The organism is Corynebacterium nasorum (genome assembly GCF_030229765.1).
Lineage (GTDB): Bacteria > Actinomycetota > Actinomycetes > Mycobacteriales > Mycobacteriaceae > Corynebacterium > Corynebacterium kefirresidentii.
Window position 1 is genome coordinate 1 of sequence record NZ_JASPGY010000006.1, and the last position, 115,343, is coordinate 115,343.

Here is a 115,343-nt window from a genome sequence, read left to right on the forward strand (position 1 = left end):
TCGCATCCTGGTCAAATTTTCTTGGCATATTCCAGATTTCCCATCTACTCAAACGGAACAAAACCTGGGACACTTCATCCCACAAGGTTTGTAGGGCTTGTGCGACAGCGTCCCATGCGGGTTTGAGTACGTTTTCCCACAGGGCTTGGATGCCGGTTACGAGTAGCTCCCAGCCCAGCTTAATGGCGTTAAATCCAGCCGTGAGAAGTGCTTTGAGAATATTGAATTGAATAACAATAGGCGTGATAAGTGCGGTGATGATGTAAGGAGCTACCTGTTGAATCACGCCCCATGCTTTCGCAAACCACTCGCCAATAGACGAAAATACAGGCTGAATCCACTCCCAGAAGCCGCGGAACGCGTCACCAATCTTCGACAAGATTTGATGCCCGACCTCGGTCTTTGTCAAAAAGAGTGTAATACCTGCAACGACAGCAGCAATAGCCGTGACAATAAGGCCAATTGGGTTCGTGTCAAAAATAGCCGCCAACAGTGCAGGCAAAGTACGCAGCCCAGTGAAGATGATGCGCCCGAACTTCATGATTCCGCCCAAAGCCTTACGGAATCCCATAAACCCTTTAATCGCAGGGCCCAACTTTGGCCCGAATGATGCGATAATGTCGCCGCCTGCCTTAAACGCCTTAAACCCGCGAGTAATCGGAGCAATGACCTTAGCCCACGTCATAAACCCACCAGCAGCCGCAGCAGCCAATCCTGGGTGCTTGGCCATCTGGTCGGTGAGTATCTCAACGGCCGGGACAACCACGGTAGAAATCAGCGGCGCGAGAGCATTTAACAGGTCGACAATAGCAGGAAGACTACCGATAGCAATAGAGCCCATGGCAGTGACGATGGAAGGCAGAATAGGTGCGATGGCGCTGAGAAGCTGGGCTACTGAACTGCCTAGTTGTTCAACTGCAGGCCATGCTTGGACTGCTAAATTCCCCATCGACGTGAACGAATTCATCACCGAATCAAAATCAATGTTCGAAATCGCGTCGAACATTTTCGGAATAACGTCATCAGCCAAATGGTCAAAAATCGGGGCAATCTTGTCTGAGAGCTGTCCAGCGAAAACACCAATCTGAGGAGTGATTCTCTCGAACCCATCCGACAGTGCATTGAAGACGGGAATCATGCCTTCGTAAAAGGGCTGAATGAATGCAGCAGTCACGTGAGACGCAAACGCTGCCATAGTGTCGAAGGAGCCTTTGAATGTTTCGCGTTGCTTCTGGGCAGCTCCGTCGAACATGTCGTTCATGGCGTCAGAAAAGTCCTCGAAAGAGACCTTACCTTCGCTAATCATGTCGGTGACTTCTTCTTTTGTCACTCCCATTTGGTCGGCAAGTTTTTGTTGCAGCCCGATTCCTCGGTCCATCAACTGGGCCATAACCTCACCGTCAACGTGGCCACGGGCAGCGACCTTCGACCAGATTGACCCCATCTCGCCCATGGACACGCCTGAGTGGGCGGCAGAGTCAGCGACTCGGCTGAGAGTATCTTGGAGGTCTTGGCCAGGTTTAATACCAGAGCTGAGCATGACGGAGGCAACCTGGGCGGTATCACCCATGAGGAAGGAGGTGCCCTCAATGGACTTATTGACATTGCCCATAATCTGGTCGATGTCTTTGCCCTTGTAGCCCAAACCCTCAAGGGCCTTTTCTGCCTTGTCAGTCGAAGCAAGGCGGTTAAACCCATCACTAAAAGCTTTACCCGCGCTGACACCAGCAGCGGCGGTGGTGGCTACAGCACCAGCTTTCATCGTCTTCTTCAGACCACTGGTGATTTTGCCACCCATCTTCTCACCCCACGAGCCAGAAGGGCTGACCACAGCCTTATCAATCTGCTTGCGTACCTGGGAAAAATCTCCCATTTTCGGCACGATACTGACCCAGCCGGTACCAACATCGAAGTTTGCACCCATGCTTAACCCCCGTCAATGCCAGGCCAGTCATCGCCCAGCCATTCATCCATTTCTTGCTTGGTAAGTCCCTCTGCCTGTATTCCAGCAGTTTCGGTTTTCTTGTCGTCGACTCCGGGGCGGGGAATAGGCTTAGGCTTTTGCCCCTTACCTCCCCAAGCACTCATCGCCTGCTGGTCAGCAATATGCGCCAGGAGTTGATTGGTAAGGTTCCATTCCCAATCCTTCTTTTGTGCATTGCGCACCAGCGCCGAGTCTGGGCCAGCGGTGGCAATCAGAGCGATGGCATCATTCCACGTGGCGCGGTCTGTGCCGTCGTTTATCCACCGCCAGCGTATACCGGCTTCGATGAGTTCCCTTTCGACTGCCATAGCGAATCGGGTGTCGGAGTCTACAGCGTCGATGAGGGAGACGATTTCGCTAAGGCTAGCTTTTGTCGCCGCCTTCGCTCCAGTCCTGCATGAAGGTGTTGAATTCGTCCATGCGCATGTTGTCGATGGCATCGAGGGTGCCGTCGTCGGATTTGTCGGCGGCGCGCTCGAGAATCATCCAGGAGAAGTCTTCATCGTCGAGGCCGTCTCGCTTGGCGCGGCGGCGGTCGCCGACGGTGATGATGGAGTCAATTGGCGGCAGAGTGATGTCGTCGCCGTTAGTGGTGGTGTAGTTAAACCAATCGTTGGTTGGCATAGTGTTTTTCTTGGCGTTCTTCCTTGCAGCCATATGAAACAATTCCCCCGTTTAGAACGTGTTTATGATTTTACGGTGTCCCCGTGGCCCTATATCCCCTGAATAGGCGCCATGAAAACCCATACACTCTATATTAGCAGCACTAGTGTGCTATTTTTTAAGGACCAAAGTTGGCTAGCAGCCAGCCCATCCCTGCGGCAACAGAAACAATCGTGAGAATAATCAAACCGATAATTGGGATAAAGGAATACAGGTACACAAGCACGATTGCTACCGCAAGGCCAGTTGACGCCATGAAACCAGTAACAGCCCCTGCAACATTGAGGACAACCACTAAAGCCACGAGGCCAATAGATACTGCAGCCACAACCGCTAACTGACCGATAATCCACAGTCGCAGTAGACGCCCCACCGGCGAATTCCGGGTCAGAAGGTTGAAAATATCCAACGGAATACCCACCAGTGGAAATGCAATCGTATTGACTACGCGTAGGTAAATCGGCACAAGGCTCAACGTGACAATGAGACCGGCTACAGCAATAAAAGTGACAGTCACGATGCCGGCAATCACCACTCCTGTCACACGGTTGAACAGTGTCAGCGCCAGCGAGCCCAAAACAACGCCCAAGAGGCCCACAACCACGGTGAATACCGCAATAGACGAGATAAGGTCTATGGTCCGAATCGTATGCGAGATACTAGCAATCGCGACAATGAGCAAAGAAGCCGATAAAATCAACACAGCCCACACAAGGATAGGCGCCGCTGCAACAAGACCAGCCACACGAAGACGCCTAAACAGTCGCCTACCAACACGCACCGGAGTACCAGCCGCAATAAATGCGAAAGCGCCAGCCAGAACAAGCCCAGACACCGCCGTGAGCAGTGCAGCCAACGGGGCTAGAAGTACTCGAGGGTGCGTTGCGACCATGCTCAGAAACGTCGCCACCGACAAGAACAAAATAATGGCACCGGCAACACCTGGCACAATCGTCAAAGCCGCCGCAGAAAACGTCACCGCAATCGTCAACAGTGACACCTTGGCTAATATCCTCCACGGCTTCGCCAACTTCCGCGAAACAAGAAGCAATGGAACGCCCACGAACACAGTAACTACAGCAGAAATCATCAACCCCAATGCGAGCCGCTCGAGCTTTTGAGCCTTCATCCACGGGAATGCCCCGGCGATGACCGCGGCGTCGAGCAGTAGGCGGCGCACACTACGGGCCGTGACTAAAGCAACGATAACAGCGGATATAACGGTGGCTATGCTGCTGAGCGCAAATTTAGGCCACCTCTTCAAACGCTGACCAATCCAAGTCAAAGTAACAAGCGCGACTATAAGAAAACGGTGATGAATACCCAACACAACGGCGGCAGGGGTAAGCAACCGCGCCGCAATGACAGGAACCTTCCACCCCATCCATCGCGCCGCAGCAATAACACTCGACCCGAGAATACCTACCACAAGCGGGAGAATAGGGCGGAGAATACGCCCAATAATTCCCCGCGTACGAGCGACGACATGCGCTAGCGCGACTCCCAACGTAGTGACAGTGTCAATGCCGAAAGCATCCAAGAAAGTCCACGGAAGGACAATAGGAGTCAGTAGGTGGCGAAGTACACGTTGAGGCTTAGCCACTATATAGCCCACGAGCATGATTACTAACTGGGCGATGCCCAAATTTCCTGCACCGCCAGCGACGAGCCAAATCTGATTCGTTGCCGGATTCGCTGGTCCGCCAGCCGCAGCCCACGCGGCCCATGCTGCTGCGGACACGCTAGCAAAGATTACCAAAAGCCCCCAGGCAACAACTTGTACGCTGATGCTGTAAAAATTCCACTTCAGCAAGAAAACATTTATGGACAGGGGAATCAACACGCGATACAGCAGGCCTCTGTACGGCAAAAACAGTGCAGGAAGCGTCAACAACGCCACTATCAGTACTACTGCAGAGATTAGGCTAACCACAGTGGTGCCTACAGCACGCACTGGATATAAAAGCCGCGTTGGCGATGCAAAAAGGGGAATAAAGCCTACAGAAGCCACAGAGCGCACTACCCGCACACCTTGAAACACTAGCCGGACAACCCATGGCCCGACGGCAGCAAAAACACCAGTAGCCATAAACACAACGCCAATAAGCATCACGCCGACAGTAATCGCGCGTAAAAGCAACTGGCCCGCACCAAACAGACCCGTGACCAGCAAGGACAGCTGATGGGCGACAAACGCCGCCACAGTAGCACCCACTGTGGCCAAGGCTGCAGCTACCGCAGCAACAGCAGAAACAACCGGCGGCGCCAAAACGGGAAGAAGCAAAAGCGTCGCTACAGCCATTGCCAAAAGCGACACAGCAACCACAGCCCCTAACGCCAGAATGACAGGCGCGACAGCTTTCTTCAGCAACGGAAACGCCGCTACATTCGACGCCACCCACGCCACAGAAGCCACATAAAAAATAATCGACGCCGGAATAGCAACAAGCGCCGTAACAAACGCCGTTACCCCAGACCCGGCCACCGGCAACAAGGCCCTCACCGTGGTAAACATCAAAAACAGTGCAGCCAGCACAAAACGCACTAATGGTCGAATAACAGTAACCGCCGCACGAAGCTGCTTACCCGCCAAGCGAGCCGTCACCAAAGACCGAAATACCAAAACCTGAACAATCGGCAACGACACCGCAACCGCAGTAACAACCGGAGGAACCGTATCCAACCTGAACCGCAACAACCGCAGCAACGACACGACGATACTAATCCCAACAAACGGGACGAAAACCCCACCAATAATGACCGTGCGCACCAAATTCAACAACAATGACCGGCCAGAAAGAGTAGAGCTACGAATCATCAAAAAGATAATGAGCCCCACAACAGTAGAAGCAAACAACGCCACAATGACGAACGTCGTCACGGCAATAGCGACCGCAACAACCGCTTTCTCCACACCGGTCAAACGCAGAGGCTGCGTGACCCGCAGTAAAATACGAGCCTTCGTCACCACCATCAGAACGATTGCAGCTAATGCTGCGAGATGAGCTAAAGCCCATCCTGCAGCCACAAACAGAACAATGGACTTCAATGTAACCGGCACTGCGCCAGCGATAACAACAAGTGGGAAATCCAAAATGATGAACTTCGCACCATTGACCACAGACCAAAAAATAAACAACGCCGCCAACGGATGCCCAGTCAACAAGGCAATCACAATCAAATCCGCCGCCCACGGCAAAAGCACACCACCTAAGCCGAAGCCGAAAAACTCCAAAACCACGACCAGCATGCCCAACAACAAACCTAGCGTTGCCAAACCAACCGGAACTGCAAGGAACGGTTGACCAAACACTGCCAACACCACAGTCAGCGCAAACCCCGCCAACAAAGCCATCACCGGCACAGCAAGCATCACGCCCACCAGAATCAAATCCTGCGTCGACAACTCAGCGATAGCCTTATTCACACCATCAAGAAACGCATCCCACGCCCCAGTAAGCTGCGGAATCATCTGCCCCAAATTCAAAGCATTCAGCGCAGCAATCCAACCCTGACCAATATCATTAGCTACCGCGCTAGCCAGCAGACCAACATCGTTAGCCAAAGCAGCAGGATTATTCCAGTCCGTTAAAAACCGGTTTGCAATATCACCATACTGGGCAGGGTCCAACGAACCCACAAACGCATTCCATGCCTTGACAAGCTTCGACGGGTTAAAAACATCCCAATTATCCCGAACAATATCGATGACCGATTCCCACAAACGCTGCGCCGCACGATAAAGGTCACTGCCCGCACGAGCAATATCAGACAGAATTTCTCCTGATGCCATTCGCTTAATGAAATCACCAGAAATCTCATCCCAGCGGCGCATCGCATCACGAATGAACTCATTAACGTCGGTGATGTTCTGCCTGTTCAAAAAGCCACGCAGTGCGTCACCAACCATCTTTCCAACATCGCCAGACATCTGTCCTAATCGCCCAGCCCACGCACGAATAGGCCCAGCCCACTGTGCGAAACCAGCAGACTCCACCAGATCGGCCAAAGCATCACCCAACGCGGGGAAATTCACCGACGCAATCGCATTATCAATCAGATGGTCAACATCCCCACGCATAATGGCGTCAAGCCAATCCTGCCAATTCGCCCCAGCCGTCGACAGGAAATCACCAATAGCCTGCTGCACATCACCGTTGGCCAGGCCGGTAATCAGACCGCCGATACCAACACTCGACCACAGTGTGGCAATCTTCTTCAACGCATGTGCCACCGACTTACTACGACGCCGCAGCCATGACATCGCATGGTCAAACGCAGCGCGAAAGTTATCTAAGTTGGCGCCACTAATAAGGTCCCGCGGAGCCCAATCCGCAATGATGCGCAGCAACTCCGAATCAGTCATATCGGCGACCGTGTGCTCCACACGATTAATCAGCTGGTCCACCGCATCCAACAACGACCGCTCAGAAATACGAGAAATAATATCCAAAGCAGTAGATACATTCACCCGAATCGCGCCAAGATTCGTCAACCTGCCATCGCCAGTAATATAGTCCACCCACTCGCGAACCTTGCCAGCAAACGCAAAATCCGGGCCTACGTTTCCACGTGAAGAAGGTTCCTCCGGGCCCCTATCTATCAGGCGGTACAAGCACACACCATTAGAATCCGGTGTGCACGACAACGTCACCACACTGCCTGCCAACTCGGCCCGGTTAAACGCCTGCGAATCAATCGACGTAACCACCGCACGCGGAACAAACAAACGCACACGCTGCCCATCAGCCGCCAACAAATCAAAATTCAACGACCGATAAGGAAGCGCCCCATCAAGGCGTTCCTCAACCCTCACACGCGAAGAATCAAACAACTCTTTGACGCCACCATCGGGATGAGTCAACCGCATCACCGCCGAATTCCCCAACTCCATAAACGACACCGACAGGCTCACCCCATCCGGCGAGGAGACAGTACTCATCGACAAACCAGACCACGACTTCGACTCCTCAGCATCCACCGACGTATCCACCGACACCCCATCAGCAGACACATAACCAGCAGGGGTCATCCCGGCTCCCGGAAGCCGACGCAATGGCTCACTCGCCGATAAAGGCACCGCAAAAGGACTCGACACCGGCTGGCCAATCCAAGCACCACCACCGGCCGAAATATTCGGCACACCATGGACAAGATTCCCCCGATTACGCATAAAACCCCCAAAATAGCGTCACAATACAACCCCTAGTATAAAACACAGCAGCTAAGCACCTATGCCAATCACCGTGCCCTACGAACCAAGCACCTATAATCCCGATATGGCCCCCACCACATTCGACCGCACCACCATTCGCCACAACCTCACCGAATTCAAACTTCGGTGGCTTGCCCACATTGAGCAGTGGAAGGCGGAAAACCGTCCCGCGACCGAGTCGAGTCACGACCAACAATTCTGGGGCGACCTACTCGACTGCTTCGGTGTCAACGCCCGCGATTTGTACCTGTACCAACGCAGTGCAAAACGCGCCTCAACCGGGCGCACCGGCAAGATTGACATGTTCATGCCGGGCAAAGTCATAGGCGAGGCCAAGTCCCTCGGCGTCTCGCTCGATGACGCTTATGCCCAAGCTTTGGATTATTTGCTGGGCGGTACTATCGCGAACTCGCACATGCCGGCCTATGTAATCTGTTCCAACTTCGAGACCCTGCGGGTGACCCGCCTAAACCGCACCTATGTCGGCGATAGCGCAGACTGGGATATTACGTTTCCCCTAGAGGAGATTGACGAGCACGTCGACCAGCTTGCTTTCCTCGCCGACTACGAAACCACCGCCTACCGGGAAGAAGAAAAGGCCTCCCTGGAAGCCTCCCGGTTAATGGTTGAGTTGTTCCGCGCCATGAACGGCGACGATGTAGACGAAGCCGTCGGTGATGACGCGCCCACCACGCCGGAGGAAGAAGACGAGCGCGTCATGCGCACCTCTATCTACCTCACCCGTATCCTCTTCCTGCTCTTCGGCGACGACGCAGGACTCTGGGATACCCCGCACCTATTTGCCGACTTTGTGCGCAATGAAACCACCCCGGAGTCTCTCGGCCCGCAGCTCAATGAGCTATTTAGCGTTCTCAATACCGCCCCGGAAAAGCGGCCTAAGCGTTTGCCGGCAACGTTGGCGAAATTCCCGTATGTCAACGGTGCTTTGTTTGCTGAGCCGTTGGCCTCGGAGTACTTCGACTACCAGATGCGTAAAGCTCTGCTTGCTGCCTGTGACTTCGATTGGTCGACTATCGACGTCTCTGTCTTTGGCTCCTTGTTCCAGTTGGTTAAGTCGAAGGAGGCTCGCCGCAGCGACGGCGAACACTACACGTCTAAGGCCAACATCATGAAGACCATCGGCCCGCTTTTCCTAGACGAGCTTCGAGCTGAGGCGGACAAGTTGGTGTCTTCTCCGTCGACGTCGGTGGCCGCATTAGAGCGCTTCCGTGACTCTTTGGCCGAGCTGGTCTTTTGCGACCCGGCCTGTGGTTCCGGCAACTTCCTACTTCTGGCGTATCGGGAATTGCGCCGGATTGAAACAGACATCATTGTCGCTATCCGCCAACGCCGCGGTGAAACCGGAATGTCTCTCAATATCGAGTGGGAACAAAAACTCTCCATTGGCCAGTTCTACGGCTTCGAACTCAACTGGTGGCCTGCCAAGATTGCCGAGACCGCCATGTTTTTGGTTGACCACCAAGCAAATAAAGAACTTGCGAACGCGGTAGGCAGACCTCCTGAACGGTTGCCGATTAAGATTACTGCTCACATTTACCACGGCAACGCCCTGCAGCTTGATTGGGCGGATATACTTCCGGTTTCTGCTACCAAGACCTATGTCTTCGGCAACCCACCGTTTTTGGGGCATGCGACGAGAACTGCTGAACAAGCTCAAGAACTCCGAGACTTGTGGGGCACTAAGGATATATCACGCTTGGACTACGTCACGGGCTGGCATGCGAAGTGCTTGGACTTCTTTGAGTCCCGAGAAGGTCGTTTTGCGTTTGTCACCACCAATTCAATTACTCAAGGCGATCAAGTGCCACGGCTGTTTGGACCTATCTTCAAAGCAGGGTGGCGTATTCGTTTCGCCCACCGCACGTTTGCTTGGGACTCTGAGGCACCCGGTAAAGCTGCTGTCCACTGCGTCATTGTTGGCTTCGATAAGGAGAGTCAACCACGTCCAGGTCTGTGGGATTATCCCGATGTAAAGGGCAAGCCAGTCTCAGTGGAAGTAGGCCAGGGGATTAATGGCTATCTAGTAGACGGCCCTAACGTGCTCGTGGAGAAATCCAAAGCGCCCATCTCGCTTGTAGTTACTCCCGCAGTCTTCGGAAATATGGCCCGAGATGGCGGCAACCTGCTAGTTGAGGTCGACGAATACAACGAGGTTATGAGTGACCCAATAGCGGCGAAGTATGTTCGACCTTTCCGGGGCAGTAGAGAGCTCATGAACGGCTTAGACCGGTGGTGTCTATGGCTGGTAGATGTAGCACCGTCAGACATTGCCCAGAGTCCAGTACTGAAAAAGCGCCTAGAAGCAGTTAAAGCCTTCCGCGCCGACAGTAAAGCAGCAAGTACACGGAAAATGGCTGAGACTCCACACTTATTCGGCCAGCGGTCGCAACCAAGTACTGATTACCTCTGCCTGCCGAAAGTAGTAAGCGAACGCCGTTCTTATTTCACCGTACAAAGGTATCCATCAAATGTAATTGCATCTGATCTAGTGTTCCATGCTCAAGATCCTGACGGACTGCAATTTTCTCTAGCATCGTCGTCAATGTTCATCACATGGCAGAAGACCATTGGAGGCAGACTGGAGTCTCGAATTCGCTTTGCAAATACTCTGACGTGGAATACTTTCCCTGTGCCAGAACTCGACAAGAAGACACGGCAGCGCATTATTAACGCGGGCAAGAAGGTGCTCGATGCCCGCGCGCTGCACCCAGAACGCTCACTGGCCGAGCACTACAACCCCCTTGCAATGTCCCCGGAGTTGGTTAAGGCTCACGATGCACTTGACCGAGAAGTAGACAAAGCCTTTGGCGCTCCACGCAAACTTACTACCGAGCGCCAGCGCCAAGAACTACTGTTTGTTAGCTACGCCGAGTTAACCAAGAAGAAAGGGGACGAAGGATAAACCCTCGCCCCCCTCGTCTCCATGGATTTCCTTACACGGTCAGCGCACCTACAGCTAGGTACGCGACCACAATTAATGCTACCGCGTCGCCGATAAGAACGCCCGGCTTCAGCGCCAGCGGAGTCAGTACGGTCTTCAGAACGCGCCAGTTTGCAAACAGCCCAGCGGCCAAAGTCTCCACACCACGCAGACCCAAACCACGAACCGGAAGATGTCCCAGCTGCGGGATACGCGACAGCAAGAACACGTTGAAGAGGATGCGGCCGATGTTCAGCCCGTTGAGAATCTTCAACAGGTTATTGCCACGTACCGCAACGCGAATCGGGCTAGACAGGACAAGGAAGTCCACCGCGGCGCGAACAGCCTTGACCACGGTCTTAGTGTTAAACGCTGTCAGCGAGTTAATAAGCACCTCGTTAAAGACGTGCAGCAGCGCCTGACGTACCTCATGGTGATTAAACATCTGCAGCGCAACAACAATAAACGGAAGCTTCTTTGCTGCCTTAAACTGCGCGATAACCGGAGCAGCCAGAAGGCCCTTACCCGCGGTAAACAAGCCCTTGCCAATCGCAGCCTTCACCGCCACGCCCAAATCAACAATGCTCTTAACCGCCTCAGCGCCCTGGGCAACAACAGAGCCCGCTGCCAAAGCCACAGCCAGCAAAGGAGACAATCCCTCAGCAGCCTTCACAGCCTTGCGCACAGCCTCATCAGCGCCCAAGGAAGCCAACTCGCCAATGAGCTTGCCACCACGCCCGGTGACAGCGTCAAAGTGCTTCGCCAGCTCATCAAGCTCATCCTGTCGCAGCTCAGCCAAAGCCTCCAACACATGGCCAGGCAGTGCACCACCAGGCAGCTTCTTAACCACCTGTGCAATCGGTGCCGAAGCATTCAGCGTATCCAACGCCTCAGCAAAGTCACGGGCAACAGAACGAATCTCAGAAAGGTCAGAGACCTTCTCCAGACCAAGATCCTTCAGCTGGCCCTCAAGCCCATCAACGAGCTCATCAGCCGCGGACTTAAAGTCGGCAACCTTCTTCAGCGGGTCCGGCTCATGAATAGCGGTATCGATATTCGCCTTGAGGGTATCCAGGACTTCCTGGCCGGTTTCAGCTTCATCCACCAGGGTAGAAATAGCCTTTTCAACTTCACTGCGAGTATCGTCACCCAGGTTCAGCAGTGCGCTAGAAGCCTGGGTGAGTGCGTCTGCCATTTCGTGTGGAATAACGCCGGCCGACTCGAGGCGGTCCACGAGGTGGGTGGGGTTGAATTCGCCGTAGTTATCGCGGTCAGTGTACTTGTATTCCATTACTTTTCCTCCTTGGTGTCCTCGTTGAATGCGCGCAGAATGTTGATGAGGGCAGCACCGATTGGCTGGGCGGAGGAACCAATGCCGGTGACCAAGTCCGTGAGCTTCTTGCGGTCAGTCTCGGGAAGAGCGTCAAACTTGCCTACTAGTTCTGGGAAGCCATCGCCCGGGGTGATTCCGTCGAACAGCTTCTTAGCGTAAGAAGAACCAACGAAATCATCCACAGCGGAACCGACCTTGCCGGCGTGGTCTGCGAGTTCCTTCACATGTTCTGCGGCCTTGTCGGGGAGAGCTTCAGCATCGCCGAACTGTTCGGCCACGAGGTCATGCAGGCGAGTCTGTGCGTCTTCGATGCCCTTGATAGCTGAAGGAACGCCAGTGCCAGGGAAGACCAATGGTCCGCCGAGAATCTGCTTAAGGTCATCGGCAAGGGTCTTGGCGTCCTTGACAGTGCGCCCCAGCATGGAGACCTGCTGCGGAATGGATTCGGAAATCTTGTCGATGATGGTATTGAAATTAGAGAACATGCCGGTGAGAGAATCAGCAGTGTCCTTTTCCACGCCGCCTTCCTGCTGCAGGTCGCGGATGGAGTTAGTGATCTGAGAAAGCAGGCTGTCGTTGTTGGCCATGAAATATTCCCCCAAAATGTAGTGTTTGAAATTACCCGAATAGGTGAGTGTTTAGATGATGCCGCCGGTTAGGTCATCAATGGTTTGACGTCCGCCGGAGCCGGTAAGCAGGTCTACAACTGCTTGGGCCCAACGGTTGTGACGATTCAGCGGAGTAAACGGTAGTGCTTCCACGTCCTTAATCAGCGTGGCGGCGTCTTTGCCTTCCAACAGGTCGGAAATCAGCTGCAGCAAATCGTCCACACCGTCAAGCGGCGCCAGGTGCGTAGTGAGCTTTTCGATGAAATCAAGGTTCAATCCGCCCTTACCGTCAATGAGCGAATAGAAAAGACCCGCAACCAAATCCGGCGAAATTGGCATACCATCGAGGGCATTACGGACAATGTCTTCAACTTCTGCCAGGGATACAACCGGCAGCCCATCATCTGGGAAGCGGTCATCGTCATCCTTCTTGACGTTGCGGCGGTCGATGTAGGTGTAGAGGTTGTTTCCCTTTTCATCCGGGAAGCACTCAATCGTGGCGTCGAAGCCTACGACCTCACCTCGCGAGAACACCTGGTCGTCGAGCTCGGTGACGCGACCATTCGGGATGAACAAGCGTCCCTTCAGGTCTTCGCCGCCGTGAATGTCAAAGATGAATGAGCGGTACGGAGTTTCCGTAGCGTTGTCAATCATCTGGACTGCTCGTCCATCATGACGGGAACGGAAGTTGCCTTCGCCCATTACGGCGGTAGCAACGTGAGAATTGACAATCTCGTGGAACTTGCACTTGATTTGCACCGAGTGGTTGGACTGCAACACTGCCATGGTGTCACCATTCCAGTCCACAACCTTTTCGGTATCACGGTCGACAGTCTTGGTTAGTCCGTCCTCGCTGATGTAGCCAGCTGGGCTGAACTTGTTGACAGTTGGTAGTGCAGCCACCCTGACAGACGCAGAGTGTGGTGTCTGTAGCGGGTTGATGCCCGCCATGCCAATCCATGCGGCGCCGCCGCTTTTGACCTCGGGCGCGCCGACAACAATGTTTTGTCGCATACGTGACATGCGAATTCCCCCAAATTTTTTACCCCGAGTAACCACCCCAAGCAGGGCAGTTACCACATACTATACATGAAAAATACTTAACTTAACGCTGTCCACAATGTGCCACCAGCCTGCCACCGCACCGCAGATGGCCTATCTGGGTCAGGGAAAATATACGGGTCGGTATCAGTATCCCAATCCAAAATATCCCCCTCAGCACGGTAAGAAACCTCCATACCCTCCAGACAGGCGGACAGTAAGTCCACGCAGTACTCATCGCCGGCGCCGTAGACTTGCAGCATGATGCGAGTGCGGTCCGTAACCGGTGTCTCTCGGTCAGGAGCAGCAGCATCAACCCGAACCATAGGACCAACAAACCCATCCGGAACCTTGGTAGCCACATGCACTCCGTCGAACTCGGAGCCTTTAAGCCACCGCTTTAAGCATGAGACAACAATCGCAGATGGATGCCGCATTATTTAATCTCCCTTCTTCGGTGACTTCGACGCGACCGGGTAGGCGCCTACAGCCTTTTGCAAAGCATTATGCTTCTTCTCGTGACCGTAGGCCTCCCAGTCATACGGAGTCGGCACGATAAGCGCACGCCACCTACGATGACCAGGTTCCGCTTCCTTGACGACGTAGTGCTCGCCGACCTTCGACCGGAACTCCTCGGCTTTGTTATCAACCAGTTGCTTAGTTTCCGATGATTCCTTGAGCACGCGATTAAAAAACTGGTGATTCATCTTGAACTTAAAGTTGTCAGCCACGCTCTACCCCCTCAAAAATACGCAGCTTATACTCCGCCAAGCCCGGGTCCCACCACGGCCCATGCGTGAAATCATGACCGCCATCGGCAACCACGAAATCCACACCACCGAGTTGAACTAAATCACCGGCATGCACATCACCTGGAAGCACAAACAACGCACCGGCCCAATCCACGCGCCGAATATCCTTATCATCCGGACCAGATTCCGGGGAATCGCTAATAGACCAACCAGCAGCCCGAATATTCTTTGGCTTACCCCACCTAGTTGCTGGATTACCGAAAGAATCTTCCCCCGAGTCCTCACGACGGCGAACCTGCACAGTGTAGGGGAGTGGGTACCCCGACTTAGTAGAGTGAGACCGTGAACGCGCCACGACGACCACCCCTAACCGAGCGCAGCATACGTTTATCCTCAGCCGTTAAGAAAACGCCGCCAGCATTCGAATTCGACCCGAAACTCTGACTCGTAGAAAACGGCCCAGCAGTAAACGACTGAGACTCAGCACCCACAGGAGCAGACGACAAGCCACGAGAGACAGCGCGGGCAGCCACACGAGCACACACCACACGAACCGCCGCCGGAACTGACTCATCAAAATGCTTACCCAAATAAGCATCAATAGCAACCATAGCTTCATCAACCAGCGCCGAAATAAGACGTTTATCGTCTTTATCCGCCTCAATGGTTAAACGGTCAGTAACGTCGTCAATCGTGCAGTACGTGTCCACGTGAACCCCCAAACTGGACTACTTAGCGCTACGGCCAGCCTTCTTCGTCGAACCAGGCTTAACCACGTGAGCAACCATGGCCATATTCGGATTCGTCAGAATCGGCTGAACAGCACAATTAGCACGAACCCAATAAGCCATCGGGTCGTTCTCACGCCAAGCGCCCACCGCAATCTGACCAGCGCCAGATAGGTTGTACTCCGGAGAGTGCATCTCCACCGTCTGGCCCCACACGGTATAGCCCAGCAGACCAGACTGAGTCTCCGGCGGCAGGAAGTACAGCGTATTCTCATCGAGAATTCGGCGCGCAGCCTTACCATCACGCACAGAACGAGAATACGACGTAATGCCCGGAAGTCCCTGGTCCTGCAGCACAGCGTTAATAGCGCCGGAGGAGACTCGAGCCAGCTCGCCGGTGGTATTCGCCGCATCGCGGAACTGCTTATTCGTCTGCAGCTTCTGGATAACCTTCGGCGAGGCAATAATGGTGCCCGGCTTGGTACCGTTGGCATCCTCATAGGCCATAGCCCACGAGATGATGTCTTCCAGGGCTCCGGAGTCCTGGTCATCCCAGTGCTTCTTCGGGGTGACCTCGAATTCCTCATCGCGGCCAATGCCGGCGTCGACGATGGCGCCATTTTCGATATAGCGGACACGGCCGGTGGTGAGAACGTCACCGCGGGCGACCTCGACGCGGTTAGCAACTGCGCGGACAACCGTCTCGGTGGCCTTGGTCATGTCATCTTCCTGGAAGCGAGAATCATCCTGGTGGAAGCTACGCAGCTGGTCCATCTCGTTGATGCGGACCTTCTGACCAATCAGAGGCATCTGCATCATGGCCTTCTGGCCGCCACCCATGGAGCCAATCGGCGTCTCAGCGTCTGCAGAGCGCACCTCAGCCAGGCGTCCGGTGTCCTGCTCGGTCATCCAGCTGAAGAACATATCGTTTATCAACTGGTCTGGGAAGTAAGCAGACAGGGAACCACCGGCGGCCTGCAGGTCGTTCAGGTAGTGGTTTGCGTAGATAGTCAGGTCCTCAGGCGAGAGGACCTCGTTCCAAATTTGCGTAGAACCCATGATTAATCCTCCCGTACGTCGCCGATGGCATCGAAGTTGGTGGAGCCATCCTCATTCCACAAGGAACCGTGCGGTTCGTGCACGAATGTGAACTCTGCATGGTCGCAATCTGCGATGTTCACGCGGTTGTTGGAATCCGGAAGGCGGTCAATGCGAACACGGCCGTGCCAGACAATCGGCACAACCTCGCCTGGATTGTTGTCCTGGTCCGTCAGCAGAAACCCATCCACGGACTGCGTCTTTGACGTCACTGGCACCCAGTAGTCGCCTTCGCGGTGCAAGGCGGTGCCAGAGGGCAGGACGGACGTGCGAATATGGGTAGTCTTCTCGCCCAGCGTGCCGGTTTCGGCGTTATCTACTGCGTGGCGAGAGCCCAGCCACGACAGGTCGCTGGGAGAGTAACGGTCAAATTCTGGCCGAAAGTGCATAATATCCCCCGATGATGTGATGAATGCGGACTACGCCCCCTGGCGCTTTTTACGCCTTTGCCACAGCTCCTCACCCCGAGAAATGCCCTGATTAGGTGATTCCCAGGTAAGCCGCGACGATGTAGGGGCGGCGGGGGAGTGCTTACCGATGAGGTCTTTAATCGTGGATTCAAAATCGTCATCGTCAGCGTCGAGCTTATCGACAGCTGCGCAGAAGCTTTTCGAATCGAATAGTTGCTCTACGTCGCCGCCGAGTTCCGCGATGTGGATAATCAAATCACGATTGTGCTGAGCATCTTCAACTTGCCTATGGGCCGTAGAGAGCTCGGATTGTAGGTCTTTAATCGTGGATTCGAGTTTCTCTTTATCCGCGGTAAGCTGCTCAACTTGCGCTAACGATTTTTCCGCCCGGGTTTCCCACGTGCGAGAGTGGGACCGCATGTCCTCGTACTTTTTACGGTAGTCGGGTGGTGCGGTTTCGGATTCAGCCTTTGCGGCGTTGGTGGCAGCATCCACGCTGGTGGTGTCCTTTTCGGACTTGTCAGTGCGTGCGTCCTCGTGCGGCACAGTCTCCCCCTAAATGTTCAGTTTGTGGACTACGGCCTCATTCATCCCTTCCGGATACAAACCGTAACCACCCAAAATAATAGCACACGTGTTCATTTGCTCAGGTCGCCCACCTGGCGCATAGCCTTCAGCACAGCATCCGGATTCGTGCTGTCAACTTCTTCCAGGGCTTTTTTATAAATCTTTTGCGCTCTAATCGTCGATTCTGGAAGCTCAACATGGCCGCGTTTACGGCATATCACAAGGCACCGGCAATGGTCATGAAAGTGAGCACCGGAATACCCACCACCAGCAGTAGACCGGGACGTGTAATCAAAACCGCGAGAGGCCAAAAGGGTGCAAAACGCACATGCCCCAGGATGCGCAACGCGAGCCCACGAACCCCCGCCTTTCCACGCCGTATGCTCAGTGTTTTTACGCTGCCTGGAATACAATTCATCAGCGACGATAAACCCCATCGAATTCAACGTGCGATTGTAACCTTGCTCCTCAAAAAACAGCGGTGCGAAATCATGTGCCATCCGGGCTTCAACCTGCTGGGAATCCACTCGCTGAGGTTTCCATTCCACCGGCCGCATTCCCATGTAGTCTTCCTGTTCTTCTAGCCACGCCATTGTGGCGTCGGAGACGGCGGTGCCGTAGGAGTCGATGGTTTCGCGCACCATTTGCCGGAGGAGTTCTTTTTGTCGGTAAGGGTCCGCCGTCAAGTCCGGTATCACGAGGGCGCGTGAGTTAAGGTCGGTAATGGCCTGGCGGGCGATGGAGTCGACGACGGGTGTGATTGAGGACCAAGGCCGTTGTGGGTCTACCGCGTTCATCTAGCGTTCCTGCCTGGCGTCGTCGCTGGCGTTTTCACGCGGTGACGGTGCCACCTGGTCGGAGTTTTGGCGTGGCGATTCGGTATTTTCTTGGTCTTGAGGTGTCGAGGCCTGTAGCACCTTTGCCAGTTGTGATAGGCGTTTACTGCGGTTTTCCTGCTCGATTTGGAGTCGGTCGGCGGCTGAAAAATGCAGGTTCTTCAGCAGTACTTCGGAATCAGGTGCGAGTACTCCAGAAGTCAGTAGCTTTAGAGCCCAATCAGCATCAGCGGCCTTGGACGCAGTAGCCGGGTCACGCCAATCCACCTCGAGCCCGTCGACGAGGTCCTCAATGTCAACGTCCTGGTCAAGGTCGGACACCTGCACCAGTACACGGGCCAGCTCCAGCAAATCCGGATTCATTAACTCCGTCTTAATTTCAGATGCGCGAATCAGTTGCTCTTTCCACACGCGAATCGAGTCACCCGAGGGCGGATTTTCCGTCATGAAACCAAAATACTGTGCAGGAATCTTCGACTCAGAAGCAATCAACTGAGAATAGGCACGTACCTGCTCGATAAATGGAGTAGGAGGAGACGACGCGAATTGTCCGACGCTGGGCTGCTTGGGGTCGTCCTCATCGCCGTTGATGACAAGCATTTTGCCGATAGAGGTACGCCAGCCCATTTCAACACGGTCAAACTCCGTCATGCCTTCCGGGTCGTATCCGAAGTCCTCGGGTGAGGCGCCGGTAGCCCAGCGTTGAGGAGAAGCATAAAACTCGGAATTGTACTCCATGTTTTCCAAAGTACGGGCGGCAGCGTCGGTAAGATACCGCACGGCTGGGGTAATTTCTGACTGTCCAGACCAATGCGAAGTGCGCAGGCGATTGCGCAGTCTGAACATCGGGAACCCGCCTCCAGGAACGTCGAATCGCTCCACTGAGCGCACCGTGCCCATGTCGGTTGAGTCTTTGGAAATAACGATGACTTCGCCCTGCAGGTAGAGTACTTCGCGATACACGCCGTCGGAATTAACCCCAGAGCGGCGGTACCCGGCCACTGGCCCGTTTGTGGCGTCATCCCACAGCAGTGAGCCAGATAAGGGCGATACTGACCGCAGGCGGAATACGCCGTGTGGGTCGGGCTCTACAGCTAGTAGACCTAGACCGAAAATCAACATGTCCAAGATAGCTTCAGAGACTCGAAGCGGAACATTGAACCGACGTGTGACTAGCCGCATCTCTTCGCCATAGTCAGGAGAGATGAACCCATCCATGCGTAGCAAATCACCGTAGGTATCCACCACGGTTGCCGGCCATCCGGAAACAACCCCAATATCCGACAATGTACGAGGCACAGCCACGCCAATGCGCTGCACACGATGCGTCCCATCATAGTATGACGCCAGCTGCTTATTACCCTGCCGGTGTCCTGTGACTTCGGTAGTTAAGACTCCCAGAATGTCTTCTTCATTTTGCGTTAGCCCCCGAATCATAAAACGAATGACCCCCTCTTCTTCTTCGGCTTTGACACCCCTCGAGACACAGCATCCAAGTAGCACTTATAGGCCATGACTGCTGCATACGCTGCGTCAATTTTATCAGCAGACTCCGGTGACGACTTATAAAGCAAATATCCAGTACGTGTTTCCCTGCGCTTCGCGTTCAACAAGTGTGCGCGCAAATACGGTCCACCGTCGTAGGTAATATCGCGGTTGACTACCGCCTGCCTAAACTCGCTCAGTGATTGGTACACCGCGGCGCTTTTACCCCGCGGCCACGCCATCAACGGATGCGACGAGGTGGCCTTAACCTTTAGCTTCGGGGCGAATTCTGCCTCCCACGCTGAAACGTGCTCTGTCCAGCCGGATGGGTCGCAGTACATGCCGACGACACGATATCGGGAGAAACAATCGCGCACGACTGCATCTACCTGCCGCGTATCTGGTTCCCAGTCCGGGTCTCGTGGGTTCTTCGACTGCCATACTGCAACTTCGAACAGGTGCCCGTCTGTTACGCGCATGCCAATTAGCGCGGTCGCATCCGCATTACCTCGCACACGGCCTCTTGAGCCGTCAAAGCCCAACACAATCTTGTCGCCTGGCTGGATAGCCTTATCCCTATCCTCAATGGCATCTACCTCGAGGTGGGAGAGGAAAGAATCGGACGAAGAGACAATCTGGTTCAAATAAAACTGGCGCGCATCTGCAGGGTCCGTTGAGGGGTCCCAAATCTCGGTAATGATGCGCTCAATATCCACCCAGCCACCATTGTCTCTAGCGGAATCGCCATAAGCATGAACCAGCCCGCGGTAAAGGGAATCATGGTCAGCTAAGTCCGTATCCTCAGGGGCTTCTCGGTGGTCTACCAGAATCGTTTCTCGCTTAAGCCGCCCCTGCTGCTGCAGCTCGAGAGCTTTAAAGGTTTCCTCAGCAACTGAGCCACTGCCGGGCCTATAGGCGTTAGGAGTCTCGATAGAATGACCACCTAGCTTGCCTGTGTTGCGGCGTAGCACTGCAGCTAGCTTCACACCACCGTTACTCTGAGTCCACGCCTCGGTCTGGTCGGCAGAAAACCACACAGGCCTGCCGCCTTCTTTTGACAATGCGCCCGCGGTAATGAATTCTATGCGGCCTTTAGGAAGAGCGACAAACGTCTCCATAGGGTCAATGTCATAGTTTCGCATAGCTGGTCCGTCTCGCAGCATCTCTAGCAGTGGTCCATAGGCATTCTTGGATTGGTCCTCGTTGACCGCGGCAAACTGTACTTTCGGTGTGGTGAATTCAGACCATGGAACTCCCACAGGCTGCCCTGATGCGTCCCACCCGCCGAAGCACACTGGTCCTAGTGCTTCGAGGGCGCCAATAGCGCCCATAATTGGCGACTTACCCCAGCCTTTGGGCCGGGAGAGAATGCCGCGTGTATAGACACGTTGTCCAGTTTCAGGGTCGAGCTTGTAGTAGCGAAGAATAAAGCGAGCTTGTTCAGGCGTGAGCACCAGGGGCTGGTATTCGGCGCAGTCCGGTTGAGCTAAGTTTTCTTCAATCCACGCTAAACATTCCCAACCAAGTGAGGGGAATTCTCCAGGTTCTCGGGGTTTAAAAGGCATGGGTTTAGTCCACCGCCTTCAGGCTACGGTAGCGGCCGCGTACGTCTGCTGCAGCGCGGGAAGCGCGACGCTTGTCTTCAGCTTCGTCTGCGGTGGCCATGGTGATGCGGTGGCGGGCAAGACTGTCAGGCGTAATGCCGTATTGGGCGAGTTGCAGGCGGCGTTCTGGCCCGAGTTTGGTGTCGCCGCGGTTGTAGGCATCGTCGAGAATCATGGTGCGTGCTAAATCGAGCCACTGAGTTTCTTGGAGGCCTTGAGCCTTCAATGGTGGAAATTCGGACAAGGTATCCCAGAAGCGGAGTGTTTGGTTTGTCCAGGGCTCGTCTGTGGCCGGGTTAGTAGGGCCGTAGATGTCGGTGAGTTTGGGCTGCGGTACGAAAGTGACAACGATTTCTCGCTGCTCGATGTTTTGTTGGTTTCTTCTCGCACGTGATTTTGGATTCTTCGGTGCGGGACCGCGTCCTGCCATTATTTCCCCCAAATCTTTCGGCTATTGTTAGCTATCTAGTTCTATTATAGTGTGCTATACTTCTTGGTGGCAGCTGCCGTTCGGGGGAGATGGCTCCGGGTCGATTTTCGGCTCGGAGCCATTTTTATGTGTATGGGAAGTTGCTGGTGGAAGCGGTTTTGACGGCGTGTTTTGCGGCGAAAACGTGACGACATTTTGACGACATTTTGACGACATAAGCCACTGGAAACGGCTGGAAACGACTGGAAACGACTGGAAACCAAAAACTAAGAAACCCCCTCCTACCAGCATTTATGCCGGTAAGAGGGGGTAGATACACTGCTCCTCCAACTGGGCTCGAACCAGTGACCCTTCGATTAACAGTCGAATGCTCTGCCAACTGAGCTATGGAGGAATAAATGATGTACTTCGAACTTGCTGTTCTCTGTGCAACGAGGAATAACTATATAGGGTTCATGCGATTTCAACAAATTGCCAGCACACGGCGGTAAAATGACTGAATTCGTTGTCCTCATGTAGCGGGAACGCGTCAGGAATGGGTCAGGACTCCACTCACGGGGGTTCCTGTGCAAAAATGGTGGGTAAGAAGACTAGTTCTATGGGAACCAGTAAGCTGGAAATAGTGGATCAGTACGCTATTGAGGCTTGAGAGCGACGGATTTAGTACTAACGAAAGAGAGAAAATTGCGGATCCTCATCATTTCGCAGTATTGGTCGCCAGAAAGTAACGTGCCGCAGCGTCGCTGGGAATGGATCGCTAGCATTCTAAAGTCTCAAGGCTACGAGATTAGAGTCATTGCTCCTCCGCCGGCTTCTGTTCGACGGGCCTCTATTAAGCACTGGTGGAGCGCATCTCTTTTCCGTCCTCGAACAGAAGAAGAAAAGAATGACGCCGTAGATTTAGTCATCCGGAGTGGGTTTATCCCGTGCGGTGGCTCATTGATACAGCGTGCAATCGGTCAAGCAGGCATCGCTCTGGGGTCTCTCTATGCAGTACTAGTAGAGTTTGGCTTTTGGAAATCTTGGAAGCCTGAATTGGTTATAGGTACAGTGCCGGCTTTGCCAACCGCCGTGGTCGCCTTTGTAGCAGCGAAAATCTCAAGGGCGAAATTGGCTATCGACTTAAGAGACGCCTGGCCCGACCTCTTAGCCTATTCGAGTGAGTGGAATAAGGGGATCAAGAGTGCTTCGCTAAAGCATAAAATCTTGAGCAGAGGGCCGATTCAGTTCGTTAGTTTTGTGGTTGCCAGGACTCTCTACTACGTCTTGGGGCAAGCCCAAGGTGTCATTTTTACGGCAGAAGATTTGAAATTAGATTTTCAGAATCGACCTCAGCTGCGGAAGAACTCAAAGTTTCTGAACAATATGGTTACTATCCGGAATGTTTTTCCCCGAGAGGGATTGGGGCAGAAGAAGGCTCCAGGCTCAGGGGAAGGACCTCTAAAGGTGCTGTATGCCGGCACTATAGGTCGCGCCCAACGACTTCAAAACGTGATTGATGCAGCGGTGATCGCGGCGGAGCGTGGAGTGCCGATTGAGCTAAAGTTCGTGGGCGCAGGAGATGCTCGCTTGTCAGTAAAAGATTATGCAAAGCAAAGAAAAGTTCCCGCAACTTTCATTAAGCGGAAGTCAGCTGACTCCATCTCAGACTATTACGACTGGGCAGATACCGCGCTTGTCCATTTAACTGATTGGAAGCCATTAGAAAGAACTGTTCCCTCTAAACTGTTCGAGCTTATGGAGTACGGGGTGCCAATAACAGGTGTTGTAGCCGGGGAATCGGTCAGGTTGATCGAGTCCTTGGAAGCCGGTTATGCGGTTCCTCCCGAGTCGCCGGAAGCTCTAGCGAACCTATGGTGTGCCTTAGCTCAGGGCGAATTGTCTCTCAAGGCTAGCGAAAGAGCTAAACATTGGGTTGAGAACGAACGGAACAACGTTGTGCCCAGCTTGATTGCTAAGTTCTTGAAGCAGATGGAGTCATAAGCATGCCTGCTGGAATTGGTCGCTCGGTCATCAAATTTTGGTCCATCAATGTTGTGGGACTTGTACAGGATCCTGTGCGATTTTCGAATCAAATGGTTGAATTCGTGCGCTTAAACTCAGAGTCCAAGGTAGCCCGAGCATGTGTGAAGGGGGCGCACTTTGTACTTTCGGCAATGAGGATCCCCGGGTACGAGACCGCCGAGGCCGGGGAATTGAGTAGGGCGATAAAACAGCTGAAAAAGGCGCGATTCCTTAGGCCATTGACGTTTTCGTTTGAGAGATATCTCCGGGGGAAACTTCTGCAACTCCAGTCAGTTGAGTGCTTTGAGGGAGCAGTTGAACGCAGCGGTAGCGCAGCCGCCCCGCGGGTACTGTTTCATTTCACGAATGCATTGCCCTATACCCAATCTGGATACACGCTTCGGTCTAAAGCACTATTCAAGAGTTTAAGGGCAAGGGGAGTAGAAGCGTTTGCTTGTACGCGCTACGGATATCCGGAGAATATCGGTAGATTCCATCATGGTCCATATTTTGTCAACGATGGTCTCGAATATTTCGTGCTGGGCTCCTTATTTGCTCCGTTTTCAATTACTCGCCAGGAGGATCTGGCCGTCCGCCAACTAGTAAGACTCGCGAGGGAAAAGCAAGTAAACATACTTCACACCACCACCCCGTACACAAACGCGCGCGTGGTGGCTCGCGCAGCCGCTCTACTTGACGTCCCATGGATCTATGAGGTCCGAGGCGAGCCCGAGAGCACGTGGGCTTCGCAGTCTCCAGACCCAGAAAAACGCCGCAGCTCGGAGTTTTTTGAATTAGCGCGTCAGGCCGAAACAGCGGCGATGATGGCTGCAAATCAAGTAATAGCGTTAAGTGAGGTGTCGAAAGAGGACCTAACGCGTCGAGGCGTTCCAGAATCGAAAATCAAGGTCGTTCCGAACGCTCTGGAAGCTGATCAGCTTGAAACTCATACTGACAAAGCGCACGCCCGAAAACGATTGGGCCTAGGCGACGAGTTCTTAATCGGTGCAATTACCTCAGTCGTGGATTACGAAGGGCTAGACATTGCTATAGCTGCGATGAAGGAGATTCCAGACGCAACTCTCATTATCGTAGGAGATGGAGTGGCTCGACCAGGTCTTGAAGACCTAGCCGATGAGCTTGATTTGAATGATCGGGTTGTCTTTACTGGTAAGCAGCCGGCTACTGATATTCACCTTTGGTACGCTGCCTTGGATGTGTTCGTGGTACCGCGGCGAGACGTTGAAGTTTGTAGGAAAGTCACTCCGCTTAAGCCGCTACAGGCGATGGCCTGCGGAGTACCGGTAATCGGAACTGACCTACCAGCGTTAAAGGAAATCACCGGTGGATTAATGGTTGAAGTTGAACCGGATAACCCCTCCGCGCTGGCCAAATCAGTTGATTTAGTCCGGCAGGGGGAACTCATCGTGAATCCTCGGGAGCTTGAAGAATGGGCCAAGAAGCGATCATGGGAGCGGAATGCGCACAGCTTGGAGGGTCTGTACTTAGAGCTACTGAGGGGAAGATGAATGGGTCAAGAACTTTGCGGCCTCAGAATCCAGTAGGATTTTGTGCGGTTTAAACGCCTTCCGTTGCCGCTTGATGATGCGGTCAGCTTCTTCAAGTTTTCCCGTACTAACTCTGTTTCCCCAGACACGGTAAGTTGTAGTTACGGTTTCCGCATCTCCGTCAGCAATCATGTCGCCTTCGTGCAGCCATATGGCACGAGTGCAGTGCGTTTGAATCGTCGCGGCACCATGAGACACGAGAAAGACTGTTCCGGATCCAGCGAGAAACTCGTCCATACGATCCTTAGCCTTAGCTTTGAACGTGGAATCTCCGGTGGAAAGGGCCTCGTCAATTAGTAGTAGCTCGCGTCGAACTGCTGTAGAGATCGCAAAAGTCAGGCGAGATTTCATGCCCGACGAATAAGTCTTTAAGGGACGATCGATTGCAGACCGGAGATCCGCCCAATCGATAATCGGATCCACTAGCTTCGAAGATTCCGCTGGGGTTAGCCCCATTGCCAAGAGGCCTAAATTAATATTTTGGCGACCGCTTAAATTTGATTGGAGAGCCGCCCCGACGCCGAGCAAGGTGGGCTGGGAGGAAACAAACACGTCGCCGGAATCGGGCTTTGATGACCCAGCAATCATTCGTAGAAGGGTTGACTTTCCTGAGCCGTTTTTACCCAGGATGCCGATCGATTCTCCAGAATAAGCTACAAAGCTAACGCCTTTTACTGCTTCCACAGTATGCTTCGAAAGTTTTTTGGATAAAACATGCTCAGAACCGGAGCGACTAAGGTAGTAGGACTTCTTGAGATTACGAGCGACAACCGTTGGGTTATTTGACAACTGCGTACCTTTCCTCGGCTTGCCAAAAGTAGAAGTATCCAATAATCAATAGCCCGAATGACCAAGCTGCAATATACAGCCAAGTGCCTAAGGGCGGTACCTCACCGTCCAAAACCAGCTGTCGCACCGCGGTAAGAAACTGGTAAATGGGATTAGCTTGCATGATCGCTTGAATATGGGGATTTTTATCAAATTTACTCAGATCGAAGAATACACCCGAGATGAAAAAGAGACCTCGATTGATGATTCCCACCACTGACTTTAGATCGGGAATAAATGCTGTAGCTCGTCCCACAATGAACATGCAACCGAGCGAGAAGCAGTGGATTAAGAAATACAAGGGAACCACTAGAATGATGGTCCAAGAAATTCCTTTATCGAGCTGAAAAAGAAGTGCGCCTACTATCGCAACCATGGCGGGGATTGCATGGTCGATCATTTGCTTAATAGTCGTTGAAATAGGGACGGCTGCTGTGGGGAAGTTAAAACTGCTAATCAACCCTTTAGATCCACGGATGATGGAAGTGCCAGCTGACAAACCGCCGGTTGCGAATTTGAGGTAAATTACACCGATTGTTAGGAAGCCAATGAAATTGTCCATTCCCCTAGATACGTGAAGAACGTAGCCGAAAATGAAAGCGTAGACTGCCACGTCTAGGATCGGTTGAAGGATAAGCCAAGCGCGTCCGAGGAACATATTTCTACCTCGGCTAAGCGATTTACTGCGTGCATAAGCCGAGATGAAATGTCGGCGGTCAAAAAGTCGACGAGTATAAGACGCTAGGTTATCTCGGCTCCGTAGGTTATATAACTGGGAATCGTCAACGAGCTCCAAGTTGCGGAAACTAGCGTCTTTAACGCGCTTGGGCTTTTCTTGTTTTGCGTTGGTTCTCTCGGGAGCACTGTCGCTGTCGTTGTTCAATTGTGATTCCACAATTTCTCCACTGTGATGATTGCTCTGTAGTTACGGTCTAAGCTGTCGCTGAGGATAGTCTAGAATCATCGTATGCAGTTAGGAAACTTTGAGCCGGCATCTTCCAAAGAAGAAGCCACGCCTGTCCGTACCTTTATTTTTGGTGGGTGTGTGAGTCGGGACACTGTTGAGTTTGCGAAACACACCGACTTCAAGGTGCTCCGCTATGTGGCGCGTCAGTCTCTACTTTCCGTGGGCTCAGACGCGAAATCCAACATTCCTGATTTCAAACTGAAAAGCTCTTTCCAGCAGCGCATGTTAGAGAGTGATTTGTCGGGAAACCTCATGCGCGAGATATCGAAGAAAAACGGTATTGATGTTTTTGTCTGGGACTTGGTCGTTGAACGGACCGGGGTTTGGGAGTTTCCAGATGGGAGCATTGCTACCAATAGCGCGGAACTCAGGCGGCTGGAGGGCATGCCCCAAATTCTGAAAAAGGCCAGAAAGATTCCTTTCGGGTCCGCCGAGCACTTCCAGCGTTGGCAGGGGGCTGCAGCTTTATTTACTGAGTTTTTGGATTTTCTTGGGTTGAAGCAAAAATGCCTAGTCTTGGCACCGGAATGGGCCGAGTATCGCTCAGACAATAAGAAGACTGGCCGGATACGTGGTTTATCTGCCTCGCAGTATAATGAGATGTTCCGTAGATATTACGTGGTTCTAGAAAGGCTGGGGATTACTGTGTCAAGGATCGACGGCACAGTAGCTGACGAGAACCATAAGTGGGGAAATGCACCATTCCACTTCACTCGTTCGGCGTATGCTTCGATGGAGTACGAGATTAAGAAATCAGTGCACCAGACCAGGAATTAGCGGCATAGATATGAAACTAGAAGGTTTGCTGGTTTCCTTGCTGAAGAGAGCTCGTCAAATCCCGCACGGTATTAGAGCGCGAGTATACTGGGGGCGTTCCAGAGTCGAAGCGACTGTGGGTACTCGCTTTCTCGGACCGGAATTGGACGAAAACGCGAAATCCACCCTGCAAGGAGCTTGGCGCGGGTTGTCAGACGCTGCGGTGGGAGAGAAACGGCGAACGTCTAGCAGTAGCGGGGAAGTGCGGGCTTTTTCGCGTGGATATGAGTTCAGCAACCAAGGGTTCCTTCAACCACCGCCTTCACCGCGTTGGAAGGAGCTGGCTCTAGGTGAGGGGCGCCTTCGGGTTGAAGAAAACCTTCCTGTTGCATTGGCCCAGAAACGTGGAGTCTCAGTTGCCGTGCTGGGGCTTGCTATCGACTCGGAGGAAGGAATATCTGATAGCGACCTCATCGCTGACCGTATTGCTGATTTAATATTGTCTGGAAATAGCCTCGAGGCGATTGATGAGTACGTCCTGTGGCTAGGGGGCCGGTTCGTCCTTATCGCCGGGTGTGAAGACCAGTGGCGTATTCACGTAGATGCAATGGCAAGCAGAAGTTGTTACTGGACCGTCCGAAATAAACAACTTTTCGCTGCATCGCATTCTGCGTTGGTCGCTAGAGAGATAGAAGAATTCTCGAGGAAGCGGGCATATTGGGTTCTTTCAAATCCTGACTATGTGAGTGCTGCGGGAAAATGGTTGCCAGGCCGCATAACGCCGCATGATTGCACCGAGCTAGTAAATGCTAATTGTGTGCTGTCTTTTGACGGGGAAAGGGCCCTGCACTCCCGCATTTTCCCATTGGAAAAGCACCGAGTATCCGCGGAATATTCGCCAAAAGAGGTCGCTCGCATTCTGATTGGTGAGCTTAGGGTGCAGACTTCGGCGTGGCTCAATACCTCTGATAAAACCTATCTCGCTTTGACCTCAGGCCAAGATTCTTTGGTAGTGCTGTTGTCGTGTATTGATCTTTTCCAAAAGCACTTCACCAAAGCTATGACCTACATTTTCGCGGAGAGAAAGGATCCTTTAGGGATCAATGACCTCCAAGGAGCCAATTTCCTAGCTATGCTGTCTGGTCTGCAACACAAGGTAGTGAAAGTGGAACCGTTCATTTTTGAAGGAAAGTTTGCTTCCGCGTACAAACGATCGTTTCCTACTTGGGCTCGTTTTCCGGCTTTAGCCAAAGCTTTGTGGCAGAACTTCCCCAAAGAATCCGTAGTCCTTTTTGGGATCGGTGGTGAAATCGGCACAGTCTTTTATAAAGATAGGACCGAGAGTCCGGTTAACGGCGAAATCCTAGCCGGAAAGTTTACGACGAGTAAATTCTCCTCCAATTCTCGCCTTGTCGCAGAGATGGAGGAGTACATAGCTTATACCCAGCTAGATTCAGTCTCCCCGTCGCTTGCAAGCTTCTATGACCTCTATTATTGGGAAAATCGAATGACCAGTTGGGCGGCTGCGGGATACTCCGAATATGAGTTAGGGCCCTCAATAGGTCTTCCGTTCAATACTAGGAGAATAATCTGGCCAATGCTCAACTTGTCGTACGAGAATCGGTTAAACAAAGCAGTGTACAAAACAATAATTCGTTGGAGTGGGTGGCCTCTGTGACTCAAAATGGAAGATTAAACAAGATGGTGAATAAAACTGAATATTATTTTAAACGGGCGCGTCAGGTGGCCCGAGATGAAGGCCCTTCTGAATTAATACGCCAGACTAAAAGGCGATTTAACGTAGGAACGGTAAGCAAAAGGACCGCTACGTTTGACCCACTGGCAGTAACCGCCCAAGGGAAAACTAACAGGACAAGCCCATTCAAGGACCTATGCGTTGGCGTAATCATGGATGAATTTTCTCTCCTGGCATGGGGAGAGGAATTTTCAATCGTGCCAATCTTGCCTGGGGAAGAATCGAAACTTAAATCCTATGAGCTTGATTTATTCTTGGTCGAGAGTGCTTGGGACGGAAATGGAGGAGCCTGGAAGTACCAATTGACTGGCGGTTCCGCTCCCAGCACCGCGCTTTCCGTGATCGTCGAGCAATGCAAACAACTTGGGATTCCTACGGCCTTCTGGAATAAAGAGGACCCTCCCCATTTTGAGGAATTCTTAGATACTGCGCGGTTGTTTGATTTCGTGTTTACGAGCGATGTCAATTTGGTAGATGCCTATAAGCACGCGTTGGAGCATGATCGAGTGTGGCCTTTGAGCTTTGCTGCTCAGCCTGCGATTCATAACCCTATCCGGAATGATATGCCTAACTATCAGAAAGGAGACGTGGCTTTTGCGGGCATGTATTTTGCTCACAAATATCCAGAACGCCGTGAGCAAATGGAGATGCTGCTGGGCGGAGCTATGGATGCATCAGGGCATCTTGAAGACGGTCTCCGTATCTTCTCTAGATTCGAGGGAAAAGACGAGCGCTATCTCTTCCCGCAGCCGTTTTCCCAAAGAGTCGTGGGGTCTCTGCCGTACGAAAAAATGATTGCGGCTTACAAGAATTTCAAAGTCTTCCTAAATGTGAACTCTGTAGTTGACAGTCCCAGTATGTGCTCCCGTAGAGTGTTTGAACTTCTTGCTTCTGGCACGCCTGTAGTCTCTACATGGAGCAAGGCACTTGAGGAGACTTTTCCTTCTACTGAATTAGTGCTTGTAGATAGTAGGGAAGAAGCCACGTTGTCTATTCGTGCCTTGGTTAATTCTCCTGAGTTGAGAGACAGGCTGGTACATCGGGCGCAAAGAAGGATCTGGGAGAGCCATACCTATACAACTCGGGCAATGGAGATTTTGGAACGAGTTAGTCCCTCTGAATCTGAAGGTCTGAAGACTAAACCAAAAGTTAGTGTTATTTGCTCTACGGTGCGGGAAGGGCAATTGAAGCATGTATTTGAGCAGGTAGGTCGGCAATCCGGAGTGGATGTCGAGCTGATTTTGGTTCTGCACGGGATTCAAGTTGGTGACAAGGAGATTGCAAACTTCGCTGAGGAGGCGAAAGTTCATCAATACCGTGTACTTAGGGAGGAGCGAAGTTCCTCGCTAGGAGAGTGCTTAAATGCAGGTATCGCTGCTTCGTCAGGCGATTTCATCGCCAAGTTTGATGATGATGATTTTTACTTTGCTTCATATCTTTTGGATATGTATAACTCGTGGTCCTTTTCTGGTGCTGACCTGGTAGGCAAACAGGCAAACTATGCGTTTTTGGGCAATGAAGAATTGCTGATAGTTAGGCGGCCGGAGAGGGAACATCGCTGGACGAACTTCGTAGCTGGCCCTACTTTCTTCGGTCCCCGCAATACGTTTGCGGAAAATAAATTTGAGGCGCGTTCCCGAGGGGAAGACACTGCGTTTATTCGTTCTCTTTTGAGGAAAGGGGGGAAAATATATTCCACAGACCGCTTCAACTTTGTTCAGATGAGAAATGCTGGACAACATACTTGGGAAGTCTCAAATGCATCGTTTTTGGCTAATGGGCAGGTCGTGGGGATTGGTCGGAATTTCGAGGCTGTTGAATGCTAGATGGACCGCGTGCTCCCCAAGGGTTTTCGATGTAGGAGCGTCCCCTTTGTGGAATAATGCACTGCGGTTCTAAAACGTCGAATTAAAATTTGAAAATACTTTTTCTCCCGAGGAGGGGTTTTAGTGAGCATTGAAGAGAAACAATTGGGACCCATAAACAAGGTTTGTGTTGTTGGGCTGGGATACATTGGTCTCCCGACTGCAGCTTTTATCGCTGATTCTGGTATCTCCGTAGTGGGGGTGGACATCAATGAGCGCCATGTGGAGAAGATCAACAATGGTGAAATGCCCTTTTTTGAACCTGGCTTCGAAGCTTTATTAAAAAGCGTAGTCGCCGATGGACATCTCAAGGCTGATACAGAAGTAGCGGAAGCAGACGCGTTCATTGTGGCTGTCCCGACGCCGTTCAATGATGACTATTCAGTCAATATGTCCTACATCGAAGCGGCAGCGAAGAATATTGCTCCTGTGCTTCGACCGGGGGCGCTCGTGGTCCTGGAATCAACCTCCCCTCCAGGGACCACTGAAAAGATGGCTGAGATTCTTTTAGCCGAAAGGCCGGACCTATCGACGGATCCTGAAAGTGCTAACCGTCTCTTAGTCGCACACTGCCCTGAGCGGGTATTACCGGGCAAGATTATGGAGGAGATGGCCGCTAATGACCGAGTTATCGGAGGCCTAAATCCCCTGTCGACGGATAGGGCGAAACAGCTATACTCCTTTTTCTGCAATGGCGAGATGCTATTGACGAATGCAACAACCGCTGAGATGGCAAAGCTGACCGAGAACTCGTTCAGGGACGTGAATATTGCCTTTGCAAACGAGCTGTCAATCATCTCAGACAAGCTTGGAATTGATGTTTGGGAATTGATTGAACTCGCTAACCATCACCCACGAGTCAATATTCTGAATCCGGGCCCTGGTGTGGGTGGCCACTGCATTGCAGTTGATCCTTGGTTCATTGTTTCTTCGGCTCAGGAGGAAGCCAAGCTGATCCGTACGGCGAGGGAGGTTAATGACGGCAAGCCTGCCTACGTTATTGCCAAAATTACTGAAGCAGTCGAGGCCGAAGGCGCAGATTCAATCGCCGCACTGGGAATAGCATTTAAGCCGGATATCGATGATTTGAGAGAATCCCCTGCTCTGTCTATCGTGCAACAAATGGCCGAGAAGTGGCCGGAGAAAAACATCCTAGTAGCTGAGCCTAATGTGAATGAGCTGCCCGAGAGTCTAACCGCATATCAAAACGTGCAGCTAGTTGACGCTTCTCACGCGATATCTTCAAGCCCCGTGGTTGCTGTCTTAGTGGACCATACACCTTTCAAGAGCCTCGAAAAGAGCGTCTTGGAAGGAAAGAATGTCGTTGACACACGTGGCATGTGGAGCTGATCCTAGGGATGAAGAGGTTAGAATCCGGCAAGTCGCTTGCAAGTCTTGCCGTGTTAGCCGCTGTGTTGTTAATTGCCGCGGTGCTGTCAAGCAACTTAGTTCGCGCTGGGCTGTTGATTTTGGCGGTGGTAGTAGCGGCTTTGATCTTGATTTTAAGCGTTTCTTGGACACGACGAGTAGAGGCACAACGCCGACAGGATTACCGCAATGTAATGTCCGTTGCTAAAGAGTTGTCGCTGCTCCGAAACATGTCGGGAAGTATAGCCAAATCGCGAGAGAGTCAACGCTTTCAAGAAGAACAACTAACCCAAATCAATTCCGCGGTCGAGGAATGGCGACATGGTGAGACGGGTTCAGGGGGCGCAATCTCAGAACCTTTATCCTATTTTTCCCCTAGGCGTATCTCTGCATCGAAGCCTGTGGAGAAACCCAACTCTCATGTGGCCGGGCGACAGGCGGCGCTGCAAGACACTGGTGAGGGGTCCAAGGAAAAGCTACGGGATCTCCTTTATCCTTCCAACGAAATGACTCGAGTAGTGGCCGTTTTGGGCTCTTCCGACCTCCGTGAAAGTCTCTCGGGCTTCTGCTCCGTCCGGAAAATAGATTCTGCCGTTGACCTAGCGAAGTTTGGGAACGACATTTCCTGGCTTGTTATCGAAGAGGCGTCTTTAACCTGTGGTCGCTGGTTTGGGAGTCTGTCAGCTCAAGGGACGCATCTTTTTCAGGAGCTCCATAGCCAGATTGTGAAAGCGCAACGAAAGAATAATGTCCTTACGGCGGTCGTGGCTAATGCACCGGCCTCACATATGACGAGCGTTTTGCGTGACACCGCTGATGTTGTGCTTCCTAAGAAGCCAGGACAAGATTCTCGGGGCGCCGAAATGGCGAACCCAGTGATAAAGGCTATCGACGCATACGCGTGTAAGTGAGGTTAAGAAGTGAGCACCGCTGTAGTTTATGGGGACATCAGTCCGAATGTTGTAGATGGCTCGTCGATCTGGCTCATGTCAATAACCGAAACGCTTTCAAAGACATGCGATGAGGTCCATCTCCAGCTCAAAATGAAGCCGGATAACTATCGTCTCTTACAGTCCGTAGACAAGATTGAAAACGTCGTCCTACATCTTCCTCCGGACACCAGTTCTCCACTCAACGAGGAAGCCGCGGTTCCTGTCCTTGAATCGTTGGTCAACAGGGTCGGTGCTGACATCCTCGTTTCTCGAGGACTGAATTTGGCACACACATTAAGTCGCTCTTCGACCTTGGCGCCGATACTTTGGGCTTATATAACGGATCTTCCTTTCCCAATCACCAAGCTTTCTAAGACCAATGTGGGCCGTTTGCAAAGAATCTCGGCGAACTCTCGGAGAGTATTCGTACAAACTGAAGCGGCCCGAAGCTATCTAGAATCGATCGCTCCATTCGCGGCAGGGAAGACCTGCTTGATGCTCCCAATGGTACCGAGTGAGGCGTTTTCCAAGGAAAAGCGCGGGGAGAACTACGAACAGTCGGACAAGCTCCGCATTGTCTATGCGGGAAAGATGGCTAAGGACTGGAAGACACTCGAAATGCTGGAAATCCCCAAGCATCTCAGAAAGTTGGGAATCGAGTCAGAGCTATTAGTTGTCGGCGACAAGATAAATAGGGATAAGAGCGATCCTTCTTGGCACATCCAGATGAAAGAGGCGCTAGAGAAGGCAGCGGCAGATGCTGATAGCGGAGTTGAATGGTTAGGTGGTGTATCTCGGGATGAATCCATGGCAGCCATTTCGTCCGCCCATATTGGATTAGGTTGGCGGACAGCGGTACTAGATTCAAGCCTAGAGGTTTCCACAAAGGCGTTAGAATATTCTGCTCTTGGAACTCCTGCCTTAGTTAATTTTAACGATGACACCCGTGCTCTCTTCGGTAGCGATTATCCATTCTTTATTGATGCGCAAGCTACCGCAGTGGATGCTGCAAAGGTCATTGCTAAAACTGCAAACTCTATTGACCTAATGAGCCCAAAGGTTCGGGGCAAGGTAGCAAACTTTTCAATGGATTCAGCGGTAGAGCGTCTAACTGGCTACTTCCAAGCGGCCGGCATAGTCCGTTCTAGTAACCGTTCGGTGCCTATGGATGCGATTAAGGTCGTAATCGCTTCCCACGATTTCAAGTTCATGGGCGAATTAGTGGATGCGCTTGAGAAGGATCCTCGGTTCATACTCGAGAAGGACGTTTGGTCGTCTCTGCATCAGCATGACGAAGAACGCAGCCGAAACCTGGTCAATTGGGCGGACATTGTATTTTGCGAATGGTGTGGTCCGTCAGTCCGGTGGTATGCAGAGCATAAGCGACCAGGGCAGAGGCTAATTAGTCGTCTACATGGATTCGAACTTCGTGGCCCCGGCCCATGGATGAAGGAAATCGACTGGCAAGGCGTGGACGAATTGATTTTCGTTTCGCAGCATTACGAGGAAATGGCGCTGGAACGACTTCCACTGCAATCCACGGCTACTCGGGTAATTCCAAATGCAATTGATTTAGTGGACTTTGACCGGGAAAAGCTTTTTGGTGCTCAGTTCCATATTGGTCTGGTCGGCTACGTTCCCTTCTTAAAGCGACCAGATAGAGCTGTTTCATTCTTTGAAGAGCTATTGGAACACGACGACCGGTACGTCCTTCACATAAGAGGCAGGGCCCCTTGGGAATACCCTCACGAATGGAGTAAGCCGCTGCAGAAGCAGTTGTATCTAGATTTTTTCTCTTCTATTGCCTCGAACGAGCGACTACGGGATCACGTAGTGTTTGAAGATTTTGGGCCAGATATGGCGTCTTGGTTTAGGAAGATCGGCATTGTGTTGTCGCCAAGTGATGTGGAAAGTTTCCATCTTGCGCCTGCAGAAGGAATGGCCTCGCGTGCAGTCCCCATCGTGTGGGAGAGAGATGGGGCGAAGAACATTTTTGGTCCGTATGTAGATGGGGGTAGTGACCTCGCAATCGATCGCGTACTCGCCCTACGTGAACCGGAGACATTTGCAGAAGAGGGCCAAAAGGCACGTGAATACGCCTCCCGTTGGGGATTTAAGAAAATTATTTCCGAATGGATCGATGCCTTGACTGGGCAAAATGTTGCTGTCAAGGAGTCTGAGCGTACGGAAACTATCTAGGAGCTAGGATGTCCATTTACCTTTTGGCGGTGCCTAAGAAGAAGCTTCGCTCTACCGTTTCTGACGACCTTGCAGAGCATAATTCCGAACTGCTACGTCGGTGCTTCCAGAAATACCGCAGTTTGGTCAGTGATCACTATCGGAGTGAAATAAAAGTTTCCACACCGGGACAGCATGGGACTGCATCTATAGGTGTGTGGAAAAGGACGAACGAGTCGAACCGCGTCGTCGCAAAGAAAGACTGGTGGGCGCATTCGAGCGGCCAGGATGTTTCCGAGCTCCTGTTCGAGAAGGTGTCCAGGCGTGGCGGCGAGGTTGTTTACACCGATCCTGTTTGGGGCAGCTATACGGCGATCTGGGGTGAGCGTTATCGCGATCGCGTCATACTATGGAACACAATTCCGGCTCTAGAAGCGGTACATTATGCGGAGACGGAAGATTATGTTTTCGCTAGCAACAGACCACTTCTTGCTGCAGTAGCAAGAGCAGAGGGAGAAGCTTCTCCAGTGGCATTGGAAACTGACTTTTTAGATCAGTATTTGATGTTTGGGTTTAACCTCGATGCCGTATCTCCGTTTGAAGGCGTATCTACGATTGCAGTGGACGAGGCACTCGAGGTTAATAGCGGAGAAGTAAAGATTATTCCTCGTCCCGCAGGTCTAATCGCTAATCTCCCTAACCTTCACTCTGAAGAGGAAGCAGCTGAAGCTCTCGCCGACGCGCTAAAGGCCTCTACGCAGAGAGCATTAGCGAACTTTTCGGGCAAGAACGTTCAAGTACGAATGAGTGGCGGTAAAGACAGCCGGCTATTGCTCGGACTAGTTAAGGACTCGGAGCAACCTGTCTATGGGGTAACCTTTGGCAAGCCGAATGATGAAGAGGTCCGAGTGGCACATAATTTGTGCCGAGCGGCTAAAAAGAACTTGGAAGTAACTGCACCATCCCCAGTTGATCGGTCAAGCTTGGCGGAAAAGGTTGATCGAACAATTCTCATGTCTGATGGCATCCCGGCATCTGAACCGCATACTTCTATTTATTATGGCTCCTCGCCGCGTGTTGCTGGTGACGCAATCATGCTGGGGCAGTGGCCACTAATGAAGGGCGGTCAGGCAAAGAAGCTGCACTATTCTGAGTCGGGCTTGCAAAACGCTTTGCGACGACAAGCCGGGTGGTTCGTAAACGAGGGGATCCGAGCGCAGTACGCTTACTTCCTTGAACAATGGCAGCGTGAAGTAGAGACATCTATCGATCTCGAGTACTTGTATCTCTTTGCCCGAAACTTTAGGTCGGGACGCTGGCTGCATGCACACATAAACCTTTACGAGCGTGATGCAGTTATTGCTTATCCAATCGCTGATGAAGAGGTAGCTGCGATTTCTGACGCTATGACGATGTCAGAGAAGGTTTCACAGCGTGTTCTCTTTAGGGCCTTAGAAATGATTTGGCCCGAAGCGAACCGCATTCCTTTGTCCAACGGCAATAAATGGCGGTTTGAGAGTGCTGGTCCGGCGGAGAATCTTGGAGAAGATTCCTTTGCCGAGCGATATGCCGAAGTTCCTGCTCACGAAAGCGATGAATTCTTACAGGTGGATCCTCGGCTTAAAGATTCAAAAGCGATAGAGTACACCAAGGTTGTGGCCGTTCAGATGGCCAGAGAATTGGTGGAATCTGCTAACTGGGATCTGCTCATTTCAAAGGTCACTCCCGAATTTGGGAAAATCTTGGAAGCGGCCGCGAACGGAGAACTTATCGTTCCCGAAAAGTCGTCTCAAAGAGAGATCGTGAAATTCATTTGGCGTTTGTACGTGGCTGATCGTTGGCTGCGGAAGGAATGGCTAGCGGCGAAAGATAGTTAGCCCAAGGCTGTAGGTCGGTGAACATGATGTGCTCATGCTCACCGACCTCACTTTTAGTCTTCGGTGGGAAATAGCTGCAGCTTTAGTTTGCAGAAGTCATGGCGAGAGGAAAGCATTTGCTTTTCTTTCAATGAGAAGGTCTCTTCTGTGCCTTTTGCAAACTTGTGCTGGGCGTAGTACGAGTCCAGATAGCGCGCGATGGGGTTTATAGATTCCCCGTAAGTGGGGTAGATAAAGGAGGTCGCGTGAGGGAAAGAGTTGACTTCCAAAACTCGTGGCATGTCGTCTTTCAAACTACGCACCATGATATCGACGCCGCCAGTGTATAGACCCGGAATCGCGGCAACTGCTCGAACAGCGGTGTCCCTAATTTCCTCTGAAATGATATCGGTGATATTTGCAGTTTCAGCACCGAAAGAAATATTAGAGATTGCGCTGAGGAGAACGCGTTCTCCTGCTTCGGGAATATCTGAGAAAGACAATGAATTGGAGCGCATGAACGCTTCCATGTTCGCGTTTCGGCGAAGAAGTCGCTTGCTTCGTGCGCGGTCCTTCTGACGCTCGTCATTTTTAAGCGCCATCAGTTCTTCGATGTTGTGGGTTCCGTCGCCGGTAACGTAGGCAGGGATTCGGATGATTGAACCGAAAAACTCTCCCTCCACAACGGTGACGCGCAATTCAAAGCCGTCAACCATTTCTTGGACAATTACCGAGGGCTCTCGCTTTCGTTCCTTTTGCATCTCCACGCATTCGTGGAAGCGCTCTTTGAAGTCCTGTTCAGTAACGTTAAGAAAAACTCCGAGACCTTGGGAGAAGCTTGGTGCTTTGACCACGACTTCTCTCCGGCCTTGAGCAAAAGCGGTGTCGAAGGCGTCGTCAGCCTCGTCCGGTCCAAAAACCTGGTACCAAGGAACATTAATGCCAGCGGTGTGCAGGATTTTTTGTGTTTTTACTTTGTTCTGGCAGATTCGTCCAGCTGTCTTAGTGCAGGTAGGTACGTTCCAAGGAGTAACTACTCCGATGGGATCATCTGCAGAATCCTTTAGAGTGATATACGGACGGTTCTTTTTCGAGCGGTCAATATGGAAGTTGCGCCCCGAGCGGCGGACAGTCCGAATCCACGCGTTGTGTATGCCCGTGGTGTAACCATCTTGCCAATAATTTTGTTCAAGGCTGGGCAGAGAATCCAGAATATGGTTTAGGTGCTCGGTACGCATGTAGTTCCAATCATCTGAGCTAGGAGTGGGTTGCTTATCGCACAGATTTTAGCAACGAGGTCAGGCTGACAAGTTAGTTCGCCTTGGTTCTCACTATTAAGCCCGAGGCGGTGCAGAGATTTAGCGGAGTTACGCCGACCCAGCAACGCCTAGAGCCTTAACTAGTGCCTAAGAGTAGAGCAGCTGTGTTCGCTCGATCTGGTCGACAATATAACTAGCCGCATTAACAGGCTCGCCGTAGCTTACATAGTGGTGGATGTCGAAGAAAGGCTGCGTATTGATCTCTAGAACTGTGATGTCGGCGTCAGGCTGCAAGGAAGAGGTGAAAATGTCTACTCCCACTGTTCCCGTCCCTGGGAAGGCCCGAGCAGCGCGCTCTGCAACCGCGATGTGTTGACGAGAAATTTTATCGATGACATTAAGCGTGAAGCCGCCGCCACCTACGGAGGATATTGGATTTAGAACGACTACTTCGCCGTGCTCGGGCACTTGCTCGAGTGTCCAAGGGCTTTCGGCTAGCCAATCTTCATCTATGTTTATCTCCGTAGATTTTAGGTAAGCATCGGCAAGTCGGCGTTGGAGCTCGAGATCCACCAGTTCTTGAACCGTATGCTTCCCGTCACCTACTACAAATGCGTTTAGCCTAGAGCAAGCAACGCGTACACGGCCACCGATGACTAAGACGCGTATATCGAAACCAGCGAAGTATTCTTCGATTACAATTTCATCGCCGTAGCCGCTGTCAGCTGCTTTAGACCAAGCCTTTTCAAAGGTCTCGGTATCTTTGATATTGAGAGACACGCCGCGCCCTCGGGTGCCGCCATTCGGCTTAACTACGACAGGGCGATCTTGCGCCTTAAAATATTCGAGGGCCTCAGCTTTAGTGGCTGAATTGAACTTCTGGCCGTTAGGCGTCGGCACGTTATTGGCTTGAAGAGTCAATTTTGTGGCCTGTTTGTCGTTGGAAACCCTTCTAGCGAACATACTCTGGGTAGATGGGCCGTGATAAACGGTTCCTCCCACCGTTTTACCGTTATTCAAAAATATCCATGTGCCGTCTTTGACTTTTTGGGTCTCCCAGCCGCGGGACCTCGCTTCGCCCAGCATAAGTTTTGTGCGGGACTTAATCCGGTCATAAGTATTGATTGGCAGCTTTGGTTTCAAAATTTCGTCATTTACCAAAGCAATTAGGTTTCTAGGATCGTAGCTCACGTAGGCATAGTACATTTAAGATTCTCGCTTTTGTACCGACTAACTCACTAAAACTTATTCACTAGTTCGCCCCATCGATGACCCCTTCAAAATCTCCGCAACACGTCCGACGTAAATAGTGGCAGTTCCTTGAACTTTCATAAGATGCTGTCTCTAATGTGGTGGGGTTTCTATGGGGCCTGACCCCCGGAAAGTAGACACGTCGGGGGTTAGCTATGCTGCTTGGGTCAGTGTAGCTGATGTGAGCGCTTCGAAGTCATCGGGAGCTAGAAGGTTGCACCAGTAGTGCCGTCTGCGGGTGTTGTAGCGCATGCACCATCGGAAGACTTCTTGGCGGCAGACGATGGGATTGTCAAAGACTTTCCGATCACGCAGGACTTCACGCTTTAAGGTGGTGTTAAATGATTCTGCCAGGGCATTATCGGCACTCGTTCCCACTGCTCCCATGGATTCGCGCACGCCAAGCTGGGCGCAGTGGTCCCTAACAGCCTGTGAGGTGTACACACTGCCATGATCAGAATGGAAAATTGCCCCTTTAAGGCTTCCGCGGACTTTCCTGGCATGAGATAAAGCTTCGATAACCAGCGATACCCGCATGTGATCTGCGAGCGCATAACCTGTAAGTTTCCGCGAGTAAGTGTCAATAACTGTGGCCAAATACATGTTCTTGCCGCCCTTACACGGCAGGTAGGTGATATCGCCTACGTAAACGTGATTCGGCCTGTCAGCTGTGAATCTGCGGCCTACTAGATCTGGCATGACTCGACGTCCAGGCTTGCGCCTGATGGTGATACACCGACGCCGCTTAGTAAAGCCTTTCAGCCTCATGGATTTCATGATGCGTGCGACCTTCTTGTGATTGATCGGAGGAAAGTCCGTATCGTCGTTGAGGTTTGCAGCAATGCGTTTTGCACCATAAAGCCCGAGCTCATCATCGAAGATGGTCTTGATTCGTGCACCAATAAGAGCATCAGAACACATCTTTAACCTGCGTTCTTCGCGAGTGTTGGCCCATTTGTAGAACGAGGAGCGATTGAGCTTTAACACCTGGCACATCCGCTTAACCGAGTATTCGGTTCGGTGGTCATAGACAAACTGGAAGCGGATTACCAGCGTGTCTCTTTAAGCAAAATATTTCGCGGCCTTGCGTAGGACGTCGCGTTCTTCGCGCAGCTTCGAGACTTCTTTTTCTAGCTGGCGGATCCGTTCAGAATCAGTCGTCTCCTGGGCCTTGTCGCGCATGGTCTTCGTGCGGGCACGTTTGCCAGTGCCGTACTGCTTAAGCCAGGAATAAAGTGAGGAGCGATTGATTCCTAGCTCTGCTGCAGCCGTGTGAAGTGAGAGGTCCTCATTGTTTTCGTAGAGGGCCACAGCATCACGTTTGAACTGTTCGGAATACCTAGGCATGGTGGTAGATTACCTTTCTTCCCAACCCAACCGGGCTGGATATCAGGTGTCTACCAAACAGGGGTCAGGTTCGGAGCACAACGTATAAAAATACCCACGCGGCGCGCATGATGGCGCCGTGTGGGTTGGGGAAGAGGACTAGAAATTAGTCCTGTGCAACACCGACGTTGACTTCGATGTTGCCGCGGGTGGCCTTGGAATAAGGGCACATCTGGTGGGCGGCGTCGGCAAGCTCCTGTGCCTTGGCGTCCTCAACGCCTGGGATGGTGACCTCGAGGTCAACGCCGAGGAAGAAGCCCTCGTCGTTCTTGCCCAGCTTAACGCGGGCGCCGACGGAGGAATTCTCCACGTCAACACCCTTGTCCTTGGCCACTGCCTTGAGTGCGGAGTGGTAGCAGGCGGCGTAACCGGCAGCGAAAAGCTGCTCCGGGTTAGCGCCCTCACCGCTGCCGCCCATTTCCTTTGGGGCGGTCATGGTGAAGTCCAGATCGGAATCCTTGACTACGGCGCGGCCGTCGCGGCCTGCTCCGGTGGACAGTGCTTCGGTGGTGTATACGGCGTCCATAATGACTCCTTTTCTATCGGGTCTTTGTACGTCCGCCGATTGTACGCAAGAATTCTAGTCCTCGACGACGTTGACGGTGACCTCAATATTGCCCCGGGTGGCATTGGAGTAGGGGCAGACCTGGTGGGCGGCGTCGGCAAGCTGCTGGGCTGTGGCCTTGTCTTGAGCTGGGATGGAAACCTCCAGGTCCACTGCGAGCTGGAAGCCTTCGCCCTGCTTTCCGATGCCCACTCGTGCACCCACCGCAGAGTCACCCAACTCGACCTTCTGGTTGCGGGCCACGGCCTGCAGGGCGGAGTGGAAGCAAGCGGCGTAGCCGGCGGCAAAAAGCTGCTCTGGGTTGGCACCTTCGCCGCTGCCGCCCATCTCCTTAGGGATAGCAAGGTGAAAGTCCAGGTCGGAGCCCGTGACGGCGGCGTGGCCGTTGCGGCCTGCTCCGGTGGCTAGCGCCTCGGTGGTGTACATGGCGTCCATGATTGCTCCTTTCGATTTTACAATCCGGTTTTAATATCCACTTTTGATTGTACACAATTAAATTGCGGACAATATTTTCTTGGCGTCTATACTTTTGGCTATGAATGACGCGCCCACTGATTACCTTTCTCTCGATAGTCAGCTGTGCTTCTCGATTTACCGTGCGAGTAGGGCGGTAGTGCGTTCCTATCGGCCACTCCTCGATGAGCTGGGGCTGACCTACCCCCAGTACTTGGTCATGTTGGTGCTGTGGGAGGCCGACGAACCGGTGCCACTTAAATTCATTGATTCCCGCCTCGGTCTGGATAGCGGCACGCTTACCCCGCTGCTTAAGCGCCTAGAAAAGCAGGGGTTTGTGGAGCGGCGCCGTGATCCCGCCGACGAGCGCCGCACCCTCGCTAGCCTCACCGCCGACGGCGACGCCCTGCGCTCCCGCGCCGAGTGCATCCCCGAAGCAATGGCCGAGGCTTATGAGAAGTTGGGCCTCGACCTAGTGGAATTTAAAGAGTCTCTCGATGTCCTTGCCGCTACTCCCGTCGACGTGGAGCTACCGTGGCCGTCCGAAGAAGACTTTGTGAGGTAGGGGGGGGGCTTAGTTCGTCGTGGCCACGCGCCTGGACCATATGCTTTTGTCGGCGGTTTCGAATGAGGCGCGAACTGTTTTGTCTCCGGGCCTTTCGCACGTGAGAACTCGCTGGTCGCTGCCCATGCGGCAGTCAAGGTCATAGGATTGCTTGGTCACCGGGCTGCTGGCGGAGACATCCGCGTGGTATACCGATGTCACCGTGGGATCTGGGGAGCGCAGAGTGTAGCTGGCCTGCATCGCGGCATCAAAGACCGCGGCGGCGAATTCGCAGGAGGTCGCATCGCCGGCGTCGATGGAATCGCCCGACGATGATGTGCCACAGTAGCCGCCAATCTGGCCTACATGGATGTTGTGTTTGCCGCCGGCCGGTGGTGTGGGCTGCTCTGGGGCTGCCTCTTTGGTGACCGTTTCGGTGCGACGTTGCTTCGTTTCCTTCTCCGGGCTGGTTTCTTCTGCATTTTCACCAGCCGGGGAGTTGCTATCTTGCGCGGTGGAGAAGGCTGGCTCTTCTGCTGGGGTGGAATCAGAGTTGGAGTCTGAACCGGAGCCGCAGGCGCTCAGCACAAGACCGGTAGCGAGGAGCACGGACGCGAGAGGGAGAATGGAAGGGCGTTGCATAGGGATACTGTAGCGCCCTTCGGGGTGTGGCGCGCGGCTAATGGTCTATACGAGCGGGTGGAACTGGCGCACCTTCGGGTGGCAGAACCTTCGGGTACTTTGTGGCTGTGCTGGCGGAAGTGGGTGCGCCGGTTGCACCGCTGGTTGCGGCGGCATCGGCGTTGCTGGTGGGGGAAGGGCGGTGGGGAGTGGGGTCCCAGTGGACGTCGACAAGCTTGCGCTGGCACACCCACCCCAAGGCCAGAATGGCCAGCGCAATGAAGGCAATGAAGACGAGGCCCAGGGCGCCATCGGCGTGAATGGACCAGCCCAGCAGCAGGCCGAGCCAGCCAAAGTCAGCGTCGCCGAAAGTGGTATTCGCGGAGCCGAAGGAACCAAGGACACCGAGGAGGAATGCCGGCAGGAAAGTAATGATGAGGCCGTTGACAAAAGCACCGAGCGCGGCACCACGGCGGCCGCCGGTGGCATTGCCATAAACGCCTGCTGCACCGCCGGTGAAGAAGTGCGGCACCAAACCGGGCAGAATCAGCGCAATGCCAAAGGCTGGATTGAGCCAGGTAGACAGGACGGCGAGGCCGACAAGTCCGCCGAGGAAGGAAGAAATGAATCCGATGAGCACTGCGTTCTGGGCATAAGGAAAGACGATGGGGGCATCCAGTGCAGGGATCGCGCCGGGCACCACCTTGGCTGCGATGCCCTGGAAAGCAGGCACGAGCTCGCCCAGGATGGTGCGGACGCCAAACAGGATGACGGCCACGGCTACGCCAAACTGGAGTCCTTGGGTCACGGACTGCATCAAGAAATTGCTCACATTAGTGGCGCCATCTGGAAAGGCCGTGAAGGCTTCCTCGGAACCGGCGCGAGCAATGAAGAGCACGGCGAGGACCACGTACATCAGCGCCATGGATAGCGCGGTTGCCACCATGGAATCGCGCAAGAAGCGCAGGCCTTCCGGCAATTTCAGGTCCTCAGTGGAGGGCGACATTTTCTTACCCTTGCCGCTCACCAGCTTGCCGACGCCGCCCGCAGCCAAATACCCCGCAGTGCCAAAATGTCCGATGGCCACGGAGTCATCGCCGGTAATGCGGCGGGTAAATGGGTGCGCGATGGCGGGGAGCGAAACCATAAGAATGCCAAGGAGCGCTGCTCCGAAGGCGATGACAATCCACGAGGAATACCCGGCTGGTGCAAGCACCATGGTGAGAAGAGTCGCCATGAAGAGAACATGGTGACCGGTAAGAAACACGTAGCTCATTGGCGTAAAGCGGGCGAGCAGCAGCGAAACCACAAAGCCTAAGATCATGATCCAAGCGACTTGGCTGCCGAACTGATCCTGCGCAATGCCTACGATGGCTTCATTGGTCGGAACCACGCCTTGGGCGCCCGTGGCGCCGGTAATCATGGCCCCCAGCGGCTCTAAAGAATCGGTGACTAGGCCTGCACCAGCACCGATAAGGAGAAAGCCGAGCGTGGCCTTGATGGCGCCGCCAATGGTTTTGCCGGTACCGCGGCCCATCGCTGCCAAACCCACCGCAGTGATGATGCCGATGAGAAACGCTGGCACGGAGAGAATTTCATTTACCAGGAAGTTCGCTATAGCAAGAAGAAAGTCCATGAGGATGCTCCTTAGATGTCATAGAGCTCGCGCAGAGCCCCATCGATTTCAGGCATAGAGGTGAAGTCTTGGATGACGTAGACGGGGACTCCGACATCGCCAAGCGTTGCGGCAATTTCGCCGGAGGTGAGCAAGAAATCCGCCTCGCCTGCGCGGCCCTTGGCAGAGATGGTGTCTGTAGCTTCCACGGTGAGGTAAGGACCCCAACCCCACTCATCGAGCACCTGCTCGAGGGTGTTTTTGAGGAACAATGACGTACCTAGCCCGTTGCCGCATACCGTGAGAATTTTTCCTTTGGAGGCAACAGAATCGGCGGCCGTTTGCTTCGCTGGTTGCGCCTTTGGCCCCGACGTTGCTGTGGAAGCTGCGCGTTTCTTACTCGACGTCGATGCCGTGAGGACTGCGCGGAGCCCCTCTTCAGATTCTGCGCTATCAAGCTCGTCGCGTTTGGTGGCTAGCAGCTTTGCGAGCTGTTTCATCGCCTGCAGATGCTCGGAGTCACTCCGTGCGGCAAACGCTACGACGAGGTCTACAGGGTCATTGGAATCATGCCCGAATTCCACCGGCTTATCCAGGCGCACCCACGACAGTGAGGTTTCTTTTACCGCCTCCGAAGGGCGCGCGTGCGCAAAAGCGAAACCGGGAGCCACGACAATATATGGGCCCGTTTCTTCCACGGAGTGCACCATTGCTTCCGTGTAGTCTGCGGTTATCGTGCCAGCTTCTTCAAGCAGCGATCCCGCAAGATGGATAGCTGCTCGCCAGTCCTTGGCGGTGCCGTGCAAGTCCACGGCACCGGGCACCAAGAGGGAATCTAGTGTCGCCATATGTATCTCCCATCACAAATGCTGTGACATCAAGGTCAATGTCACTCTTGATTTTATGCCGTGGAGAAACGGGAGGTAAATGCAGGGGTAACGTTTGCACTGGGGGAGTTGCAACCGCTCAAGGGGCGGTCGAATTGGCTCTATCGGTCTTTAGCGTGGTCGCAATGCAAAGGGGACCGTGTGTTCTCGGAAAGGCCGGACCTGGAAATGGACCTGTGCTAAGGGGAAGGGAAATGAGAAATCCCCGCTGGCGCGGGGAGAAACACAGCTAAAGTGCTGCTTTGCGCACTACAACAGGCCCCTCCCATTGGATACAGGAGGGGCCTGGCTACGCCTGTCAAGTACTGCCTGCCTCAGTGAGAAATGGGCTCGATTTCCTTTGGGCGTTGTATCTCGGCGGGCTTCGCTTCCTGTATCGGCTAGAACGGGAGATTTAAGCGCGTTGTATACGGGCAGTTAATTGAGCTCGAAAGTTTGGCGTCCGATTTCATCTTGGCTGAAGGACTTAGTTGCAACAAGGTCCACAGGGGTAGTTAGATCATCGAGCTCGTAGGCTATGGTTCCAGCGACAGTGCCTCCCTTTTTAATCTGCTCAAGCTGAGTATCGTCAGTTTCAGGATCAATATAGGAACCGAGGTCGAGCTCGTTTACTTTATTCGGATCATTGTCTTGGATGGCGGTGAAGTACACGACAAAGTCGGTGGTGGTTAGAGTTTCATCCGTTTTATTGGTTACGTCATAGTTAAAGACGAGAAGTGGCTTTTCACCTATTTCATTACCAGGCTCACCGGGCTTGATAACACGGTGATCGGTTATTTCGAACTTGGCGGCTGGAACATCCAGGACTCCATTTTTAAAGGTTTGGCCAAAATCCGTGCTCTTTAGCTCTCTAATGGTTGTCGGATCATCCTTCACTTTCTTCATGTGTGTGGTGAATTCCTTATCTTCAATCGCGACCTTGAAAGTTAAGGCGTCGTCATCGATAGAGAAATCTTTCTTGTCGGACGAAGCAGCCATCCACTCAGAGGCAGTGGCAACGGTATCGCGGTTTGAAGTAACGGTCTCGCCGGATGCAGCGGCTTGAGCGTCAAAGGTGCCAATCCAGTAGATCATACGATTTTCGCCGTTGTCCATGACCCATTCGATGGTGATGACGTCGTCGGTGATGCTGGCCTCCATCCAGCCATCTTCAGAAGCGCTGTCCTCTTGCTTCCACGTCCCAATTACGGACTTCGCATCGGTCTGTGCATCGGACGCGGAATTACTGGAGTCGCTCGTCTTTGAGCTGTCACTACCGCTATCCGAGCAGGAGGTAAGCGTGAGAGCAGAGACGAGAATGAGAGAAGAGAGTAGTTTGCGCATAATTAACTTCTACCCGCAGGGGGTAGGAAGCGTACAAATACTCAATAGCGAAGGGGGCAAATTGGTCTTTGGCCGCTCTTTGACTAATCTTTTCAGGGCAGAGAGTCGCCCAAGTGGGCGTGCGATCTGCGTGGGGCTATAGCTCAGTCGGTTAGAGCTACGGACTCATAATCCGTTGGTCGCGGGTTCGAGCCCCGCTGGCCCCACGGTGATAGGGAGGCGTCGGCAAGCAGTGCCGTCGCCTCCTTGTACTTATCTGCGCATATGGGTGTGCTGATTGCGCAAGGGCGGGCGGTGAAGTCTAATAACTATATGGTTGAAGTAGATCCGCTCATTGAATCTCTCTACCGCTGGTCCGATATCAGTGGTGTGCTGCTGATGGGAATTATCGGTGGCACTATGGCGCGCAAGCGCGGCTACGATATCATCGGCTTTTTCTTCATTGCGATGTTCTCGTCGCTAGGCGGCGGCATGGTGCGCGACGTGCTCATTAACCGCGGCACCGTCGCGGCAATGAGCCAGCCGGAATACCTCTACTTGGCTTTTACCGGCGCGCTGATTGCTCGCTTTGTGTACTTCAAAGGCAAGACCTGGGATTATCTGCAAGCGCATGGCGACGCCGTCGTTTCCGGCCTGTGGGCCGCCACCGGCGCGGTGAAGGCTATTACCTACGGCCTGCCGCTTATACCCTGCATCATGATGGGCGTGTTTACCGCCACGGGTGGTTCGATGATTCGTGACATCGTGATGGGGCGCGAGCCGAGCGTCTTTGGTGATAACCAGCCAACAGTTATTCCGGCCGTGGCTTGTGCGATTATTGTGCTGGTTGGCCACCATTTCGACATGATGGCCGTGGGCATGATCATTGGGCCTTTGGTCTCCATCTTCTTGGCGCTGCTGGGCATTTGGGCGGGGTGGCGCGTGCCGGCCTACCAAGACTGGGCACCTATTAATGACACCGCCGCACAGGTGAAGGTCCTAGCGAAAAAGGCCGAGAATAAAAGCCGTGCCGTCGGCCGCCGCCTCGAGCCGCACCGCTTACGTGCTTGGCGTCACCGCCAGATGGAGGCAGCGCTGCAGCGGCGCATTGAAAAGGAAGTGCGCTCTGGTAAGCGGCGCAAAGAAGCTGCGGCGGAGGCCAGCGAATTTCTGGAGTCCTTCGAATCCGATGTGGATCAGCTCAGTGCAGTGGTAGCAGAAGGCGATGATACGGACTTCGGCGTGGACCTCACCGGTGATTCCTACACCGAGGAGGAACAGGCCTCCCAGGAGGAATCCCAACGCCTCCTTGATGCCATTCTGGAAGATGACAAGCTTACGGATGAACTCATTGATCGCCTCATGAAGCGCTATGACTCCCGCGACTAGCCCGCGGTTCTTTAGCGCGGCGGCTTAGCGCCCAACCGCGCCGCAAACCTGCGGGTCCGTGATATAGCCTTGCTCGCAGCCATATTGGGTCTGGATTTCTCCGGAGCTCTTATTCCGGTTGCCGTTGGCATCGTTGCCATAGCCGCACAGGTAGGCCGGACACTCCGCACTCGGCCCATTGGGCGCTTGTACTGGCGGTTGAGCGTTTGATTCCTTGCACAACGCGGCAAACTCCACCCAGGTGCCGTCCGCGCATTGGTACTGCGCGGTGTTTTCCTGCTGCCGGTTTTCGGTAGGCGGTTGCACGGCTTCCTGATTTTCTGTTTGTGGTTCGGCGTGCTGCGCGGCATCTGTAGTTGCTACTTCCGTGGTCGTTTTTTCTGTGGACGTTTCCTCGGTGCTGGATTCTGTAGAGCTCGTTTCATTGGCCGTTTCCGTAACGGTTTCTTTCACCGTGGAAATGGTGGTGGCGGTCTCGTCGCTGCCGCCGCAACCGGTGGCAAAAAGGGCTAGGGAAAAGAAGGGAATAAGGAATGATTTCTTCATGCCCCATACCGTAGCTAAACAAGGCGGCGGGTGCCGGAGTCTGTGCAGGGCATAGGGGGAAACGGGCTGTGCGAGGGGGGAGTGTTTGCATGGTGGCTGGCAGTGAACTGGCATCTAGTTTTCAGGTGTGCGCACTAATCTAGAGACATGAATCTGAAGTATTACTTCTACGAGCTGTGGAGCATCTTCGTTGACCACGGCTTACCGCTTATCGCGCTGCTGCTCATAGGCATTTTGATCCCACGCATCGGCAGGCTGGCGATCCGCATCATAGAGCGCCGCCTCGATGAAGATGAAGAATCCACCAAGGCGCGCCTGGCGCTGACCGGTGCGTTGGTCTACATCGTGCAGGCCATCGCGTACTTCCTCATCATTTGGGCGGCGCTGACCAATATCGGTGTTCCTGCGGTAGGCGCGGCGGTGCCGGCGACGATAGTTTCGGCCGCCGTGGGTTTTGGCGCCCAGTCCATCATTGCGGATTTCCTCTCCGGCTTTTTCATCCTTTCGGAAAAGCAATTCGGTGTAGGCGATTACGTCAGCTTTGATGGCGTAACCGATGTGGAAGGCACCGTGGTGATGCTGACTCTGCGCACCACCAAGGTGCGCACTCCCACCGGCGAGCTCGTCACCGTGCCCAATAGTTCCGCCGGGGCGGTAACAAACTATTCCCAGGAATGGTCGCGTGCCGTGGTCAACTTCGACGTGCCCGTGCAAGAAGGCGAGACCTTGCCGGAGATCACGCGCCGGGTGCGCACCATTTCTGAGCAGGCTATCCAAGAGCCATCCATCGCCGTGGATGTCAACGGCGAGCTCGAGGTGCTGCCAGCCACGCAGCTGGTTGCCCCGCAGGCCGCCGGCCAGTCGTGGCACGTGACCTACCGCGTGCTGGTCACCGTTAACCCGGCCCGCCAATGGGCAGTGGAACGCGCCATTCGCTCGGCGCTGCTCTCGGAGTTCTGGGATCACTACAACGTGGCCGATCTCGATGAACTGCAGCGCCCGCTGACCCCACCGCAGGGAAATACCGCGGCTCAAGAATCCGTGAAAGACGCTTCCACCGCAGGGGAGGGCTCCCACCCTGAGACGAAGGTGGAGCGCAGTGCCGCCACCGAGAACGCTGAGGTGGATGGCCCGGATAGCGACGGCCCCGGAAAACCCGCGCTGTCTGATGCGGACGACCAAGAACCAGAGCCCTCCCAGGGCATCTGGCGTGGCCTGGAGACCAATAGCAAGTTTCAAAAGATCGCCACCTTCGGCGGTCGAGTCCGCGCATCTACCACGGGGCTTATCCTCGCGCTGCTTGTTGTCGGCGCCTTGACCCTGGCTTCGAGTAATCCCGAAAACGCGGACGCGGGCTGGCTCTCGCCCGAGCACTGGCGCGATAGCGGCAAGGAAACCTCCTCCTCACAGCTTTCCGACGCCCCCTCAAACCAACCCACCCCAGCAACCACCGAGACCGGTACACAGTCCGAACCAACGGAAGATAGTGCCGCTCCCACGGAGACCGACTACCCACAGGGCACTAATGACACTGGCGTGACTGATACGCCTGCCGGCGGCAGGCAGGGAACAGGCGCTACTGGTAATGCCTCCCCGGCTCCGAGCGCTGCCAATGGTGCAGGCAATGCGGGGACAGATTCCGGGACCGGCGCCGGCACTGCGCCCACTGCGGGAGGCGACGCCGGCGACGGCGCCCAAGCTTCCGGAACGGCCGGTAGCGCAGGCACAGAGATTCCGGCAGAGCCTCGTCAGTAGGATGTGCCCTCCATTTCGACCATTGCTTCCTATTGTGGTTGGCAAAGCCGGCATGAACGCTCATGTCGTAGCTCTTGACGTGCAGGAATGATTTTGTGTGGCAAAGATGAAATAGTGCGAGCCGGCTGCGCGTTGCACTTGGCATGACTTCACTCTTTGAACCTCTGGAACTTGGCCGATACACGATAGATAATCGCGTGACCATGGCGGCGTTGACCCGCCAGCGCGCGGGTGAAAGCGGAATACCTACCGAGCTGCACCAGAAGTACTACTCGCAGCGTGCCACGGCCGGGCTGGTTGTCACGGAGGGCACCTTCCCGGCGTGGACCAACCGCGCATTTCCAGGCCAGGCAGGCATTGCCACCGAGGAGCAGGCAGAAGGCTGGCGTGCGGTAGCAGACCGCGTTCACGAGGCCGGCGGCACCTTGTTCATGCAGATCATGCACGGTGGCCGCACCAGCCACCCAGATCTGATTGACGGTGCAGATCCAGAGGCCCCGAGCTCCTTCGATTGGGGCGGAACCGTGCGTGGCTTTTCCGGCAAAATGGATGCGCCGGTCCCGCGGGAGCTGAAGAAGGAAGAGCTGCCGCGCATCGTGGAGGAATTCCGTCAGGGAGCGCGCCGAGCTATCGATGCCGGTATCGACGGGGTGGAGATCCACGGCGCGAATGGCTACCTGCTGCATGAGTTTATGGCGGCCTCGTCCAATAAGCGCGAGGATGAATTCGGCGGCAGCCCGGAAAATCGCTGGCGCCTGCCGGAGATGGTCATCCGCGCCGTGGCGGAGGAAATCGGTGCCGACCGCGTCGGTGTGCGGTTCTCGCCGGCGCACAATGTGCAGGGTGTTATCGAGGATGACCAGGACGACATGCTGGCCACCTACGGCGGACTGCTCGATGCCCTGGCGCCGCTGAACCTGGCTTATGTGTCGCTGCTACACGGCGAGCCGGAAAGCGAGCTTATCGCCACGCTGGCGCAAAAGGCCCGCGCAAATGGCGTGACCAAGGTGCTGATGAATGATGGCTTCCCCACGGTGACTTCCAAGGAAGATGCGCAACGTGAAATCGAGCTGGACTACGTGGATGCCGCAGTGGTGGGCCGCCAGCTCATCGCCAACCCGGACCTAGTGCGCCGCTGGCGTGAGGGCTTGGAGCTCAACGAGCCGGACCAGGATACGTTCTACCTGGGCGGCGAGCGTGGCTACATTGATTATGAATATGCCGCGGACTAGGGAAAAATCCGCGGCATAAAGGGGGGCCGAGAGGCATCAGAGTGATAGGTAGTGAAATTCCCCAGAGAGGGTCTTTCACTATGCCTATCGAAGGTGTACTACCCGTTCGTTAACACCAAGTGCCTGTCATGTGACAGAACTTACAACTACTTGGTATAGCCCTTGCCTGGGCGCCAGGTCATGGTCACAGCCTCGCGCACCGGGGACTTAGCGGACAGCAGGTTATCCACACGCAGCCAGTGCATTTCTGCGGAATCCGGGCGCACGGTTACAAAGCTATAGCCGTGGTGGTCCAAGTCCACGTGGCGGGTGTGCGGGTTGGCACCTAGCAGGTAACGCTCGGCAAGCTTGGAAAGCTCGTTGCCTTCCGGCAGCTTGAGCTGCTCGTTGACATTGGGCGCAGAAACGGAGGCGCAGACCAGCTCGGCGCCAAAGATGCGGCCATCCTTGCTGATATTATGCGCCCACTCGGAATGGATATCGCCGGTGACAAAGAGGGTGTGGGCATCGTGCTTGGAAAGGGCGTCGATAAGCAGGCGGCGCTCTGCAGAGTAGCCATCCCACTGGTCGCCATTGACCGGAATGCCGGTGATATTGGAAGACAGCGAGGAAGAAACCGGCTTGGTCTTGTCATCCTTTTGCAGGGTAGCCAGGTTCATGGGGGAGAACATGACGGAATTGCCCAGCATATTCCACTTCGCAGAAGAGGTCTCAATCTTATTGAGCAGCCAATTATATTGCTCGGATCCGAGCATCGTGCGGCCTTCTGCGGCCATCTTGTGCGGGCCAAAGCGCACCTGCTCATCGCGGTAGGTGCGCAGGTCCATCATGGTTAGTTCCACCAGGTCACCAAAAGTCAGGCTGCGGTAGAGGTGGCCCTGCTCGGAAGGATTGGTTGCGCGCACCGGCATCCACTCGAAGTAGGCCTGCATTGCGGCCTTGCGGCGGTCGAGGAAGGCGCCCTCCTTGCCCTCGGTGTGGTTTTCGGCGCCCTCGCGCCAGTTATCGTTGGCCACCTCGTGGTCATCCCACACCACAACCCACGGCAGTGCCCCGTGTGCGGCTTGCAGGTTTTCATCGGTGCGGTAGCGGCCGAAGCGAATCCGGTAATCCTCTAACGAGATAATCTCGTGCGCAGGGTGGTGCAGGCGCACCGGGCCATTACCGGCGTACTCGCGCTGCGGGTATTCGTAGATATAGTCGCCCAAGAAGATCATATAATCCAGCTGGTCGGCGCGGCCGCGCTGGGCAATATCGCCATAGGCGTTAAAGAAGCCGGACTCCCAGTTTGCACAGCTAGCCACACCGAAGGTGAGCTCTTCTGGGGAGGCGCTCAGCGCCGGGGCGGTCTTGGTACGGCCAATGGGCGAGTACTTATCCTGCGCCTTAAAGCGGTAAAAGTACACGGTCTCCGGCTCTAGGCCGTGCGGATCCACGTGCACGGTGTGGTCCTGGTTGGCGTCGGTGGTCACTTCGCCCTGCTTGACGACGTCCCCGAACCCCTCATCCTTGGCAATTTCCCACTCCACCCGGGTGGCCTCGCCCAGGCCGGATCCCGGCATGGCATCGGCATCCGGGGTTACGCGGGTCCACAAAATGACCGAATCCGGAATAGGATCGCCCGAGGCAACGCCGTGGAGGAAGGGGCGCTCGCCCAGTTGGGGCTCTACCATGTGCTGCTCCACGCGCGGGGAGAGGCTGCTTTGGGCATTGGCAGAGTTGGCGGCGGCGGTGGACAAAGCGATGGCGGCGCCGGCGGTGCCGGTGGTTTGCAGGAAGCGGCGGCGATTGACGTTTCCGCGGGCAGAAGCGGACTGATTCTGAGAATTACTAGGCATGATTTAAAGCTTCGTCATGTTTGCCGCCTGTGCAAGCGATCCTAGGCCAATTACATAAAGAGTTCTTTTTGTCTTAACTGGCGGTTAACTTCCTTGCCCTTCGCCCGGCCCTAGAGTGCGGGCCTTGGGCGGGCTTGGCTCAGTAGGCTGGAGGGCATGAGTGAATTTAGCCAGATCAGCCAATGGCCCGCGGATACGGTGGCCGGTGCTTTGCTGCACCGCGGCGAGGTCATAGAAACGGTAGGAGATACCGCCCGCGAGTTTCCAGTGGCATCGGTGACCAAGCTGGTTGCGGCCTATGGCGTGATGCTTGCCGTGGAAGAAGGCGCGGTGGAATTGGGGCAGCCGGCCGGTCCGGAGGGCTCGACCCTGGAACACCTGCTTGCACACGCCTCTGGCATTTCCTTTGACTCCCGAGAGCCGCAGAAGCCGGTAGGCGAACGCCGCATCTATTCCTCGGCCGGTTATGAGTGGGCCGCAGATACCGTGGCCGATGCCACGGGCATGGACTTTGCCGAGTACCTACGCGAGGGTGTACTTACCCCGTTGGGCATGGATTCCACTCGTCTCGAAGGTTCGGCCGGTCACGGCTTGGTCTCCACGGTGAAAGATTTGGCGGCCTTTGCTGCGGAAGTCCAGGATCCGCAGCTGCTGCACCCATCCACCGTGGCCGATATGCGCCGCGTCCATTTTGGTGGCCTGCGCGGCATTGTCCCGGGCTACGGCAGTTTTAAAGATTGTACCTGGGGCCTTGGTTTTGAAATCCACGGCGACAAAGAACACTGGATGGGCGCCCTGCCTGCCGACGCCGTCGGTCACTTTGGCATGTCCGGCACCTACCTCTGGGTGGCCGGCGAGTATGCCATGGTGGCGCTCACGGACCGTGACTTTGGCGAATGGTGCAAGCCACTCTGGCACGATACGAATACCTCCATCTGGAACGCCTTGTAGGCGTCCGGGCTCGGCGGAGCTAGCGCCTCCAGTGCGCTAGCGCGTGTCTATAACCTTTTATCGGGGAAGCGGCACGGTGGAAGGCTCCCCCGCAGGGTGGGAAAATCGAGGATTTTTGTGCGGTAGGGGCCATAAAACTTGGGATCGCGGCGTGCCTGTAACTAGCCGCTGTTGGAGGTAAGTCAAATAGGGTTTTCGCGCCCATGAGCAGGCCGTCTGGTGGAGAATATAGAACAAGCCTAGGGAGTTCACAGAAAAGGCCAAGTTTCACATTAATAACACTGGTTTCACCTGCAACTTTAGTCCCAGTCTGTACCTGGGGTTGAGGTTTAGCAAACGGGGGTTGAAGTGAAAGTTGAGGGTTGTAGGGGGAGGTGTGACGCAGGAAAATTGTGTGCAGACGCATCAGACAGTTCGTTGGGGAAGACGAAGCTCGTCTTGCATCGCGCCGGGCCGGCAGGCCTCGTGCGGTGGTGATCTATGTCGAGGGAGAATCGGCTATGAATACGTGCGTTAACCCTGCGCCGGTTGAACAGCCGGCCTCCACCTCCGCGTGGCCCTCCGTCAACGGTGGTGCCACCGTGGTTACCGGTGTGCTCAAGATTTCCGGGATGCCGCGCTCGCTGCGCTCGGAGATTGAACGCGCCATGGATCGGTGCATCCGTACCGAGTCGGAATTTATCATTCCGGGCGATGACCCACTGACCGCTCAGTGGTGCACTCGCTGGTTCCGGGATGGGCTTTCTGTCGCGGCGCTTGCTCGAGGCGGCAAAGCCTGTGCCCACTCAGACAGCGGTATTGGCTGCCACCAGGTGCTGACCGGCACCCGCGAAGAGCTAGATGCGCTGGACTGCGTCGTGCGCTATCTTGCGCAGCGCCACGGCTTTACTGCTGCCGTGCGCCTGCCGTAGAAAGCACAGGGAGGGTGGACCAACAGCTGCTGGTCCGCCCTCCCTTTTCCTTTTGCCATTAGTAGGGCCGGTTGAGGGCGGCCTATTCCTCCTCGGCGAAGGGATCAAAGATTTTGTCCGGCAGCTCGGCCACTGATTTCAGCACGGCAGAAGGGCGGTAGGGGTAGCGAGAAATCTCTCGGTCATCGGAGATGCCGGAGCGCACCAAAACTGTGCGCATGCCGGCCTCGAGACCGGCCTTAACGTCTGTATCCATGCGGTCACCAATCATCACCGTGTGCTCCGAGTGGGCACCAATATGATTGAGCGCCGAGCGCATCATGACTGGGTTGGGCTTGCCCACGTAATAAGGCTCGCGGTTGGTGGCGGCGGTAATCAGTGCAGCCACGGCACCGGTGGCCGGCAATACTCCTTCTGGGGCAGGGCCGGTGACATCTGGGTTGGTGGCGATAAAACGAGCACCATTGCGGATGAGGTTAATCGCGTTCGTGATGGCCTCAAAAGAATAGGTGCGGGTCTCACCAAGCACCACAAAATCAGGGTCATCGTTGGTAAGGATCCACCCAGCCTCGTGCATGGCGGTGGTAAGGCCGGATTCACCCACTACATAGGCCTTGCTGGAGCTTACCTGGCTGGAAAGAAAATTCGCGGTGGCGGTGGCGGAGGTCCAGATGCGCTCGGCAGGAATATCCAAGCCGGTATTGCGCAGGCGGGCAGAAAGATCCCGTGGAGTAGACATGGAGTTATTGGTCAGCACCATGTACTCGATGTCATTATCCTTGAGCGCTTGGATAAATTTATCGGCGCCAGGGATCATCTCGCCTTCTTTGATGAGTACGCCGTCCATATCGGATAGATAAGAAATCATTGGTGGTCCTCCACATACTCGGCAATATCGCCGATGGTTTCGCAGTTGAGCATCGTTTCCTCAGAAAAACGCACCTGGAAGGTCTCTTCCGCGCGCACGGTCAGCTCCACTAGATCTAGCGATTCGACGCCAATATCCTTCAGCCGCGTATCCCGGCTCAGATCTTCCTCGGTACCGGTGACCTTGTTTATGAGCGCGAGGAGCTGGCCGAGCGTATCGCGCTCCGGCTCCTTTTCCGGCGCGCTCGCGTTGAACTTTGCCTGTAATTGGGCGCTGAGGTCGTTTGCCATGCCCACCAGTCTAGTATTGATCCCGTTATGGCATTGAGAAAACGTTCTTCCGTTGTGGCGCGTAGTTGGCTCAAGCGCCTGCGCCCCTCGCACCGCGCCGAGCTAGAAAAACTCTATGGCGGATTGCATGATCCCTCCACCGAGCCGGGCCTTACCCAGGTCAGCGCTTCCGGCACTGTGGAACACGATGGCCTAGATATTGCCTGGTACGAGGTGGGGCGCGAAGACGCGCCAGTAACCGTGGTCTTCATTCACGGCTATTGCTTATCCGCGGAAGCCTATTATGACCAGGCCAATTATCTCCGCGGTCGCAATGCGCGTGCACTCTTGGTGGATTTGCGCGGGCACGGCCAGTCCTCCACGGTCGCCCCAGAGGAGTGCACCGTTGATACGGCGGCTGACGACGTCCTCGCCGTCATTCGAGAGCGCGCTCCCCGTGGCAACCTGGTCATCGTCGGCCATTCCCTGGGCGGCATGGTTGCCTTAAACCTCATCCGCCGTGCTCCAGCCGAGGTTTATGAGCGCATCAAGGGCGCGCTGCTAATTTCAACTTCGATGCGCCGCTTTGCAGCAAAGGGCGTAGCGCAGATTCTGCAGTCGAAATCTCTGCATGCGCTCTACCGCCTCTGTCTGCGCCTGCCTGGTCGCGTCGATAGCGCGCGCTTTGAGGCCGCCCGGTTCATTGCGCCACTTTTTGCTGCGACCTTGGCCGGCTTTCCACAAATGGAGAAGCTGCAATTTCACGTTGCCATGCTTCTCGATACCCCCTTGGCCTCCTACTCCGGCTTCTTCGACGACCTTTTGGAACACGCCGAGTACGGCGCCGCCCCACGGCTGGCGAAGCTCAAGGGCGAGGTGGTAGTCGGAACCGCCGATATTGTCACCCCGCGTTCACAATCCGAGGTGCTCTGTAAGCATTGGCCCGCCGCGAACCTGCAGACGGTGGAAGGCTCCGGACACATGGTGATCCTCGAAGACCCCGAGGCTATCTCCGCGGCCCTTGGCCGCGTCCTTGATGCGATATAGACGGGCCGGATGCATAAGCCCGTTTGCTGGGTACGCAAAAGACGCCGCGGCGGGGAAGCCGGCGGCGCCTTTCTTGTAGCGCGTGGCGCGGGCCTAGCCAGCACCAAAGCGGGGATTAGTCTTCGATGTGGGTGGTCACGGTCGGATCATCCAGCTTGAGATCCTTGGCTGCCTTCTCCACAACGGAGCGCTCAATCTTGCCCTCGCGAGCCAAGCCATCGAGCACTGCGACGACGATGGACTCGGCGTCGATATTGAAGTAGCGGCGAGCGCCCTCGCGCGTATCGGAGAAGCCGAAGCCGTCCGCGCCCAAGGTGATGTAGGTGCCTGGAACATACGGGCGGATTTGCTCCTGCAGCTCGGTGGTGAAGTCAGAGACACCAACGAACGGACCCTCGTAGCCCTTGAGCTGGGAGGTAGCAAAAGCCTCGCTCGGCTCCTCGCCCTTTCGCAGGGCTTCCTTGTTACGGCGGGCGCCGTCGCGGGCCAGCTCGTTCCAAGAGGTGACGGAGAAGATGGAGGCCTTGACATCGAAGTCGTCGGCAAGCATCTGCTGTGCGCGCAGCGCCTCGTGCACGCCTACACCGGAAGCCAGGATATTGGCAGCAATGGAGCCGCTCTCTGCGGTATTGAAGTGGTAGATGCCCTTGTGCAGGCCCTCCACGTCCAAATCCTCCGGCTCGGCCGGCTGGTGTACCGGCTCGTTGTAGACGGTGAGGTAGTACATGATGGCCTCGTTGTCCTTGCCATACATGCGCTCAATACCGCGGGAAACCAAGTGGGCAACCTCGTAGCCGAAGGCCGGGTCATAAGAAACCACGGCCGGGTTGGTCGCAGCCAAGACAGGGGAGTGGCCGTCCATGTGCTGCAGGCCCTCACCGGTCAGGGTGGTGCGGCCGGCGGTTGCGCCAATGATGAAGCCGCGGCCCATCTGGTCGCCGGCTGCCCAGAAGGCATCGCCGGTGCGCTGGAAGCCGAACATCGAGTAGAAGATGTAGAGCGGAATCATGGCCTCGCCCTGGGTAGCGTAGGACGTTGCCGCAGCGGTAAAGGAGGCAGCGGCGCCGGCCTCAGAAATACCCTCGTGCATGATCTGGCCGTCAGTAGCTTCGCGGTAGGAGAGCATGAGGTCGTGGTCCACCGGCACGTAGTTCTGGCCGCGGGGGTTCCAAATCTTCATGGTCGGGAACCAGGAGTCCATACCAAAGGTGCGGGCCTCATCCGGAATGATCGGCACGACGCGCTTGCCCAGCTCCTTGTTGCGCATAATTTCCTTGAAGGTGCGCACCAAGGCCATGGTGGTGGCTACTTCTTGCTTGCCAGAGCCCTTGCGTACAGAGCGCAGCTTGTCCAGAGCCGGTGCCTCCAGCGGGGTGAAGTCCTCGCGGCGCTCCGGCAGGAAGCCGCCGAGCTCTTTACGACGCTCCAGCATGTACTTGATCTCCGGGGAGTCCTTGCCTGGGTGGTAGTACGGCGGCAGGTATGGATCCTTTTCCAGCTCCGCATCGGAGAAAGGAATTTCCTGCTTATCGCGGAAGCGCTTCAGGTCATCCAGGGTCAGCTTCTTCATCTGGTGGGTAGCGTTGCGGCCCTCGAAGTTGTGGCCCAAGCCGTAACCCTTAATGGTGTGCGCGAGGATGACGGTTGGCTTGCCGGTGCCCTTGTTCTCCAGCGCGCGAGCATAGGCGGCGTAGACCTTGCGGTAATCGTGGCCGCCGCGGCGCAGTGCCCAAATCTCATCATCGGACATGTCTTCTACCAGCTTGGCCGTGCGCTCATCGCGGCCGAAGAAGTGCTCGCGCACATAGGCGCCATCGTTGGCCTTGAAGGTCTGGTAGTCACCGTCAGAGGTGGTGTTCATGACGTTGACCAAGGCACCTTCGGTGTCCTTTTCCAGCAGCTTATCCCAGCCACGACCCCAAATGACCTTGATGACCTCCCAGCCGGCACCGCGGAAGAAGGATTCTAGCTCTTGGATGATCTGGGTATTACCGCGAACCGGGCCATCGAGGCGCTGCAGGTTGCAGTTGACCACGAAGGTGAGGTTATCCAGCTCGTAGAGCGACGCGATCTGCAGTAGGCCACGAGATTCTGGCTCGTCCATCTCGCCATCGCCCAAGAAAGCCCATACGTGCTGCTTGGAGGTGTCCTTGATGCCGCGAGTCTCCAGGTACTTATTAAAGCGTGCCTGGTAGATAGCGTTAATCGGGCCCAAGCCCATGGACACGGTGGGGAATTCCCAGAACCATGGCATCAGGCGTGGGTGCGGGTAGGACGGCAGCCCCTCGCCCTCGCCACGGGATACCTCCTGGCGGAAGCTATCAAGGTCCTTTTCAGTCAGGCGGCCTTCCATGAAAGCACGTGCGTACATGCCCGGTGAGGCATGGCCTTGGAAAAAGACTTGGTCGCCGCCCGAAGGATCATCCTTGCCCTTGAAGAAGTGGTTCAAGCCCACCTCATAGAGCGGGGCAGCACCCGCGTAGGTCGAGATGTGGCCACCTACGCCAATTCCTGGGCGCTGTGCACGGTGCACCATGATGGCCGCATTCCAGCGGATCCAGCGGCGGTAGCGCTTTTCCAGTTCCTCGTCACCAGGAAACTCTGGCTCCATGGAGGTTGGGATGGTGTTGACGAAGTCCGTGGACGTCAACGAAGGCAGTTCAACGCGCTTAGCGGTAGCGCGCTCGAGCAGGCGCAGCATCAAGTAGCGTGCGCGCTCCGGATCGGAGTGCTCCAGCAGACCATCGAGGGAATCCATCCACTCGCGGGTCTCTTCTGGATCATTATCGTGAAGATACGATGCAACGCCGTCGCGGATGAGCGGGAAGTTGGAGTCGCCCTTGGTGGCGTCCTTCTCGGCCATTTAAACCTCCTGTATAAGGGTCTGCACAGTTTGCTTACTAGGATACGCGCTCACAGATCCACAATGGTTGTGAAGCCCGACTTAAGGGGACGTGCGGTACGTTACATCGCCATAACCAGTATCTTTGCCGGGTTTATTGGGGTAAAAGAGGGTAGTTTGCAAACTCTGCGGAACTGGGCGAAGTGGCGGGAGGGCCTGCAAAATGGGGGAATTGCGCCCCTTAGGCGGGTAAAAGGGGCCGGTGGGCGTTAAAATACTTCTATTAAGCCGCGATTTACCCGCAGGATGCGGGGGATGCGCGGACCGGACATTCACCAAATTAGGAAGGAAATGCATAGTGGCTGACGCTGCAGTCAAGCTCGGAATCAAGGAAGGGCAAATCGCCCTAGAGCTTGGTTGGGACGAGGATTGCGATACCGCGATCTCTGAATCGATCGAAGCCGTGCTCGGCGATGATTTCTTGGAAGAAGAAAATGACGAGCTGTGCGATGTAGTCCTTCTTTGGTGGCGCGACGAGGATGGCGACCTTGTGGATGGACTCGTTGACGCGAGCCGTCCGCTGGCCGATAACGGTGCGGTCTGGCTGCTTACCCCGGGTGCCGGAAAGCCTGGCACCGTAGAGCCAGGGCTCATCTCTGAGTCCGCTCAGCTGGCCGGCTTGGTGCAGACCAAGGCAGAGCGCCTAGGCGAGTGGCAAGGCTCTTGCTTGGTGCAGCGCGGATACACCAAGAAGTAGGGCTTTACCTGCTGATTTGTGTTGCTCTAGCAACCTGCGCTACTGTTTCTAACAGCGCAAGAGCGCATGCGGCTTTAGCTCAGCTGGAAGAGCAATTGGTTTACACCCAATAGGTCGGGGGTTCGATCCCCTCAGGCCGCACAACACAGACCGCCTCTCGGATTGATTTCCGGGAGGCGGTCTTTTCCGTATGCATGGGCACGGGCTAGCCCGGGAGGGACTCAAGGCTTAAGGCGCCTGTGGGCCAACTTTCGGCCACGTTGTGCATGGCAGTTGGGGAAGTAGCCCTATTAGCGTGGCTGCTTCTTAGGCTTCGGCTAAGTACTCAGGCACTTCAGCCACGGCTGCGGGTTGTCGGCTTAGTAGCGCTCGCGGCGGCGCTGGTTTAGTTTGGCGTAGTGATCTGGTTTGGAGTCGCCGTAGCGGGAGCGATTGCGGCGGCTGGCGGCATGCGAGGAGGACGCGGCGGGAACGGCCGTGGAATCGTCGTTCGCGGCTTCGTGCTCGCTGGGTGCGGAGTCAGCGCCGGCCGTTGGTTCTGCGGGCGTGTGGTCCGCAGCGGAGGCGTCACTAGAGGCAGGCTCGGAGGGGGTAGAGGCATCGGCGTCGAGGGCGGCGAGGGCCTCTTCCTCTTCGCGCAGGCGGCGTCGCTCACGGATTTCGGACCACACGAAATAGCCCAAGCCCAGCGGGGCCATGATGCCAAAGGCAATCCATTGGTAGCCATAGGAGAGGTGGTTGCCGCGGTCGAGCTGCGGGATGGGCATGGGGTTGAGCACGCCGGGCTGGTCCGCGGAAAGCTGGATGTAGTCGTGGGCTAAGGGGGCGTCGATAAGCGAGGCAATCTGCTCCGTGTGGATGGAATAGACCTGCTGGTAGCCCTCCTGCTTAATGGGTGCGGACGGGTGCTCGGCTTCGTCGGCGCGGATCATGCCGGTAATAGTGGTCTCGCCCGAAGGAGCGGCGGGAATATCCGGCACGGCGTTGGCCTCGCCGGCCTTGACCCAGCCGCGGTTAACCAAGATGGTCAGCCCGGAATCGGTACGGAAGGGGACCAAGGACTGGTAAGACGGGCCAGACTCGGCTGGGCGCAGGCGCAGCAGGACTTCATCCTGCGGCAGGTAGCGGCCGTGCAAGGTGGCGCGGGACCACTCATCGTCTTTGATAGCGCCGTGGTCATCCACGAGGTCTTCTACCGGCTGGGGGTCAGCCTCATAGGCGTGAGTGATGAGCTCGTTGCGTTCCACAATGTCATCGTCCTTGCCCAGCTGCCACGGGGCGAGGACGGTAAAAGCGAGGTAGGAAAAGGCCACGACGAACAGCAGCAGTAGAACCCAACCCGGCTTAAGGAACGTCTTTAGCATGGGGCCTAGTTTAGTCGTGGTGAGCGCGAATCCAATCCAGCAGGCCAGGTACGGCGGCCTCGATATTGTTGCGGGTGGTTTCGAAATCGGCGGCAGAACCGTAATACGGGTCTGCTACGTCCGCGTCTTCCGGGGAGTTGGGATCGAAGCTGCGCATCAAGCGGATCTTGTCCGGGTCGATGCTGCGCTCAATAAGGGCGTCGCGGTGGCCTTTGTCCATGGCGATGAAGAGATCAGCATCCATGTGCTCGGGCCCCAGCTTGGCCGCGCGGTGGGAACCACCATCGTGGCCGCCGCGGCGCAGCTCGGCAATGGCGCGCGGATCCGCTCCTTGGCCCACATGCCAGCCGCCGAGGCCGCAGGAGTCCACGGTGGCGACAAGGTCAAGCATGTCCTTTTCCATCTCATCGCGCGCGATGATTTCTGCCATGGGGGAGCGGCAGATATTTCCGGTGCAAACAAAGACGAGGTAGAGGCCGGAGCGGGCAGCGGATTCGGTCATGCGGAAAACCCCTTCGCGCGAATAGTACTGTGGTGCGGAAGATAGGATATAGCAGTAGTAACTATTCCATGAAACGAGCATAAAGGAGTACCTCCATGTCCGCTGTGAGCGTGGGCGATGTCCGCCGCGTACTCGATGAGGCCTACCCGCCGCACCTGGCGGAAAAGTGGGACGCCGTGGGGCTTATCTGCGGTGATCCGACCGCGGAGGTCAAGCGCGTGGCTTTTGCCTTGGACTGCACCCAAGCGGTAGCGGAGCGGGCGGTTGAACTCGGCGCGGATATGCTCGTGGTCCACCATCCATTGCTCTTGCGCGGGGTGGAGTCCGTGGCGGCCGATACGCCCAAGGGCAAGGTCATACACACGCTGCTGAGCAATGGTGTTGCGCTTTTTGCGGCCCATACCAATGCCGATAAGGCGCGGCCGGGCGTCAACGACAAGCTCGCGGAGCTGGTGGGCATTAACCCAGGCCGGCCCATCGTGCCGGAGCCCCAGGGCGTGGATAAGTGGGGCGTGCACGTGCCGGTTGCCGCGGCCGAGGAGGTGAAGCAGGCGCTTTTCGACGCCGGCGCGGGCCACATCGGTGCCTACTCCCACTGCTCTTTCGATATTGCGGGCACGGGCCAATTCCAGCCGGAAGAGGGAGCAGACCCGGCGGAGGGAGAAATTGGCGCCCTGCACCGCGGCGAGGAAATCCGCGTCGAGTTCGTCGCGCCGGCCGCGCTTCGCTCCGCCTTGCTGCAGGCCCTGCACGCCGCGCACCCTTATGAAGTACCGGCCTATGACATCACGGAAACCGCCGGTCACCAAGACCTGGATAAGGCGCTCGGCCTCGGACGCGTGGGAGAACTGCCGCAGGAGATGACCCTGCGCGAGTTTACCCAGCAGGTGGCCAATGCCCTCCCCGAGACCGCCTGGGGTATCCGCGCCGCCGGGGATCCGGAACAAAAGGTGCGTACCGTAGCGGTTTCTTCCGGCTCGGGAGATTCCTTCCTCTCCGCGGCCGCGAAGCTAGGCGTAGACGTGTATGTCACGTCGGATCTGCGCCACCACCCGGTGGATGAGCACTTGCGCGCCGGCGGGCCGGCCGTCATCGATACCGCCCACTGGGCCAGCGAATTTCCGTGGACGGCCCAGGCGCGCGATATCGTAGAGGATGCTTTAGAACTGGATACGGAAATTATCAGCCTGCGCACCGACCCGTGGACTATCTCTGCGCACCCAAAGGAGTCATAAGTGAAACTATCGCAAGAACTACAGCCGGTACTGCTGGAGCTGGCCAACCTGGAACGCTCGCAGGGCCATGGCGCGAAGAAGGAAATCCCGGAACAAGCCGAGTATGACAAGGCTAAAGAAGAACACAAGCGCCTACTGGATGCATCCGGCTCCGCGCAGATGGCCGTCGATGACATGGAGACCGAAATCCTGCGCATCCAGGCCGATGAGCGCAAGCTGCGCCAGCGCGAGCGCGATGATAAGCGCCAGCTAGGCGCTGCCGTGGATCCAGAAACGCGCAAGGACCTCGAGCACGATCTCTACGCCGCCAAGTCCCGCATTGCAGACCTCATGAGCGAGCTGCAAGAGGCCCATAATGAGGTGCACGCGCTGCGTTCTAACCTGGACGTACACGGTGCGCGCGTTTCTGATTCCGAGCGCAAGCTGGAAAAGCTGCGTCGCGCGGCCGAGGCGGCACAGGAGGCGGCCGCCAACCAGGAAGATCCGGCCGTGCGCATCGGCGAGCTGCGCCAACAGCTGCCTGCCGGGGTACTGAGCGAGTACGATACCCAGCGCGAGGAAAACGGCGTGGGCGCCGCCCAGTTCAAGGCCAACCGCGCTTGTGGCGGCTGCTTCATTGTCCTGCCGCCGGCGGAGCAAAACGCCGTGCGCAATGCCCCGGCCGATGAGTTGCCGCAGTGCGGCGATTGCGGCTCCTACCTGGTGCGTTTGGTCTAATGAAGGTCATTATCTACGCCGATGGCGGCTCCCGCGGTAACCCCGGAGTGGCCGGTTCCGGCACCGTTATTTATGACGGCAGCGGGCAGCGCATCCTGCGCGAAATCGTCTACGTAGTAGGTACCAAGTCCACCAATAACGTCGCTGAGTACAACGGCTTATTGCGCGGCCTGGAAGCCGCCACCGAGATGGGCGCTACCGAAGTGGAGTTCTACATGGACTCCAAGCTGGTGGTGGAGCAAATCAACGGCCGCTGGAAGATCAAGCACCCGGACATGCAGAAGCTGGCCCTGCACGCCCGTGGCTACATCAACGGCTTTTCTTCCTTCAGCTTGAACTGGGTGCCGCGCGCCAAGAATAAGGTGGCAGACGCCCTATCCAATGACGCCATGGACGCCGCGGCCGCCGGACATCCTGAAGGCATCGTTGTCGGGGAGGAAGATACTGCCGAACCGGCACAGGCTACGGAACGCGACACCACCGCGCCGCATCCCACCGATTGGCTTGGGGACCGCGGACCTACCACCCGCTTTATCCTGCTGCGCCACGGGCAGACGGACATGTCGGCCGCTAAGCAGTACTCCGGGCGCGCCAACCCGGGGCTTACGCAGCTCGGGCAAAAGCAGGCGCTGGCCGCCGCCCAAGCGCTTGCCGACGCCGATTTTGACGCCATTGTCTGCTCGCCCCTGCGCCGCTGCCAAGAGACAGCGGCGGCCGTGGCCAATGGCCGCGATATCGAGGTAGAGACCGTGGAAGGACTCATCGAGGTGGACTTCGGCGCATGGGAAGGCAAGACTGCGGCCGAGGCCCACCAGCGCGATCCGGAACTGCACGAGCAATGGCTGCATGACGCGAGCGTCGCCTGTCCGGGCGGCGAATCGCTGCAGGCAGTCAACCGCCGCGTGCGCACTACCCGCAAGGAGCTACAAGAGCGCTTTGCGGGCAAAACCGTGCTGGTAGTAAGCCACGTCAATCCGATTAAGTCCTTTATCCGCCAGGCGCTTGATGCTGGGCCGGCTACCTTTGGTCATCTCTTTTTAGACCTGGCTGCCATTTCCCAGGTGGAATTCTGGGAAGGCGGCTCTATGGTGCACGGATTTAACGATGTGGGCCACCTGGCAGGCCTGCGCTAGAATAAGGAACGCGAATGAGCCGGCCGGGTGATCGCGTCGCTTCATACGGGCAGCGAGCTGCTGCCGCGTGGGCGCCGAGGAAAGTCCGGACTCCATAGAGCACGGTGGTTGCTAACGGCAACCCGGGGAAACCCGCGGGCAAGTGCAACAGAAAGTAGACCGCCTTGTGCCTCCGCTTGAGCTTCGGCCCAAGTTGGAGCAACAAGGTAAGGGTGAAACGGTGCGTTAAGAGCGCACCAGCACCGTCAGTGATGGCGGTGGCTGGGTAAACCCCACCGGGAGCAAGGCATCACGGCCCCGCCACGTTGCGGGGCCCGATCAGGCGTTTTAAGGCTGCTCGCTCGAGCCTGAAGGTAGCTGCTGGAACCAACTGGCAACGGTTGGTCTAGATGGATGTTCACCGCACGGTGCTCCCTTGGGAGTGCCGCGATTAGACAGAATCCGGCTTATAGGCCGACTCATTCGCCCCAAGACGTTTATGGTGGTGGGCATGAAGCTCTACGCCGCCCCGCTTGATTTCCGCGCCATCGCCGCAGAATTTTCGGTAGCCATCGATTTTCCGGCTGCGGTCACCCACCAGGCCGCCCACGCGCAAGACCGGTATGCCGACTCGCGCCGCGACGCCCGCGATATTCCCTTCGTAACCCTCGATCCCGCCGGCTCCATGGACTTGGATCAGGCGGTTTACCTGGAAAAGCGCGATGGTGGCTACCGCGTCTTTTATGCCATTGCGGATGTCGCCGCCTTTATTGAGCCCGGCAGCGAGCTGGAGCGCGAGTCCTTCCGCCGCGGCCAGACTATTTATCTTCCCGATGCGCCAGCTCGCCTGCACCCGCCCGAGCTTTCCGAAGACCGTGCCTCACTGCTGCCTAAAACCGATAAACCGGCCGTGCTGTGGACCTTTGATCTAGATGACGCCGGTGAGGTGGAGTCCTTCCACGTCGAGCGCGCGCTCATCTACTCCCAGGCCCGCCTGGACTATGAGGGCGCGCACGCGGACTTGGCGGCCGGTAACCTGCACCCGTCTATTGCATTGCTGCCGGAGGTGGGACGATTGCGCCAGGAGTCCTCCCTGCGCCGCGAGGCCATTTCCTTGCGCCTGCCCTCCCAGCGCGTAGTGGAAAATTCTGATGGCACCTTTGAGCTCATTATCGAGCCTCGCTATGAGGTCATGGACTATAACTCGGAGATCTCTCTGCTTGCCGGCATGTGCGCGGGACGCCTCATGCAGGAAGCGGGCGTGGGTTTTCTGCGTACTTTGCCCGCCGCCGAACCGGAGCACGAGCGCCAATTTCGCGCCGAGGCCCAAGCCCTGGGCTTTGCGCTTGGCGATGCCCCCATTCCCCAGTTTCTCCTCACCGTCGACGCCGATTCCCCACGCGGCATGGCAGTCATGCGCGAGGCCCAAAGCCTCCTGCGAGGCGCCGATTATGCGTGGCTAGGAGAGCAGGAAGCGCAGGTGCATGCCGGGATAGGCGGCTACTATGCACATGTGACCGCGCCGCTGCGGCGCCTGTCCGATAGGTTCGCCACCGAGGTTTGTCTAGCCCTCTGCGGCGACTACGAGGTTCCCGGCTGGGTGGGGGAGCGCGCCACGGAGGTCATTGGCGCAATGCGTTCTACCTCGCAGCTTGCCTCCCAAGTGGATAAGGCCTGCCTCAACCTCACCGAGGCCACCGTGCTGCGCCCCTGGCTCGGCACCAATTTCCCGGCCACCGTCGTAAGCGGCGATGCAAAGCGGGACAAAGCTCGGATTTTTGTGCCGGAGCCACCAGTCTTCGCCCAATCTGTAGGCGCGCCAGAAACCGGCAGCGAAACCACAGTCTCGCTGGTGACAGCGGATACCGATTCGCGCGAGGTACTCTTTGCGTGGCCTGCTGACTAGCTGGTGAGGCTACTAGCTCTCGCCGCGTGCGGCCTCGCCCGGCTGTAATTCGACTACGAGCAGGCCATCGTCTGCCAGGTCGGCCGCAAAATTATGCGCGCTCTTCGCCGGGACGTAGGCAATGACTGCGTTCGATGTACCCGCGTGCGCCGAACGCCCCGCTACGGCACCGCGGACCGTGACTAGCTCGGCGAGTTTTTCTGCCGAGTCCAAGCCGTAGATATTGGCTAGGGAGGACTGTGACTGCAAAAGGATGGGGAAGAGCTCCGCGCCGCGATGCGAGCGCAGGAAGCGGGTGAACTTTTCTACCCGCTGGGTTTCTTCCTCATAAAAGGCCATCCATTCCGTAGCGGCGCTGATGCTCGGGTGTCCTTCCTCGCCGTAGACCTTGTGGACGGCCTTGAGCCAATCGAGGACGCGCTGTTGGGCGTCTGGAAGCAAGCGTAGCGAATCGGTGCCAAAGGAATGGCAGGCATCATCAATAAAGCGCTGCCGCTGGCGGATATCGGCGATAGCCTTTTCTTCCTGCGCGGAAAAATCTTCCGGCACCGCCACCGCGAAGGCAGCTATCTCGCGACCAACAAGGTGCGGTGCGTGGGTGACAGAACCGTCGGCGTAATCCATGATGCATACGCCGTCACCCGTGCTGCGCAGAGCCGCGCTATGGCGGGCACGCAAAGGCGGCCGCGCACCAAAGGTAGTAACGGCCTGGGTGCATACATCTGCCACCCGGGCCCTTAGCGGCGCATCCAGGTCCGCATCAGCCCCCATGAGTGCCAGCGCTACCGCGACGTCCGCGGCGGCATCCGCACCCAAACCAGCACCTTCCGGAATGTCGGAGGCGATGGTGATATCCGCACCGGCTGTCTCACGAGAGAGCAACTGGCGGTTAATCATCGTGTGGACAATGCCACCCACGCGGGCAGCCAGCCCTCCCTCCGGAGCCGGCGGAATGATTGGCTGGCCCTCTGCATCCGTGGTGGGTTGTTGCGCTGTTGCCAGCTCTGCGAGCGCTTGCAGGCTTATCGAATCATGGGCAGGCTCACCTTCTGCCGGGTGAAAATGTACCGCTACCACGCCATCGGTGCGCGAGCTTACTGCCGCAGCGGCACGTAGCTTGTCCACGCACATGGCAACAATGCCGCCGAAGTGGTCAATGTGTTCACCAATAAGGGACCACGTTGCCGGCGCGCTAGCGGTATGAGTTGGAGCGCTGCCCGTGAGATCAGTATGTGCTTGGGCGGCGCGCTCGGCTACAGGCTCTGCAGGTGTTGACCACAGTGGCATGGGTGCTAAAGCTCCTTTTCCAGGTTCTGGGACCAGTAGTCTTCGTTGCCACTCGCACGCGGCGGTGCGCTTAAAGCAACGAATGCCCGCCACCTTTTGGTGCGGCGGCGGCGGGGAATACGACATGGAATCGTATAAAAGAAATGTGCTGCCCCACATTCTAGCGGGCATCGCTTAGACGGCGTGGGTAGTGTGGACACAAACCATACCAGCGGCAGCGATCAGCCGGTGCCGCTGGCGCTACGACTGAGAGGATAGTTTTTATGAGCGATGCAGACCAGAAGTGGTTCTTCGATCCGGCCACCAAGGAAGTCAGCCAAGGCAAGACCTCTGGCTGGGAAAACCGAATGGGCCCGTATGACACCCGTGAAGAAGCAGAAAACGCTATCGAAATTGCCCACGCCCGCAACGATGCGGCAGATGCCGCAGACAAAGAAGATGACTGGAAGTAAATAACCTCCAGCCATCTTTTTCTACGCCGTGTTTCCCGGTAACTGCCTGGGAAGCGCGGCTACTTTAGTTTCTTACGCAGCGGCTTAAACGCCGCCTTGATGTCTTTGAAAGACTCGGCGTAATCATCCAGCGCCTTCAGCCCGATGGTGCGCTCGCGTTGATAGAGCAGGCCATAGCCAAAGGTATTTTCGCCACGGCGGCGAGCGGAATCTGCCAGTTCGAGCAGCTTATCGCGCGAGGTCACGGAATCTTGGAAATCACCGAGCACCGACTGCATCTGCTTGCAGGCCTTATAGAGACGCTTGGTCTTAAGGTTGGTGGCAGAACCAGCTGCTTCTGCAGCATAACGCAGCTTCTTTGCAGCCTTACGCATATCGTGGAAATAGTCCTCGCGCTCGTGCAGGGACAGCTCCGGGTTATCCCAATTCTCTACGGCCTTCTTATGGCGCTTGACCAGCTTGTTATAGGCCTTTTCAAGGTGCTGCGCCATCACAGTGTCCATGTCCTTGGACTTCTTCTCTGGCTTCTTTTTGGCCTTCTCTGCAGCAGCCGCGTTATCCTCGCGGGACTCGGAAGAAGCAGCGCCTTCCTCCGTAGAGGACAGTTCTTCCGTCTGCTCCGCATCATCATTTACCGGAGCGGATTCCTGTTGCTTATCGGCCGTTGGCGGATCCGCGAGCAAGCGGTCGAGCGACTCTAGCAGCTCGAGGTAACGCTCGGAATCTAGGGCGGCGACAACGCGACGGTGCGCACGGCGGTAGGCGGTGCCCATATCCTGCGCAATGTGCTCGCGGGTGGAATCATCCAAGGTGTCAGAATCTTCGGACTCCAACAGCTTCTGCCAGCGCTCTTCAACAACCTCCGCATCGCGAGCAACGCCCAAAATGCCAGCGAGCTCCTTCAGATCGGCTTCAATTTTTTCGATTTCTGGTCCGACCACGATGCCATGGAAGGTCTGAAGGTGGCTGCGCAGCTCGCGGGTAGCTACACGCATCTGATGCACCGAGTCCCACTCATCGCGGCGCACACGTGGATCATAATCAACCAGCTTGTCGCGGTTAGCTTGCAGTGCGGTGATCACGGCGGCGGCAGGGGAATCCGGGTCCACGTCCGGCGATACCAGGGCCGGGGGAAGCGGGGCGTTGGCATAAGAATCACCCAAGGCCGATTTCAGCTTGGATGGGGAAGAAGATACGCGTGCACCGGCACCGATGAGAAGAGAGGTAGCACGGCGAATGAACTGCGTTCCTTCCTCGGTACCAGGTAGCTCACCTGCGAGCTCTACTTCCCATTCGCGCCACGACTGTTGCTCGCCGCCGGGAAGGAAGGAAAAGGCGGTGACGTGGTCATCGCAAAACTCTGCCACTGGCTTATTATCGGCATCTGCCAAGACCATCTCGGTGCGCTTGTTGTCTACCTGAGCAATTGGGGTGAGCTCGTTGTGGCGGACAATGGAGCGAACCTGATGGAGCAGCTCGCTAGGAACTTCATAGCGGCCATCGACAGGCTCTCCCAATTCTGCGTGGATTTCGGTACGGCCAGCCTCGCTAGGAATCTTGATATGCCAGCCATCATCATTGCCACCGGTGCGGCGGCGGAGGGTGACCTTAGCGTGGGTGAGGCGGAGGTCTTCAGTGTCGTAGTAGATGGCCGAAAGAGCGTGGTGGCGCGTGTCTGCGACGTGGTCAACTCCCTCAAGGCGGGTCAGTTCAGGGAGCTGAGTGGACTCGGCTACGGAGAATTTCGCTTCAACTTCGAGAAAAGACTGTGTAGACATTCACGTACCTTCTACTTTCTAGACCTAATCAATCTCATCGGTGATCTTACCTGTAATGACCTCGTTGCGGTGCCATACTCTGCCCCCGTTCGCTAGCAGGGAACGGGGGCCAAGAACCGTATCAAACAGGGGAAATTACCGTGTAATTTCTGGAACTGAACCGAGCCCTGAGGCGTCGCCTCCCAAGTGAGATTTATCGGCAGCGGCAATGCCATCGTTGATGCCGTGCAGACTGTTCATTGATAGCGACATCTCTGTGAGATTGGGAAAGAGGCGGTTGCGGGTATCGATGGCGTGATCGGTGCGTGCTTGCAAAGCGGGAAGGGTTTGGGTGGCTACAGCCTCTGCATGGTGAGAGCAATACTGAGACTCACGCAGGTTTTCAGCAATTCCGTCCTCATTGGCTTGGGTGAGCAATTCACCGATGCGGGCGGCATAAGACAGGCGGAAGCTGCGGCGATATGCGGCAGTGGAATTAGTAGCGCGGGCGATTTCCGCGCCATCGCCGTTACGCATAAACCAGTCGCATTGGCGGTTGAGGGAGGCAAAGAGGTCGGCGCAATGGGCGGCGTCGGCAGGAGCACCGATCACACAGGCTAGGCCTTTGTCATGGATGAGGAGCGTGGTGCATCCATTGGCGTCAGAGATGGTGCTGAGCAGGGAAGCCTGGTGCTTGATATAGGGCGGGTGGATGTGCACGCGGTGGGAAATGAGATTGGGGAGCTCGGAAGTAAGCAGATCCACGATGCGATACTTCTGTTGCAGGGACTGCGCCTTAGAAATCAGAACCTCGGCTTCGTCTTCAAAACTGGTGGACTCAGCCTTGCGTAAAAGGCCTAGGACCTTTGCGCGAATTTTGCCTTGTTTATCGCTAAGGCCGTCTTCTCGCAAGGATTCGCCAGAGGCCAAAAGTTCAGTATCGCGCAGCCTAGGCAGGTGGATGAGTTCTTTAATGATGGCCTGCAGCTTATCGCGCGGAATGAAATTTTCGTCCGGCGGTGCCATTTGTAGCCAGGCCTTGCGTAAGGCAGGGGAGGTAATCCGTGCCGGCACATGGGGGCTAGCACGGTAGATAATGGGGTAAGCATGCGGGCCTAAGACGTGCTCTAAATCCGCCGGTGCCCAACCATGTTGCGCGGCGGTGATGAGGCGTTCGATTACGTGAGCAGAAAGGTCATCGCAGTGGGTGGTCATAAAACTTCGTCCTTTAAGAGGTGTACGTGTGTTCGCTTGCTTCCTCAGCAAAGCATGCACATCAGTAGGCCCGTGAAGGAAAAGCCCCCGCTTGATACCCCCTAGATACTCTTGCGACCTGCGCATTTCGCCCTGGAAAAACTGTCGCATGAACTGCACATCCCTCGGAGGTGAGCCGGTAAGGTCTAAGGCATGAATAGCCAACACGAATTTGTCCTACGAACCGTTGAGGAACGCGATATCCGCTTTATCCGCCTGTGGTTTACGGATATTTTGGGCGCCCTTAAATCCGTGGTCATGAGCCCATCCGAGCTGGAATCGGCCTTTGAAGAAGGTGTTGGCTTCGATGGTTCTTCTGTGGAAGGGTTCTCCCGTATCTCTGAGTCTGACACCATTGCGCTGCCAGATCCCTCCACCTTCCAGATTCTGCCCTTTGATATGGATGAGCCGGACCTGCAATCGGCCCGCATGTTCTGCGATATCGCGCAGCCGGACGGCCAGCCCTCCATGGTGGATCCGCGCCATATCCTGCGCCGCCAGGTTACCGAGGCCGCCAATGATGGATTTACCTGCATGGCCTCACCAGAAATCGAGTTCTACCTTTTTGAGCGTGGCCGCGAACTCACGGACTTGGTACCGACCGATAATGGTGGTTATTTCGACCAGGCTACTCATGATACCGCCCCGCTTTTCCGTAGGAAGGCGATGCTGGCGCTGGAATCACTGGGAATTGCCACGGAGTTTAGCCATCACGAAACCGCACCGGGGCAGCAAGAAATTGATCTGCGCCATGCGGACGTGCTGACCATGGCTGATAACATCATGACCTTCCGGCACGTAATCAAACAGGTGGCAACCAACTCCAACGTGCGCGCCACCTTCATGCCTAAGCCTTTCGAGCATCTGCCAGGCTCCGGCATGCACACCCACTTGAGCCTTTTTGAAGGCCAATCCAATGCCTTCCACGATCCGGACGATGAATTTTCCTTATCGCAGACTGGCCGACAGTTCATCGCCGGAATCCTGGAACACTCCACGGAGATGTCCGCCATTGTTAATCAGTGGACAAATTCCTATAAGCGCCTGATGTTTGGCAACGAGGCACCGGGTTCAGCAACCTGGGGTGTGTCTAATCGCTCTGCGTTGGTCCGCGTGCCCACCTACCGGCTTACTAAGGAAGATTCCCGCCGGGTAGAAATTCGTTCCATTGATGCCTCCATGAACCCGTACTTGGGTTATGCGGTGCTCTTGGCAGCCGGTCTGCGAGGAATCCGGGAAGGCTACGAACTCGATGATCCAGCTGAGGACGATGTCCACCAGCTCACCCGCCGCGAACGCCGGGCAATGGGATATAAGGATCTGCCCACCAGCCTGGACCAGGCTTTGCGCGAGTTTGAAAAATCCGAGTTCATGGCGGAGGTGTTGGGCGAGCACGTCTTTGAGTTCTTCCTGCGCTCCAAGTGGGATGAGTGGCATCACTATCAGAGCCAGATCACCACCTTTGAGCTGCGCAATAACCTGAACTTCTAGGAGAATAATGCGTCCTGCTGCTGTACCTTCACCGGCTACGCTTGGCCTTACCCGCCCGCATGCTGCTTCGGATATTGAGCAGCTGGGCTGGAATAACCCTGAATCGGTCAATCTTTTGTGGACCCTTGCGGCCGTGGGGGATCCAGACCTGGCCCTCAACAATCTCATCCGCATCTATGAACAAGTCCCAGAGCTCGATGAGGCTGTGCGCGCCAATGAAACGGTGCGTGTGCGCCTTTTTGCCCTGCTGGGTGCTTCGACCGCCTTTGGTGATCACCTCGCGGCAAACCCTGAGTTGTGGCGAGAGCTAGAAAAGCCCCTCCCACAGTCCGAAGAGATGCTGCAGAGCCTGCTCGGCGCCGTCGATGCCCAGCCCGCGGAATTTGCTCAGGATATTGATCGGCCCGATCCGGCGCGTGAGGATCTTAGCGCGCCGGGCACCTACCGCGCCGGCGAGGGAGAGCATAAGCAGGCGCTGCGCACGACCTACCGCACGTTAATGATGCGCATTGCCGCTTGCGATGTGGCCGGTACCTTCCATGCACGCAAGGGCCAGACCACACCCCAGCCGGAGGTAGGATTCCGCCAGATTACGGCTCTGACCACCGCGCTTGCCGACGCTGCCTTAACCGCCTCCCTCGCCTGCGCTGTGCGCACCATCTACGGGGACGAGCCTGTAGACGCACAACTAGCAGTCATGGCGATGGGAAAGTGCGGTGCGGGGGAGCTGAACTATATCTCTGATGTGGACGTCATTTTCGTCGGCAGTGAGGCAACCCCACGGGCAATACGCCTGGCGGCGGAGTTCAATCGCATTGGCTCCACCACCTTCTTCGAAGTAGATGCGAATTTACGCCCAGAAGGAAAATCGGGTGCTTTGGTGCGCACTTTGGAATCACACGTTGCCTACTACAAGCGGTGGGCGGAGACTTGGGAATTCCAGGCGCTCCTGAAAGCGCGCGCCATGACCGGTTACCTACCACTGGGGCAGGACTATCTGGATCAGATCCGCCCGATGGTGTGGACGGCCTCCCAGCGCGAGTCCTTTGTAGAAGACGTCCAGGCCATGCGCCGCCGCGTGTTGGCTAATGTTCCTGCAGAACTCAAGCATCGCGAGCTGAAGCTGGGCGTGGGTGGCCTGCGTGATATTGAATTTGCAGTCCAGCTCTTGCAATTGGTGCACGGGCGTTCCGATGAAACGCTTCGCGCATTATCCACAGTGGATGCGCTGGAGGCATTGGTTTCGGCAGGGTACGTCGGACGTGAGGACGGCACCCAGCTCATTGAAGCCTATGAGTTTTTACGCTTGCTTGAGCACCGATTGCAATTGGAGCGCTTCCGGCGAACGCACACGCTGCCCGATAGCGATGATGAAGACGGGATGAAGTGGCTAGCACGCATCGCCGGTTTCTACCCGCAGGGCACTCAATCCGCAGCCGAGCGCATGCTTTCGCACCTGCGCCGGATTCGCCTGCGCATCTCCGAGCTGCATTCGCGCCTGTTTTATCGGCCGCTTCTTAATTCTGTGGTCACCATGTCCGCCGATGAGCTGAAGCTCTCGCCCGAGGCCGCCAAGCTGCAGCTGGCCGCGCTGGGTTATAACCACCCGGACCGCGCATTCGAGCACCTGACTTCTCTGGCGGCAGGAACCTCACGCAAAGCACGCATCCAGGCGATCTTGCTGCCCACCTTGATGGAATGGCTTTCCGATACCGCAGACCCAGACATGGGCCTGCTGAACTATCGCAAACTTTCCGAGGCTGCGAACGATAGGTCGTGGTTCTTGCGCATGCTGCGCGATGAAGGAATTGTGGGCCAGCGGCTCATGCACATCCTGGGCACGTCACCGTTTACCTCGGATCTGATTATTAGCGCGCCGGATTCGCTAAAGCAGCTTTCCGACGGCGCCACTGGCCCCAAGCTACTGGAAACCAAGCCCGAGCAGGTCTCCAAAGCACTGGTTAATTCCAGCAAGCGCCACGCCGACCCAGATAAGGCGGTGGCGGTGGCTCGCTCGCTGCGCCGGGTAGAGCTTGCCCGCATTGCTAGTGCGGATTTGCTGGGCTTTATGCCGGTCAAGCAGGTGTGTTATGAGCTATCTACCATTTGGGATGCCGTGCTGGAAGCTGCCCTTCGCGCCGAGGTGCGGGCATGGCGCCTAGCCAACGAGGATGCGGAGCCACCAGCGCGCATTGCCGTCATTGGCATGGGCCGGCTGGGAGGCATGGAGCTGGGCTTCGGATCAGATGCGGACGTGCTCGTGGTAGCAGAACCCGCCGAACAGGATGCTGACTCTGCTGCAGAAGGGGAGGCAGTGAAGTGGGCCATCGGGATCGTCGATAAGCTCCGGCGCCGCTTGTCTAAACCCTCGGGAGACCCGCCACTGGATGTCGACTTAGGCCTGCGTCCCGAAGGCCGCTCCGGTGCGGTGGCACGCACTATCTCCTCCTATGAGCGTTACTACCGCGAATGGGGCGAGTCCTGGGAGCTACAGGCTTTATTGCGCGCGGCCTTCGTTGCTGGGGATAAAGAGGTAGGCGAGCGCTTTATTTCCATGGTGGATAGCTTCCGCTATCCAGAAGGCGGCGCCAGCGCATCTACCATTCGCGATATTCGGCGCATGAAGGCACGTGTGGACAATGAGCGCCTACCGCGCGGCGCGGACCGCAATACTCACACCAAGCTTGGCCGCGGTGCGCTAACCGATATTGAATGGACCGTTCAGCTACTGACGATGATGCATGCCCACGAGTACGCCGAACTCCATGATCCGTCTACGCTGCGCGTGCTTGATGCTTTGGAAGAAACCGCTATCCTTTCCGCCGGGCAGGTATCTGACCTGCGCGAAGCCTGGCTAATGGCTACCGACGCGCGCAATGCGCTAGTGCTTGTGCGCGGCAAGCGCGTGGACCAACTGCCTGGACCTGGCCCGCAGCTGGCCCAAGTAGCCGGTGCCGCCGGATGGGCGCCGGAAGATAACCAGGAGTTTTTGGAACACTATTTGAAACTAACCCGGCATGCCCGCAAGGTAGTCGATGAAGTCTTTTGGGGCGAGGAGGAATCCTTCGAGCATTCTTAGAGTTGCCCTTGAAAATCCCCGGTGTGGGCATCGTAGCCTTACTTTTTGCACTGATGGACTCTAGAGTGGGATGGGAAAGAGGAAGGACTGGCTAGTTATGTCTTTTAAGCTGCAACTCGATGTGGATAACGCTACGGTAGGCGAGCTATCCGCATTGCTTTCCGCTGCGCGTGCTGCGGGCGTGCGCGACGGCGACGCCCTGCACCTTGATGGCACCACAGTGACCATTGAGGTCTCCACCCCTCGGGAGCAAAAGCCCACACCGCCGAGCCCGGAATCAGCGCCGCAAAATTCCCGCCAAACCCCTCGCTCTTGGGGCCGCGCCGACCGCATAGGGGAGGCCACCATTCGCTCCATCATTGATGCCCTCAATGATCGCGGCGAAAACCAGCGCGGCAATGACTACGGTTCTTTTAGCGATGGCGCTGGTTTCCATGGCTAAAATCAGTGGGGCGCACCGCCGCAAGCTCATCTATCTGTGGGTCTTTGTGGCCGTGGCCGTCATCGTGGCCATCGCAGTAGGGGTATGGGCAACCAACCGCGACAATCCACCCAAAGGGACAAAGACCGTGGGCGAGGCCGTGGCCGGTGGCGTAGTCCAAGAAGACGTTCCTGCGCAGGTCAATGGTGCCATTAAGGACGATAATTCCACCGATGCGAACCGGGTGACCTCCCTAGCTAAGGCATTGGGCATTCCCCTAAAATCCGTCCCGCGAGATATTACCCAGACCGAAAACGGTAAGTCTGATGTGCGCGTGTACCTTGAGCGTGAGCTGAGCAGTGCAGTGGAAGCCGGTGACATCAGCGAATCCGATGAAAAAGCGGTTCTCGTAGCTTTTGAGCGAGGCCTTGTTATGCCGGCTAGTGATGGGATTGTGGCGGAAAGCTACCCGGCAAACTAACCAGCCTTTACCGTGCAAGTTGGGGACGAAAATCCAGGAAAACCGCAGCTGCGAGGCATCGCCTTGGCAGTAACTCTCCCTAAGGTAAAACATCACAAATTGGTAACGAGCATAGTGCTCGGTGCCGAAGCCTTTGGAGGAGACTATGACTTTCAAGACCACGCTATCGACCGCGGTGGGAGTAATCGCCGCCATCGCCATTCCTATCACCGGTGGGGTAGGGGTGGCCTATGCAGTCAATACCGTGCCGGCCGATACCATCGCCCAATCACTTCCCACTGGTGATTTGGCCGGCCACCTGAAAAACTTTGGTGCGGAAGCTACACGTGAAGACGCGCTGCGCATATTGGATGAGCTGAATTAGTCTAGAGGCCATGCTGATTGATGCCCTAAGCCTGAAATTTAAGCCCGATGACTACAGGGCAAAGCTGCCGGTTTTCGATTACTTGGCCGACCTAGGAAGCTTTAAGCTGCGGAGGCCGGTAACCGTCTTCGTGGGGGAAAACGGCATTGGTAAATCTAGTTTGCTCGCCGGCGTGGCCAGTGATTTGGGCTGCTCTCCCGAAGGCGGACGGATGGACGATCCCGATGAAATCGTTCCCCGCAGCCCCATTCGCTGCGTCACGGATAAAGTCATCCAACGCGCCTATTTCCTACGCGCTGAAAAACACGAGCATCTGATTGCACGCGGAGATTCATCGGACGAACGGGCAGGACGTTCCACCTTGTCCCAGAATGTAGATTTATCTCGCCGCTCGCACGGACAATCCGTCTTCGACATGCTCTATGAGCACATAAATGGCCAAGGCGTATATGTCCTTGATGAGCCAGAATCGGGACTTTCCGTTATCCGGCAGCTGGCCCTAGTGGGGGAAATAGCCCAAGCGGTTGACCGCGGCGCGCAGATAATCATCGCCACGCACTCGCCAATTCTTTTGGCCTGCCCGGGGGCAGACATTGTGGAATTAAACGATACTGGCTTTGAACGCATCGCCTTCGATGAGGCGGAAGCCGTGGCGGCTACCCGTGAGCTTTTAGCGGATCCTGAAGGAACCATCCGCTTTATTGTCAACCCCGAGTAACCAAGCACTGGCTTTTAAGAAACCTCCACTATGGTGACAGAAGGCCCATCCTCGCCAGCGCGGCGCCGCAGGAAGTGGGTGACTACCACACCAATCATGCCGACCACCCACACGGCTAGCACCGCCGCGGAGGCTGCAGTGAAATCCGGCATGGAGTAGTTAGGGGCAGCAGAGGAATGGTCCAGCACCATGCCGAAGAGCTGAGCGCCCAGCATGCCGGAGGTAAACCCGCCCATATTGCCCAGGCCCGTAGCAGTGGCCACCACGGATCGATCCATGCGCTCGCGCACGATATCGAAGCCATAGTTAGCCGTCGGCGTGCAGAGCGCGGTAACGAAGGACACCACTAAAATCGCGGCCAGACCACTGTCGGTGCCGAAGGTAAAGAAAATGAGCCAGGTCAGAACGTGGACTGCTACAAAACCCAGGCTGAGCCACGGGCGAATATGCTGTGCGCGGGAGGAAATCTTGCCGTGCAATGGGCCGACAAGGACCAAAAATACCGCCAACAAGGTAAGCACCAGGCTGGACTTCGCCTTGGATAGCTCCATTCCTTGGGTCATCATGGGCATTCCCCAGAGCATGACAAAGACGATGAGCGGGAGCATACCGATGTAGTGAATGAAGTAGGCCTGCCATGCCACTGGGGAGCGGAATACCTTTTTCAGGCGCGCCGGGATGCTGGTGGCCTGAGAGTTGGGCGGTTCTTTTTCCGTGGGGATAATGCCCAGCTTTTCCGGTGAATCTGCCACCGCTACAATCGCGGCGATGGCCACGAGAATGCCCACCGCGCCGAGGGTAACGAAGGCGGCGGTCCAGCCGGCTGCGCCCAGCAACCACAAGAAAGGCACTGCGGAGATGAATTGGCCCATTTGCCCGAGCGACGAGGTCACCTGGGTAAACATAGGCGTGCGGTGCAGCGGGAACCAATAGGGAAGGATGCGCATCACGGAGAGAAACGCCGTGGCATCGCCCGCGCCAATAAGTATGCGGGCAGCGATGGCTACGCCGTAGCTGGTGGTAAAACCCAGCACTACCTGGCCGATGCCCATGATGACGGCGCCGACTACCAGGAGTAGGCGTGGGCCAAATTTATCGATCAATATGCCGGTAGGAATTTGGGCTAGGGCATACACGCCCAGCTGCACGGAGGTAAAAACAGCGATACGGCCGGCATCAACATCGAAGCGCTCAATAGCGTCCAGGCCGGCAACGCCAAAAGAGGTACGGCCAGTAATCGCTACGAGGTAGACCGCCATGGCGGCCACCCAAATGCCTAAAGCTTGAGTGGTAATGACTTCTCTGGGATTCGGCTGCGACATGGCTGATACCTTACGCCTTAACTACTAAGATTCTTTCGTGTGAAGTATATTTCGACCCGCGATACCGCCCGTCAGCCCGCATCTTTTACGGATATTCTCCTTGGCGGGCTTGCCCCCGATGGAGGTTTGTACCTGCCAGAGAGCTACCCGCAGTTGGATTTCGCCACTTTAAATTCATGGCGCACGCTCTTTGCGGATGAAGGCTATGCGGCACTCGCGGCCGAGGTGCTCAAGCTTTTCATTGACGATATTCCAGCGCAAGATATCGAGGATATCGCTGCCCGGGCCTATACCAGCCCCAAGTTTGCAGACCCGGAGATCGTCCCCGTTACCGAACTGGGAGAGGGCCTTTTTATCGGGCACCTTTCTGAAGGACCTACTGCGGCATTTAAAGACATGGCCATGCAGCTTTTGGGGGAGCTTTTTGAATATGAGCTCGCCCGCCGCGGTGAGACGCTGAATATTTTGGGCGCTACCTCTGGTGATACGGGTTCTTCAGCAGAGTATGCGATGCGAGGTCGCCAGGGCATTCGCGTTTTTATGCTCACCCCGGCCGGCCGCATGACGGCCTTCCAGCAGGCACAGATGTTTGGTTTGGATGACCCGAATATCTTCAACATTGCCCTTGATGGCGTCTTTGATGATTGCCAGGATGTGGTCAAGGCGGTCTCGGGAGATGCCGACTTTAAGTCCACCTACCGTATCGGTGCGGTCAATTCCATTAACTGGGCGCGGCTTATGGCCCAGGTGGTCTACTACATCTCCTGCTGGCTGAAGGTCACCGACAATGCCGAGCAGAAGGTTTCCTTCAGCGTTCCTACCGGCAACTTTGGCGATATCTGCGCCGGCCACATCGCCCGCCAGATGGGGCTTCCCATCGATCGCCTCATCGTGGCTACCAATGAAAATGACGTGCTAGATGAGTTTTTCCGCACAGGAAACTACCGTCCGCGCCCTGCCGCAGAAACCATGGCTACGTCTTCGCCGTCGATGGATATCTCGCGTGCCTCTAATTTTGAGCGGTTTGTGTTCGACTTGCTCGGCCGCGATGCAGCCCAAGCAGCGGAGCTTTTTGGCACGAAGGTCAAAGAGGGCGGTTTCAGCCTCAACCAAGAGAAAGTCGCCGCCGGTCAAGAGTACGGATTCCTATCCGGCTCCTCCACCCACGCCGATCGCCTCGCCACCATCAAAGACGTGCACGAGCGTTTCAACTACCTGGTGGATCCGCACACGGCCGATGGCATTAAGGTCGCCCGCGGGGCGCAGCGCGAAGGCGTGGAGACGCCCATCGTATGCTTGGAGACTGCACTGCCGGTGAAGTTTGCAGAGACCATCACAGAGGCCATTGGCTCTGCCCCCGAGCCGCCTGAGCGTTTTGCTGGCATTCTCGATACTGAGCGGCATGTTAAGGACTTGCCCAATGATGCTGCGGTGGTCAAGGATTACATCACCACGTCGATTCAGAAAACGGAGGTTTAGCTCATGGCCCTAGAAAATTTTGCCGGACCAGAACACTACACCGAGTTTGACCCAGAAAAGTTCATCCGCGATCTCAAGGCCCAGGCGGAGATGGCTAAGGATGAGGACGCTAAGGACGACGCCGGGGATGCGGGCGCGGATAGCAACTAGCGTTGGTGCAGTCTGTGCGGCCGTGCTCCTCGCGGCCTGCAGCCCAATTCGGGGTGGGGAAGAACCAAGCTTTTCTGTCCTGTCTTATAAAAACCTCATTCCTAATGAGGTCTATTCCCCGGCCGTGGCGCCGATCGCGCCGGGCACGGCTCTTGAGCTCTCCGGCGATGACCCGCAGCCAGGCGCTTATTTCCAGTACCACTCTTGTACGGCGGCATGGTCATTTACGCTTGCCGACGCCCGCACCATCGCCGTTACCGCCGGCCATTGCGGCAAACCTCACGATAAGGTCTGGGCTGGCTTTGCCAACGGTGAGTTCAAATACCCCGCCGAGCCCATTGGTGAGGTCATTTATTCTGATATCTACGCCGAAAAGAGTTATGACCTCGACGTAGCTTTTATCGAAATCACCGGCAGTGCTGATTACTATGTCCCCAGGGAAGTGGACAATACCGTCGCCACCTCGCTGGCTCATCTGCCACAGAAGGTGTGCAAGCTGGGCGTGGTTACTAATGAGACGTGTGGATCGCTATCCCATGATGCGGAAATTGCGCAGCTTACCTGGCAGGACCGCCAGTGGGATTCGCTTGCTGCACGGGCACATGTGTGCAGTACCAATGGCGATTCGGGCGGGCCGGTCTATGGCGAGGTAGAAGGCAAACAGACCATCGTGGGCGTGGTCTCTGGGACGACGCAATCTCTCGAAGAAGGACGCTCCTGCGAGAACACACAGACGGATATGGAGCTGACTTTCACCTTGGCTACCGATATTCACCGGCTTGCCAAAAAGGTGTTGGGCCCGATGGCCTAGATCGGCGGCACTGGTCTACGCTAGGTGGCATGCCGACTCCAGATTTCATTGTTCAGCTGCGCGAAAAGATTGGCCACGATCAGATCTTCGTGCCGGCCTGTAGCGCCATTATCCTCCGCGATGTGCCCGCAGACGCCGCATTGTGGGAGGTTCCTTCCGTGCTCCTAGTCAAGCGGTCCGATAACGGTGCTTGGACGCCGGTGGAAGGAATCTGTGAGCCGGGCGAGGAAATTACCACCACTGCGCTGCGAGAGGTCCAAGAAGAAGTCGGTCTCGAGGCCAAAGTGGAAGCGCTTTTGGGCGTAGGGCAAACCGGCCCAGTGACCTATCCCAATGGCGATGAGTGCACCTTCATGGGAACGGCGCTGCGTGTATCGGTAGCGGATGGCGCAGAGCCGGTCATCAGTGATGAAGAAAATACCGAGGCGGATTGGTTCTCGGTGGCGAAGCTTCCCGAAAGCGTTTCGGGCCGCCACCGCCTCATGATTGCCGACGCCGTAGCGCAGATGAAACATCCCCGCGGTTTTGCCCCGCGCATGGGCTGGATGAAGCGCAGCGAGCAACCAGGGCTTTAGGTCGGCTTTGTTGCGGCGTCGGCAAGCAGCTTGCACAGATGCTGCGGATTGCGGGCGGCGATAAGCTCTTGTGCAATGCAGTCGCGCGCAGTGGCGATGTCTTCTTTATCGCCGCAGGCAATCACCGCAGTATTAATGGTGATGAGGACCTTGCCCTGTCGCGCCAACTCATAGAAAAGCGGGCAATCATCTGCACTCCAGCGCCATGCTGTGGCGTAGAAGTCCCGTGCGCCTTGGCCCAGCCACGACGTCTCCAAGAGCAGGTGCTCGCCGTAGAGATAGATGCCGTTTCGCTGCACGCCGGCGAGTACCTGTCTTACTGCAGTCAGGTCCGCGCACTCCCAAGCGATGAAGGTGATGGGGGAGGAACTATACATTAGCGGCGACCGTTGCGGCGCTTCCCACCTTCAAAGCTGGCGTCTCGCATAGCGGTTGCTCCTTTTATTGGCCTGTAGTGATAAGTGGCTCTTCAGGGCCTGTTTCCTTTTTGCCTTCCCATACCCAGCTCAGGAAGCGGGTGGAGCACAGCATCCAGTGTGCGGTGAGGAGAACCGGGATGGTGAGCGCAATGGCGTCGATAAGCTCGGAGCCATTGACCAATGCCAGCTGGTGGCCGCCCATGCTGACGGTTCCCGGCGGGAAGGTGCACGACCACCAGGCAGGGGAATAGGGGACCCACCGAGCTACGTTGGGATAGAAGGTAAACATCGCGTAGATGGATAGCGGAATGGCGATGATGAGGGCAGTCAGGCCGTAATAAATGGATACCGGGCCGGGGAAAAGAATCTGCATAGCCGTGGTGGACTGGCCTACCACGCCTAGTGGTACCCAGGCAGTGGCTGATTTCGCACCGGTAAAATCCACCTTCCCGTGCCATGCGGCCCAGTACACGCGAGCAAAGGTCGGCACCGCCGTTACCAGGGACATGAAGAAAAATATCGTGCCCATTACGTGGTAGAACTGGCCGTAATCGTGAGCCAGCCAACCAGAAACCGAGGCCGAAATCATGGGGCCAACCAGTGGCAGGCCCCAGGTGAACTTCGGCTCGCCATCAAAGCGTGTGAGCTGGATAGCCCACGTGATAACCGTAATTGGGCCACCGATCCAAAAGCCTATGAGGCGGAAAGTAGGAATGTCCGTGAGCCCGGAAAGCGCGGCGCCGAGCGCCAAGATTCCGATGAAAAACATCGACCATTCCGCCATCGTGGTGCGCTCGAAGCTGGGATGGCGGTAGCGCAAGAAACCCGCGGTGAGGACGACAAAGATGACGCACGCAATGGCGGCAAAAATGCCGGCCAGGATCATCATGCCTTCTTCCACGAGTAGGCGCGAAACGATGGAGGTGCCCATGAGGCTGCCTCCCCACGCGGGGCCGGGGGCTGGGAGTTGGCGGAATCTATCAGTCACACCCACATGTTAATTTCTTTCGGTCGGGTTATCAGAATTTTGCTCTCGTTTGGGCTGGTGAGAACTCTCGCTAAGTATGGATTTAGGGGCGGGGGTCAAGCCTAGATCATCTTGTGGCATCGATCGCATCTCGCGGGGTCGGCTTAGAAAAAGCAAGTCCCGAGACCCACTGAAGGTCTCGGGACTGAGCTTTGTAGGCGCGTGCCCTTTCGTCCCCTATAGGACGCTGGCTAGCGCAGCTTTAGCAATCGAAATACATCTCAAATTCCTGCGGGGTCGGGCGCAGGCGAACGGGGTTAATCTCGTTCTCGTACTTGTAGTTGATGTAGGTCTCGATGAGGTCCTCGGTGAAAACATCGCCTTCGGTGAGGAAGTCCATGTCCTCCTGCAGGGCCTTGAGGGAAGCCTCGAGGGAGGTCGGGGCCTGCGGGATGGATTCAGCTTCTGCAGGCGGCAGCTCGTAGAGGTCCTTATCTACCGGAGCGTGTGGCTCGATGCGGTTCTTTACGCCGTCGATGCCGGCCATCATCATGGCGGCAAAGCCCAAGTACGGGTTGCCGGATGGGTCCGGAGCGCGGAATTCGATGCGCTTAGCCTTCGGGTTGGAACCGGTAATCGGGATACGGATTGCAGCGGAGCGATTGCGCTGGGAGTAGACCAGGTTAATCGGAGCCTCGAAGCCTGGGACCAGACGGTGATAGGAGTTCAGCGTTGGGTTGGTGAACGCAAGCACAGCACCAGCGTGGTGGAGGATGCCGCCAATATAGTAGCGGGCGATATCGGAAAGACCTGCGTAGCCGGCTTCATCGTGGAACAGCGGCTTGCCGTCCTTCCACAGGGACATGTGGGCGTGCATGCCGGAACCATTATCGCCGGCCAACGGCTTGGGCATGAAGGTGGCGGTCTTGCCCCACTGCGCTGCGGTCTGTTTGACCACGTACTTGAAGGTCTGAATGTCATCGCCCGCGTGCAACATGGAATTGAAGCGGTAGTTGATTTCGTTCTGGCCGGCGCCCACCTCGTGGTGGAAGCGCTCGATGTGGAAGCCTACCTTTTGCAGGTTTTCCACCATGGCGTCGCGCACTTCACCGTGCTTGTCATACGGCGCGGTGGGGAAGTAGCCGCCCTTCAGGCGGGTCTTGTAGCCGGTGTTCGGGGTGCCGTCGAAGTTGGTTTCGCTATCGCGGTTCCACCAACCTTCATCGGAATCAACCTCGTAAAAGCCGTGCTGGACGTCGGTGCCAAAGCGTACGGAGTCAAAGAGGTAGAACTCGGCCTCAGCGCCAAAGTTGCAGGTATCGGCGATGCCGGTGGACTGCAGGTACTCTTCCGCCTTGCGCGCGATGTTGCGCGGGTCGCGGGAGAACGGTTCAAAGGTAAATGGGTCGTGGACGAAGAACTTGATATTCAGGGTCTTGGCCGTGCGGAACGGATCAATATGCGCGGTGGCTGGATCCGGCAGCAGGGTCATATCGGACTCATCGATGGTGGTGAATCCGCGGATAGAGGAGCCGTCGAAAGCGAGGCCGCTTTCGGCATCTTCTACGGTGAACTCTTCTGCTGGGATGGAAAAGTGGTGCTCGGTGCCTGGGACGTCCGTAAAACGGATATCGACGAATTTTACGTCCTCGTCCTTAATAAACTGGACGATGTCCTGCACTGTCTCGAAAGACACGTTTGTCTCCTCGTTGTTGACCGGTGAATTGTCTCTCTATAGCCTACTAGGTTCTCGCCCTAGGGATTGCGATTCCCCTCGTTTCACATCTCACTTTCCGCCCGCTAGATTGGTGAGCATGGCAGATAAGCGTACGTGGCTCGACGGCCCAAATATTCCGGGCGAATACGATGATATGGAAGGCCCCGGTCGCTGGCCGGGAGAAAAGCTGGGTCTTCCGGAGTCCGGACCGGGGTCACTAGCTTCCGTTGGCCGCCGCGCCGGCGCTGTGGCGATTGACTGGATCGTGTGCATGCTCATCGCCAACCTCATCCACATGTTTACTACGGAACTCGGCGGTGTGGCTTTCTTGGGCTACGCGCTGTGGGTAGTCATGGGAATCGCATGTGGTTGGCTCTTTGCTCGCACACCCGGCATGTTGCTTTTAGGCATGGGTGTTGCCCGGCTTGACGTTCCCGGTGCCCGCGTGGGCCTATGGCGCGCGGCGCTGCGCACGGTGCTCACCGGTGTGCTGTTCCCAGCGGCCATGGTTGATGCGGATGGACGCGGAATGCATGACCGCGCCACCGGTACCATCGTTATTCGCTCCTAAGTCGCCCGGATTTTCCGGGCAAGAGAAAATCCCTGCCACACCTCATATGGTGCGGCAGGGATTCGCTTTAGGCGCCCTACTTATTCTTTTTGCGCTGCTGGGCGCGGCGCATGCGGCGATTCATGCCGGCCATGTTCTGCGCCTGGTGGGGCATTGGACCCTTGGGCATGCCCGGGGTGGTACCCGGCATGGAGTCCATGGCCTCGATGCGGCGGATGTTTTCGTAGGTTTCGTTCTTATTAAAGTTGCGCGGCAGCTTCATGACCTTATTGCGCAGCTTGGAAACGGGAACCTCGTCCTCGCCGTTGCCTACGAAGATCTCGTAGATGGGAACGCCGCCGGCGATCTTGTCTACGCGCTTCTTAAGCTGGTTGAGGGTAGGGCGCACGCGGTTCTTATTGCCTTCGCACACGAAGATGACGCCCGCATTGCCGATGACGCGGTGGATAAGATCCTGCTGGCGGGTGGCGGCCACGCCGGTTTTGACGGACCAGACGATGCCCACGGTATTGCGCAGCTGCTGCTCGAGTGCCCAGCCCGCAGCACCCGGCTGGTCTTCCACGCGCTTGTACATATCGCGCTCAAGGCGGCGGGTAAATAGGAACATTGCGAGCAGCGCGCCGATGCCCAAGCCCAGGATGAGCATGAACCACTGGCCGTTGAAAAGCGAGCCGATCAGGAAGAAGAGCAAGCCCATGCCCAGGAAGGCGCCCAGCATGATGGGGATAAGCGCCTTATCCTGCTTGCGCTGCATATTAAATGCTTGCCACATTTGGGACCAGGTTTGCTTACGCTGCTGGCGCTTGGCCGCGCGTTCTTGCTTCTTTGCAGCCTTTAGTGCTGCCTTGTCATCTTTCGCCATGGCTCCTACTTTAAAGGTCAATGGGCATGAATGTTAAAACGGCCCACGCGGAAAGCGCAGGCCGTTATGAAAACATGTGGTTTAGCGGACGGTGGCCGCCGCCGAATTCGCATTAGCCGGAGCCTTGGCCATGCGGGTGGTCACGGGAGTCTCCTCCGATGGGCCGTATTTCTCCAGCAGGGTGGAGGCTTCTTGGGCGGTGGCACCCTGAGAGGTCTCCGCCAGGTGCTTGAGGTTATCCGGCAGCTCGAAGCCGCGCTTTTCCATAGCCTGCACGTAGAGGCGGCCGGCGCGATAAGAAGAGCGCACCAGCGGGCCGGACATGACGCCGCCGAAGCCGAGTTCCTTAGCCAGCTTGGAGTGGGCCACGAATTCCTCCGGGCGTACCCAGCGCTCAATCGGGTGGAAGCGCGGGCCGGGGCGCAGGTACTGGGTGATGGTGATGATATCGCAGCCAGCAGAGCGCAGGTCACGCAATGCTTCCTCGACCTCGTCCTCGGTCTCGCCCATGCCCAAAATCAGGTTGGACTTGGTAATGAGGCCGTAATCATGTGCCTGGCGGATGACGTCCAAGGAGCGCTCGTAGCGGAAGGCCGGGCGGATGCGCTTGAAGATGCGCGGCACGGTCTCCAGGTTGTGCGCGAAGACCTCCGGCTTGGCTTCGAAGACCTCCTCCAGCAGGTCCGGTTTGCCAGAGAAATCCGGGGTGAGGTTTTCCACGCCGGTGTGGGGGTTAAGCTCGTGAATCTTGCGCACGACCTCGGCGTAGAGCCATGCACCCTCATCGGGGAGATCATCGCGGGTAACACCGGTAATGGTGGTGTAATTAAGATCCATTTCCCGGATATTTTCGGCTACGCGGCGCGGCTCATCGCGGTCTAGTTCTTCCGGCTTGCCGGTGGCGATATCGCAGAAGTCGCAGCGGCGGGTGCACTTATCGCCACCGATGAGGAAGGTAGCCTCGCGGGATTCCCAGCACTCGTGGATATTCGGGCAACCTGCCTCCTGGCACACGGTGTGCAGGGAGGCCCCAGCCACGCGGGACTTCATGTCCTCATAGCCCGGGCCGGTGCGAACCTGGTTGCGGATCCAGCGTGGCTTTTGTTCGATGGGTGACTCCGCATTCTTCTTTTCAATGCGGAGCATCTTGCGTCCTTCAGGCTTAACAGTCACAAAAACTCACTTTATCGGTTGATGGTGGTGATGGCTAATAGCTCTTCTAGGTATAAGTCGCCGCGGTCACATCCTATTCCGCGCCAGCCCCAAACTAGGGTTCTTGCCGCGCTTGCCGACGCCTCTGTCTAGCCCTTTCATTCGCCACCTTCGTGGGATCAGGGGCTGAGCCAAAGGTGTGGTCGGCGACAATGAGGCGGCCCGAGAGGGCGTCATCAAGCGCCTGCAAAAGCGGTTGGGTGGCATCCTCGAGGCTGACCTGGCGTCCGAGCTCCAGCGATAGGGTGGTGACATCGGCGTCATCGATGCCACAAGCCACGATGTGGTCGTAGTATTCCAGCGTATTGCAGCAGTTAAGCGCCAAACCGTGCATGGTCACTCCGCGGGTAATGCGGATTCCAAGAGCGGCAATCTTGCGGTCACGCTTCGGGGCGGAGGGATCCTTGGCTTCGGTAGTGGAAGGAACCCACACGCCCGAGCGGCCATCGATGCGCCCGGCGGTGGTCACCCCCATCTGGCGTACCGTCTGGATGGTGGCTTCCTCGAGGCGGCGGACATAGTCGACGACGTCGACGGGCTCGGCCAATTTGATAATGGGGTAGATGACCAGCTGGCCTTCGCCATGCCAGGTGATGCGCCCGCCACGGTCAACGGTGATAACGGGCAGGCCGTTATCTGGCATATCTTCCGGTTGGGTGCGCTTGCCGGCGGTATAGATATTCGGGTGCTCGACTACGAGCACCACATCGTCTTGTTCCCCCTTGGCGCGCGCGGCTGCTACCTCGGCCTGGTAGTCCCAGGCCTCCTGGTAGTCCATCCGGCCCAAGAAACGGACCTCTAGTGGTTTATCGGAGGCGCGGATAGAGCGCTCGGCGGGGAAGAAAGGATCGCGTGGTGCAGTCATAGACTCAAAGTTTCCTCTGGTGCGGTGGGCAAAGCAAAGCGGGAGGGTGCGCGTGGCACACCCTCCCGCGTGGGGTCGAATTAATCTAGGCCGTTGGCGGATGCATAAGCGGCAGCATCCATGAGCTCGCCGGCCTCATCAACCTCAACCTCGAAGAGCCAGCCCTCGCCGAACGGGTCGTTGTTGATGACAGCGTAGTCATCGTGCACATCCTCGTTAACGGCCTTTACTGTGCCGGTGACAGGGGAGTAGAGGTCAGAGACGGACTTCGTGGATTCGACCTCGCCACAAGACTCGCCGGCGGTAACGGTATCGCCTACCTCCGGCAGTTCGGCGAAGACGACCTCACCGAGGCGGTCAGCAGCCACGGAAGTAATGCCGATGCGCACGGTAGCGCCAGCAACGGCATCGGCGGCAGCGTTGACCCACTCGTGGTCTTCGGAGTAGGAAAAATCTTGAGGAAGGTTAGCCATGGTGATGTGGTCCTTTCGGGCTGGTTGAAAAGATGCTTACTTGTCGCGCTTATAGAACGGCAACGCGGTTACTTCAAAAGGATAGCGCTTACCGCGAATCTCCACCTCTACAGCGGAGCCGGGCTCGAGGTTCGCGCCGGTATTCAGCAGCGCGATGGCCACTGGGTGTCCCAGAGTGGGGGAAGGCTGGCCGGAGGTGACCGTGCCTACCTTCTCATCGCCCACGAAAACCTCGGCACCGGCGCGGGCTGCGCGGCGCTGCTCGGAGGCGAGACCGGTGATCGCTACCTGCGGGCCTTCGGCGGCGCGTTGGCGGACGACCTCGGAGCCGACGAAATCGGCCTCCTTTTTGGCAAAGGCACGGGCCATGCCCGCCTCTACCGGGGTGATGTCGCGGGAGAGCTCGTTGCCGTAAAGAGGCATGCCGGCCTCGAGGCGTAGGGAATCGCGGGCGGCGAGGCCGCACGGCTTGAGGTCGTATTCTGCACCGGCCTTGAGCAGCTCTTCCCACAGCTGCGCGGCATCGGAGTTGTACACAATGAGCTCGAAGCCATCCTCACCGGTGTAGCCGGTGCGCGCGATGATGGCAAAGGTGCGCGCCACCTTACCCATGGTGGCGGCGTAATAGCCGAGGTTGTAGACCTCGTCCTGCTTATTGTCTTCCACCAACGGGACGAGGATTTCTGCGGCCTTAGGGCCCTGGACGGCGATCATGGCCACGTCACGGGACTCGTTCTTCAAGGTGACATCGAAGCTCTCGGCGCGCTTGTTGAGCTCGTCCCACACGGTATCGGCGTTGCCGGCATTCGGGACGACGAGGAATTTATCTTCCTCAAAGCGGTAGGTAATTAGGTCATCGATGATGCCGCCGTCCTCGGCGGTGATCATGGAGTACTTGGCCTTGCCCACCTTGAGGGGCTCAAAGTTGGAGATGAAGGCATAGGACAAGAACTTGCCGGCGTCGGCGCCGTTGACCCAGATTTCGCCCATATGAGACAGGTCAAATAGACCGGCGCTGTTGCGTACGGCGCGGTGCTCGTCTAGCTCGTTCTGGTACTTCAGCGGCATGTTCCATGGGCCGAAGGCCGTAAAGGTGGCGCCGAGCTTCTCGTGCTCGGCATTGAGTGGGGAGGTAAGTAGTTCGGTCATGTTTACTCCTCAGAATCGTCGATATCGAATGCTTCCGGCGGCGGGCAGCTGCAGACCAAGTTGCGATCACCATAGGCCTCGTCGATGCGGCGCACCGGCGGGAAGTACTTGTAGCTGTGGCGCAGGGATTTCACTGGCCAAGCGGCCTTTTCTCGGCTGAAGACAAAGTCCCACGTATCGGCGCTAACGGACTCCGCGGTAAACGGAGCATGGTGGATGACGGAGCCTTCGTAGGACACCTGGCCGTCGATGATTTCTTGGATCTCGGCGCGGATGGTGCGCATTGCCTCGATGAAACGATCCAGCTCGCCCAAGTCCTCGGACTCGGTGGGCTCCACCATGAGGGTGCCGGCCACTGGGAAAGCCAGGGTCGGGGCGTGGAAGCCAAAGTCTACGAGGCGCTTGGCGACGTCCGCGGCGGTGACCCCAGAGGCGTCGGTAAGCGCGCGCAGATCCAGGATGCATTCATGGGCCACCAAGCCAGCATTGCCGGTGTAGAGCACAGGGAAGGAATCTTCCAGGGACTTGGCCAGGTAATTTGCGCCCAAAATTGCGTGGGCGGAGGCTTGAGCAAGTCCCTGCGCGCCGCTCATAGCTAGGTATGCCCAGGAAATCGGCAGCACACCGGCCGAGCCGTACTTGGTACTGGTAATAGGCACGCCTTGCCCAACCGGGGTAGCAGTGGTTGCATCCAGCTGCGGATCCGCGGCATTGGTGGGCAGGAACGGGATAAGGTGCTCGGCCACTGCTACTGGACCCACGCCTGGGCCGCCACCGCCATGCGGAATGGTAAAGGTCTTGTGCAGGTTGAGGTGGGACACATCGCCGCCGAACTGCCCTGGGCGGGCCCAACCGGTCAGCGCGTTCATATTCGCACCGTCAATGTAGACCTGGCCGCCCACCGCGTGGACCTTATCGCAAACATCGCGAACCTCTGGGTCAAAGACCCCGTGGGTGGACGGGTAGGTCACCATGATGCCGGCGATGTGGTTGCCATGCTTGGCAATCTTTTCATCCAAATCCGCCAGATCAATAGAGCCGTCGTCTGCGGTCTTTACCACCACAACGCGCAGGTTAGCCAGCGTAGCCGAGGCCGCATTCGTGCCGTGTGCGGAAGCCGGGATGAGTACTACATCGCGCTCGTTATCGCCATTGGCTACGTGGTAGCGGCGGATAGCCAAAAGGCCGGCCAGCTCGCCCTGGGATCCGGCGTTGGGCTGGATGGAGACCTTGGCATAGCCGGTGATCTCGGCCAACCAACCTTCAATCTCCTCGACCAGTGCGCGCCAGCCGGCGGTTGTCTCTTCCGGGGCGTAGGGGTGGATGCCAGCAAATTCCGGCCAGGAAATCGGCTCCATGGCGGCGGTGGGGTTGAGCTTCATGGTGCAAGACCCCAGCGGGATCATGGTGCGGTCAAGTGCTAAGTCCTTATCAGCCAGCTTGCGCAGGTAGCGCAACATCTGGGTTTCGGAGTGGATGCGGTTGAATACCTCGTGCTGGAGCGGCTCCTGGCTGCGCTGCAGGCTCTTAGGCAGGTCGAAGTCAGCCTCAGTCGCCTCAGCGCCGAAGGCTTGGGCGAGCTTGGCGACGTCCTCCTTAGTCGCCGACTCACCGAAGGACACCGATACCTTGTCCTCACCGATCGCGCGCACGAGGTATCCCTCCTTCTGGAGGTTTTCCTTGATGCTGGTGGCATCCACGCCGGCGACGGTGACTGTATCGAAGAAGTCTTCAGATACCAGCTGCTTTCCGGCATCCTTGACGGATTGGGCGAAGCTGGAGGCAAGCCCATGCACGCGCTGTGCGATAGCCTTGAGGCCTTGCGGACCGTGGTAGACGGCGTACATGGAGGCGACATTAGCTAGCAACGCCTGCGCAGTACAGATATTAGAGGTGGCGCGCTCGCGGCGAATGTGCTGCTCGCGAGTCTGCAGTGCCAAGCGGTAGGCCGGGCGACCATCCGCGTCCTTAGAAACACCGACGATGCGGCCAGGCATCTGCCGCTTGAGTTTTTCTGTAACCGCCATATAAGCAGCGTGCGGGCCACCGAAGAAGAGCGGCACGCCGAAGCGCTGGGAGGAACCGAGTACAATATCGGCGCCCAGTGAGCCAGGGCCTTCCAAGAGAAGCAGGGAAAGCGGGTCGGTGACCACAGCGGCTAGCGCGCCGCGGGTATGCAGCTCTTCGATGAGGGAAGAGGGATCAAAAATGTCGCCCTCGGTGCCGGTGTAGGCAATGACGGCGCCAATGAGGTCCTCGCCTACGAGGCCTTCGCGCAGGTCGACGATTTCCACCTCGAGGTCAATCGCGCGGGCACGCTCCGCGGCGACGGTAAGCACCTGCGGGTGCAGGCGGGAATCGAGCACTACACGGCGGCCCTTCTTTACCGCACGGGACATAAGGCCCACGGCCTCAGCCGCGGCAGAAGCCTCATCCAAGAGAGAGGCATTCGCAATCGGTAGTCCAGTGAGGGATTCAATCATGGTCTGGAAATTCAGCAGCGCTTCCAGACGCCCCTGGGAAATCTCCGGCTGGTACGGCGTATAAGCGGTATACCAACCAGCATCTTCTAGCAGACCGCGGCGGATGACCGCTGGGGTAAGGGTATCTGAAAAGCCCTGACCATAGAAAGGCTTTAGCACAGTGTTCTGGTTGGCGTACTCCCGCAACGTAGCCTGTGCTTCATCCTCCGAGAGTGCCTCAGGAAGCTGAGGCAATTCTGCGGCGCGGATCTTGGAGGGAATGGCGGCATCGACCAGCGCGTCCACGCTGTCGTAGCCTACCTTCGCAAGCATGGTGGCCTGCTCCGTAGAATCCGGCCCTAGGTGGCGGGAGATGAATTCCATGTCAGTGAGACTCCTTAGTGGGGGACAATGGCTATAACCGCCCTAATTATATGTTTAATAATGGGTGAGCCGATCCCCCTTGAGAAACTTTTATGCACCGCATCACTGTCTAAGGTGGCTCCAAAGGCGCTCACCACGGGCTTAGGGGGAACGACCGCGAAAAGCCTCGAATAAAACGGGATGGATGGTTCAGCTAAAGGCGGATCTATCACCCCCACTTGGCACCCCAGACATGGCAAAAGCCTCCCAGCCCCGCGGTGGGGCTGGAAGGCTTTAAGCGGCGATAGAACCTTTAGATTTCGAGGTCTGCCTGGAAGTCCGCGGTCTGCAGGCGATCCTTGATGGTGGTGATGAAGCGGCCTGCGTCCGCACCGTCAACCACCTGGTGATCGTAGGTGAATGGCAGGTAGCACATCTGGCGGATGGCAATGGCATCCTGGCCGTTTTCGTTGACAACCACCGGACGCTTCTCAATGGCTGCGGTACCCAGAATGCCGGCCTGTGGCGGAACCAAGATCGGGGTATCGAGCATGGCGCCCTCGGAACCGATGTTGGTCACGGTGAAGGTAGCACCGGTCAGATCGTTCGGCTTCAGCTTGTTATTGCGGGCCTTATCAGCCAGCTCCGCAATCTGCTGCGCGATCTGCGGCAGGGTCATGTCCTGTGCCTTGTGGATGACCGGGGTGAGCAGACCCTTCGGAGTATCAACAGCGATAGCGATGTTGACGTCCGCGTGGTAGGTCATCTCCTTGGTTTCTGGGTTATAAGACGCATTGACGTTCGGGTGGGAGACTAGGGCCTCAGCGGTAGCCTTCACGATGAATGGCAGGAAGGACAGGTTGGCACCGTGCTTGTCGATGAATGCCTGCTTGTTCTTCTTGCGCATATCCCAGATGGCAGTCATGTCGACTTCCTGTACGTGGGTAAGCTGTGCGGAAATCTGCAGCGCCTCTACCATCTTGGAGGCGGTGATTTCGCGAATGCGGTTAACCTTCTGGGTGGTGCCGATAAGCTCCTGCTTCGCCGGATCCACAGACTTGGTGGACCAACGAGCGCGTGGGGAGTTGTCGGATTGCGCACCAGACTTGGCAGGTGCGTCTCCCTCGCCAGCGGCAGCAAGCACGTCCTGCTTTCGGATACGGCCACCGACGCCGGTGCCCTCAACGTTGTTGAGGTCTACGCCGTGCTTGTCAGCCAGCTTGCGTACCAGTGGGGTGACATAAGGAACGTTGTCGCCGTTGTTGACCTTCGCGGAGGTATTGAGAGAAGAATCCTGCTGGGTTTCCTTTTTGTCCTCTGCCTTTGGCTCCGGCTTCTTGTCTTCCTCTGCCTTTGGCTCTTCCTTCTTTTCTTCGGCCTGTGGTTCTGGCTTGGAGTCGGAGGAGGATGCGGAGGCGTTTTCGTCGCCGATGCGGGCGATGACTGCGCCTACCTCGATGGTGTCATCTTCGTCGGCGAGGATTTCTACCAGGGTGCCTGCTACTGGGGATGGAATTTCGGTGTCGACCTTGTCGGTGGAGACCTCGAGCAGCGGCTCGTCTACTTCGACGGTGTCGCCGACGGACTTGAGCCACTGGGTGATGGTGCCTTCGGTGACGGACTCGCCAAGTTCTGGCATTTCCACGTCGGATGCGTCGCCGGAGCCGCCGTTAGAAGAGTCAGCCTTTGGCTCTTCCTTCTTTTCCTCCTTTTCCTCTTCCTTCTTTTCTTCGGCCTGTGGTTCTGGCTTGGAGTCGGAGGAGGATGCGGAGGCGTTTTCGTCGCCGATGCGGGCGATGACTGCGCCTACCTCGATGGTGTCATCTTCGTCGGCGAGGATTTCTACCAGGGTGCCTGCTACTGGGGATGGAATTTCGGTGTCGACCTTGTCGGTGGAGACCTCGAGCAGCGGCTCGTCTACTTCGACGGTGTCGCCGACGGACTTGAGCCACTGGGTGATGGTGCCTTCGGTGACGGACTCGCCAAGTTCTGGCATTTCCACGTCGGATGCGTCGCCGGAGCCGCCGTTAGAAGAGTCAGCCTTTGACTCTTCCTGAGCTTCTTCTGCTTCTTCCTCGTCCTTGTCAGCGGAGGAGTCGTTGGATGCGGAGCCTGCCTCATCCTCGTCACCGATGATGGCAATGACCTCGCCAACCTCGATGGTGTCATCCTCGTCAGCCTTAATTTCAATAATGGTGCCGGCTACGGGGGAGGGGATTTCGGTATCGACCTTGTCGGTGGAGACCTCGAGCAAAGGCTCGTCTACTTCGACGGTGTCGCCGACGGACTTGAGCCACTGCGTGATGGTGCCTTCGGTTACGGATTCGCCCAGCTCGGGCATCTCAACGGAGTTCGCCATGAGTTATAAGACTCCTCGAAAGTTGGAAGTGTTCTATCGCTACCCGACAATCTTACAGCGTGATGCTCACCCTCGTGCAGATGTGGGGTTAGTAACTACCCTCCTTCCGGGTAAGCTAGGGAATTATGTTCAACCCCTTCCGCCGCAACAAGTCCAGATCGTCACTGCGACCACCCCGCGGACCGGGGGAGGCCATCCGCCCAGAAGACGCGCAGGATTTGCAACAGTGGGCCGCCGGAAGAATGTATGTAGAGGCCTTTGTGGAGCCGGAAACAGTGGTCAACGAGATGTCGGTTGTCGTTGTCGATGAAAACGGCGAGTTCATCCGCCGTCGCATCGGCGGGCCAAAGGGTATCGACGCGGTGGCCGCATTATTGAGCTGCGATATTTATGACGTGGAAGAAACCGGCTACCCGCAGCGCATGCGTGAACGCCTGGAGCGAAACCGCATTCTGCGTAAAAGGGAAGAACAAAGAAAACGCCGCGCCCGGTTCGAGCGCGGCGAGAACCCCGATACGGGGACTGAATTAAGCTAGATCGCTCTCTTCACGTAGGTAGACCTGGGAGCCGCGGCGGCGGAATTCGGCAGACTTTTCTTGCATGCCTTTCTCCGGTGCAGTGCCGTCGACGGCCTCGCGGACTTGCTCACCTAGCGTTGGCATGCCTAGCTCGGCCATCTGCCCGCCAAACATATCCCGAATGTCTTGGCTGATGCGCATAGAGCAGAACTTGGGGCCACACATGGAACAAAAGTGGGCGGTCTTTGCTGGCTCGGCAGGCAAGGTTTCGTCATGGTAAGCCTGCGCGGTTTCCGGATCGAGGGAAAGCGCAAACTGATCATTCCAGCGGAATTCAAAGCGGGCCTTGCTCATCGCGTCATCCCAGGCACGGGCGCCAGGGTGACCTTTGGCCACGTCCGCGGAGTGCGCGGCAATCTTATAGGTAATGACACCAGTTTTTACGTCATCTCGGTTGGGTAGGCCCAAGTGCTCTTTCGGGGTCACGTAGCACAGCATCGCCGTGCCACCCATAGCGATATGGGCGGCGCCGATGGCAGAAGTGATGTGGTCATAGCCGGGAGCGATATCGGTAACTAGCGGGCCGAGAGTATAAAAGGGCGCGTCAGAGGCCCAATCTTGCTCGAGCTCGTTATTTTCTTGAATCATGTTGAGCGGGACATGGCCAGGGCCTTCCACCATGACTTGGACGTCATACTCCCAAGCCCGGCGGGTAAGTTCGCCAATCGTCTTAAGCTCAGCGAACTGGGCTGCGTCGTTCGCATCGGCTAGGCTGCCGGGCCGCAGGCCGTCGCCAAGCGAAAATGCAACATCGTATTGCGCAAAAATCTCGCATAACTCATCAAAGTGCTCGTAAAGGAAAGATTCTTTGTGGTGGGCCAAGCACCAGCCCGCCATAATCGAGCCGCCGCGGCTTACAATGCCAGTCACGCGATTGCTAGCTAGAGGCACATAGGCCAAAAGCACACCAGCGTGAATCGTCATATAGTCCACGCCCTGCTCGCATTGCTCGATGACGGTATCACGGAAGATTTCCCACGAGAGGTCCTCCGCTACGCCATTGACCTTTTCCAATGCTTGGTAAATCGGGACGGTGCCGATGGGAACCGGGGAGTTGCGCAAGATCCACTCACGGGTGGTGTGGATATCGTCACCCGTAGACAGGTCCATGACGGTATCCGCACCCCATTGGGTAGCCCAGCGCAGTTTGGATACTTCCTCATCGATGGAGGAGGATACTGCTGAGTTGCCGATATTGGCGTTAATCTTGGTAAGAAATTTGCGGCCAATGATCATGGGCTCGGACTCGGGGTGGTTGACATTATTGGGAATAATCGCGCGGCCGCGAGCGACCTCCTGACGTACGAATTCCGCATCGCAATGCTCGCGCAGAGCTACAAATTCCATTTCTCGGGTAATGATGCCCTGGCGGGCATAATGCATCTGCGTAACGCGTTGGCCTGCCTTCGCCTTAAGTGGCAGGCGCTTAGAGCCCTTCCATTCTTGGGAGGCAGCACCGCGGCGCTGTGCGGCGCGGCCGTCGTCAGCGAGCTCTCGGTTGCGGCCTTGGTATTTTTCGGTATCCGCGCGTTTTTGAATCCACTCGGTGCGTAATGCCGGAAGCCCCTGCTCCGGTGCGCATTCGGGACCACGCGTGCGGTAAACGCGGAAGGGCTCGTTAGGGGCATGAGGGGAATCGTCCAAGTGGATTTCGGTCTCTGGGACCTCTAAGCCGTTGTGTCGAATGGGGGAATAGGAATGCTTGGGGTGGTTTTCTGGGGCAGCCGTCATGGCAGGCTCTCCTCTCTTCCTTCGTAGGTATTAACCAAACAGGTTCGAACGGTAGATACGCAGCTGTAGCGCACTCTCAGCCCGTGCTCGGGCACCCGTGGGGACGCAGATCACCGTATAACAAACGCTTCACCCAGCGCAGGGTTTTCCGCATGTGGTCTAGGCCTAGCGATGCGTGGTGGGAGGGTGAAGGAATGTGGTTGCTAGGTCAACAGGAAACTTTCAGGATCTTTCCACCCGTATCCAATATCGGTAACCCATACTGAATTTATGCGTTTGAGAGAGCGCATGCGAGAGAGATAGAGAGAACCCCTCATGTTTCCAGAGGGCGGCTGTTTTAGCCGATACATGGAAACACCTTGTAGAGAGACGCCTGCGGCCCTCGGACCACTTTCGGTTCGAGGGCCGCAGGCGTTTTCTTTTGCCTAGCAGATCGTGGCGCCGGCAGCGGCTAACTCTTGCAACGCCACCTCACCGCGAGATTCATTTACCGGGGAGCAATAGTCACGCAGAACGCGGACGGTGAACCCCTCCTGTAGGGCATCAGTAGCGGTGGCACGAACACAATGATCGGTGGCAATGCCCACGATGTCTACGGCATCGATGTGGTGCTCGCGCAACCAGTCAGCAAGCAGGGTGCCGTTAGCAGCACCCTCAAATCCGGAATAGGCGGCGGTGTATTCGCCCTTGCGGAAGTAGGCTTGGGCCGGCCCGATAGCCTCATGCATGGCCGCGCCGTGGGACTCGGCTACACAGTGTACGGGCCAGGAATCAACAAAATCCGGACTCTGCGAAAAGTGAGAGCCCGGATCTATATGCCAATCCTGCGTGGCTACGACGGTGTCATAATCCTGTTGCAGAGTCGCGATTTTGGCGGCGACTTCATTGCCTCGTTCGGTGCCTAAGGCACCGCCGGGGCAAAAGTCATATTGAACGTCAACGATAATCAGAGCAGGCTTCATGCCTTTAGGAGTTTAATCGCATAAAGCCTGCTGTGGTGCTACTTTAATTCAGCAATTTCGCGCAGGGCTGCTACCACCGTGCGGGTGGGCACGCCGGTGCCCATCTTTGGGGTGTATCCATAAGCGCCAGTGGTGTTGAAGGAAGGGCCGGCCACATCGATATGGGCCCATTCGATTCCTTCACCCACAAAGTGTTGGAGGTAGGTGCCGGCATATTCCATGCCGCCCTCACGCTTGGCGTTGATGTTTCGGATATCGGCGCTGGCGGACTTTACCGATTCCTCGTGTTCCTCCAGTAGCGGCATTGCCCAAGCCTTTTCGCCCACCTCGCGGCCGATTTCGGCCATGCGGTCACGGAATTCCTCGGAACCCATAACGCCGGCGGTCCGCTCACCTAGAGCAACCATCTGGGCACCGGTGAGAGTAGCCGTTTCAATGAGGTAGTCAGGGTTGTCCTCGCTGGCGCGCGCAATCGCATCAGCAAGCACGAGGCGACCTTCCGCATCGGTGTTGAGCACCTCGGAGGTAATGCCGCCGTAGTGGGTGATGACGTCACCTGGGCGGGTGGCATCGCTGCCCGGCATGTTTTCTGCCAGTGGCAGGGTAGCGGTGATACCCACCTTGAGGTTCAGCTTTGCCGCAGCAATGATGGCAGCGACCATCGCGGCGGAACCGCCCATATCGGAAATCATGTCCCACATCTTGGCGCCTGGCTTCAAGGAAATGCCGCCGGTATCAAAGGTAATGCCCTTGCCCACCAGCGCGACGTGGCGCTTGGCCTTCTTCGGGCGCCAGCTCAAGCGGACCAAACGCGGCGGACGTGCAGAGCCACGGCCGACCGCCAGGATGCCGCCAAAGCCCTGCTTTTCTAGGGCCTTTTCATCCAAGACCTCTACCTCAAGGCCCGCCTCTGCTGCTTGGGCGGAAAGGAAAGCGGCGTAGCTTTCTGGGTAGAGCAGGTTGGACGGAGTATTGACCAGATCGCGGGCGAGAAGAACGGATTCAGCGGTAATCTTCGCGTTTTCAAATTCCTCTTGGGCTGACTTCTCGGCCACTACGGTAAAGGTGGTGGGGGCCGTAGCTGACTCGCTGCGTAGGCCGGAGTACTTATAGCCGCCGAGGATGAGGCCTTCTACCACTGGGGCGATGCCAAAATCGCCCAGAGAGGTAGCTAACTGTTCAATCTTGTTAATGGAGCGGGCGGCTTGGCCTGCAGCGCGGCGCAGCGTTTCAGCGTCTACTTCTTCTGCTTCGCCCAATCCCACGGCGATGATGGAGGCTACGCCAGCCTTAGCGGGAGCCGGTACGCGCGTGACCTCGCCGGCCGTGCCGGAAGCCCCTACGGCCACCAGTGCCTCATAGGTGGAGCGAAGTGCGGCAGCCCCTAGCAATTCGGTACCCGGCAGTTCTAGCCCGCCTTCGCCCTGGAACGCAGCGATTAGTAGCGCGTCCGCCTTCTTAGGAGCCTTCTTCCCCAGCTTTAGCTTGGGAAAGTGACCGCGTGCGGGCAATTCGTTTTGTGCCATAGTGTCCTCCTTTATAAAAAGGCTTATCAATCTTCCCTCTACTGTACCGCGCAGCGGTGAACTTATTCCTGCCTCGCTATAGATAAAGGGGTAGATTGTGGGCATGCTTGATTACACGATTACTCGGACCGATAACCCCACGTCTACGAAGGAATTGAGCGAAATTCTCGCCAACCCCGGCTTTGGCAAGCACTTTACGGACCACATGGTCACCATTGATTGGACCGAAGAAAAGGGCTGGCACGATGCTCAGGTAAGACCGTACGGACCGATGACAATGGAACCGGCAAGCAACGTATTCCACTACGGGCAGGCAATCTTTGAAGGCATCAAGGCCTATCGTCAGCCCGATGATTCCATTGCCACCTTCCGTCCCGACCATAATGCCCAGCGGTTTATCAACTCTGCTGAACGCTTGGCTATGCCGGAGCTGCCGCAGGAGGAGTTTATTGAGTCTTTGCGCCAGTTGGTGGAAGTAGATAAGGACTGGGTACCGGAAGCCGGTGGAGAAGCGGCGTTGTATCTGCGTCCCTTTATGATCTCCACCGAGGTTTCCTTGGGGGTTCACCCGGCCAAGTCCTACCGCTACGTGCTAATAGCCTCCCCAGCGGGTTCCTACTTCAGTGGTGGCATCAAACCGGTATCTGTTTGGCTGTCCACCGACTACGTGCGCGCAGCGCCCGGCGGCACCGGCGCGGCCAAGTTTGCGGGCAACTATGCGGGCTCGCTATTGGCCCAGGCCCAGGCGGATGAAAAAGGCTGTGACCAGGTGGTCTGGTTGGACGCTATTGAACGCCGCTACATCGAAGAAATGGGCGGAATGAACCTCATGTTTGTCTATGGCTCCGGCGAGAATGTGGAGATTGTTACCCCAGCACTGTCCGGTTCCTTGTTGCCTGGTATTACCCGTGAATCCTTGCTGCAAGTAGCCCAAGACCTGGGCTACAAGGTCACCGAACGCCGCATTACGGCCGAGGAATGGCAGCGCGATGCAGAATCCGGCGCAATGTCGGAGGCCTTTGCCTGCGGTACTGCCGCGGTTATTACCCCAGTAGGCCGTGTGCTGGGCGATTCCGCCGATTTCCAGGTCAATGGCAATGAAGCAGGCGAGATCACCATGACCTTGCGCGAGCACCTAACCGGAATTCAGCGCGGTGCCGTGGAAGATACCCATGGCTGGCTGCATACCCTGGTGAAATAGGCCGCGGCTTAGGCGTCTGCGGCGATCTCGACTCCGGTAAGTAGCATCGGCAGCGCCGCTAGGGCGCCGAGCGTGGGTTCCGGCTCCATTGCCAGTTGGTGCAGTGGCTGGAGCCCCAATTTTCCTAGCGCCAGCTCGTGGGCGGGGGCGGCGGATAGGGTAGTGGCGAAGAGCCACTCTTTCACGCCAGGGTTGTCGCGCTCGGCAAGGAGGGCAGCGGTGGCGGTCAAGGGGGCATCGATAAGCAAGGGAGTGCGACGCTCCGCGGCTCGGGTAATGAACCCCACTGCAGCCGCCAGCACCGCAGACTGGCAGGACTCTACCAGCTCCATGCCCTCGAGGTTGCGGGCCCGGAACATGGCATCCCGGATAGCGGAGACCTCTCGCTTCCAGTCTTCCACGCTGCGCTGCTTGCCGACGATCACTACCGGCTCCGTCTGCGTCATCGTCGCCATGACCACGGCGGGGACGCGGGCGCTTTCCACGCCGCCGGGAATTAGTAGGTCCGCACCGGCATCAATTTCCGCATCTGCAGTAGCGGCTCCTAAGTCGTATGCCTGGGACAAATCCGTCACCGTGACTACATTCAGCCCAGCCTCGGCCCGGCGCGCAGCGGTCTCGGGAGCCGGTAGCTGGGTCTCCTGTTCAGCAAAGACGATGGCTCGTATACGCTGCGGCTCCTGAGCGGGGGCGCTGCCTTGGCAGGCGGCTAGCCATTGAGCGGCTTCGGTCAGGCGCCCATAAGGCGCGAGCTGCGCGTCGTGTGCGGTACGTGCCTGAGAATCGGGCTGCGGAATGGCCATGAGCACATCTCCCTAAACGTCAGCACCGAGCTCCACGCGGGGGCGCGGAATGCGCCACTTGCGCGGCTGGCTGGCGCGAGAATATGCATAAAAGCCCAGGCTAAAGCCGGCTTCAGCAGTGCCAGGGAACTTGGTACGCACGGCATTATTGCAGCGGCGGGCCAAGATGATGCCCTCGATGGCAAAGATAATGAGGATAACCATCGCCACCGCGTTAATGACCGTCGCGATGCTTGGTACCGCGTAAGTCAAGAACACGACCACGATGAGAACTAGGGCCATTGGCATAACCCAATTGCTCAAGCTGCGGCGCGCATCTACCCAATCGCGCACATAGGCGCGTTCTGCGCCCTGATCGCGAGCGGGAAGGAAGCGCGGATCACCGTCAGCCATGCGGGCCTGCTGCTCACGGTTGGCCTGCTGGCGCTCTTGGCGCTCCTTTTTCTTATATTCCTTCCACTCGTCCTTGCTCATGGACTTCTTCATGTCCTTGCGGTGCTGGTAACGCTGTGCTTCGGACATGCCATGGGGATCGCGCTTTACGCCGCGCGCGATCTCTTGTTCGGAGCGCTTTGGCGTAGGACGACCCTTCGGTGGGGTATAGCCCTTGCGCTGGGGCTCTTTCTGAATTTCTTCCTGCGCCTTGTCCTGCGCAGGAGCGGGCTCAGTGGAGGTCTTGTCATCTTTTTGCCACGGGAGTTTCACGCTCCTCACACTACAAGGTTTAGGCGCGAATAGGGGAATAGGCCCGGCCCAGTAGATGTTGTAGCAGTGGGCTACCTTTTCCCACCTGAAAGAAGCGGGTAGGGTAGTGGCAACGAAACCAATACTTATTGAGGAGAAGTGATGACCGCTCCAGCTTCCGCAACCGGCGTCATTCTGACTGAAGCAGCAGCCGCTAAGGCAAAGGCGCTGCTTGATCAGGAAGGCCGCGACGATCTCTCCCTACGCATTGCCGTTCAGCCTGGTGGCTGCGCTGGCCTGCGCTACCAGCTTTACTTTGATGATCGCACCTTGGATGGTGACAAGGTCGACCAGGTAGGCGGCGTAAACCTCGTCGTGGACAAGATGTCCGTTCCTTACCTGACCGGTGCCAAGATTGACTTCGCTGACACCATCGAGTCCCAGGGTTTTACCATCGATAACCCGAATGCCACCGGTTCTTGCGCCTGTGGCGATTCCTTCAACTAAAAAGAAGGACAGCAAAGAGGGTGGGTGCCGATGGCACCCACCCTCTTGTGTATGTGTGGAAGGCTCTTAGAGCTTGACTGGATAGTCGCGCTGCTCGATCTGCGGATCGATGCGCTTTTCCACAAAGATGCCGTGCCAAATCATAAAGGACAGTACGGTCCACAAACGGCGGGAGTGGTCGGAGACGCCGTCGCGGTGCTCCTTGAGCATCTCGAGAACTTCCTTCTTATTGAAGATGTCCTCGGTCTGGGATTCGTTGATGGTGTCTTGGGCCCAGCCGTAGAGCTCGTCGCCGGCCAACCAGTGGCGCATCGGCACGGGGAAGCCCAGCTTCTTGCGGTGCAGAACGTGGGCCGGAACGATCTGCTCCATTGCCTTGCGCAGTGCGTACTTGGTGGTGCCGTGGGAAATCTTCAGGTCATAAGGGATGGACTCGGCCACCTTGAAGACTTCCTTGTCCAAGAAGGGCACGCGAAGCTCTAGCGAGTTGGCCATATTGATCTTATCGGCCTTGACCAAGATGTCACCGCGCATCCAGGTAAAGAGGTCTAGGTGCTGCATGCGTGCGACCGGGTCAAAGCCCTCAGACTGGGCGTAGATGGGCGCAGTAACCTCGCGGTGGTCCCATTCGCGCTTCGCCCACGGGATAACCCGCTGCATCTGCTCAAAATTGAAGGAACGTGCGTTGCCATAGTAGCGCTCTTCCATGGTCATCGAGCCACGGTTGAGCAAAGACTTGCCCTTCATGCCTTCTGGCAGCACCTGGGAGAGCTTGCCCAACCCTCGGCGCAGTGGGGAAGGGATCTTCTCAAAGGGAGCGAGGGACAGTGGCTCCTTATAGATGGTGTAACCACCAAAGAGTTCGTCCGCGCCCTCACCGGAAAGAACAACCTTGACGTGCTTGCGGGCTTCTTGGGCCACGAAATAGAGCGGCACCAGCGAAGGGTCAGCTACCGGATTGTCCAGGTACCACATGATCTTCGGGATGGACTCGGCATACTCCTCCGGGGAGACAATCTTGACGATGTGCTCCACGCCAATAGCTTCCGCGGACTCTGCCGCGACATCGACCTCAGAGTAGCCCTCGCGCTCGAAGCCGGTGGTGAAAGTCAGCAGATCAGGGTTGTGGCGCTTAGCCAGGGTGGCAATAGCTGTGGAGTCAATGCCGCCCGACAAGAAGGAGCCTACGGTGACGTCGGCGCGCATGTGCTTAGCTACGGAATCCTCCAGCGCCTCCGCAATCCGGTTAAAGAGTTGCTGCTCTTCACCTTGCTTTACCTGTTGAACAGGGAAGCGGGGCTTGAAGTAGCGCTCGGAGACAACCTCTTCGCCTGGACGAAGGGTAACGGTGCAGCCGGATTCCACGCGGCGGATATTCGCGTGGAGGGACTCCGGCTCCGGGACGTATTGCAGGTCGACGTAATGCTCAATGGCGCGGCGGTCAAGGTTGAGCTCTAGACCGATCTCGTCTGCCATTTCCAGAATGCACTTCATCTCGGAGGCAAAGACAGTGCCAGCGTCGGTGGTGGCGTAGTACAGCGGCTTGATGCCGAATTGGTCGCGGGCAGCAAACATCGTCTTAGTGTGGGTGTCCCAGATGACGATGCCGAACATGCCGCGCAGGTGGTTGACCACGTCCTTGCCCCAGTGGTGGTAGCCCACCACGATAGGCTCACCATCGCCTTCGGTATGGAAGGTATAGCCGAGGCCCTTGAGCTCTTCCCGTAGTTCTACGTAGTTGTAGATTTCGCCGTTGAAGGTCATGGCGTAGCGGTCAGGCTGGTCCTCCGGACCCCAGCGAAGGGGCTGGTGGGAGTGTTCTAGGTCAATGATGGACAGGCGATTGAAGCCAAAGGCAGCATCGCCGTCGTGCCAGGTGCCTGCCGCATCTGGGCCGCGGTGGCGCATGCAAGGCAGGGAACGTTCTAGCGCGTCAACGTACTTATCTACGTCGCCCGTGGCGGCGAGCATGCCAAGAAGTCCGCACATGTAAAGATTGCTCCTTAATATAAGCGTCTATTGCTAGTCACCCACTTTACGGCTCGAGAGGTGCAAACTAGAACACGCCACGGCTTAAGGAAAGCTGTTGGCTGCCTTGGAAATAGCTTCCCCGATAGGGTGCGAACTTTCGGTTGATGTATCCCCGGGCAAGCTGTGAATTGACACACATGGCCGTGTTGGAACCTTAGGGTCCGGTTGGAACATTGTGCAGGTGGGGCGGTAACCTACAAGAAGGAGAATATGAAATGAGTGCACTAGGTGCCCTTTTATGCCTTTAAATAGGCTGGGAATCTGGCAATTTTCCTCTATTCTGATTGGGTAAGAGTGCTCTGTGAGTATTCGAGAAGTTTTGTGTGGACAGAAAGGCAGAACACACGTGGGACAGCGTAATAAGCGCACCTTTGCCCGCAAGGCGGGCGTAGCTGGCGCACTTGCTCTGGGTGGACTCGCTCTGGCAGGTTGTGACGTTCAGGCGCCAACTGCTGTAGAGAACCTCCTAGGATTCGGTTGGCCAAAGGGTATTACCCCTGAGGCAGAGGCCATGTACAACTTCTGGATTTGGGTCTGGGTTGCTGCATGGATCGTTGGTTTTATTATGTGGGGCCTATTCCTCACCGCTATCTTCCGCTGGAGCGCGAAGAAGGCGAAGAAGGATGGCAAGGGCGAGTTCCCGCGCCAGATTCAGTACAACGTACCGCTTGAGATGGTTCTGACCATCGTTCCGATCCTCATTATCATGGGCCTGTTCTTCTTTACCGTTCAGACCCAGCAGAAAGTTACCGCCTTGGATAAGGATCCGAAGGTCGTCGTCGACGTCACCGCTTTCCAGTGGAACTGGAAGTTCGGTTACGCGGAGAACCACGTTAACGGTGAGAACTATGACGGTGCTGATAAGGAACGTCAGGCCGAGGCAGAAAAGTCTGCTCACGACCCAGAGGGTATCGATAACCCGAACCCAATCCACGGCAAGTCCATGGGCGACCTTTCCTACCTGAACTACAACAAGATTGAGACCGTCGGTACTACCGAAGAGGTTCCGGTTCTGGTTCTTCCTTCCGATACCGCGATTGAATTCCGTCTCGCTTCTGGGGACGTATCCCACGCATTCTGGGTACCGGAGTTCCTATTTAAGCGCGACGTCTACGCACACCCAGAGGCAAACGCTCAGGAGCGTAGCTTCCAGGTGGAAAAGATTGAGAAGCAGGGCGCATTCGTTGGTCGCTGTGCCGAGATGTGCGGTACCTACCACTCGATGATGAACTTTGAAATCCGCGTTGTATCCCCAGAGGACTTCAACAAGTACATGAAGTTCCGCGAGAACAATCCGGAAGCTACCAACGCCGAGGCTCTCAAGGAAATCGGTCAGGACCCATACGCGGTTACCACCCACCCGTTCTCCGGCGAGCGTGATACCGCTAATGGTGACAACTTCGTCAACACGGCGGCATAAGAGATAAGGACACAACACAATGCGTGCAACATCGAAAGTCTTTTACTCAATCGCGACCTACCTTCTTGTCTCGCTGATTGTCTACATCTTCGGCGTTACCTTCGTTAAGGACGACGGCTACCTGTATGGTGCCGAGTGGGTTGGCATCGTGGGTATGTTCCTTGCCTTCCTGCTGTGCATGATGCTCGGTGCTTACCTGCACTTCACCGATAACCGCAGCGACGTCCTGCCAGAGGATTGGGAAGAGGCAGAGACCGAGGACGCGGCTGGCATCCTAGGCTTCTTCTCTCCAGGCTCCATCTGGCCGCTGGCTATGACCGGTGCTATCGCCCTCCTTGGCCTGGGTATCATCTTCCTCTACTTCTGGTTGATCGCTCTCGGCGCTGTCTGCCTCATCGCGGCATGCACCGGTCTTTCCCTGCAGTACGGTCTGCCAAAGGAAAAGCACTAGTTCTTCACTCTGAAGAAATCCCCGCCTAAAACTTCTCCGCCCTCCTAGCTTTGGAAGCTAGGAGGGCTTTGGCGATCGGTAGTCGGATGTTCCGCGAAAAAGTTCCCTAGATTCCAAAAAACTTTTCTGTGGTGGGGTAGTGGCTGGATATCTAGCAAGACTGCTACCTGACTGTCTACGTCATTCGGGCACGTAGAGGCGACTTTTCGCGGGGGTCGACCGAAAGTTGTAGACCTGCGGGTTTGGGGTGGTGAGTGGGTGTGATTTATCTCTCCAGAATGTATCAATCTCGCGTACTTGTTAATGCATCTACAGGTCAGAATTACTGAGGTGGGGGCGCTCGGGAATTTCTAAGCGTGGGGCGTCGTGTGTTGTCACCTGCATCGATGGGGCGTCGTAAAGAAGAGGAAAAAGTTCCCGGCGGAAAAAATAAAAATATCGCAGGGAACTGGCTGAACGTCTGCTGGCTAAAGCATCAAAAATGAATAGTGATAACGGGGGGGAATCGAGGTGACTTTGCCGCCCAGAACAGCCATAATGGCCTCTGTGACGAGCGTAGTTTCTAACCAAGGTATGACAGCACCACGTGCTGCCTCACTGAACCGACCAAATATGGTCAGTGTGGGCACCATCGTGTTCCTGTCTCAGGAATTGATGTTCTTTGCCGGACTGTTCGCGATGTGGTTCACCTCGCGAGCAAACGGTCAAGAAGGCGACTGGGCGGAGCACACCGCCCATATCAACCTGCCCATGGGTTTCCTCATTACGGCAGTGCTGATTACTTCTTCTGTGACCTCTCAGTTCGGCGTGTTTGCCGCAGAAAGGGGTGACGTTTACAAGCTTCGACTCTGGTACACCGTGACGCTGGTACTGGGCGTTGTGTTCCTGTGCATCATGGCATTCGAGTGGACCGAGTTGATTCACGCAGGTGTGACTGTGCAGTCCAGCGTCTTCGGTTCGGTGTTCTACATCATCACCGGCTTCCACGCTGCGCACGTGACCGCAGGTCTGATTTCTTTTGCAATCATCCTGGCGCGCGTTGCTAAGTCCAAGTTCACGCCGGCGCAGGCGACCGCCGCAATGGCAGTGTCTTACTACTGGCACTTCGTTGACGTTGTGTGGATCGGCGTCTTCACCGTTATTTACTTGGTCCAGTAGAACTGGCCACTATCCCCAAACAGTCCTCCCGTGTTCGAGTTATCTAAAGGAAAATGATGGATAACAATTCGCAGTCCGTGGCAGTGGAGCAGACCACTGCGGCGGCTAAGAAGACCCGCCGTCGCCGCAAGGCGAAGCGCACCATTGCCGGTGGCTTCGCTTTGGCGATTGGCCTGTCCGGTGCGGGCGTCTTGGCTTCTGCCTTGACCCCAGACGCACAGGTCGCCACGGCGGAAAAAGATGACCAAGCCCTCGTTCAGGAGGGCAAGGACATCTATGACACCGCTTGTATCACTTGCCACGGTGCCAATCTGCAGGGCATCGAAGGCCGCGGTCCCTCCCTCGTTGGCATCGGCGCTGGTTCTGTGTACTTCCAAGTACACTCTGGCCGTATGCCGATGATGTCTAACGATGCGCAGGCAGAGCGCAAGGCTCCGCGTTACACCGAGCAGCAGACTCTGGCATTGGCTGCATACGTAGCAGCCAATGGTGGCGGCGCAGACATCGTTTACAACGATGACGGAAGCGTTGCCCAGGAATCCCTGCGTGGTGCTAACTACAATGGCGAAATCCAAGCAGAAGACGTAGCGAAGGGCTCTGAGCTCTTCCGCATGAACTGTGCATCTTGCCACAACTTCACCGGCCAGGGTGGCGCGCTGTCCTCCGGTAAGTTCGCTCCTGAGCTTGCCCCGGCAAGCGAGCAGGAGATTTACCAGGCAATGCTGACCGGCCCGCAGAACATGCCTAAGTTCTCCGACCGCCAGCTGACTGCAGACGAGAAGAAGGACATCATTGCCTACCTCAAGTCTGCAAAGGAAACTCCTTCCCCAGCAGGTTGGGACCTTGGTAGCCTCGGCCCCGTAGCGGAAGGCCTGGCAATGTGGATTATCGGCATTAGCGCCCTGTGCGCCGCCGCTATGTGGATTGGATCGCGCTCATGAGCAATGTAAAGAAGAATTACACTAATGCTGAGCTCGATAAGATGAGCAACGATGAACTCGCTGCTCTAGGTACCGAGCTCGATGATGTCACCGTCGCGTTCCGCAAGGAGCGCTTCCCGGTTGAAGGCGACCCGGCTGAAAAGCGTGCGGGCCGCAACGTCGCCATCTGGCTTTTCCTGTCTGTCATCGGCGGGCTGGGATTCCTCGGCGTTTACCTGTTCTGGCCGTGGCAGTACAAGCAGCTAGGGGAGGAGGGCCACATTTGGCACACCCTCTACACTCCTTTGCTGGGTATTACCGCCGCACTCGCAATTTGTGCGTTGGGTATCGCCATTGTTCAGTACGTTAAGAAGATCCTCCCAGAGGAGATTTCCGTACAGCGTCGCCATGACGGTCCTTCCGAAGAGGTTGACCGTCGTACCTTGACCGCGTTGCTGAATGATTCTTGGAAGACTTCCACCCTTGGTCGCCGTAAGACCGTTCAGGGGCTGTTGGGCGGAGCCGGCGTTCTGTTCGGCCTGACTGTGGTTGCACCGCTGGGCGGCGCAATCAAGAACCCATGGAAGGTTCGCCACAACCTGAACTACGCCGGTGACGGAACTCTGTGGACCTCCGGCTGGACCCTTCATAATGAAGGTGTCAAGCTTTACCTGGCCCGCGACACCGGTACCATCGCTGAGAAGCACTCCGGTGAAACCGGCGAGCACTACAGCACCAAGGGCGTTACCCGCCTGGTTCGCGTGCGTCCGGAGGATCTGGCAGCAGGCGGTATGGAGACCGTCTTCCCGCTGGCAGAAGAAGACGTCAACGATGGCGATAAGTACGATGCCGAGCGCGATGTCTACGAGCACCACATGCACTCAATTCACGGCAACCGCAACGCCGTGATGTTGATCCGACTGCGTCACAACGATGCGCAGAAGGCCATCGAGCGCGAAGGTCAAGAAGACTTCCACCACGGCGACTACTACGCCTACTCCAAGATCTGTACTCACATCGGTTGCCCGACCTCTCTCTATGAGGCTCAGACCAACCGAATCCTGTGTCCATGCCACCAGTCGCAGTTCGACGCTTTGCACTACGGCAAGCCGGTCTTCGGTCCTGCAGCCCGTGCACTGCCACAGCTGCCTATCACGGTGGACGACGAGGGCTACCTCGTTGCACAGGGCAACTTCATTGAGCCTGTCGGCCCGGCATTCTGGGAGCGTAAGTCATAATGAGCAATAAACTCGCCCAAATGGGCAACAATATGGATGAGCGTTATAGCGCCGCCGGTGTGCTGAGGACTCAGCTGAACAAGGTCTTCCCGACCCACTGGTCCTTCATGCTCGGTGAGATGGCGCTGTACAGCTTCATCATTCTTGTACTGACCGGTATCTACTTGGCGTTGTTCTTCGACCCTTCCATTACGAAGGTCATTTACGACGGCACCTACGCACCGTTGAACGGTGTGGAAATGTCTCGCGCCTACGCCACTGCGCTGGACATCTCTTTTGAGGTTCGTGGCGGTCTGTTTGTGCGCCAGATGCACCACTGGGCAGCCCTGCTGTTCATGATGTCCATGGTGGCTCACATGCTCCGCATCTTCTTCACCGGCGCATTCCGCCGTCCACGTGAAGCAAACTGGATCATCGGCTGCGCACTCATCTTGCTGGGCATGATCGAGGGCTTCCTCGGTTACTCCCTGCCGGATGACCTGCTTTCCGGTGTTGGTCTGCGAATCATGTCCGCCATCATCCTCGGCCTGCCTATTATCGGTACCTGGCTGCACTGGGCAATCTTCAGCGGTGACTTCCCGTCTGACCTGATGCTGGATCGTTTCTACATCCTGCACGTTCTGGTCATTCCGGGCATCATCCTCGGCCTGATTGCTGCCCACCTGATTATGGTTTGGTTCCAGAAACACACCCAGTTCCCCGGACCGGGCCGTGCCGAGAACAACGTCGTTGGTGTCCGCATTATGCCGGTCTTTGCTACCAAGGCAATTGGCATGGGCATGATGGTCGCCGGCGTACTTGCTCTGATGTCTGGTCTGCTGACCATCAACGCCATCTGGACGCTTGGACCATACAACCCGTCCCAGGTCTCCGCCGGTTCTCAGCCGGATATCTACATGCTGTGGACTGATGGTGTTGCCCGTGTCATGCCAGCTTGGGAGCTCTACATTGGCAACTACACCATTCCTTCCGCGTTCTGGGTTGCTCTGCTGTGTGGTCTGATGGTCGTACTGCTTATGGCATATCCATTCTTGGAGAAGAAGTTCACCGGTGACGATGCACACCACAACCTATTGCAGCGTCCGCGCGATGTTCCTACCCGTTCCGCTATCGGCGCAGCTGCCATCGTATTCTTCTTGCTGGTCACGCTGTCCGGTGGTAACGACCACGTAGCGCACTTCTTCCAGATTTCGCTCAACGCGATGACCTGGGTTGGTCGTATCGGCTTGATCATCTTGCCTCCGATTGCATACTTCATGACCTACCGCATCTGCGTTGGTCTGCAGCGCTCCGACCGTGAGGTTCTGGAGCACGGTATCGAGACCGGCGTTATCAAGCAGATGCCGAATGGTGCCTTCATTGAGGTTCACCAGCCGCTCGGCCCGGTTGATGCCGATGGTCACCCAGTTCCCCTCGAGTACGCAGGTGCTCAGGTTCCAAAGCAGCTCAACCAGCTCGGCTTGGCGGATTCCGAGACTCAGGGCACCTTTAGCCCTGACGATGAGGCGCTCATGCACCGCGTCCATGAAATCCACTCGGATAACCACGATGAGGAAGCGGAGATGTTCCGTCGCCTCAACGAGGCTAACCGCCGCGAGGACGAGGAAAACGGCCGCATCTAAGCCCTTTTCCTGAGGATTACTCGAAACACGCTCATAGACCCACCCTGCTCCTCCTGAAGGAGCAAGGGTGGGTTTTGCGTTTTGCTGGCCCAATACTTCTCTAGGTGCTGTTGTTGTTGAGGTGTAATCCCGAAGCGCAGAAAGAGTACTGGAATGGAGCCCCTACGCTGCGGGCGGCCTTGGAGCATGGAGGAGCAATGTTTAGACGATAAACGCGTGAGAAGTCCATGGAGTTCCTCGGCAGGCGTTCATAGCCGGGCTTGTTGTTTTCGTTTGGCGTTGTCCCTACGGGCAGTCAGGCTTCGATGCTGCTTCTTGTAGGGGCTTTCTCAAGTTCCTTGTAGTTACGCCCTATTTTCTAGTCTCGCGGTGACCTTCACTATGGGTTTCGGTTAAAGATCTGTACGCGGCGAGAGGCCGATACTGCTCGGCTATGTAGGGAGGTTCGACTGTCGTGAAGGGGCTACAGTGCGGTGGAGTAGAAGGGGTTAACTTACGGCTAAATAGGGCCATCAAATGTGTTAGTGGCTAAAGTCACAAATTAGAACTTGCTT

98 protein-coding genes, 3 tRNA genes, 1 other RNA gene and 1 pseudogene are annotated in these 115,343 nt (G+C 56.5%); 46 read left to right on the forward strand and 57 right to left on the reverse strand.

From position 1 onward, the window contains the following. From QP904_RS07110 to QP904_RS07125, 4 genes are all read right to left on the reverse strand, one after another. Positions 1-1,924: tape measure protein (locus QP904_RS07110; protein ID WP_284835801.1), on the reverse strand; the 1,924-nt coding region annotated here is incomplete at its 3' end. Positions 1,925-1,926: 2 nt separating this feature from the next. Beyond that, entirely contained in the window at positions 1,927-2,292 is a 366-nt protein-coding gene (locus QP904_RS07115; RefSeq protein WP_259825023.1) for a hypothetical protein, read from the reverse strand. 55 nt (positions 2,293-2,347) lie between these two features. Then, a complete protein-coding gene (locus tag QP904_RS07120; RefSeq protein WP_284835802.1) occupies positions 2,348-2,608 on the reverse strand; it encodes a hypothetical protein in 261 nt (86 codons plus the stop codon). 157 nt (positions 2,609-2,765) lie between these two features. Continuing rightward, positions 2,766-7,820, reverse strand: coding sequence for a hypothetical protein (locus tag QP904_RS07125; RefSeq protein WP_284835803.1), 5,055 nt, complete (start codon positions 7,818-7,820; stop codon positions 2,766-2,768). A 106-nt stretch (positions 7,821-7,926) separates the two neighbouring features. Here QP904_RS07125 and QP904_RS07130 point away from each other — a divergent pair, with 106 nt between their 5' ends. Then, on the forward strand, positions 7,927-10,785 hold the full coding sequence (locus tag QP904_RS07130) for a DNA methyltransferase (protein WP_259825030.1): 2,859 nt from the start codon (positions 7,927-7,929) through the stop codon (positions 10,783-10,785). Between the two features lie 31 nt (positions 10,786-10,816). Here QP904_RS07130 and QP904_RS07135 read toward each other — a convergent pair whose 3' ends face one another. From QP904_RS07135 to QP904_RS07205, 15 genes are all read right to left on the reverse strand, one after another. Beyond that, entirely contained in the window at positions 10,817-12,094 is a 1,278-nt protein-coding gene (locus QP904_RS07135; protein ID WP_259825032.1) for a hypothetical protein, read from the reverse strand. Next, positions 12,094-12,723 carry a hypothetical protein gene (locus QP904_RS07140; protein ID WP_259825033.1) on the reverse strand — a complete coding sequence of 210 codons (630 nt, stop codon included), beginning with the start codon at positions 12,721-12,723 and terminating at the stop codon, positions 12,094-12,096. Before QP904_RS07140 ends, QP904_RS07135 begins: the two co-directional genes overlap by 1 nt. A gap of 51 nt (positions 12,724-12,774) precedes the next feature. Beyond that, positions 12,775-13,767 carry a phage tail tube protein gene (locus QP904_RS07145; RefSeq protein ID WP_259825035.1) on the reverse strand — a complete coding sequence of 331 codons (993 nt, stop codon included), beginning with the start codon at positions 13,765-13,767 and terminating at the stop codon, positions 12,775-12,777. Positions 13,768-13,844: 77 nt separating this feature from the next. Next, on the reverse strand, positions 13,845-14,222 hold the full coding sequence (locus QP904_RS07150; protein ID WP_259825037.1) for a hypothetical protein: 378 nt from the start codon (positions 14,220-14,222) through the stop codon (positions 13,845-13,847). A 3-nt stretch (positions 14,223-14,225) separates the two neighbouring features. Continuing rightward, positions 14,226-14,516, reverse strand: coding sequence for a hypothetical protein (locus QP904_RS07155; protein WP_259825038.1), 291 nt, complete (start codon positions 14,514-14,516; stop codon positions 14,226-14,228). Continuing rightward, on the reverse strand, positions 14,509-14,838 hold the full coding sequence (locus tag QP904_RS07160; protein ID WP_259825039.1) for a hypothetical protein: 330 nt from the start codon (positions 14,836-14,838) through the stop codon (positions 14,509-14,511). The genes QP904_RS07155 and QP904_RS07160 overlap by 8 nt, the downstream gene beginning before the upstream one ends. A 25-nt stretch (positions 14,839-14,863) precedes the next feature. Beyond that, positions 14,864-15,247 carry a Gp19/Gp15/Gp42 family protein gene (locus QP904_RS07165; protein ID WP_259825040.1) on the reverse strand — a complete coding sequence of 128 codons (384 nt, stop codon included), beginning with the start codon at positions 15,245-15,247 and terminating at the stop codon, positions 14,864-14,866. Positions 15,248-15,265: 18 nt separating this feature from the next. Then, positions 15,266-16,324 carry a major capsid protein gene (locus QP904_RS07170; RefSeq protein ID WP_259825041.1) on the reverse strand — a complete coding sequence of 353 codons (1,059 nt, stop codon included), beginning with the start codon at positions 16,322-16,324 and terminating at the stop codon, positions 15,266-15,268. A gap of 2 nt (positions 16,325-16,326) precedes the next feature. Next, positions 16,327-16,752 carry a hypothetical protein gene (locus tag QP904_RS07175; protein ID WP_259825042.1) on the reverse strand — a complete coding sequence of 142 codons (426 nt, stop codon included), beginning with the start codon at positions 16,750-16,752 and terminating at the stop codon, positions 16,327-16,329. 30 nt (positions 16,753-16,782) lie between these two features. Next, complete coding sequence (locus QP904_RS07180; protein ID WP_259825044.1) at positions 16,783-17,319, reverse strand: hypothetical protein; 537 nt, start codon at positions 17,317-17,319, stop codon at positions 16,783-16,785. 92 nt (positions 17,320-17,411) lie between these two features. After that, positions 17,412-18,137, reverse strand: a complete 726-nt coding sequence (locus QP904_RS07185) for a VG15 protein (RefSeq protein WP_259825046.1) — start codon at positions 18,135-18,137, stop codon at positions 17,412-17,414. Beyond that, positions 18,138-19,613 carry a phage portal protein gene (locus QP904_RS07190; RefSeq protein ID WP_349018597.1) on the reverse strand — a complete coding sequence of 492 codons (1,476 nt, stop codon included), beginning with the start codon at positions 19,611-19,613 and terminating at the stop codon, positions 18,138-18,140. Next, the gene (locus QP904_RS07195) at positions 19,610-21,226 is read right to left on the reverse strand and encodes a terminase large subunit domain-containing protein (protein ID WP_259825048.1); all 1,617 of its coding nucleotides are present in this window, start codon (positions 21,224-21,226) and stop codon (positions 19,610-19,612) included. Before QP904_RS07195 ends, QP904_RS07190 begins: the two co-directional genes overlap by 4 nt. Positions 21,227-21,230: 4 nt before the next feature. Beyond that, positions 21,231-21,695, reverse strand: a complete 465-nt coding sequence (locus tag QP904_RS07200; protein ID WP_259825049.1) for a phage terminase small subunit — start codon at positions 21,693-21,695, stop codon at positions 21,231-21,233. A 321-nt stretch (positions 21,696-22,016) separates the two neighbouring features. Next, positions 22,017-22,089, reverse strand: a tRNA-Asn gene (locus QP904_RS07205). 290 nt (positions 22,090-22,379) lie between these two features. Between QP904_RS07205 and QP904_RS07210 the strand changes: the two genes are divergently transcribed. Both QP904_RS07210 and QP904_RS07215 read left to right on the forward strand, forming a co-directional pair. Further along, positions 22,380-23,678, forward strand: coding sequence for a glycosyltransferase family 4 protein (locus tag QP904_RS07210; protein ID WP_284835805.1), 1,299 nt, complete (start codon positions 22,380-22,382; stop codon positions 23,676-23,678). A gap of 2 nt (positions 23,679-23,680) precedes the next feature. Beyond that, a complete protein-coding gene (locus QP904_RS07215) occupies positions 23,681-25,228 on the forward strand; it encodes a glycosyltransferase family 4 protein (protein WP_239204532.1) in 1,548 nt (515 codons plus the stop codon). On the opposite strand, the gene QP904_RS07220 is transcribed toward QP904_RS07215, so the two are convergent. Then, the gene (locus tag QP904_RS07220; protein ID WP_234288171.1) at positions 25,211-26,056 is read right to left on the reverse strand and encodes an ABC transporter ATP-binding protein; all 846 of its coding nucleotides are present in this window, start codon (positions 26,054-26,056) and stop codon (positions 25,211-25,213) included. The genes QP904_RS07215 and QP904_RS07220 overlap by 18 nt on opposite strands. Beyond that, on the reverse strand, positions 26,046-26,990 hold the full coding sequence (locus tag QP904_RS07225; protein ID WP_284835806.1) for an ABC transporter permease: 945 nt from the start codon (positions 26,988-26,990) through the stop codon (positions 26,046-26,048). The genes QP904_RS07220 and QP904_RS07225 overlap by 11 nt, the downstream gene beginning before the upstream one ends. A 72-nt stretch (positions 26,991-27,062) precedes the next feature. Between QP904_RS07225 and QP904_RS07230 the strand changes: the two genes are divergently transcribed. The 7 genes from QP904_RS07230 to QP904_RS07260 all read left to right on the forward strand — a co-directional run bounded on the left by QP904_RS07230 (position 27,063) and on the right by QP904_RS07260 (position 37,794). Next, the gene (locus QP904_RS07230) at positions 27,063-27,839 is read left to right on the forward strand and encodes a DUF6270 domain-containing protein (protein WP_239204528.1); all 777 of its coding nucleotides are present in this window, start codon (positions 27,063-27,065) and stop codon (positions 27,837-27,839) included. A 115-nt stretch (positions 27,840-27,954) separates the two neighbouring features. Further along, entirely contained in the window at positions 27,955-29,496 is a 1,542-nt protein-coding gene (locus QP904_RS07235; protein ID WP_284835807.1) for a hypothetical protein, read from the forward strand. Then, positions 29,493-31,400, forward strand: coding sequence for a glycosyltransferase family protein (locus QP904_RS07240; protein ID WP_284835808.1), 1,908 nt, complete (start codon positions 29,493-29,495; stop codon positions 31,398-31,400). The genes QP904_RS07235 and QP904_RS07240 overlap by 4 nt, the downstream gene beginning before the upstream one ends. Before the next feature lie 123 nt (positions 31,401-31,523). Further along, positions 31,524-32,789 carry a UDP-N-acetyl-D-mannosamine dehydrogenase gene (wecC, locus tag QP904_RS07245; RefSeq protein ID WP_284698439.1) on the forward strand — a complete coding sequence of 422 codons (1,266 nt, stop codon included), beginning with the start codon at positions 31,524-31,526 and terminating at the stop codon, positions 32,787-32,789. Continuing rightward, positions 32,780-33,718, forward strand: a complete 939-nt coding sequence (locus QP904_RS07250) for a hypothetical protein (protein WP_200288811.1) — start codon at positions 32,780-32,782, stop codon at positions 33,716-33,718. Before wecC ends, QP904_RS07250 begins: the two co-directional genes overlap by 10 nt. A 9-nt stretch (positions 33,719-33,727) precedes the next feature. Continuing rightward, complete coding sequence (locus tag QP904_RS07255) at positions 33,728-35,938, forward strand: glycosyltransferase (protein ID WP_284835809.1); 2,211 nt, start codon at positions 33,728-33,730, stop codon at positions 35,936-35,938. Between the two features lie 8 nt (positions 35,939-35,946). Then, positions 35,947-37,794: a hypothetical protein gene (locus QP904_RS07260; RefSeq protein ID WP_200288813.1), complete on the forward strand. Its 1,848-nt coding sequence runs from the start codon at positions 35,947-35,949 to the stop codon at positions 37,792-37,794. Between the two features lie 53 nt (positions 37,795-37,847). On the opposite strand, the gene QP904_RS07265 is transcribed toward QP904_RS07260, so the two are convergent. The 5 genes and pseudogenes from QP904_RS07265 to QP904_RS07285 all read right to left on the reverse strand — a co-directional run bounded on the left by QP904_RS07265 (position 37,848) and on the right by QP904_RS07285 (position 42,669). Then, entirely contained in the window at positions 37,848-39,011 is a 1,164-nt protein-coding gene (locus QP904_RS07265; RefSeq protein WP_200288814.1) for a hypothetical protein, read from the reverse strand. Between the two features lie 168 nt (positions 39,012-39,179). Beyond that, complete coding sequence (locus QP904_RS07270; protein WP_200288815.1) at positions 39,180-40,223, reverse strand: ATP-grasp domain-containing protein; 1,044 nt, start codon at positions 40,221-40,223, stop codon at positions 39,180-39,182. Between the two features lie 213 nt (positions 40,224-40,436). After that, positions 40,437-41,630, reverse strand: a pseudogene (locus QP904_RS07275) (IS3 family transposase). A 145-nt stretch (positions 41,631-41,775) separates the two neighbouring features. Next, positions 41,776-42,195, reverse strand: coding sequence for an organic hydroperoxide resistance protein (locus QP904_RS07280; RefSeq protein ID WP_049358550.1), 420 nt, complete (start codon positions 42,193-42,195; stop codon positions 41,776-41,778). 54 nt (positions 42,196-42,249) lie between these two features. After that, positions 42,250-42,669 carry an organic hydroperoxide resistance protein gene (locus QP904_RS07285; RefSeq protein WP_284799193.1) on the reverse strand — a complete coding sequence of 140 codons (420 nt, stop codon included), beginning with the start codon at positions 42,667-42,669 and terminating at the stop codon, positions 42,250-42,252. 100 nt (positions 42,670-42,769) lie between these two features. Between QP904_RS07285 and QP904_RS07290 the strand changes: the two genes are divergently transcribed. Next, a complete protein-coding gene (locus QP904_RS07290; RefSeq protein WP_034655444.1) occupies positions 42,770-43,252 on the forward strand; it encodes a MarR family winged helix-turn-helix transcriptional regulator in 483 nt (160 codons plus the stop codon). 9 nt (positions 43,253-43,261) lie between these two features. On the opposite strand, the gene QP904_RS07295 is transcribed toward QP904_RS07290, so the two are convergent. From QP904_RS07295 to QP904_RS07310, 4 genes are all read right to left on the reverse strand, one after another. After that, a complete protein-coding gene (locus tag QP904_RS07295; RefSeq protein ID WP_239207487.1) occupies positions 43,262-43,873 on the reverse strand; it encodes a hypothetical protein in 612 nt (203 codons plus the stop codon). Positions 43,874-43,910: 37 nt separating this feature from the next. Next, positions 43,911-45,488 (reverse strand): PTS ascorbate transporter subunit IIC, encoded by a 1,578-nt coding sequence (gene ulaA, locus QP904_RS07300; RefSeq protein WP_284835810.1) that lies wholly within the window; start codon positions 45,486-45,488, stop codon positions 43,911-43,913. Between the two features lie 11 nt (positions 45,489-45,499). Then, on the reverse strand, positions 45,500-46,315 hold the full coding sequence (locus QP904_RS07305) for a PTS sugar transporter subunit IIAB (protein ID WP_284835811.1): 816 nt from the start codon (positions 46,313-46,315) through the stop codon (positions 45,500-45,502). Positions 46,316-46,771: 456 nt separating this feature from the next. Continuing rightward, entirely contained in the window at positions 46,772-47,677 is a 906-nt protein-coding gene (locus QP904_RS07310) for a DUF5067 domain-containing protein (protein ID WP_284835812.1), read from the reverse strand. A gap of 132 nt (positions 47,678-47,809) precedes the next feature. On the opposite strand from QP904_RS07310, the gene QP904_RS07315 reads away from it, so the two are divergent. Both QP904_RS07315 and QP904_RS07320 read left to right on the forward strand, forming a co-directional pair. Next, a tRNA-Ile gene (locus QP904_RS07315) sits at positions 47,810-47,883 on the forward strand. 106 nt (positions 47,884-47,989) lie between these two features. Continuing rightward, positions 47,990-49,045: a trimeric intracellular cation channel family protein gene (locus QP904_RS07320; RefSeq protein WP_034655891.1), complete on the forward strand. Its 1,056-nt coding sequence runs from the start codon at positions 47,990-47,992 to the stop codon at positions 49,043-49,045. Between the two features lie 24 nt (positions 49,046-49,069). Here QP904_RS07320 and QP904_RS07325 read toward each other — a convergent pair whose 3' ends face one another. Then, entirely contained in the window at positions 49,070-49,591 is a 522-nt protein-coding gene (locus QP904_RS07325) for a hypothetical protein (RefSeq protein WP_232212601.1), read from the reverse strand. 147 nt (positions 49,592-49,738) lie between these two features. On the opposite strand from QP904_RS07325, the gene QP904_RS07330 reads away from it, so the two are divergent. Together QP904_RS07330 and QP904_RS07335 are read left to right on the forward strand one after the other, a co-directional pair. After that, on the forward strand, positions 49,739-51,346 hold the full coding sequence (locus QP904_RS07330) for a mechanosensitive ion channel domain-containing protein (protein WP_284835813.1): 1,608 nt from the start codon (positions 49,739-49,741) through the stop codon (positions 51,344-51,346). A gap of 143 nt (positions 51,347-51,489) precedes the next feature. Next, positions 51,490-52,578, forward strand: coding sequence for an alkene reductase (locus tag QP904_RS07335; RefSeq protein WP_284835814.1), 1,089 nt, complete (start codon positions 51,490-51,492; stop codon positions 52,576-52,578). A gap of 146 nt (positions 52,579-52,724) precedes the next feature. Here the strand turns inward: QP904_RS07335 and QP904_RS07340 are convergent, their stop codons facing one another. After that, positions 52,725-54,416, reverse strand: coding sequence for an alkaline phosphatase D family protein (locus tag QP904_RS07340; protein WP_200288827.1), 1,692 nt, complete (start codon positions 54,414-54,416; stop codon positions 52,725-52,727). 156 nt (positions 54,417-54,572) lie between these two features. Here QP904_RS07340 and QP904_RS07345 point away from each other — a divergent pair, with 156 nt between their 5' ends. Then, positions 54,573-55,367, forward strand: coding sequence for a serine hydrolase domain-containing protein (locus QP904_RS07345; protein WP_200288828.1), 795 nt, complete (start codon positions 54,573-54,575; stop codon positions 55,365-55,367). 500 nt (positions 55,368-55,867) lie between these two features. Continuing rightward, positions 55,868-56,278, forward strand: a complete 411-nt coding sequence (locus tag QP904_RS07350) for a hypothetical protein (protein WP_051138330.1) — start codon at positions 55,868-55,870, stop codon at positions 56,276-56,278. 82 nt (positions 56,279-56,360) lie between these two features. Here the strand turns inward: QP904_RS07350 and QP904_RS07355 are convergent, their stop codons facing one another. Both QP904_RS07355 and QP904_RS07360 read right to left on the reverse strand, forming a co-directional pair. Continuing rightward, complete coding sequence (locus QP904_RS07355) at positions 56,361-57,146, reverse strand: HAD-IIA family hydrolase (RefSeq protein WP_023021126.1); 786 nt, start codon at positions 57,144-57,146, stop codon at positions 56,361-56,363. Further along, positions 57,143-57,436: an acyl carrier protein gene (locus tag QP904_RS07360; RefSeq protein ID WP_239204490.1), complete on the reverse strand. Its 294-nt coding sequence runs from the start codon at positions 57,434-57,436 to the stop codon at positions 57,143-57,145. Before QP904_RS07360 ends, QP904_RS07355 begins: the two co-directional genes overlap by 4 nt. A 27-nt stretch (positions 57,437-57,463) precedes the next feature. Here QP904_RS07360 and QP904_RS07365 point away from each other — a divergent pair, with 27 nt between their 5' ends. Further along, positions 57,464-58,462, forward strand: coding sequence for an alpha/beta fold hydrolase (locus tag QP904_RS07365; RefSeq protein WP_023021128.1), 999 nt, complete (start codon positions 57,464-57,466; stop codon positions 58,460-58,462). Between the two features lie 115 nt (positions 58,463-58,577). Here the strand turns inward: QP904_RS07365 and aceE are convergent, their stop codons facing one another. Beyond that, a complete protein-coding gene (gene aceE / locus QP904_RS07370) occupies positions 58,578-61,325 on the reverse strand; it encodes a pyruvate dehydrogenase (acetyl-transferring), homodimeric type (protein WP_023021129.1) in 2,748 nt (915 codons plus the stop codon). Between the two features lie 337 nt (positions 61,326-61,662). Between aceE and QP904_RS07375 the strand changes: the two genes are divergently transcribed. Together QP904_RS07375 and QP904_RS07380 are read left to right on the forward strand one after the other, a co-directional pair. Continuing rightward, entirely contained in the window at positions 61,663-62,061 is a 399-nt protein-coding gene (locus QP904_RS07375) for a DUF3052 domain-containing protein (RefSeq protein WP_023021130.1), read from the forward strand. 68 nt (positions 62,062-62,129) lie between these two features. Then, a tRNA-Val gene (locus QP904_RS07380) sits at positions 62,130-62,202 on the forward strand. Positions 62,203-62,420: 218 nt separating this feature from the next. On the opposite strand, the gene QP904_RS07385 is transcribed toward QP904_RS07380, so the two are convergent. Beyond that, positions 62,421-63,425 (reverse strand): SURF1 family cytochrome oxidase biogenesis protein, encoded by a 1,005-nt coding sequence (locus tag QP904_RS07385; RefSeq protein ID WP_284835815.1) that lies wholly within the window; start codon positions 63,423-63,425, stop codon positions 62,421-62,423. A 10-nt stretch (positions 63,426-63,435) separates the two neighbouring features. Further along, entirely contained in the window at positions 63,436-63,927 is a 492-nt protein-coding gene (locus tag QP904_RS07390) for a low molecular weight protein-tyrosine-phosphatase (protein ID WP_034655439.1), read from the reverse strand. A gap of 95 nt (positions 63,928-64,022) precedes the next feature. On the opposite strand from QP904_RS07390, the gene QP904_RS07395 reads away from it, so the two are divergent. The 5 genes from QP904_RS07395 to QP904_RS07415 all read left to right on the forward strand — a co-directional run bounded on the left by QP904_RS07395 (position 64,023) and on the right by QP904_RS07415 (position 68,897). Beyond that, on the forward strand, positions 64,023-65,162 hold the full coding sequence (locus QP904_RS07395; protein ID WP_284835816.1) for a Nif3-like dinuclear metal center hexameric protein: 1,140 nt from the start codon (positions 64,023-64,025) through the stop codon (positions 65,160-65,162). Further along, on the forward strand, positions 65,163-65,879 hold the full coding sequence (locus QP904_RS07400; RefSeq protein WP_086587344.1) for a zinc ribbon domain-containing protein: 717 nt from the start codon (positions 65,163-65,165) through the stop codon (positions 65,877-65,879). It abuts the gene before it with no gap. Beyond that, a complete protein-coding gene (locus QP904_RS07405; protein ID WP_259825091.1) occupies positions 65,879-67,012 on the forward strand; it encodes a bifunctional RNase H/acid phosphatase in 1,134 nt (377 codons plus the stop codon). Before QP904_RS07400 ends, QP904_RS07405 begins: the two co-directional genes overlap by 1 nt. A gap of 15 nt (positions 67,013-67,027) precedes the next feature. Next, positions 67,028-67,477, forward strand: an RNA gene (gene rnpB / locus QP904_RS07410) — RNase P RNA component class A. Between the two features lie 25 nt (positions 67,478-67,502). Continuing rightward, positions 67,503-68,897, forward strand: a complete 1,395-nt coding sequence (locus QP904_RS07415; RefSeq protein WP_023027876.1) for a ribonuclease catalytic domain-containing protein — start codon at positions 67,503-67,505, stop codon at positions 68,895-68,897. Positions 68,898-68,909: 12 nt separating this feature from the next. Here QP904_RS07415 and QP904_RS07420 read toward each other — a convergent pair whose 3' ends face one another. Further along, positions 68,910-70,184 (reverse strand): galactokinase family protein, encoded by a 1,275-nt coding sequence (locus QP904_RS07420; RefSeq protein WP_259825093.1) that lies wholly within the window; start codon positions 70,182-70,184, stop codon positions 68,910-68,912. Positions 70,185-70,447: 263 nt separating this feature from the next. Between QP904_RS07420 and QP904_RS07425 the strand changes: the two genes are divergently transcribed. Then, entirely contained in the window at positions 70,448-70,636 is a 189-nt protein-coding gene (locus tag QP904_RS07425; protein ID WP_049361312.1) for a hypothetical protein, read from the forward strand. Positions 70,637-70,695: 59 nt separating this feature from the next. On the opposite strand, the gene QP904_RS07430 is transcribed toward QP904_RS07425, so the two are convergent. Both QP904_RS07430 and QP904_RS07435 read right to left on the reverse strand, forming a co-directional pair. Then, on the reverse strand, positions 70,696-72,414 hold the full coding sequence (locus tag QP904_RS07430; RefSeq protein ID WP_259825096.1) for a CYTH and CHAD domain-containing protein: 1,719 nt from the start codon (positions 72,412-72,414) through the stop codon (positions 70,696-70,698). Positions 72,415-72,549: 135 nt separating this feature from the next. Then, positions 72,550-73,608 (reverse strand): DUF2786 domain-containing protein, encoded by a 1,059-nt coding sequence (locus QP904_RS07435; RefSeq protein ID WP_284835817.1) that lies wholly within the window; start codon positions 73,606-73,608, stop codon positions 72,550-72,552. Positions 73,609-73,800: 192 nt separating this feature from the next. On the opposite strand from QP904_RS07435, the gene QP904_RS07440 reads away from it, so the two are divergent. The 6 genes from QP904_RS07440 to QP904_RS07465 all read left to right on the forward strand — a co-directional run bounded on the left by QP904_RS07440 (position 73,801) and on the right by QP904_RS07465 (position 80,201). Beyond that, positions 73,801-75,138: a glutamine synthetase family protein gene (locus QP904_RS07440; protein ID WP_023021141.1), complete on the forward strand. Its 1,338-nt coding sequence runs from the start codon at positions 73,801-73,803 to the stop codon at positions 75,136-75,138. A gap of 7 nt (positions 75,139-75,145) precedes the next feature. After that, a complete protein-coding gene (locus QP904_RS07445) occupies positions 75,146-78,217 on the forward strand; it encodes a bifunctional [glutamine synthetase] adenylyltransferase/[glutamine synthetase]-adenylyl-L-tyrosine phosphorylase (protein WP_284835818.1) in 3,072 nt (1,023 codons plus the stop codon). 97 nt (positions 78,218-78,314) lie between these two features. Then, positions 78,315-78,659, forward strand: coding sequence for a Cgl2226 family protein (locus QP904_RS07450; protein ID WP_239207502.1), 345 nt, complete (start codon positions 78,315-78,317; stop codon positions 78,657-78,659). Beyond that, positions 78,616-79,119, forward strand: coding sequence for a hypothetical protein (locus tag QP904_RS07455; protein ID WP_023027875.1), 504 nt, complete (start codon positions 78,616-78,618; stop codon positions 79,117-79,119). The genes QP904_RS07450 and QP904_RS07455 overlap by 44 nt, the downstream gene beginning before the upstream one ends. A gap of 145 nt (positions 79,120-79,264) precedes the next feature. Then, complete coding sequence (locus QP904_RS07460; RefSeq protein WP_248099859.1) at positions 79,265-79,483, forward strand: hypothetical protein; 219 nt, start codon at positions 79,265-79,267, stop codon at positions 79,481-79,483. 10 nt (positions 79,484-79,493) lie between these two features. Then, positions 79,494-80,201: an AAA family ATPase gene (locus tag QP904_RS07465; RefSeq protein WP_049361304.1), complete on the forward strand. Its 708-nt coding sequence runs from the start codon at positions 79,494-79,496 to the stop codon at positions 80,199-80,201. A gap of 14 nt (positions 80,202-80,215) precedes the next feature. Here QP904_RS07465 and QP904_RS07470 read toward each other — a convergent pair whose 3' ends face one another. Further along, positions 80,216-81,523: an MFS transporter gene (locus QP904_RS07470; RefSeq protein WP_049361303.1), complete on the reverse strand. Its 1,308-nt coding sequence runs from the start codon at positions 81,521-81,523 to the stop codon at positions 80,216-80,218. A gap of 39 nt (positions 81,524-81,562) precedes the next feature. Here QP904_RS07470 and thrC point away from each other — a divergent pair, with 39 nt between their 5' ends. The 4 genes from thrC to QP904_RS07490 are packed head-to-tail and all read left to right on the forward strand — an operon-like array spanning position 81,563 to position 84,538. Then, complete coding sequence (gene thrC / locus QP904_RS07475) at positions 81,563-83,002, forward strand: threonine synthase (RefSeq protein WP_284835819.1); 1,440 nt, start codon at positions 81,563-81,565, stop codon at positions 83,000-83,002. 3 nt (positions 83,003-83,005) lie between these two features. After that, on the forward strand, positions 83,006-83,152 hold the full coding sequence (locus tag QP904_RS07480) for a hypothetical protein (RefSeq protein WP_023021149.1): 147 nt from the start codon (positions 83,006-83,008) through the stop codon (positions 83,150-83,152). Between the two features lie 22 nt (positions 83,153-83,174). Then, complete coding sequence (locus QP904_RS07485) at positions 83,175-83,963, forward strand: trypsin-like serine protease (protein WP_284835820.1); 789 nt, start codon at positions 83,175-83,177, stop codon at positions 83,961-83,963. A gap of 29 nt (positions 83,964-83,992) precedes the next feature. Continuing rightward, positions 83,993-84,538, forward strand: a complete 546-nt coding sequence (locus tag QP904_RS07490; protein ID WP_284835821.1) for an NUDIX hydrolase — start codon at positions 83,993-83,995, stop codon at positions 84,536-84,538. On the opposite strand, the gene QP904_RS07495 is transcribed toward QP904_RS07490, so the two are convergent. The 3 genes from QP904_RS07495 to glnA all read right to left on the reverse strand — a co-directional run bounded on the left by QP904_RS07495 (position 84,535) and on the right by glnA (position 87,620). After that, positions 84,535-84,915, reverse strand: coding sequence for a hypothetical protein (locus QP904_RS07495; protein ID WP_023021152.1), 381 nt, complete (start codon positions 84,913-84,915; stop codon positions 84,535-84,537). The two genes, QP904_RS07490 and QP904_RS07495, sit on opposite strands and share 4 nt — an antisense overlap. Before the next feature lie 64 nt (positions 84,916-84,979). After that, a complete protein-coding gene (locus QP904_RS07500; RefSeq protein ID WP_084279088.1) occupies positions 84,980-85,945 on the reverse strand; it encodes a TDT family transporter in 966 nt (321 codons plus the stop codon). A 241-nt stretch (positions 85,946-86,186) separates the two neighbouring features. Next, positions 86,187-87,620 carry a type I glutamate--ammonia ligase gene (gene glnA / locus QP904_RS07505; protein ID WP_239207505.1) on the reverse strand — a complete coding sequence of 478 codons (1,434 nt, stop codon included), beginning with the start codon at positions 87,618-87,620 and terminating at the stop codon, positions 86,187-86,189. A gap of 118 nt (positions 87,621-87,738) precedes the next feature. On the opposite strand from glnA, the gene QP904_RS07510 reads away from it, so the two are divergent. Then, positions 87,739-88,212, forward strand: coding sequence for an RDD family protein (locus QP904_RS07510; protein WP_284835822.1), 474 nt, complete (start codon positions 87,739-87,741; stop codon positions 88,210-88,212). Positions 88,213-88,288: 76 nt separating this feature from the next. Here QP904_RS07510 and QP904_RS07515 read toward each other — a convergent pair whose 3' ends face one another. The 7 genes from QP904_RS07515 to sucB form a co-directional block, all read right to left on the reverse strand. Further along, positions 88,289-89,074: a DUF4191 domain-containing protein gene (locus QP904_RS07515; protein WP_023021156.1), complete on the reverse strand. Its 786-nt coding sequence runs from the start codon at positions 89,072-89,074 to the stop codon at positions 88,289-88,291. Positions 89,075-89,155: 81 nt separating this feature from the next. Continuing rightward, entirely contained in the window at positions 89,156-90,220 is a 1,065-nt protein-coding gene (lipA, locus tag QP904_RS07520; protein WP_284835852.1) for a lipoyl synthase, read from the reverse strand. A 121-nt stretch (positions 90,221-90,341) separates the two neighbouring features. Beyond that, positions 90,342-91,151 (reverse strand): lipoyl(octanoyl) transferase LipB, encoded by an 810-nt coding sequence (gene lipB / locus QP904_RS07525; protein WP_239207507.1) that lies wholly within the window; start codon positions 91,149-91,151, stop codon positions 90,342-90,344. Between the two features lie 80 nt (positions 91,152-91,231). Further along, positions 91,232-91,624 carry a glycine cleavage system protein GcvH gene (gene gcvH, locus QP904_RS07530; protein ID WP_023021159.1) on the reverse strand — a complete coding sequence of 131 codons (393 nt, stop codon included), beginning with the start codon at positions 91,622-91,624 and terminating at the stop codon, positions 91,232-91,234. A 36-nt stretch (positions 91,625-91,660) separates the two neighbouring features. Beyond that, positions 91,661-92,773, reverse strand: a complete 1,113-nt coding sequence (gene gcvT, locus QP904_RS07535; protein ID WP_284835823.1) for a glycine cleavage system aminomethyltransferase GcvT — start codon at positions 92,771-92,773, stop codon at positions 91,661-91,663. A gap of 2 nt (positions 92,774-92,775) precedes the next feature. After that, entirely contained in the window at positions 92,776-95,619 is a 2,844-nt protein-coding gene (gene gcvP / locus QP904_RS07540; RefSeq protein ID WP_239207510.1) for an aminomethyl-transferring glycine dehydrogenase, read from the reverse strand. A 292-nt stretch (positions 95,620-95,911) separates the two neighbouring features. Then, positions 95,912-97,957 carry a 2-oxoglutarate dehydrogenase, E2 component, dihydrolipoamide succinyltransferase gene (gene sucB / locus QP904_RS07545; protein ID WP_284835824.1) on the reverse strand — a complete coding sequence of 682 codons (2,046 nt, stop codon included), beginning with the start codon at positions 97,955-97,957 and terminating at the stop codon, positions 95,912-95,914. A 125-nt stretch (positions 97,958-98,082) separates the two neighbouring features. Here sucB and QP904_RS07550 point away from each other — a divergent pair, with 125 nt between their 5' ends. After that, positions 98,083-98,493 (forward strand): oxidoreductase, encoded by a 411-nt coding sequence (locus tag QP904_RS07550; protein WP_284835825.1) that lies wholly within the window; start codon positions 98,083-98,085, stop codon positions 98,491-98,493. On the opposite strand, the gene thiC is transcribed toward QP904_RS07550, so the two are convergent. The 3 genes from thiC to QP904_RS07565 form a co-directional block, all read right to left on the reverse strand. After that, positions 98,485-100,266 (reverse strand): phosphomethylpyrimidine synthase ThiC, encoded by a 1,782-nt coding sequence (gene thiC, locus QP904_RS07555; RefSeq protein WP_259825110.1) that lies wholly within the window; start codon positions 100,264-100,266, stop codon positions 98,485-98,487. The two genes, QP904_RS07550 and thiC, sit on opposite strands and share 9 nt — an antisense overlap. Positions 100,267-100,691: 425 nt before the next feature. After that, positions 100,692-101,228 (reverse strand): isochorismatase family protein, encoded by a 537-nt coding sequence (locus QP904_RS07560; protein ID WP_023021166.1) that lies wholly within the window; start codon positions 101,226-101,228, stop codon positions 100,692-100,694. A 38-nt stretch (positions 101,229-101,266) separates the two neighbouring features. Further along, positions 101,267-102,754 (reverse strand): leucyl aminopeptidase, encoded by a 1,488-nt coding sequence (locus QP904_RS07565; RefSeq protein ID WP_284835826.1) that lies wholly within the window; start codon positions 102,752-102,754, stop codon positions 101,267-101,269. Positions 102,755-102,857: 103 nt separating this feature from the next. Here QP904_RS07565 and QP904_RS07570 point away from each other — a divergent pair, with 103 nt between their 5' ends. After that, entirely contained in the window at positions 102,858-103,955 is a 1,098-nt protein-coding gene (locus QP904_RS07570) for a branched-chain amino acid aminotransferase (RefSeq protein WP_396130099.1), read from the forward strand. Positions 103,956-103,963: 8 nt separating this feature from the next. On the opposite strand, the gene QP904_RS07575 is transcribed toward QP904_RS07570, so the two are convergent. Further along, positions 103,964-104,758, reverse strand: a complete 795-nt coding sequence (locus QP904_RS07575) for a nicotinate-nucleotide--dimethylbenzimidazole phosphoribosyltransferase (protein WP_284835828.1) — start codon at positions 104,756-104,758, stop codon at positions 103,964-103,966. Between the two features lie 12 nt (positions 104,759-104,770). Then, complete coding sequence (locus QP904_RS07580) at positions 104,771-105,463, reverse strand: DUF3043 domain-containing protein (protein WP_284835829.1); 693 nt, start codon at positions 105,461-105,463, stop codon at positions 104,771-104,773. A 141-nt stretch (positions 105,464-105,604) separates the two neighbouring features. Between QP904_RS07580 and QP904_RS07585 the strand changes: the two genes are divergently transcribed. Continuing rightward, complete coding sequence (locus QP904_RS07585; protein WP_005324455.1) at positions 105,605-105,949, forward strand: HesB/IscA family protein; 345 nt, start codon at positions 105,605-105,607, stop codon at positions 105,947-105,949. A gap of 66 nt (positions 105,950-106,015) precedes the next feature. Here QP904_RS07585 and asnB read toward each other — a convergent pair whose 3' ends face one another. Continuing rightward, entirely contained in the window at positions 106,016-107,938 is a 1,923-nt protein-coding gene (gene asnB / locus QP904_RS07590) for an asparagine synthase (glutamine-hydrolyzing) (protein ID WP_284835830.1), read from the reverse strand. Between the two features lie 388 nt (positions 107,939-108,326). On the opposite strand from asnB, the gene ctaC reads away from it, so the two are divergent. The 6 genes from ctaC to qcrB all read left to right on the forward strand — a co-directional run bounded on the left by ctaC (position 108,327) and on the right by qcrB (position 114,789). Further along, positions 108,327-109,400: an aa3-type cytochrome oxidase subunit II gene (gene ctaC, locus QP904_RS07595; protein ID WP_049361049.1), complete on the forward strand. Its 1,074-nt coding sequence runs from the start codon at positions 108,327-108,329 to the stop codon at positions 109,398-109,400. 19 nt (positions 109,401-109,419) lie between these two features. Then, positions 109,420-109,851 carry an aa3-type cytochrome oxidase subunit IV gene (gene ctaF, locus QP904_RS07600; protein ID WP_049361050.1) on the forward strand — a complete coding sequence of 144 codons (432 nt, stop codon included), beginning with the start codon at positions 109,420-109,422 and terminating at the stop codon, positions 109,849-109,851. A 546-nt stretch (positions 109,852-110,397) separates the two neighbouring features. After that, positions 110,398-111,009, forward strand: a complete 612-nt coding sequence (gene ctaE, locus QP904_RS07605) for an aa3-type cytochrome oxidase subunit III (RefSeq protein WP_432417960.1) — start codon at positions 110,398-110,400, stop codon at positions 111,007-111,009. Positions 111,010-111,062: 53 nt separating this feature from the next. Next, the gene (qcrC, locus tag QP904_RS07610; protein WP_049361051.1) at positions 111,063-111,950 is read left to right on the forward strand and encodes a cytochrome bc1 complex diheme cytochrome c subunit; all 888 of its coding nucleotides are present in this window, start codon (positions 111,063-111,065) and stop codon (positions 111,948-111,950) included. Next, positions 111,947-113,167 (forward strand): cytochrome bc1 complex Rieske iron-sulfur subunit, encoded by a 1,221-nt coding sequence (gene qcrA, locus QP904_RS07615; protein ID WP_200288856.1) that lies wholly within the window; start codon positions 111,947-111,949, stop codon positions 113,165-113,167. Before qcrC ends, qcrA begins: the two co-directional genes overlap by 4 nt. Continuing rightward, the gene (gene qcrB, locus QP904_RS07620) at positions 113,167-114,789 is read left to right on the forward strand and encodes a cytochrome bc1 complex cytochrome b subunit (RefSeq protein WP_023021177.1); all 1,623 of its coding nucleotides are present in this window, start codon (positions 113,167-113,169) and stop codon (positions 114,787-114,789) included. The genes qcrA and qcrB overlap by 1 nt, the downstream gene beginning before the upstream one ends. The last annotated feature ends 554 nt before the right edge of the window (positions 114,790-115,343 follow it).

What these genes read in the sequence shown, in the direction of transcription:
- QP904_RS07335 (WP_284835814.1), top strand. Translation starts at nt 51,490, where the DNA reads ATGACTTCACTCTTTGAACCTCTGGAACTTGGCCGATACACGATAGAT.
- QP904_RS07470 (WP_049361303.1), bottom strand. Translation starts at nt 81,523, where the DNA reads ATGTCGCAGCCGAATCCCAGAGAAGTCATTACCACTCAAGCTTTAGGC.
- ctaF (WP_049361050.1), top strand. Translation starts at nt 109,420, where the DNA reads ATGCGTGCAACATCGAAAGTCTTTTACTCAATCGCGACCTACCTTCTT.
- QP904_RS07310 (WP_284835812.1), bottom strand. Translation starts at nt 47,677, where the DNA reads ATGCGCAAACTACTCTCTTCTCTCATTCTCGTCTCTGCTCTCACGCTT.
- gcvT (WP_284835823.1), bottom strand. Translation starts at nt 92,773, where the DNA reads ATGACCGAACTACTTACCTCCCCACTCAATGCCGAGCACGAGAAGCTC.
- QP904_RS07115 (WP_259825023.1), bottom strand. Translation starts at nt 2,292, where the DNA reads ATGGCAGTCGAAAGGGAACTCATCGAAGCCGGTATACGCTGGCGGTGG.
- qcrC (WP_049361051.1), top strand. Translation starts at nt 111,063, where the DNA reads ATGATGGATAACAATTCGCAGTCCGTGGCAGTGGAGCAGACCACTGCG.
- QP904_RS07125 (WP_284835803.1), bottom strand. Translation starts at nt 7,820, where the DNA reads ATGCGTAATCGGGGGAATCTTGTCCATGGTGTGCCGAATATTTCGGCC.
- QP904_RS07415 (WP_023027876.1), top strand. Translation starts at nt 67,503, where the DNA reads ATGAAGCTCTACGCCGCCCCGCTTGATTTCCGCGCCATCGCCGCAGAA.
- QP904_RS07295 (WP_239207487.1), bottom strand. Translation starts at nt 43,873, where the DNA reads ATGCAACGCCCTTCCATTCTCCCTCTCGCGTCCGTGCTCCTCGCTACC.
- QP904_RS07585 (WP_005324455.1), top strand. Translation starts at nt 105,605, where the DNA reads ATGACCGCTCCAGCTTCCGCAACCGGCGTCATTCTGACTGAAGCAGCA.
- sucB (WP_284835824.1), bottom strand. Translation starts at nt 97,957, where the DNA reads ATGGCGAACTCCGTTGAGATGCCCGAGCTGGGCGAATCCGTAACCGAA.
- QP904_RS07320 (WP_034655891.1), top strand. Translation starts at nt 47,990, where the DNA reads ATGGTTGAAGTAGATCCGCTCATTGAATCTCTCTACCGCTGGTCCGAT.
- QP904_RS07440 (WP_023021141.1), top strand. Translation starts at nt 73,801, where the DNA reads ATGAATAGCCAACACGAATTTGTCCTACGAACCGTTGAGGAACGCGAT.
- QP904_RS07230 (WP_239204528.1), top strand. Translation starts at nt 27,063, where the DNA reads ATGCAGTTAGGAAACTTTGAGCCGGCATCTTCCAAAGAAGAAGCCACG.
- QP904_RS07285 (WP_284799193.1), bottom strand. Translation starts at nt 42,669, where the DNA reads ATGGACGCCATGTACACCACCGAGGCGCTAGCCACCGGAGCAGGCCGC.
- QP904_RS07430 (WP_259825096.1), bottom strand. Translation starts at nt 72,414, where the DNA reads ATGTCTACACAGTCTTTTCTCGAAGTTGAAGCGAAATTCTCCGTAGCC.
- QP904_RS07145 (WP_259825035.1), bottom strand. Translation starts at nt 13,767, where the DNA reads ATGTCACGTATGCGACAAAACATTGTTGTCGGCGCGCCCGAGGTCAAA.
- QP904_RS07550 (WP_284835825.1), top strand. Translation starts at nt 98,083, where the DNA reads ATGTTCAACCCCTTCCGCCGCAACAAGTCCAGATCGTCACTGCGACCA.
- QP904_RS07565 (WP_284835826.1), bottom strand. Translation starts at nt 102,754, where the DNA reads ATGGCACAAAACGAATTGCCCGCACGCGGTCACTTTCCCAAGCTAAAG.
- QP904_RS07325 (WP_232212601.1), bottom strand. Translation starts at nt 49,591, where the DNA reads ATGAAGAAATCATTCCTTATTCCCTTCTTTTCCCTAGCCCTTTTTGCC.
- QP904_RS07515 (WP_023021156.1), bottom strand. Translation starts at nt 89,074, where the DNA reads ATGGCGAAAGATGACAAGGCAGCACTAAAGGCTGCAAAGAAGCAAGAA.
- QP904_RS07575 (WP_284835828.1), bottom strand. Translation starts at nt 104,758, where the DNA reads ATGGCCATTCCGCAGCCCGATTCTCAGGCACGTACCGCACACGACGCG.
- QP904_RS07305 (WP_284835811.1), bottom strand. Translation starts at nt 46,315, where the DNA reads ATGGCGACACTAGATTCCCTCTTGGTGCCCGGTGCCGTGGACTTGCAC.
- QP904_RS07150 (WP_259825037.1), bottom strand. Translation starts at nt 14,222, where the DNA reads ATGCGGCATCCATCTGCGATTGTTGTCTCATGCTTAAAGCGGTGGCTT.
- QP904_RS07510 (WP_284835822.1), top strand. Translation starts at nt 87,739, where the DNA reads ATGGCAGATAAGCGTACGTGGCTCGACGGCCCAAATATTCCGGGCGAA.
- QP904_RS07195 (WP_259825048.1), bottom strand. Translation starts at nt 21,226, where the DNA reads ATGCCTTTTAAACCCCGAGAACCTGGAGAATTCCCCTCACTTGGTTGG.
- QP904_RS07450 (WP_239207502.1), top strand. Translation starts at nt 78,315, where the DNA reads ATGTCTTTTAAGCTGCAACTCGATGTGGATAACGCTACGGTAGGCGAG.
- aceE (WP_023021129.1), bottom strand. Translation starts at nt 61,325, where the DNA reads ATGGCCGAGAAGGACGCCACCAAGGGCGACTCCAACTTCCCGCTCATC.
- gcvP (WP_239207510.1), bottom strand. Translation starts at nt 95,619, where the DNA reads ATGGAATTCATCTCCCGCCACCTAGGGCCGGATTCTACGGAGCAGGCC.
- QP904_RS07385 (WP_284835815.1), bottom strand. Translation starts at nt 63,425, where the DNA reads ATGCTAAAGACGTTCCTTAAGCCGGGTTGGGTTCTACTGCTGCTGTTC.
- QP904_RS07395 (WP_284835816.1), top strand. Translation starts at nt 64,023, where the DNA reads ATGTCCGCTGTGAGCGTGGGCGATGTCCGCCGCGTACTCGATGAGGCC.
- QP904_RS07215 (WP_239204532.1), top strand. Translation starts at nt 23,681, where the DNA reads ATGCCTGCTGGAATTGGTCGCTCGGTCATCAAATTTTGGTCCATCAAT.
- QP904_RS07350 (WP_051138330.1), top strand. Translation starts at nt 55,868, where the DNA reads ATGAATACGTGCGTTAACCCTGCGCCGGTTGAACAGCCGGCCTCCACC.
- QP904_RS07345 (WP_200288828.1), top strand. Translation starts at nt 54,573, where the DNA reads ATGAGTGAATTTAGCCAGATCAGCCAATGGCCCGCGGATACGGTGGCC.
- QP904_RS07425 (WP_049361312.1), top strand. Translation starts at nt 70,448, where the DNA reads ATGAGCGATGCAGACCAGAAGTGGTTCTTCGATCCGGCCACCAAGGAA.
- ulaA (WP_284835810.1), bottom strand. Translation starts at nt 45,488, where the DNA reads ATGGACTTTCTTCTTGCTATAGCGAACTTCCTGGTAAATGAAATTCTC.
- QP904_RS07185 (WP_259825046.1), bottom strand. Translation starts at nt 18,137, where the DNA reads ATGAACGCGGTAGACCCACAACGGCCTTGGTCCTCAATCACACCCGTC.
- lipA (WP_284835852.1), bottom strand. Translation starts at nt 90,220, where the DNA reads ATGCTCCGCATTGAAAAGAAGAATGCGGAGTCACCCATCGAACAAAAG.
- QP904_RS07435 (WP_284835817.1), bottom strand. Translation starts at nt 73,608, where the DNA reads ATGACCACCCACTGCGATGACCTTTCTGCTCACGTAATCGAACGCCTC.
- QP904_RS07455 (WP_023027875.1), top strand. Translation starts at nt 78,616, where the DNA reads ATGACTACGGTTCTTTTAGCGATGGCGCTGGTTTCCATGGCTAAAATC.
- QP904_RS07265 (WP_200288814.1), bottom strand. Translation starts at nt 39,011, where the DNA reads ATGCGTACCGAGCACCTAAACCATATTCTGGATTCTCTGCCCAGCCTT.
- QP904_RS07135 (WP_259825032.1), bottom strand. Translation starts at nt 12,094, where the DNA reads ATGGAATACAAGTACACTGACCGCGATAACTACGGCGAATTCAACCCC.
- QP904_RS07330 (WP_284835813.1), top strand. Translation starts at nt 49,739, where the DNA reads ATGAATCTGAAGTATTACTTCTACGAGCTGTGGAGCATCTTCGTTGAC.
- QP904_RS07390 (WP_034655439.1), bottom strand. Translation starts at nt 63,927, where the DNA reads ATGACCGAATCCGCTGCCCGCTCCGGCCTCTACCTCGTCTTTGTTTGC.
- QP904_RS07200 (WP_259825049.1), bottom strand. Translation starts at nt 21,695, where the DNA reads ATGGCAGGACGCGGTCCCGCACCGAAGAATCCAAAATCACGTGCGAGA.
- QP904_RS07460 (WP_248099859.1), top strand. Translation starts at nt 79,265, where the DNA reads ATGACTTTCAAGACCACGCTATCGACCGCGGTGGGAGTAATCGCCGCC.
- QP904_RS07280 (WP_049358550.1), bottom strand. Translation starts at nt 42,195, where the DNA reads ATGGACGCCGTATACACCACCGAAGCACTGTCCACCGGAGCAGGCCGC.
- QP904_RS07340 (WP_200288827.1), bottom strand. Translation starts at nt 54,416, where the DNA reads ATGCCTAGTAATTCTCAGAATCAGTCCGCTTCTGCCCGCGGAAACGTC.
- QP904_RS07495 (WP_023021152.1), bottom strand. Translation starts at nt 84,915, where the DNA reads ATGTATAGTTCCTCCCCCATCACCTTCATCGCTTGGGAGTGCGCGGAC.
- qcrA (WP_200288856.1), top strand. Translation starts at nt 111,947, where the DNA reads ATGAGCAATGTAAAGAAGAATTACACTAATGCTGAGCTCGATAAGATG.
- QP904_RS07260 (WP_200288813.1), top strand. Translation starts at nt 35,947, where the DNA reads ATGTCCATTTACCTTTTGGCGGTGCCTAAGAAGAAGCTTCGCTCTACC.
- QP904_RS07405 (WP_259825091.1), top strand. Translation starts at nt 65,879, where the DNA reads ATGAAGGTCATTATCTACGCCGATGGCGGCTCCCGCGGTAACCCCGGA.
- QP904_RS07290 (WP_034655444.1), top strand. Translation starts at nt 42,770, where the DNA reads ATGAATGACGCGCCCACTGATTACCTTTCTCTCGATAGTCAGCTGTGC.
- QP904_RS07130 (WP_259825030.1), top strand. Translation starts at nt 7,927, where the DNA reads ATGGCCCCCACCACATTCGACCGCACCACCATTCGCCACAACCTCACC.
- QP904_RS07570 (WP_396130099.1), top strand. Translation starts at nt 102,858, where the DNA reads ATGCTTGATTACACGATTACTCGGACCGATAACCCCACGTCTACGAAG.
- QP904_RS07355 (WP_023021126.1), bottom strand. Translation starts at nt 57,146, where the DNA reads ATGATTTCTTATCTATCCGATATGGACGGCGTACTCATCAAAGAAGGC.
- QP904_RS07175 (WP_259825042.1), bottom strand. Translation starts at nt 16,752, where the DNA reads ATGCACTTTCGGCCAGAATTTGACCGTTACTCTCCCAGCGACCTGTCG.
- qcrB (WP_023021177.1), top strand. Translation starts at nt 113,167, where the DNA reads ATGAGCAATAAACTCGCCCAAATGGGCAACAATATGGATGAGCGTTAT.
- thiC (WP_259825110.1), bottom strand. Translation starts at nt 100,266, where the DNA reads ATGACGGCTGCCCCAGAAAACCACCCCAAGCATTCCTATTCCCCCATT.
- QP904_RS07140 (WP_259825033.1), bottom strand. Translation starts at nt 12,723, where the DNA reads ATGGCCAACAACGACAGCCTGCTTTCTCAGATCACTAACTCCATCCGC.
- lipB (WP_239207507.1), bottom strand. Translation starts at nt 91,151, where the DNA reads ATGACTGCACCACGCGATCCTTTCTTCCCCGCCGAGCGCTCTATCCGC.
- QP904_RS07490 (WP_284835821.1), top strand. Translation starts at nt 83,993, where the DNA reads ATGCCGACTCCAGATTTCATTGTTCAGCTGCGCGAAAAGATTGGCCAC.
- QP904_RS07445 (WP_284835818.1), top strand. Translation starts at nt 75,146, where the DNA reads ATGCGTCCTGCTGCTGTACCTTCACCGGCTACGCTTGGCCTTACCCGC.
- gcvH (WP_023021159.1), bottom strand. Translation starts at nt 91,624, where the DNA reads ATGGCTAACCTTCCTCAAGATTTTTCCTACTCCGAAGACCACGAGTGG.
- QP904_RS07560 (WP_023021166.1), bottom strand. Translation starts at nt 101,228, where the DNA reads ATGAAGCCTGCTCTGATTATCGTTGACGTTCAATATGACTTTTGCCCC.
- QP904_RS07170 (WP_259825041.1), bottom strand. Translation starts at nt 16,324, where the DNA reads ATGGGTTCTACGCAAATTTGGAACGAGGTCCTCTCGCCTGAGGACCTG.
- QP904_RS07420 (WP_259825093.1), bottom strand. Translation starts at nt 70,184, where the DNA reads ATGCCACTGTGGTCAACACCTGCAGAGCCTGTAGCCGAGCGCGCCGCC.
- QP904_RS07465 (WP_049361304.1), top strand. Translation starts at nt 79,494, where the DNA reads ATGCTGATTGATGCCCTAAGCCTGAAATTTAAGCCCGATGACTACAGG.
- QP904_RS07120 (WP_284835802.1), bottom strand. Translation starts at nt 2,608, where the DNA reads ATGCCAACCAACGATTGGTTTAACTACACCACCACTAACGGCGACGAC.
- asnB (WP_284835830.1), bottom strand. Translation starts at nt 107,938, where the DNA reads ATGTGCGGACTTCTTGGCATGCTCGCCGCCACGGGCGACGTAGATAAG.
- QP904_RS07365 (WP_023021128.1), top strand. Translation starts at nt 57,464, where the DNA reads ATGGCATTGAGAAAACGTTCTTCCGTTGTGGCGCGTAGTTGGCTCAAG.
- QP904_RS07360 (WP_239204490.1), bottom strand. Translation starts at nt 57,436, where the DNA reads ATGGCAAACGACCTCAGCGCCCAATTACAGGCAAAGTTCAACGCGAGC.
- QP904_RS07190 (WP_349018597.1), bottom strand. Translation starts at nt 19,613, where the DNA reads ATGATTCGGGGGCTAACGCAAAATGAAGAAGACATTCTGGGAGTCTTA.
- QP904_RS07480 (WP_023021149.1), top strand. Translation starts at nt 83,006, where the DNA reads ATGGCCCTAGAAAATTTTGCCGGACCAGAACACTACACCGAGTTTGAC.